The 115,343-nt window shown below is 72.4% G+C and carries 86 protein-coding genes, 15 tRNA genes, 1 other RNA gene, 1 pseudogene, 2 CRISPR repeat arrays and 1 riboswitch (1 of these 106 running past the window's edge); of the genes and pseudogenes, 58 read left to right on the forward strand and 45 right to left on the reverse strand.

Annotated elements, in window-relative coordinates; translation table 11 throughout:
- Positions 1-411, forward strand: a 411-nt coding sequence (locus NX794_RS09905) for an NPCBM/NEW2 domain-containing protein (RefSeq protein WP_258777944.1), incomplete at its 5' end; no start/stop codon positions are given.
- Here NX794_RS09905 and NX794_RS09910 read toward each other — a convergent pair.
- Both NX794_RS09910 and NX794_RS09915 read right to left on the reverse strand, forming a co-directional pair.
- Positions 408-3,713, reverse strand: a complete 3,306-nt coding sequence (locus NX794_RS09910; protein ID WP_258777946.1) for an ATP-binding protein — start codon at positions 3,711-3,713, stop codon at positions 408-410. The two genes, NX794_RS09905 and NX794_RS09910, sit on opposite strands and share 4 nt — an antisense overlap.
- A 114-nt stretch (positions 3,714-3,827) precedes the next feature.
- Entirely contained in the window at positions 3,828-5,927 is a 2,100-nt protein-coding gene (locus NX794_RS09915; protein ID WP_258777947.1) for an asparagine synthase-related protein, read from the reverse strand.
- A gap of 811 nt (positions 5,928-6,738) precedes the next feature.
- Between NX794_RS09915 and NX794_RS09920 the strand changes: the two genes are divergently transcribed.
- The 4 genes from NX794_RS09920 (at position 6,739) to NX794_RS09935 (ending at position 12,053) form a co-directional block, all read left to right on the forward strand.
- Positions 6,739-8,163, forward strand: a complete 1,425-nt coding sequence (locus tag NX794_RS09920) for an NsdA family TPR-like regulatory protein (protein WP_258777948.1) — start codon at positions 6,739-6,741, stop codon at positions 8,161-8,163.
- 83 nt (positions 8,164-8,246) lie between these two features.
- Positions 8,247-9,455 carry an L-2-hydroxyglutarate oxidase gene (gene lhgO, locus NX794_RS09925; RefSeq protein WP_258777949.1) on the forward strand — a complete coding sequence of 403 codons (1,209 nt, stop codon included), beginning with the start codon at positions 8,247-8,249 and terminating at the stop codon, positions 9,453-9,455.
- Positions 9,456-9,814: 359 nt separating this feature from the next.
- Positions 9,815-10,639 (forward strand): tRNA (guanosine(46)-N7)-methyltransferase TrmB, encoded by an 825-nt coding sequence (gene trmB, locus NX794_RS09930; protein WP_258777950.1) that lies wholly within the window; start codon positions 9,815-9,817, stop codon positions 10,637-10,639.
- 58 nt (positions 10,640-10,697) lie between these two features.
- Positions 10,698-12,053 (forward strand): PrsW family intramembrane metalloprotease, encoded by a 1,356-nt coding sequence (locus tag NX794_RS09935; protein ID WP_258777951.1) that lies wholly within the window; start codon positions 10,698-10,700, stop codon positions 12,051-12,053.
- A 49-nt stretch (positions 12,054-12,102) separates the two neighbouring features.
- On the opposite strand, the gene NX794_RS09940 is transcribed toward NX794_RS09935, so the two are convergent.
- The 4 genes from NX794_RS09940 to NX794_RS09955 all read right to left on the reverse strand — a co-directional run bounded on the left by NX794_RS09940 (position 12,103) and on the right by NX794_RS09955 (position 15,814).
- The gene (locus tag NX794_RS09940) at positions 12,103-13,047 is read right to left on the reverse strand and encodes an aldo/keto reductase (RefSeq protein ID WP_258777952.1); all 945 of its coding nucleotides are present in this window, start codon (positions 13,045-13,047) and stop codon (positions 12,103-12,105) included.
- A 79-nt stretch (positions 13,048-13,126) separates the two neighbouring features.
- Positions 13,127-14,188, reverse strand: a complete 1,062-nt coding sequence (locus NX794_RS09945; RefSeq protein WP_258777953.1) for a M23 family metallopeptidase — start codon at positions 14,186-14,188, stop codon at positions 13,127-13,129.
- Positions 14,189-14,197: 9 nt separating this feature from the next.
- A riboswitch (cyclic di-AMP (ydaO/yuaA leader) is annotated at positions 14,198-14,367 on the reverse strand.
- Between the two features lie 183 nt (positions 14,368-14,550).
- Positions 14,551-14,624 (reverse strand) — tRNA-Met (locus NX794_RS09950).
- 53 nt (positions 14,625-14,677) lie between these two features.
- Positions 14,678-15,814 (reverse strand): dihydrofolate reductase family protein, encoded by a 1,137-nt coding sequence (locus NX794_RS09955; RefSeq protein WP_258777954.1) that lies wholly within the window; start codon positions 15,812-15,814, stop codon positions 14,678-14,680.
- A 70-nt stretch (positions 15,815-15,884) separates the two neighbouring features.
- Between NX794_RS09955 and NX794_RS09960 the strand changes: the two genes are divergently transcribed.
- Together NX794_RS09960 and NX794_RS09965 are read left to right on the forward strand one after the other, a co-directional pair.
- On the forward strand, positions 15,885-16,418 hold the full coding sequence (locus NX794_RS09960) for a MarR family winged helix-turn-helix transcriptional regulator (RefSeq protein WP_258777955.1): 534 nt from the start codon (positions 15,885-15,887) through the stop codon (positions 16,416-16,418).
- A gap of 110 nt (positions 16,419-16,528) precedes the next feature.
- Complete coding sequence (locus tag NX794_RS09965) at positions 16,529-17,164, forward strand: GTP cyclohydrolase II (protein ID WP_258777956.1); 636 nt, start codon at positions 16,529-16,531, stop codon at positions 17,162-17,164.
- 7 nt (positions 17,165-17,171) lie between these two features.
- Here the strand turns inward: NX794_RS09965 and NX794_RS09970 are convergent, their stop codons facing one another.
- From NX794_RS09970 to NX794_RS09995, 6 genes are all read right to left on the reverse strand, one after another.
- A complete protein-coding gene (locus NX794_RS09970; RefSeq protein WP_258777957.1) occupies positions 17,172-17,315 on the reverse strand; it encodes a hypothetical protein in 144 nt (47 codons plus the stop codon).
- A 119-nt stretch (positions 17,316-17,434) separates the two neighbouring features.
- Positions 17,435-17,507 (reverse strand) — tRNA-Lys (locus tag NX794_RS09975).
- Between the two features lie 99 nt (positions 17,508-17,606).
- Positions 17,607-19,121, reverse strand: a complete 1,515-nt coding sequence (locus NX794_RS09980; RefSeq protein WP_258777958.1) for an amino acid permease — start codon at positions 19,119-19,121, stop codon at positions 17,607-17,609.
- Between the two features lie 180 nt (positions 19,122-19,301).
- Complete coding sequence (locus NX794_RS09985; protein ID WP_258777959.1) at positions 19,302-21,326, reverse strand: DEAD/DEAH box helicase; 2,025 nt, start codon at positions 21,324-21,326, stop codon at positions 19,302-19,304.
- 242 nt (positions 21,327-21,568) lie between these two features.
- Positions 21,569-22,087, reverse strand: coding sequence for a hypothetical protein (locus NX794_RS09990; protein ID WP_258777960.1), 519 nt, complete (start codon positions 22,085-22,087; stop codon positions 21,569-21,571).
- 118 nt (positions 22,088-22,205) lie between these two features.
- Positions 22,206-22,556, reverse strand: coding sequence for a metallopeptidase family protein (locus NX794_RS09995; protein ID WP_190015890.1), 351 nt, complete (start codon positions 22,554-22,556; stop codon positions 22,206-22,208).
- 49 nt (positions 22,557-22,605) lie between these two features.
- On the opposite strand from NX794_RS09995, the gene NX794_RS10000 reads away from it, so the two are divergent.
- The 9 genes from NX794_RS10000 (at position 22,606) to NX794_RS10040 (ending at position 29,301) form a co-directional block, all read left to right on the forward strand.
- Positions 22,606-24,222 carry a metallophosphoesterase family protein gene (locus tag NX794_RS10000; protein ID WP_258777962.1) on the forward strand — a complete coding sequence of 539 codons (1,617 nt, stop codon included), beginning with the start codon at positions 22,606-22,608 and terminating at the stop codon, positions 24,220-24,222.
- An 80-nt stretch (positions 24,223-24,302) separates the two neighbouring features.
- Positions 24,303-24,375 (forward strand) — tRNA-Glu (locus NX794_RS10005).
- Between the two features lie 39 nt (positions 24,376-24,414).
- Positions 24,415-24,489 (forward strand) — tRNA-Asp (locus NX794_RS10010).
- 23 nt (positions 24,490-24,512) lie between these two features.
- Positions 24,513-24,589: transfer RNA gene (locus tag NX794_RS10015), tRNA-Phe, on the forward strand.
- A 725-nt stretch (positions 24,590-25,314) separates the two neighbouring features.
- A complete protein-coding gene (locus NX794_RS10020; protein ID WP_258777963.1) occupies positions 25,315-26,076 on the forward strand; it encodes a hypothetical protein in 762 nt (253 codons plus the stop codon).
- Positions 26,073-28,178, forward strand: coding sequence for a DNA methyltransferase (locus tag NX794_RS10025; protein WP_258777964.1), 2,106 nt, complete (start codon positions 26,073-26,075; stop codon positions 28,176-28,178). The genes NX794_RS10020 and NX794_RS10025 overlap by 4 nt, the downstream gene beginning before the upstream one ends.
- A gap of 546 nt (positions 28,179-28,724) precedes the next feature.
- Positions 28,725-28,799: transfer RNA gene (locus NX794_RS10030), tRNA-Asp, on the forward strand.
- Positions 28,800-28,823: 24 nt separating this feature from the next.
- Positions 28,824-28,897 (forward strand) — tRNA-Phe (locus NX794_RS10035).
- 65 nt (positions 28,898-28,962) lie between these two features.
- Positions 28,963-29,301, forward strand: coding sequence for a hypothetical protein (locus tag NX794_RS10040; protein WP_258777966.1), 339 nt, complete (start codon positions 28,963-28,965; stop codon positions 29,299-29,301).
- On the opposite strand, the gene NX794_RS10045 is transcribed toward NX794_RS10040, so the two are convergent.
- Positions 29,298-30,392 carry an ABC-2 transporter permease gene (locus NX794_RS10045; protein ID WP_258777968.1) on the reverse strand — a complete coding sequence of 365 codons (1,095 nt, stop codon included), beginning with the start codon at positions 30,390-30,392 and terminating at the stop codon, positions 29,298-29,300. The genes NX794_RS10040 and NX794_RS10045 overlap by 4 nt on opposite strands.
- Before the next feature lie 365 nt (positions 30,393-30,757).
- On the opposite strand from NX794_RS10045, the gene hrpA reads away from it, so the two are divergent.
- The 3 genes from hrpA (at position 30,758) to NX794_RS10060 (ending at position 35,213) form a co-directional block, all read left to right on the forward strand.
- Positions 30,758-34,711, forward strand: coding sequence for an ATP-dependent RNA helicase HrpA (gene hrpA / locus NX794_RS10050; protein WP_258777969.1), 3,954 nt, complete (start codon positions 30,758-30,760; stop codon positions 34,709-34,711).
- Positions 34,712-34,807: 96 nt separating this feature from the next.
- Positions 34,808-34,882, forward strand: a tRNA-Asp gene (locus NX794_RS10055).
- A gap of 139 nt (positions 34,883-35,021) precedes the next feature.
- The gene (locus NX794_RS10060) at positions 35,022-35,213 is read left to right on the forward strand and encodes a DUF6274 family protein (RefSeq protein WP_258777970.1); all 192 of its coding nucleotides are present in this window, start codon (positions 35,022-35,024) and stop codon (positions 35,211-35,213) included.
- A gap of 462 nt (positions 35,214-35,675) precedes the next feature.
- On the opposite strand, the gene bldC is transcribed toward NX794_RS10060, so the two are convergent.
- On the reverse strand, positions 35,676-35,882 hold the full coding sequence (bldC, locus tag NX794_RS10065; protein WP_003949541.1) for a developmental transcriptional regulator BldC: 207 nt from the start codon (positions 35,880-35,882) through the stop codon (positions 35,676-35,678).
- Between the two features lie 541 nt (positions 35,883-36,423).
- Positions 36,424-37,266 (reverse strand): DUF8083 family protein, encoded by an 843-nt coding sequence (locus NX794_RS10070; RefSeq protein WP_258777973.1) that lies wholly within the window; start codon positions 37,264-37,266, stop codon positions 36,424-36,426.
- Between the two features lie 212 nt (positions 37,267-37,478).
- Here NX794_RS10070 and NX794_RS10075 point away from each other — a divergent pair, with 212 nt between their 5' ends.
- Positions 37,479-38,585 carry a Leu/Phe/Val dehydrogenase gene (locus NX794_RS10075; protein ID WP_258777974.1) on the forward strand — a complete coding sequence of 369 codons (1,107 nt, stop codon included), beginning with the start codon at positions 37,479-37,481 and terminating at the stop codon, positions 38,583-38,585.
- Between the two features lie 290 nt (positions 38,586-38,875).
- On the forward strand, positions 38,876-39,124 hold the full coding sequence (locus tag NX794_RS10080) for a DUF3073 domain-containing protein (protein WP_258777975.1): 249 nt from the start codon (positions 38,876-38,878) through the stop codon (positions 39,122-39,124).
- 66 nt (positions 39,125-39,190) lie between these two features.
- On the opposite strand, the gene purM is transcribed toward NX794_RS10080, so the two are convergent.
- The 7 genes from purM to purS form a co-directional block, all read right to left on the reverse strand.
- Positions 39,191-40,258: a phosphoribosylformylglycinamidine cyclo-ligase gene (gene purM, locus NX794_RS10085; RefSeq protein WP_258777976.1), complete on the reverse strand. Its 1,068-nt coding sequence runs from the start codon at positions 40,256-40,258 to the stop codon at positions 39,191-39,193.
- Positions 40,259-40,293: 35 nt separating this feature from the next.
- The gene (gene purF, locus NX794_RS10090; protein ID WP_258777979.1) at positions 40,294-41,823 is read right to left on the reverse strand and encodes an amidophosphoribosyltransferase; all 1,530 of its coding nucleotides are present in this window, start codon (positions 41,821-41,823) and stop codon (positions 40,294-40,296) included.
- Positions 41,824-42,026: 203 nt separating this feature from the next.
- Positions 42,027-42,461 (reverse strand): META domain-containing protein, encoded by a 435-nt coding sequence (locus tag NX794_RS10095; protein ID WP_258777980.1) that lies wholly within the window; start codon positions 42,459-42,461, stop codon positions 42,027-42,029.
- Positions 42,462-42,519: 58 nt separating this feature from the next.
- Positions 42,520-43,317 (reverse strand): maleylpyruvate isomerase family mycothiol-dependent enzyme, encoded by a 798-nt coding sequence (locus tag NX794_RS10100; protein ID WP_258777981.1) that lies wholly within the window; start codon positions 43,315-43,317, stop codon positions 42,520-42,522.
- A 900-nt stretch (positions 43,318-44,217) separates the two neighbouring features.
- Positions 44,218-46,476: a phosphoribosylformylglycinamidine synthase subunit PurL gene (gene purL, locus NX794_RS10105; protein WP_258777983.1), complete on the reverse strand. Its 2,259-nt coding sequence runs from the start codon at positions 46,474-46,476 to the stop codon at positions 44,218-44,220.
- Positions 46,473-47,153 carry a phosphoribosylformylglycinamidine synthase subunit PurQ gene (gene purQ, locus NX794_RS10110; RefSeq protein WP_258777984.1) on the reverse strand — a complete coding sequence of 227 codons (681 nt, stop codon included), beginning with the start codon at positions 47,151-47,153 and terminating at the stop codon, positions 46,473-46,475. Before purQ ends, purL begins: the two co-directional genes overlap by 4 nt.
- Positions 47,150-47,422 (reverse strand): phosphoribosylformylglycinamidine synthase subunit PurS, encoded by a 273-nt coding sequence (gene purS / locus NX794_RS10115; protein ID WP_258777986.1) that lies wholly within the window; start codon positions 47,420-47,422, stop codon positions 47,150-47,152. The genes purQ and purS overlap by 4 nt, the downstream gene beginning before the upstream one ends.
- Before the next feature lie 311 nt (positions 47,423-47,733).
- On the opposite strand from purS, the gene NX794_RS10120 reads away from it, so the two are divergent.
- The 8 genes from NX794_RS10120 (at position 47,734) to NX794_RS10155 (ending at position 52,867) form a co-directional block, all read left to right on the forward strand.
- Positions 47,734-48,051, forward strand: a complete 318-nt coding sequence (locus NX794_RS10120) for a histone-like nucleoid-structuring protein Lsr2 (protein WP_258777988.1) — start codon at positions 47,734-47,736, stop codon at positions 48,049-48,051.
- A 193-nt stretch (positions 48,052-48,244) separates the two neighbouring features.
- A tRNA-Gly gene (locus NX794_RS10125) sits at positions 48,245-48,316 on the forward strand.
- Between the two features lie 82 nt (positions 48,317-48,398).
- Positions 48,399-48,471: transfer RNA gene (locus tag NX794_RS10130), tRNA-Gly, on the forward strand.
- A 126-nt stretch (positions 48,472-48,597) separates the two neighbouring features.
- A complete protein-coding gene (locus NX794_RS10135; protein WP_258777989.1) occupies positions 48,598-49,536 on the forward strand; it encodes an ABC transporter ATP-binding protein in 939 nt (312 codons plus the stop codon).
- Positions 49,537-50,042: 506 nt separating this feature from the next.
- A complete protein-coding gene (locus tag NX794_RS10140; protein WP_428985885.1) occupies positions 50,043-50,867 on the forward strand; it encodes an ABC transporter permease in 825 nt (274 codons plus the stop codon).
- Positions 50,868-50,885: 18 nt separating this feature from the next.
- Complete coding sequence (locus NX794_RS10145; RefSeq protein WP_258777991.1) at positions 50,886-52,160, forward strand: sensor histidine kinase; 1,275 nt, start codon at positions 50,886-50,888, stop codon at positions 52,158-52,160.
- Positions 52,157-52,771 carry a response regulator transcription factor gene (locus NX794_RS10150; protein ID WP_258777992.1) on the forward strand — a complete coding sequence of 205 codons (615 nt, stop codon included), beginning with the start codon at positions 52,157-52,159 and terminating at the stop codon, positions 52,769-52,771. The genes NX794_RS10145 and NX794_RS10150 overlap by 4 nt, the downstream gene beginning before the upstream one ends.
- A gap of 23 nt (positions 52,772-52,794) precedes the next feature.
- Positions 52,795-52,867, forward strand: a tRNA-Gly gene (locus tag NX794_RS10155).
- A gap of 52 nt (positions 52,868-52,919) precedes the next feature.
- Here NX794_RS10155 and NX794_RS10160 read toward each other — a convergent pair.
- The 6 genes from NX794_RS10160 to ffs form a co-directional block, all read right to left on the reverse strand.
- Complete coding sequence (locus NX794_RS10160) at positions 52,920-53,819, reverse strand: phosphoribosylaminoimidazolesuccinocarboxamide synthase (RefSeq protein ID WP_258777993.1); 900 nt, start codon at positions 53,817-53,819, stop codon at positions 52,920-52,922.
- A gap of 103 nt (positions 53,820-53,922) precedes the next feature.
- The gene (locus tag NX794_RS10165; RefSeq protein ID WP_258777995.1) at positions 53,923-55,431 is read right to left on the reverse strand and encodes a N,N-dimethylformamidase beta subunit family domain-containing protein; all 1,509 of its coding nucleotides are present in this window, start codon (positions 55,429-55,431) and stop codon (positions 53,923-53,925) included.
- A gap of 303 nt (positions 55,432-55,734) precedes the next feature.
- Positions 55,735-57,621, reverse strand: a complete 1,887-nt coding sequence (locus tag NX794_RS10170; RefSeq protein ID WP_258778242.1) for a M48 family metalloprotease — start codon at positions 57,619-57,621, stop codon at positions 55,735-55,737.
- Between the two features lie 340 nt (positions 57,622-57,961).
- Entirely contained in the window at positions 57,962-59,254 is a 1,293-nt protein-coding gene (gene purD, locus NX794_RS10175; RefSeq protein ID WP_258777996.1) for a phosphoribosylamine--glycine ligase, read from the reverse strand.
- Positions 59,255-59,378: 124 nt separating this feature from the next.
- Positions 59,379-61,745: a DNA polymerase III subunit gamma and tau gene (locus NX794_RS10180; protein ID WP_258777997.1), complete on the reverse strand. Its 2,367-nt coding sequence runs from the start codon at positions 61,743-61,745 to the stop codon at positions 59,379-59,381.
- Positions 61,746-61,801: 56 nt separating this feature from the next.
- An RNA gene (gene ffs, locus NX794_RS10185) (signal recognition particle sRNA small type) lies at positions 61,802-61,898 on the reverse strand.
- Positions 61,899-61,996: 98 nt separating this feature from the next.
- Between ffs and NX794_RS10190 the strand changes: the two genes are divergently transcribed.
- Positions 61,997-62,084 (forward strand) — tRNA-Ser (locus NX794_RS10190).
- Positions 62,085-63,229: 1,145 nt separating this feature from the next.
- Positions 63,230-66,370: direct repeats of the CRISPR family, unit length 29 nt; unit sequence GTGGTCCCCGCGCATGCGGGGGTGGTCCC.
- Positions 66,371-66,646: 276 nt separating this feature from the next.
- Here NX794_RS10190 and NX794_RS10195 read toward each other — a convergent pair.
- Complete coding sequence (locus NX794_RS10195) at positions 66,647-66,823, reverse strand: hypothetical protein (protein ID WP_258777998.1); 177 nt, start codon at positions 66,821-66,823, stop codon at positions 66,647-66,649.
- 16 nt (positions 66,824-66,839) lie between these two features.
- Entirely contained in the window at positions 66,840-67,307 is a 468-nt protein-coding gene (locus NX794_RS10200) for a hypothetical protein (RefSeq protein WP_258777999.1), read from the reverse strand.
- Between the two features lie 978 nt (positions 67,308-68,285).
- Between NX794_RS10200 and NX794_RS10205 the strand changes: the two genes are divergently transcribed.
- The 8 genes from NX794_RS10205 (at position 68,286) to cas2e (ending at position 80,305) form a co-directional block, all read left to right on the forward strand.
- A complete protein-coding gene (locus tag NX794_RS10205; protein ID WP_258778000.1) occupies positions 68,286-68,741 on the forward strand; it encodes a hypothetical protein in 456 nt (151 codons plus the stop codon).
- A 1,395-nt stretch (positions 68,742-70,136) separates the two neighbouring features.
- Positions 70,137-74,930 (forward strand): type I-E CRISPR-associated protein Cse1/CasA, encoded by a 4,794-nt coding sequence (gene casA, locus NX794_RS10210; protein WP_258778001.1) that lies wholly within the window; start codon positions 70,137-70,139, stop codon positions 74,928-74,930.
- A 63-nt stretch (positions 74,931-74,993) separates the two neighbouring features.
- Positions 74,994-75,935 (forward strand): type I-E CRISPR-associated protein Cse2/CasB, encoded by a 942-nt coding sequence (gene casB, locus NX794_RS10215; protein ID WP_258778002.1) that lies wholly within the window; start codon positions 74,994-74,996, stop codon positions 75,933-75,935.
- A gap of 243 nt (positions 75,936-76,178) precedes the next feature.
- Complete coding sequence (gene cas7e / locus NX794_RS10220) at positions 76,179-77,375, forward strand: type I-E CRISPR-associated protein Cas7/Cse4/CasC (protein WP_258778003.1); 1,197 nt, start codon at positions 76,179-76,181, stop codon at positions 77,373-77,375.
- A complete protein-coding gene (gene cas5e, locus NX794_RS10225; RefSeq protein WP_258778004.1) occupies positions 77,372-78,157 on the forward strand; it encodes a type I-E CRISPR-associated protein Cas5/CasD in 786 nt (261 codons plus the stop codon). Before cas7e ends, cas5e begins: the two co-directional genes overlap by 4 nt.
- A 9-nt stretch (positions 78,158-78,166) precedes the next feature.
- Complete coding sequence (gene cas6e / locus NX794_RS10230; protein WP_258778005.1) at positions 78,167-78,967, forward strand: type I-E CRISPR-associated protein Cas6/Cse3/CasE; 801 nt, start codon at positions 78,167-78,169, stop codon at positions 78,965-78,967.
- A 10-nt stretch (positions 78,968-78,977) separates the two neighbouring features.
- Positions 78,978-79,946 (forward strand): type I-E CRISPR-associated endonuclease Cas1e, encoded by a 969-nt coding sequence (gene cas1e, locus NX794_RS10235; protein ID WP_258778006.1) that lies wholly within the window; start codon positions 78,978-78,980, stop codon positions 79,944-79,946.
- Positions 79,943-80,305, forward strand: coding sequence for a type I-E CRISPR-associated endoribonuclease Cas2e (gene cas2e, locus NX794_RS10240; protein WP_258778008.1), 363 nt, complete (start codon positions 79,943-79,945; stop codon positions 80,303-80,305). The genes cas1e and cas2e overlap by 4 nt, the downstream gene beginning before the upstream one ends.
- Before the next feature lie 103 nt (positions 80,306-80,408).
- Positions 80,409-80,986: direct repeats of the CRISPR family, unit length 29 nt; unit sequence GTGGTCCCCGCGTGTGCGGGGGTGGTCCC.
- 227 nt (positions 80,987-81,213) lie between these two features.
- Here the strand turns inward: cas2e and NX794_RS10245 are convergent.
- The 3 genes and pseudogenes from NX794_RS10245 to NX794_RS10255 all read right to left on the reverse strand — a co-directional run bounded on the left by NX794_RS10245 (position 81,214) and on the right by NX794_RS10255 (position 83,743).
- Positions 81,214-82,875, reverse strand: a complete 1,662-nt coding sequence (locus NX794_RS10245; RefSeq protein WP_258778243.1) for a copper resistance CopC/CopD family protein — start codon at positions 82,873-82,875, stop codon at positions 81,214-81,216.
- A 101-nt stretch (positions 82,876-82,976) separates the two neighbouring features.
- Positions 82,977-83,228: pseudogene (locus NX794_RS10250) on the reverse strand (SDR family oxidoreductase); the annotation flags it as partial.
- Between the two features lie 38 nt (positions 83,229-83,266).
- The gene (locus NX794_RS10255) at positions 83,267-83,743 is read right to left on the reverse strand and encodes a cupin domain-containing protein (protein ID WP_258778244.1); all 477 of its coding nucleotides are present in this window, start codon (positions 83,741-83,743) and stop codon (positions 83,267-83,269) included.
- Between the two features lie 472 nt (positions 83,744-84,215).
- On the opposite strand from NX794_RS10255, the gene NX794_RS10260 reads away from it, so the two are divergent.
- The 3 genes from NX794_RS10260 to NX794_RS10270 all read left to right on the forward strand — a co-directional run bounded on the left by NX794_RS10260 (position 84,216) and on the right by NX794_RS10270 (position 86,039).
- Positions 84,216-84,809, forward strand: coding sequence for an HhH-GPD-type base excision DNA repair protein (locus NX794_RS10260; RefSeq protein ID WP_258778009.1), 594 nt, complete (start codon positions 84,216-84,218; stop codon positions 84,807-84,809).
- Between the two features lie 129 nt (positions 84,810-84,938).
- Positions 84,939-85,637 (forward strand): HdeD family acid-resistance protein, encoded by a 699-nt coding sequence (locus NX794_RS10265; RefSeq protein ID WP_258778011.1) that lies wholly within the window; start codon positions 84,939-84,941, stop codon positions 85,635-85,637.
- 81 nt (positions 85,638-85,718) lie between these two features.
- Positions 85,719-86,039: a hypothetical protein gene (locus tag NX794_RS10270; protein ID WP_258778012.1), complete on the forward strand. Its 321-nt coding sequence runs from the start codon at positions 85,719-85,721 to the stop codon at positions 86,037-86,039.
- Positions 86,040-86,380: 341 nt separating this feature from the next.
- Here NX794_RS10270 and NX794_RS10275 read toward each other — a convergent pair whose 3' ends face one another.
- Positions 86,381-87,937, reverse strand: a complete 1,557-nt coding sequence (locus NX794_RS10275; RefSeq protein ID WP_258778013.1) for a DUF853 domain-containing protein — start codon at positions 87,935-87,937, stop codon at positions 86,381-86,383.
- Between the two features lie 162 nt (positions 87,938-88,099).
- Here NX794_RS10275 and NX794_RS10280 point away from each other — a divergent pair, with 162 nt between their 5' ends.
- A complete protein-coding gene (locus NX794_RS10280) occupies positions 88,100-88,396 on the forward strand; it encodes a type II toxin-antitoxin system VapB family antitoxin (protein ID WP_004943146.1) in 297 nt (98 codons plus the stop codon).
- Between the two features lie 98 nt (positions 88,397-88,494).
- Entirely contained in the window at positions 88,495-89,136 is a 642-nt protein-coding gene (locus NX794_RS10285; protein ID WP_258778014.1) for a LytR C-terminal domain-containing protein, read from the forward strand.
- Positions 89,137-89,474: 338 nt separating this feature from the next.
- Here NX794_RS10285 and upp read toward each other — a convergent pair whose 3' ends face one another.
- Positions 89,475-90,110 carry a uracil phosphoribosyltransferase gene (gene upp, locus NX794_RS10290; protein ID WP_258778015.1) on the reverse strand — a complete coding sequence of 212 codons (636 nt, stop codon included), beginning with the start codon at positions 90,108-90,110 and terminating at the stop codon, positions 89,475-89,477.
- A gap of 152 nt (positions 90,111-90,262) precedes the next feature.
- On the opposite strand from upp, the gene NX794_RS10295 reads away from it, so the two are divergent.
- The 8 genes from NX794_RS10295 to NX794_RS10330 all read left to right on the forward strand — a co-directional run bounded on the left by NX794_RS10295 (position 90,263) and on the right by NX794_RS10330 (position 95,002).
- Positions 90,263-90,442 carry a hypothetical protein gene (locus tag NX794_RS10295; protein ID WP_258778245.1) on the forward strand — a complete coding sequence of 60 codons (180 nt, stop codon included), beginning with the start codon at positions 90,263-90,265 and terminating at the stop codon, positions 90,440-90,442.
- A 343-nt stretch (positions 90,443-90,785) separates the two neighbouring features.
- A complete protein-coding gene (locus NX794_RS10300; RefSeq protein WP_258778247.1) occupies positions 90,786-91,325 on the forward strand; it encodes a tRNA adenosine deaminase-associated protein in 540 nt (179 codons plus the stop codon).
- A 71-nt stretch (positions 91,326-91,396) separates the two neighbouring features.
- Positions 91,397-91,828, forward strand: coding sequence for a tRNA adenosine(34) deaminase TadA (tadA, locus tag NX794_RS10305; protein WP_258778248.1), 432 nt, complete (start codon positions 91,397-91,399; stop codon positions 91,826-91,828).
- Between the two features lie 69 nt (positions 91,829-91,897).
- A tRNA-Ser gene (locus NX794_RS10310) sits at positions 91,898-91,982 on the forward strand.
- Between the two features lie 193 nt (positions 91,983-92,175).
- Positions 92,176-92,355: a hypothetical protein gene (locus tag NX794_RS10315; protein WP_258778016.1), complete on the forward strand. Its 180-nt coding sequence runs from the start codon at positions 92,176-92,178 to the stop codon at positions 92,353-92,355.
- A gap of 53 nt (positions 92,356-92,408) precedes the next feature.
- Positions 92,409-92,702, forward strand: coding sequence for a Dabb family protein (locus NX794_RS10320; RefSeq protein WP_258778017.1), 294 nt, complete (start codon positions 92,409-92,411; stop codon positions 92,700-92,702).
- 180 nt (positions 92,703-92,882) lie between these two features.
- Positions 92,883-93,719 (forward strand): RNA polymerase sigma factor SigF, encoded by an 837-nt coding sequence (locus tag NX794_RS10325; RefSeq protein WP_258778249.1) that lies wholly within the window; start codon positions 92,883-92,885, stop codon positions 93,717-93,719.
- Between the two features lie 368 nt (positions 93,720-94,087).
- Positions 94,088-95,002, forward strand: coding sequence for an RNA polymerase sigma factor SigF (locus NX794_RS10330; protein ID WP_258778019.1), 915 nt, complete (start codon positions 94,088-94,090; stop codon positions 95,000-95,002).
- Positions 95,003-95,731: 729 nt separating this feature from the next.
- On the opposite strand, the gene NX794_RS10335 is transcribed toward NX794_RS10330, so the two are convergent.
- A complete protein-coding gene (locus tag NX794_RS10335) occupies positions 95,732-95,932 on the reverse strand; it encodes a hypothetical protein (RefSeq protein WP_258778020.1) in 201 nt (66 codons plus the stop codon).
- 205 nt (positions 95,933-96,137) lie between these two features.
- Here NX794_RS10335 and NX794_RS10340 point away from each other — a divergent pair, with 205 nt between their 5' ends.
- The 4 genes from NX794_RS10340 (at position 96,138) to NX794_RS10355 (ending at position 100,675) form a co-directional block, all read left to right on the forward strand.
- Positions 96,138-96,641: a MarR family winged helix-turn-helix transcriptional regulator gene (locus NX794_RS10340; protein ID WP_258778021.1), complete on the forward strand. Its 504-nt coding sequence runs from the start codon at positions 96,138-96,140 to the stop codon at positions 96,639-96,641.
- 85 nt (positions 96,642-96,726) lie between these two features.
- A complete protein-coding gene (locus NX794_RS10345) occupies positions 96,727-99,216 on the forward strand; it encodes an MFS transporter (RefSeq protein ID WP_487416673.1) in 2,490 nt (829 codons plus the stop codon).
- A gap of 110 nt (positions 99,217-99,326) precedes the next feature.
- The gene (locus NX794_RS10350) at positions 99,327-100,148 is read left to right on the forward strand and encodes a YceI family protein (protein WP_258778023.1); all 822 of its coding nucleotides are present in this window, start codon (positions 99,327-99,329) and stop codon (positions 100,146-100,148) included.
- A gap of 50 nt (positions 100,149-100,198) precedes the next feature.
- Positions 100,199-100,675, forward strand: coding sequence for a PPOX class F420-dependent oxidoreductase (locus NX794_RS10355; protein ID WP_258778024.1), 477 nt, complete (start codon positions 100,199-100,201; stop codon positions 100,673-100,675).
- Positions 100,676-100,684: 9 nt separating this feature from the next.
- Here NX794_RS10355 and NX794_RS10360 read toward each other — a convergent pair whose 3' ends face one another.
- The 8 genes from NX794_RS10360 to NX794_RS10395 form a co-directional block, all read right to left on the reverse strand.
- Positions 100,685-101,443 (reverse strand): TetR/AcrR family transcriptional regulator, encoded by a 759-nt coding sequence (locus tag NX794_RS10360; RefSeq protein WP_258778025.1) that lies wholly within the window; start codon positions 101,441-101,443, stop codon positions 100,685-100,687.
- Between the two features lie 153 nt (positions 101,444-101,596).
- Positions 101,597-103,810, reverse strand: coding sequence for an ArnT family glycosyltransferase (locus NX794_RS10365; protein ID WP_258778026.1), 2,214 nt, complete (start codon positions 103,808-103,810; stop codon positions 101,597-101,599).
- 37 nt (positions 103,811-103,847) lie between these two features.
- Entirely contained in the window at positions 103,848-105,134 is a 1,287-nt protein-coding gene (locus NX794_RS10370; RefSeq protein ID WP_258778027.1) for a bifunctional glycosyltransferase family 2/GtrA family protein, read from the reverse strand.
- Between the two features lie 14 nt (positions 105,135-105,148).
- Entirely contained in the window at positions 105,149-106,780 is a 1,632-nt protein-coding gene (locus tag NX794_RS10375) for a sensor histidine kinase (RefSeq protein ID WP_258778029.1), read from the reverse strand.
- On the reverse strand, positions 106,780-107,517 hold the full coding sequence (locus NX794_RS10380) for a response regulator transcription factor (protein ID WP_258778030.1): 738 nt from the start codon (positions 107,515-107,517) through the stop codon (positions 106,780-106,782). Before NX794_RS10380 ends, NX794_RS10375 begins: the two co-directional genes overlap by 1 nt.
- A 124-nt stretch (positions 107,518-107,641) precedes the next feature.
- Complete coding sequence (locus tag NX794_RS10385; RefSeq protein ID WP_258778031.1) at positions 107,642-108,505, reverse strand: DUF2797 domain-containing protein; 864 nt, start codon at positions 108,503-108,505, stop codon at positions 107,642-107,644.
- Positions 108,506-108,600: 95 nt separating this feature from the next.
- Positions 108,601-108,673: transfer RNA gene (locus tag NX794_RS10390), tRNA-Arg, on the reverse strand.
- 170 nt (positions 108,674-108,843) lie between these two features.
- Positions 108,844-108,934 (reverse strand) — tRNA-Ser (locus NX794_RS10395).
- Positions 108,935-109,141: 207 nt separating this feature from the next.
- Between NX794_RS10395 and NX794_RS10400 the strand changes: the two genes are divergently transcribed.
- Together NX794_RS10400 and NX794_RS10405 are read left to right on the forward strand one after the other, a co-directional pair.
- Complete coding sequence (locus tag NX794_RS10400) at positions 109,142-109,639, forward strand: SSI family serine proteinase inhibitor (protein ID WP_258778032.1); 498 nt, start codon at positions 109,142-109,144, stop codon at positions 109,637-109,639.
- A 256-nt stretch (positions 109,640-109,895) separates the two neighbouring features.
- Positions 109,896-114,188 (forward strand): hybrid sensor histidine kinase/response regulator, encoded by a 4,293-nt coding sequence (locus NX794_RS10405; RefSeq protein WP_258778033.1) that lies wholly within the window; start codon positions 109,896-109,898, stop codon positions 114,186-114,188.
- A 78-nt stretch (positions 114,189-114,266) separates the two neighbouring features.
- On the opposite strand, the gene NX794_RS10410 is transcribed toward NX794_RS10405, so the two are convergent.
- Positions 114,267-114,848 carry a TetR/AcrR family transcriptional regulator gene (locus NX794_RS10410; protein ID WP_258778035.1) on the reverse strand — a complete coding sequence of 194 codons (582 nt, stop codon included), beginning with the start codon at positions 114,846-114,848 and terminating at the stop codon, positions 114,267-114,269.
- Positions 114,849-114,979: 131 nt separating this feature from the next.
- Here NX794_RS10410 and NX794_RS10415 point away from each other — a divergent pair, with 131 nt between their 5' ends.
- On the forward strand, positions 114,980-115,343 hold the start of the coding sequence (locus NX794_RS10415) for an MFS transporter (protein WP_258778036.1). 851 nt of this gene lie beyond the right edge of the window; 364 of the gene's 1,215 nt are visible here — the first part of the coding sequence; it begins with the start codon at positions 114,980-114,982; its stop codon lies beyond the right edge, outside the window.

Genomic DNA, 115,343 nt, shown 5'->3' on the forward strand with positions numbered 1-115,343 from the left:
GACTACGACCTCGACGGCGACGGCACCCGCCCCGAGATCGCGCTGCTCGGCAGCAGCTGGGTGTGGCAGCGCTACGGCGTGACCATCGGCGGCAAGCAGTACGCGCCCGGGGTGACCGTCCACGGCCGGTCCTCCGTCACCGTCGACCTCAACCGCGAATGCACCGCCTACGACGCGCTGGCCGGCGTGGACGACCTGACGCTCGGCCTCGGCAAGGTCTCCTTCTCCGTCTGGGCCGACGGGACCCGGCTGTGGCGCTCCGGCACCGTGCGGGGCCGCGACCAGGCCGTCCCCGTGCACGTCGACCTCACCGGACGCAAGACCGTCCGCCTCGTCGTGGAACCGCACAGCGGCCTCTTCGACCGGACGGCGCTGGCGGACTGGGCCCGCTCCCGCTTCACCTGCCGTTAGCGGCCTGTGCCGGCGCCCAGTTCGCGCAGCACGTCCGCCGGCTCGAAGGCGGCACCCCGGGCGCACTCGGCCGTGAACCGCTCGGCCGGCAGGGCCGCGCGGGCGCCGGCGTGCACCCGGGCGGCCTGGCCGCGCTCCGGTTCGGGGCGCGGATGGCCGTCGCGCCAGCGGTCGGCGGCGGCGAACAGCCGCAGCGCGCCCGGCAGCTCGCCGAGCCGGGCCAGCAGACCGGCGGCGGTGTCCGCGAGCCCGGCGGTGACCGCTTCGGCGCACCGCCGGGCGACCGCCTCCCGCAGCGCCTCGGCGACCAGCGGGAGCCCCTCCTCCGGGCCCGACTCCTCGGCCACGACGAGCGCCTCGACCGCCCGCAGTTCCGCCACGAACTGCGGGGGCGGGGCGCCGCCCCGCGCCATCCCCCCGGCCTCCTCGTACAGCGCGCGGGCCCGCGCCGGGTCCCCGTCCCGCAGGGCGATGCGGGCGCGCAGCAGGAGCACGAAGGCGCGGGGTTCCGGTACCGCGTAGTGGTCGGCGGCCGTCTCCGCCTCCGCCAGGGCGGTCAGCGCGGTGTCCCGGTCGCCGGAGCGGAAGGCGATCTCGGCGAGCCGGGCCATCAGGAACGGCGCCTCGGCGTGCGCGCCCACCTCGTGGGCGAGCCGCAACGCCTCCTCGTACTCCCCACGTGCCTCCTCGTACCGCCCGCGTGCCATGGCCGCCTCGCCGGCCGCGCTGCACACCTGGGCCCGCATCCAGCGGTCCCCGACGCGCCGGCTGAGGACCCGCAGCTCGGCCAGGTCCTCGTCCACACCCCGCAGATTGCCCTGGGTGTCGACGACGACGTGCGCGCGGTACATCAGGGCGACCCCGGTCTCCCAGTCGCCGCCGAACCGCCGGCAGTTGGCGACGGCCGCGCCCATGTCGAAGCCGACGTCCACCGGACCGCTCAGGTAGTAGGTGGTCAGCGGCCAGCAGATGCCGGGGAACCGGGCGGCTGCCGGGCCGCCGGGCTCGTAGGCGGCCCGGATGCGCGCGACGTACCTCGGGGCGCGGTCGTCCGCCGCGAAGTTGTCGGCGCTCAGCTCCGAGGTGAGGAACAGGTCGAGCATCCGCAGATCCGTCCGCAGCTCGCGCAGGGGATGCCCGGACTCGCCTTCGGGCGCGGCGAGGAAGGTGCCGACCGGGTCGGCCAGCGCCATCCGGGCCGGCACCAGGTCCGGCGGGGTTCCCTCGGGCAGGCCGTCCAGGGCGACGCCGAGGCGGAGCACCTGACGGACCCAGGCGATCCCCTCCTGGCGGTAGTTGCGCAGCCACCAGAACCAGCCGATGGCCAGAACCATCGCGCCCGCCTCGGCCTCGGCACCGGCACGCACCGCGCGGTCCAGGGCCGCCCGGATGTTGTCCGTCTCGCTCTCCAGCCGCGCGACCCACGGCAGTTGGGCCGCCGACCGGAGCAGCGGCTCGGCCTCCTCCAGCAGGGCCCGGACCCACGCGCGGTGGCGCCGCTCCGCGCCGGCGCGCAGTGCGGGGACCTCGGCCGCGCGCTCGGTGGCGTACTCGTGGACGGTCTCCAGCATGCGGTAGCGCATGCCGCTCGGGGTGCCGTCCGGCGGGCCGGCGGGGGCCGCGACGATCAGGGACTTGTCCACGAGCGCGCCGATCAGGTCCGCCGCCGGGCCGGTGCATACGGCCTCGGCCGCCGCGAGGTCCCAGCCGCCGGCGAACACCGACACCTCGCGCAGCACCGTGCGCTCCCGCTCGTCCAGCAGGTCCCAGGACCAGTCGACCACCGCGCGCAGGGTCTGCTGGCGGGGCAGCACGGTGCGGCTTCCGGTGGTGAGCAGGCGGAAGCGGTCGTCGAGCCGGTCGGCGATCTGCCGTGGGGTGAGCAGCCTGAGCCGGGCGGCGGCCAGCTCGATGGCCAGCGGCAGCCCGTCGAGCCGGCGGCAGATCTCGGCCACGGCCCCGGTGTCGGCGAGCACGGCGGCGGCGTCGGGCCGGACGGCCGCCGCGCGCTCGGTGAACAGCCGGTGCGCCTGCTCCGGGACGAGGGGCTCGACCGGGCGCACCGACTCGCCGGGGACGCCCAGGGGTTCGCGGCTGGTCGCGAGGACCGTGAGCCCCGGGCAGTGGGTGAGGAGGGTCTCGGCGAGGGTGGCCGCCGCGCCGATGACGTGTTCACAGTTGTCAAGGATCAGGAGCCGGCTGCGGGTGGCGCAGTGCTCGATCAGCAGGGCCAGGGGGTCGGCCTGGCCGGTGGCCGGCTCGTGGGTCAGCAGGACGGTCTCGCGCAGACCGAGGGCGCTGACCACCGCGCCGGGCACCGCCTCGGGGTGGTCGAGCGGGGCCAGCTCGACCAGCCACGCGTGAGGATGCCCGGCGGCGGCCTCCTCGGCGAGGCGGGTCTTTCCGGAGCCGCCCGGTCCGGTGAGCGTGACCAGGCGGGCCCTGTGCAAGTCGGAACGAATGGCGTCGAGTTCTGGTTCCCGGCCGACGAAGGACGTCAGGCGGGGGCGGAGGTTCCCGGTGCGCTCGGGGGCGTACGCCGGTGACGCGCTCGGTGCCGCGGGTGCCGCCCATGCCTCCCGTGCCGCACCCTTGAGCAACGCCTCGTGCAGGGCTCTGAGTTCCGGGCCCGGGTCGGCGCCGAGGGCGTCGGCGAGGGTGCGGCGGGCCGCCTCGTAGGCCGCGAGGGCGTCGGCGGAGCGTCCGGTGTCGCGCAGGGCGCGGACGAGGAGGGCGTGCAGGGTCTCGTCGTAGGGGTGCGCGGCGGTCAGTTCGCGCAGTTCCGGTACGACGTCCCGGGCGCGGCCGAGGTCGAGCGCGGCGGCGGCACGGGTGCGGGTGGCCTCCAGGCGCAGCGCCTCGGGGCGGGTGCCGGCGGCCGGGTCGGGCAGGTCGGCGAGGGCGGGGCCGTACCAGAGGGCGAGGGCCCCGGTGAGGACGCGGTGGGCGGTGGCCGGGTCGCCGTCGGCGAGGGCCTGGGTGCCCAAGCGGGCGAGCCGTTCGAAGACATGCAGGTCCACCTCGTCCTCGGTGGCTTCGAGGCGGTAGCCGCCCGGCCCGGAGGTGACGGCGTCACGGCCGAGGGTGCGGCGGAGCCGGCCGACGAGGGCCTGGAGGGCGGCGGGGGCGTCCTGGGGCGGGGTGTCGGTCCAGATCGCGTCGATCAGTGTCTCGGGTGCGGTGGTACGGCCGGGACGCAGGGCCAGCGCGGCGAGCAGGGCGCGCAGGCGCCGGCCGCCGAGGGGGACGGGGGTGCCCTGGAGGTCTGCCGCTCGGGTGGTGCCGAGGATTCTGTACCGCACGCTGCCATTGTCGCGGGGGGCCGGAGGGCGGGCACGGGAGTTTCCGGGGCCGGCGGCGGAACGCGGAGAGGCGGCCGAGCCGCGCTGCCCCGGGCCCCCGCCGCACCCCGGCCCTCACACCCCCGGCGCCAGAGCCCCCCGGCGCGGCTGGATGCCGGAAGGGACCGCCCGCGCGCGGGCCGGGGTTCCGGTCCAGCAGGTGCCGCGGCGGGACAGGAGGCGGCCGAGCCAGAGTTCGAGGGAGATGAGGTCGGCGAGGCCGTCCAGCGGGAGGGGCTCGCCGGCCGCCGCCGCGCGTACCGCCTTGCGGACCACCCGCGCCTCCACCAGGCCGGCGTCGGCGAGGAGCGGGGTGGTGAAGAGGTCGAGCAGCGGGTCGGCCGCCACGCGCAGCCCCGCGCGCGTGGCGGCGGCGGAGGAGGCGTGGGAGGGCGCGCCCCAGCCGGGCGGCAGGTCGGTGACGCCGGCGCCGCCGAGGACCGTGCGGAGGATGGCCGCCCGGGCGCCCGGCCGCACGCGCAGGGCCTCCGGCAGGGCGCGGCAGGCGCGGACCACCTGGTTGTCGAGGAACGGCGCGTGCAGCCGCTGGGAGCGGATCTCCGCGGCCTGCTCCAGCACCCGCAGGTCGGCCGCGTACCGGGCGAGCGCCGCCCGCGCGCGATGGTCGCCCGGACGCTGGACGCCCGTCCCCGCGCGGTCCGCCTCACCCCCGAGCAGAACCGATACTTCAGCCAGTGCCTCCCCCGTCAGCCACCGCGCGGCCGGCCCGGGTCTCGCCCAGGTCAGCGCGGCGAGGGAGGCGCCGACCGCCCCCTTGGGCTCGTCGAACCGGCGCCGCATCAGCCGCTCGGCCAGCACGTCGAGTCCCGCGCGGTACGGCGTACGGGCGAGGCGGCGGGCCGCACCGTACACGCGCGCGGACACCATGACCGAGCTGTCGGCCCGCGCGAGGGCGGCCACCGGCCGGACCAGATGCCGGCGCCGGCGGTCCATCAGCAGGTCGGCGAGGCGGGCGGGATGGGCGTCCAGGACCTGGCGGGCGCCGTGCCCGGTGAAGTGGTCGGCGCTGCCGGCGGCGAGCCGCGCGCGCTGCCGGGCGGCGACGACCAGCGAGGGGCCCGGTTCGTCGGTGAGGGGGCCGTCGAGGTCGGCGTAGGGCAGGGTCTCCTCGCCGCCGGTCACCACCACGTGGTGCAGGCGCGGGTTGGCCGCGAGGGCGCCGGCCCGTTCCAGCTCGGCCTCGCGGCCTCCGACGGCGAGGTCGTTGAAGGTCACCGCCAGCAGCCGCTCCCCGGCGCCCGTGCCGTGTCCGAGGAGCGTGCCGGGTCTGCCGGGCAGGCCGGCGGCCAGCAGCGCGAGGGTGCCGGAGGCCGGGCCGCCGGACAGGTCGGCGCCGATCCCGGGCACCGGCATCCCGCGCGCGGCACGGCGTTCGGCGGGACCCATGCCGGGCACCGGGCCGGGATCGAGGTCGGGCACGTGCCGGGGTGCCGACAGCCGGGTGCGCACCGCCTCCACGAGCGCGTCTCGCACGGCGTCCACGGCGCGCTCGGGGTCGGCCGGGGGCGCGGCCACGGCCAGGGAGGCGACCGGCTCGTACCCGACGATCTCGCGCGCCCCGGCGCGCAGCACCAGGGCGTGCCCCGGTGCCACCCGGCGTACGCCCTCGTACGGCGTGGTGTCGCGTAGCGCGGCCGGTACGTCGGGGGCGGCGAGCAGGGCGGCCAGGTGGCCGAAGTCGAGGTTGGCCTCGATGAGGTCGGCGAGTGGCAGGGCGGCGGTGGCATAGGCCGTGCCGCCCGCCCAGGGAGTGTGGAACACCGGGCGCGCGCCCGCGAGATCGCCGCACACGGTGACGCGCCGGCCGATCTGGACGACGGCCGTGTAACTGCCGGACCAGGTGGTGAGGTGGCGCAGCGCACCCCCGCGCGCGGTGACCAGCGCGCGGCGCAGCTCCTCGTCGGAGGCCCCGCAGATACCGAGGACGGCGATCCGGTTCTGTCCGTCGGCCCGCACCACGCGCACCTCGTCCGGGCGCCAGTCGCCGACCGCCCACAGCGGGTCGGGGTCGCCCCACAGGAGGTGGGAGCCGACCGGGTGCAGGGTCTCGCCCTCGTGCCCCAGGGCACCCGCTGACTCGTACCCGAGGGCATCGGCGGAGCCGATCCCGGCGGCGCCCGCGGCGGTGCTGCTCCACCCCACCAACCACCGCATCGACGCCTCCACAGCCTGTGGGACCACCAGTGCACCGCATGAACCCGCGTGAACCCATGGAAGACCGCGTGAACCTGCACGAACCGGCATGAACTCGCGTGGATCAGGGCCCCCATGCGGCGGGGTCCCCATGCTGCCATGAAGAACCGGCCGCGGAGGGGCGGCGGCGCGGCCTTCGATCGAGGGAAATCCCGGGACGGTTCCGCCGGGAGCGGGACGCCTGCCCGCTGCGGCACGGGCGGAGTCGAGGCGGGGCGGCTGCGCGGGGACCCGAGGGGGCGACGCGAATGCGCCCCCGCTACGCTCCCCAAAGCGCCCTTCACGCCCCCAAGTTGCAGGGTCGCGGCGGCCGCCGACCGCTTATCGTAGGGTCGATTTTCAGCCAAATAAAGGCAGAGCGGCCGTCGTTGAGCACGCTCCGTACAGGCCTGCGGAGCGCGCGCGACGCGCGTACACGCACAGTCCGGGAGGCGGGCATCGCCTCCCGGACCGGTCCGCCACCCGCGGGGATGAAGGCGGCGGTGTCCCCCAGCCCGCTGGATCCAGTACAGCGGGCCGACCCACGCGAGAGCCATGGAACCGTCCGCCGGTTGGCCGGAGAAGAGCGCACGGGCGGGCGCACGGCCACACGGGCGGGTGCACGGGGCGACCGCGCCGTGCACGGTGCGTCAGGACCGTACTGCCGTACGGACCACAATCCCGCCAACCGGAACAATGCCCCTTAACGCTTGGGATGCGGCGAACTACGCTGGGTTTACGAATGCCGCGTGGTTATGCCAGCGCGACAGCCGTCTGTGTCGAGGGGTGGCGCATGTCCAGGGAGCAACGCGGGCCGAACGAAAAACTCGGCGCCGTTCTCGCCCTCGCGGGAATCAGCAACGCAGGACTCGCGCGACGCGTCAACGACCTCGGCGCCCAACGCGGGTTGACGCTTCGCTACGACAAGACGTCCGTGGCGCGCTGGGTGTCGAAGGGCATGGTGCCGCAGGGCGCCGCGCCGCACCTCATCGCGGCCGCCATCGGACAGAAGCTCGGCCGCCCGGTGCCGCTCCACGAGATAGGCCTGGCGGACGCGGACCCCGCACCCGAAGTGGGCCTCGCCTTCCCCAGGGACGTCGCGCAGGCGGTGCGCTCGGCGACGGAGCTGTACCGGCTCGATCTCGCCGGCCGCCGGGCCGGATCCGGCGGCATCTGGCAGTCCCTCGCCGGGTCGTTCGCGGTCAGCGCCTACGCCACGCCCGCGTCCCGATGGCTGATAACCCCCGCCGACAGCTCGGTCGCGCGGGAGCCCGGCTCCGCCGAGGACTCCGGCGCACCGATCAAAGTCGGCCACAGTGACGTGCAGAAGCTGCGGGAGGCCGCGGAGGACGCCAGGCGCTGGGACTCCAAGTACGGCGGCGGCGACTGGCGTTCGTCCATGGTCCCGGAGTGCCTGCGCGTCGAGGCGGCACCGCTGCTGCTCGCCTCCTACTCCGACGAGGTCGGCCGCGCCCTCTTCGGGGCCTCCGCCGAACTCACCCGGCTCGCCGGCTGGATGGCCTTCGACACCGGACAGCAGGAGGCCGCGCAGCGGTACTACATCCAGGCGCTGCGCCTCGCGCGCGCGGCGGCCGACGTCCCCCTCGGGGGGTACGTGCTCGCGTCCATGTCGCTCCAGGCCACCTACCGCGGCTTCGGGGACGAGGGCGTCGACCTGGCGCAGGCCGCGCTGGAGCGCAACCGCGGGCTGGCGACCGCCCGCACCATGAGCTTCTTCCGGCTGGTCGAGGCGCGGGCGCACGCGCGCGCGGGTGACGCGCAGGCGGCCGGCGCGGCCCTGAAGGCGTCGGAGGGGTGGCTTGAGCGGTCCCGGGAGGGCGACAGCGACCCGTCCTGGCTGGGCTTCTACGGCTACGACCGGTTCGCCGCCGACGCCGCCGAGTGCTACCGCGACCTGAAGCTGCCCCGGCAGGTCCGGCGCTTCACCGAGCAGGCGCTGTCCAAGCCGACGGAGGAGTTCGTGCGCTCGCACGGGCTGCGCCTCGTGGTGTCGGCGGTGGCGGAGCTGGAGTCGGGCAACCTGGACGCGGCGTGCGAGCAGGGAGTGCGGGCGGTGGAGGTGGCCGGGCGGATCTCCTCGGCCCGGACGACGGAGTACGTGAAGGACCTCCTGCACCGGCTGGAGCCGTACGGGGACGAGCCGCGGGTGGTGGAGCTGCGGGAGCGGGCCCGGCCGCTGCTGATGACGACGGCGTAGCGCGCCCGTCCGACGGCGCCCGAGGTGGTTTGAAGGCGTTGTCAGTGGCGCAGTGCACTATCGGTAGCGGGAGGTGGTGCGGGGTGCCGGTCGGGGCGTACGACTGCGATGTGCTCGTGGTCGGTGGCGGGATCGTCGGGCTGTCGACGGCGTACGCGGTCACGCGTGCGGCGCCGGGCACACGCGTGACCGTGCTGGAGAAGGAGCCGGGCCCCGCGCGGCACCAGACGGGCCGCAACAGCGGGGTCGTGCACAGCGGGATCTACTACCGGCCCGGCTCCCTCAAGGCGCGGTACGCGGTGCGGGGCGCCGCCGAGATGGTGAAGTTCTGCGCCGAGTACGGCATCGCGCACGCCGTCACCGGCAAGCTGATCGTCGCCACCGAGCGCGCGGAGCTGCCCCGCCTGCACGCACTGGTGCAGCGCGGCCGGGAGAACGGCATCCCGGTGCGCGAGCTGGGGCCCGCGCAGATCGCCGAGTACGAGCCTGAGGTGCGCGGACTCGCCGCCATACACGTCGGCACCACCGGCGTGTGCGACTTCGTGGGCGTCACCCGGCAGCTCGCCCACGCCTCCGGGGCCGAGATCCGCTACGGCGCGAAGGTCGTCCGGGTGGACCGGCGCCCGGAGCGGGGCGTGGCCGTCCGCACCGCCGCCGGTGACATCGTCCGCGCGCGCGTGCTGGTGAACTGCGCCGGGCTGTACTGCGACGAGCTGGCCCGGCTCACCGGGGACGAGCCAGGGGTGCGGATCGTGCCGTTCCGCGGGGAGTACTACGAACTGGCGCGGCCCGAGCTGGTGCGGGGCCTGGTGTATCCGGTGCCGGACCCGGCGTTCCCGTTCCTCGGCGTGCACCTGACCCGGGGCATCGACGGCGGCGTCCACATCGGCCCGAACGCGGTGCCGGCACTGGCCCGGGAGGGGTACGGCTGGGGTGTCGTACGCCCCCGCGAGCTGGCCGGCACCATGGCCTGGCCGGGCTCCTGGGCGATAGCCCGCCGCCACTGGCGGTACGGCGCGGGCGAGCTGCACCGCTCGGTCTCCAAGGGCGCGTTCCTGGAAGCGGTCCGGAGACTGCTGCCCGCGGCGGAGCCCACCGACCTGGTCCGGGCTCCCGCCGGCGTCCGCGCCCAGGCGGTGCTGCGCGACGGCACCCTGGTGGACGACTTCCTGATCAAGGAAGCCCCCCGCGCGGTCCACGTCCTCAACGCCCCCTCCCCGGCGGCGACGGCCTCCCTCCCCATCGGCCGGGAGATCGGCCGCCGGGTCCTGGACATGCTCGGGGCGGACTGACGCGGGGCCGCCCCGGGCAACGGCCTGCCCCGGGCAACGGGCCCGGACCGGGATGCGCGGGCCTGCCCGGCCCCGGCCGCCGGACGGCCCGGGTGCCGGCACCGCCGCGGGACCGCCCGGGTGCCGGCACCCGAGGCGGACGAGCCGCTCCGGGTCACACGGACTCTCCGGGTACCGTGGCTGACAGGCGGTCGTGCACCAGCCTCCGATCCCGGTGGCCCGAGCCCCCGTCCGGCTGCGGCGGTCGGCACATGTCCCGACGGAGCCCCCGAAGCAAGACGAGGCCCACGCTTCTCGGAAGACCCCGTCCGCGACGGAGGCACAGGCCCCCGCCACCGCGCCGTAAAATCGGATGCACTGTGTCTGACTTCCTCAACAGCCCCGAAGCCCCTCCGTCGGCCCCGGACCCCGCCGGGGCCTCGATCCGGCACGACCGGGCCAAGGGGGAACCCCGGTTTCCCGACGGGCCGAAGGCCGATCCGGCCGGGTCGCACTTCGAGCGGCGGATCCGGAGTTTCCAGCCCCGGCGCAGCCGGGTGACCACCGGCCAGGCCGACGCGTTGCAGCGGCTGTGGCCCACCTGGGGGCTGGACATCGACGGGCAGCGGGTCATCGATCTGACCGAGCTGTTCGGCAACGCCAACCCGGTGGTGCTGGAGATCGGCTTCGGGATGGGCGAGGCCACCGCGCGGATGGCCGGCGCCGACCCGGACACCAACATCCTCGCGGTCGACGTCCACACCCCGGGCCAGGGCAACCTGCTGAACCTCGCCGACCAGAACGGGCTGTCCAACGTCCGCGTGGGCAACGGCGACGCGATCATCCTGCTCCGCGAGATGCTGCGGCCCGACGCGCTGGCCGGACTGCGGGTGTACTTCCCCGACCCCTGGCCCAAGAAGCGCCACCACAAGCGGCGGCTCATCCAGCCGGAGTTCCTCGACCTCGCGGCGACCCGGCTCGGGCCCGGCGCGCTCGTGCACTGCGCGACCGACTGGGAGCCGTACGCCGAGCAGATGCTGGAGGTGCTCGACGCGCACCCCGCCTTCGAGAACACGCAGGCCGACGGTGGTTTCGCGCCACGTCCCGGGTTCCGGCCGCAGACCCGTTTCGAGGGACAGGGACTGGACAAGGGTCATGTCGTGAACGACCTCCTCTTCCGGCGCGTACCGCACCCGAACCGCTAGAACCCGGCCGCCGAAACCGCGGCCCGGGCGGCGTCCCGTCACCGTTAGGGTCGATGCCGTGGCCACCAGTGCTCCGTATCCCACTGTTCCCGCAGGTCCGGGCGCCGGACCGCTCCGGCACCCGCACTGGTGGCAGCGCCCCTGGGTGCGCTACGGCGCGCTGACCACGCTGCTGGCGCTGTCCGGTCTGGTGATCCTCGCGCTGGTGCGCAAGCAGACCGGCACCGAGGGCTTCCTGGTGGGGCTCGGCCTCGCCGTGCTGCCGGTGCCGTGGCTCACCGCCGCCTTCCGGTGGCTGGACCGGGTGGAGCCGGGCCCCTGGCGCAACCTGGTCTTCGCCTTCGCCTGGGGCGCCTGCGCCGCGGCGCTGATAGCCATCGTGGCCAACACCTTCGCGACGAAGTGGATCGCGACCGCCACCGCGGACCCGGCGAGCGCCGACACCCTCGGGGCGACCGTGATAGCGCCGGTCGTCGAGGAGTCCGCGAAGGCCGCAGCCGTCCTGCTGGTGTTCCTCTTCCGCAGACGGCACTTCACCGGGCTGGTCGACGGCGTGGTGATAGCCGGGATCACCGCCACCGGGTTCGCGTTCACCGAGAACATCCTCTATCTCGGCACGGCCTTCGGGACCGACCAGCTCACCGGCGACCGGGGCATCGCCTCCGTCACCGCCGCGACCTTCTTCGTGCGCATCGTGATGTCGCCGTTCGCGCACCCCCTCTTCACCGTCCTCACCGGCATCGGCTTCGGCGTCGCCGCGCTGTCCGGGGAGCGCCGGCGCGTGCGACGGGTCCTGCTGCCGCTGGGCGGACTGCTGCTCGCGATGAGCACGCACGCCCTGTGGAACAGCTCCTCCACCTTCGGCCGGTACGGGTTCTTCGCCGTCTACGGCGGCTTCATGGTGCCCGCGTTCGGGCTGCTGACCTGGCTCGCGGTCCGGACCCGGCAGCGGGAGCTGCGGACGGTGCGCGAGGAGCTGCCGGTGTACGTGTCGGCCGGCTGGCTGGGGCCGGCCGAACCGTACGCGCTCGGCTCGATGCGGGCCCGGCGGATGGCCCGGGACCACGCCCGGCACCACGTCGGGGGGCGCGCGGCGGCGCGCACGGTGGCGCGCTACGAGACGGCCGCCACCTCGCTGGCGTTCCTACGGCACCGGGGGCGGCAGGGGCGGGCCGGCTCCGACTTCGTCGTACGCGAGCGGGAGCTGCTGACCGAGCTGTGGCAGCACCGGGCCGTCGCCCGCCCGGCCCTGGAGTACGCGGCGCGGGCGGCGGCACCGGCACCGGCGTACTGGGCGCCCCAGCCGTACGGCTACGGATACGAGTACGGATATGGGTACGGGTACCCGGCGGTGCCGCATCCGGCGTACCACCCGTACACCGCGTACACCCCGTACAACCCGCACCGCACCTGACGCCCGCGCCCCGTGCCGATGCCGGTGCCGGTACCGCTCTGCTCCGCCGCTACGCCGACGCCTCCGTCAGCTTCTTCACGTCGTCGTCGGTCAGCGTGAGGTCGGCCACCGCGAGCAGCGCCGGAAGCTGCTCGGTGGTGCGGGCCGAGGCGATCGGCGCGGTGACGGTGGGCTGGGCGGCGAGCCAGGCCAGGGCGACCGTGGCGGCGGAGGCGTCGTGAGACCGCGCGACCTCGTCCAGGGCCGCGAGGACCCGCTGGCCGCGCTCGGACTCCAGGTGCTTGGCGGCCGAGCCGGCGCGGGCGCTGTCGACGGTCGTACCGGGGCGGTACTTGCCGGTCAGGAAGCCCGAGGCGAGGGAGAAGTACGGCACGGCGGACAGGCCCTCGCGGGCGGCGACGTCCTGGAGCGGGCCCTCGTAGGTGTCGCGCGAGACCAGGTTGTAGTGCGGCTGGAGGGCGACGTACCGGGCGAAGCCCTCGCGGTCGGAGAACTCCAGGGAGGCCTGGAGCCGCTCGGCGCTGATGTTGGAGGCGGCGATGTTGCGCACCTTGCCCGCCCGCACCAGCTCGTCGAGCGCGCCGATGATCTCCTCGACCGGCACCTCGGGCTGGTCGAAGTGGGTGTAGTAGAGGTCGATGTGGTCGGTGCCGAGGCGGCGCAGCGAGGCGTCGGCGGCGGCCTTGATGTTGGCGGCGGACAGCCCCTGGAAGTCGGGGTGCTGGCTCACCTTGGTGGCGATGACGACGTCGTCGCGGTTGCCGCGGGCCTTGACCCACTTGCCGATGATCGTCTCGGACTCGCCGCCCTGGTTGCCCTCGATCCAGGCGCTGTAGCTGTCGGCGGTGTCGACGAAGTTGCCGCCGGCGGCCGTGTAGGCGTCCAGGACGGCGAAGGAGGTCTCCTCGTCGGCGGTCCAGCCGAAGACGTTGCCACCGAGGCAGAGCGGGAAGACGTCGAGGTCGGAGGAACCGAGTGTGCGCAGAGAAGTCATGCTCAATGTCAACGCCGACGGCGGATGATCGCATTCCGCCGCCGGCGCCAGGCAACCGCAAAGTGTGCGTACGCCGAGGTCAGGGGTTGAGGCCCTTGCCCCGCAGCCACGCCATCGGGTCGATGCCGGTGGCCGCGCCGCCCGGGTGGACCTCCAGGTGCAGGTGCGGTCCGGTGACGTTGCCGGTGGCGCCCACCCGGCCGATGACCTCGCCGGTGGAGACCTTCTGACCGGCGGAGACGCTGATCGAGGACTGGTGGCAGAACCACAGCTCGGTGCCGTCGTCCAGGGTGAGCACGGTCCGGTAGCCGTAGGCGCCGGCCCAGCCCGCCTGGGTGATCGTGCCGCTGTGGATGGCCTTGATGAGGGTGCCCGTGGGCGCGGCGAAGTCGAGGCCGGTGTGGTGGCCGGAGGACCACATCGAGCCGGCCTGGCCGAAGGTCGAGGTGATCGTGTACGAGGAGGTGGGCAGCGCGTACTGCTTGGCCGACGCGGCCAGCCGCTTGGCCGCCGCGGCCTTCTTCTCCGCCTCGGCGGCCTTCTTCGCGTCGGACTCCGCCTTGTCCCTGGCGGCGGCGGCCTGGGCGGCGGCGTCCTTCTCGGCCTTGGCGGCGGCGGCAGCGGTCTCCTGATGGGCGGCGGCGAGCGCGGTGGCGGTGGCCTTGCCCTCGGCCTTGCTGCGCTGCTGCTCGGCCTGGGCCATGATCCGGTTGCGCAGCGCCTCGCCGGCGCCCTGCTCGCCGTCGGCGGAGGCCGTGCCGGCCTGGGCGAGGGCGGTGGCCGTCTCCGAGGAACCCGAAGAGTCCGAGGAGTCCGAGTCGTCCTGGAAGAGCGAGCCCACGGAGGGGAGGTGGTCCGGCAGGGACAGGGAGACCGGCGGCTTGCCGGTGTTGGCGCTGGCCATGCCGCCCGCGCCGACGGCGGCGATCACGCCGACGCCGAGGACGGTGGAGCTGCGGGCGAAGCCGCCGCGCTGCTTGGCGACACGGTGCCGGCCACGGACCGGGGTGACGGTCTCCTCGGTCGGGTTCCACTCCTCCCAGGGGCCCTCCTCGGCGCGGTAGGAGCCGTAGCCGAAGGTCTCGGACTCGTGCTGAGCCGGTATGAACGGGGCTTCTGGGGCAGGCCGGTTGGACGCCACGCGGGCGTACTCCTTTCCTTCCTCCGCCTACCGGGTTAGCTGACGGGTTCGGAGCAGGAAGGTCTCCTACGCGCGTAAACCGGACGTGACTCTCTGCGAGTGCACGGCGGTGTCCGCGTGATTCACCCCAAGGTGGTGGTTCCCCGGTTCCCTGAAAGGGGATTCGGCGCGTGCGCACGGAGCCGCCTCGGGTGACGGCTGGGACGACCGCGCTGCGTTATCGAACGTTAATAGACCCGGAGGGGAGTTTCCAAGCCGTTCGGCTTGATCATTAACGTTTCCGTCACGGAACTCCCGTGGGCGGCCCCGGAAATGACTCAGGGCCGGAATCCATGAACTGGATTCCGGCCCTGGGCCTTCAGTAGCGGGGACAGGATTTGAACCTGCGACCTCTGGGTTATGAGCCCAGCGAGCTACCGAGCTGCTCCACCCCGCGTCGTTGTGTCTTCAGCATACGCCATCTCGGGGGTCCCGCGCACACTCGTTGCCTCAGCCCTTGATCAGGTGCCTGTTCGGCGCCTCGGCGAGGGCCGCCAGCTCCGGCAGTACGACGACCAGGGCGCCCCCGGCGCGCAGGACGCCGGTGCCGTCGGCCGCCGTGACGAAGGTGTCCGGCTCCCGCCAGGCGGTGACCACCCGGCGCACCCCGGCCCGCAGGATCAGCTCGGCGCAGGGCGCGGGGCGGGAGGCGCGGCGGGCACACGGCTCCAGACTGCTGTAGACCGTGGCGCCGGCCAGCCGCGGGTCGGCCGGGTCGAGCTTCGCCAGCGCCGCCTCCTCGGCGTGCACCACCGGGTCGTCGCCCTCCCGGGAGTGGCCGCGGGCCAGCTCGGTACCGTCGGCGCCGACCACGATCGCGCCGACGCTGAACGCGGTCTCCGAGGGCGGGCACTGGGCGGCCAGCTCACAGGCGGTGCGCAGCCAGTGCCGGTCGGCGGCGACGGGGTCGGCCCCGGTGCCGGGAGCGGTGGGCTGATAACGCGTGAGCACGACGTCCTCGATCCGGCGGGTCTCGACCAGCCGCAGCCGGCCGCCCTGGTAGGCCCCCGGCCCGAACAGGCGCGGGGCCTCCGGGTCGCCGACGAACAGCGGGGCGAGGACCAGCTGGAGTTCGTCGGCGAGGCCCTGCCGCAGGAGCTGGGTGTGCACCAGGCCACCGCCCTCGACCATGAGCCGTTCGACGCCGCGCACCTCGCCCAGGTGCGTCAGCAGGGCCCGCCAGTCGAGTGCGGTGCCGAGCGGTACGACGGCCGCGGTGTCGCCGAGCAGGCGGGCGGCCTGTTCGGCGCCCCGGTCGGTCGTGTAGACGAGCTTGTCGCCGCCGGTGTGCCAGAAGTGGGCGCCGGGGTCGAGGTCGCCGGTCGCGGTGACGGTCACCTTCAGCGGGTACGCGGGCCGGCCCGCCGCCAGCCGGGCCGCGCGCCGCTCGGCGGAGTTGACCAGCAGCCGGGGGTTGTCGGCGCGGATCGTGCCGGCGCCGACGAGGATGGCGTCGACGGAGGCGCGCACCTCGTCCACCCGGTCGAAGTCGGCGGGACTCGACAGCAGCAGCCGCTCGGGGCCGGTGTCGTCCAGGTAGCCGTCGAGGGAGACGGCGGCGGACAGCAGCACGTACGGCAGAGGCATCGGCGTACTCCCTCACGGCGGCCCACCCGGAGCCCTTGGTTCAACTTTGAAACAAACTTACACTGGCCGCATGACGACCCGCTGGCTCACCCCCGAGGAGCAGCGCGCCTGGCGCGCCTACATCGCCGCCTCCCGACTCCTGGAGGACGCGCTCGACCGGCAGCTCCAGCAGGAGGGCGGCATGCCCCACCTGTTCTACTCGGTGCTGGCCAACCTCTCCGAGGCGCCCGGCCGGCGGCTGCGCATGACCGACCTCGCCGAGACCCTGAAGATCACCCGCAGCAGGCTGACGTACGCGGTGACCCGGCTGGAGCGGGACGGCCTGGTGCGCCGGGAGAACTGCCGCTGGGACCGGCGCAGCAGCCTCGCGGCGCTGACGGACCAGGGCATGGCGGTGCTGGAGCGTACGGCACCCGGGCACGTGGAGACCGTGCGCACCGCCCTGTTCGACCGGCTGAGCCCGGTACAGGTGGGCCAGCTGGAGGAGATCTGCACCGGGATCGTACGGGGGTTGCAGGGCGAGGACGAGACGGCCGCGGCGCCGGAGGACGTGCCCTGGCGCCGCCGATCCACACCCTGCGCGGACACCTCCGACACCGACTGAGGCCGCCCTCGACGCATTGCTTCAACTTTAAAGCATGAGGTAGGGTCACGATCACGGCAGGCTGCTTCAAATCTGAAGCACCTGCACCGGTACGGACCCCGGAGACCCGCATGCCCGACCTCCCCGCCGCCACCCCGCGCGCCCGCGTCCGGGTACCGCTGCACTTCTCGGACGGTTACCGCGCCGACGCGGAGATCGTCACCTTCCACGGCCTCACCGACGGCCGCGAGCACCTCGCCGTCGTCCTCGGCGACCCCGGCCCGGTCCCGCTGGTGCGCCTGCACTCCGAATGCCTGACCGGCGACGTCTTCGGCTCCGCCCGCTGCGACTGCGGACCCCAGCTGCGCGAGGCGGTCGAGCGCGTCGCCGAGCGCGGCGGCGTCCTCCTCTACCTGCGCCAGGAGGGCCGCGGCATCGGCCTCTACAACAAGCTCGACGCGTACGCCCTCCAGGACGGGGGCCTCGACACCTACGAGGCGAACGCCGCCCTGGGCCTGCCGGAGGACGCCCGCGACTACACCGCCGCCGCCCAGATGCTCACCGCCCTCGGCATCGCCGAACTGGACCTGCTCTCCAACAACCCCGACAAGGCAGACCAGTTGCACTCACTCGACATCACCGTCCGGAACCGCATCCCGACCGGCGTCTTCACCACCACCCACAACGCCCACTACCTACGCGCGAAGGCCCTGCACACCCGCCACACGCTGCCGCTGGCGGATCTGGAGGGGCTGACGGCGGGCTGACTCCTCGTCAGGATTCCCCGTCGCGGACCGGCGCGGGCTCCGGGAGGGCCGGGACACCGAGGTCGGTCGCCAGGCTCGCGATACCCGCGTGCAGTGATCCGCGCGGGGTCAGCACGTCGTGCTTGACCGCGAGCTTGAGCTGACGGCACACGGGAACATCGTGGACGCGACACAGCGGCGGCAGCTGGAAAACGCGGCAGCGCCCGACCCGACCGAAGCCGAACCAGGCGCTGCACAGCAGGTCAGGGGGTATCCCCTGCCCGCGAACCGTAGGCCCTGTGGGACTCGAACCCACAACCAATGGATTAAAAGTCCACTGCTCTGCCAATTGAGCTAAGGGCCCAGGGCGATGTTGCCTGTCCGAGCATAGCCGGACGCGGGCGGGAGTCCGATCCGGTATCGGTTCGCGGCCGCGTCGGGAGGGGGCGGAGCGGGTGGTTGGTCACTTTTCGACCGGGTCGGGGGTGGGGGCGAGGAACCAGTGGCGGGCCGAGGCCAGCCACCAGGTGGCGGCGAAGCCCAGGACGACCAGGACGGCGACCGGGGCGTAGTTGAAGGTCTTCACCGTGACCGGGGAGACCTGGGGGAGCATGAAGAGGACCGTGATCGCCACCACCCAGACGACCGAGACGACGCCGATCGGCTGGGACCAGCGGCCCAGGTGCCAGGGGCCGCGTGCGAAGGCGGCGCCCTTGCGGACCCGCAGGAACGTGGGGATGACGTAGGCGATGTAGAGGCCGATGACCGCGATGGAGGTCACCGCCGCGTAGGCCGTCGTGTTGATCAGGTAGGGAAGGCCGAGGGCCAGGGCGCCGAGGGCGGCCAGCCAGACCGCCGCCACGGGGGTGCGGGTGCGCGGGCTGACGGTGTGCCAGAGGCGGGAGAAGGGCAGGGCGCCGTCCCGCGAGAAGGCGTAGATCATGCGGCTGTTGGCGGTGACGGAGGCCATGCCGCAGAAGAGCTGGGCGCCGATCACCACCAGGAGCAGCAGCTTGCCGGCCGTGGCGCCGAGGGCGTCCAGGAGGATCTGGGCGGGCGGCGCGCCGGTCGGGGAGGCGAGTTCCCGGCCGTAGTCCTGGATCGCGAAGGTGAAGCCCAGGAGCAGCACGAAACCGGCGATCCAGGATGTCCAGATGGAGCGGACGATGCCCTGGGGGCCCGCCGTGGACGCGTCGTGGGTCTCCTCCGTCATGTGCGCGGAGGCGTCGTAGCCGGTGAAGGTGTATTGGGCCATCAGCAGGCCGAGCAGGACGACGTAGAGGCCGCTGCCCCAGCCCGTCTGGTTGACGAAGTGCGTGAACACGAAGGACGCCGACCGGTGGTGGTCGGGGACGAGGGCGAGCGCGCCGACGATGACGGCCACGCCGAGCACGTGCCACCACACGCTCACGCTGTTCAGGAAGGCGACGATCCGGACGCCGAAGGTGTTCAGCAGGCCGTGCAGCAGCAGGATCGCGGCGAAGAGCAGGACCGTGCGGGCCGGGGTGACCTCGAAGCCGAACTGGAGGTTCAGGTACGCGCCCAGGAAGGAGGCCGCGCCGAAGTCGACGCCGGCGGTCACCGCGACCTGGCCGAGCACGTTGAACCAGCCGGTGAACCAGGCCCAGGCCGCCGCCGAGCGGGGCGGCGCGAGGCGGTGCGCCCAGAAGTACAGGCCGGCCGAGGTCGGGTAGGCGGAGCAGATCTCGGCCATCGACAGGCCGACGAACAGCGTCATCAGACCCACCACCACCCAGCCCCAGGTGATCACGGCGGGGCCGCCGGTGGTCATCCCGAAGAGGTACAGCGTGAGGCAGCCGGACAGCACCGAGATGATCGTGAAGGACACGGCGTAGTTGGAGAACGCCGACATCCGGCGGGCCAGCACCTGGGTGTAGCCGAGTTCGGCCAGCCGTTCCTCGTCCGACAGGCCGCCGGCCCGCTCCGTCGTCCCCTGCACCCTCGCGTCTTCTGTCATGCCCCCAGCAATTCCCAGGGCGGGGGTGCGGCATGCGGCGCCGGGATCTCCGTATGGCCAAAAAGGGCCCGTACGAACGAGTCGTACGGGCCCTTGTGGGGTCACGTCAGGTCACACCGGGTGGGCGTGGCCGTCGGGTCAGCCGTCGCGCTTCCGGCGTCAGCCGTTGCGCCGCCGGCGTCAGCCGTTGCGCTTCCAGCGCGGCTTGTCGTCGCGGCGGCCGAAGGAACCGGAGCCGGAGCCGGAGCCGCGGTGGTCGTCACGGCGGCCGAAGGGGCGCTCGTGGCCACCGGAGCGGAAGCCCGGGCGGTCGTCGCGGCGGTCGCGGTTGAACGGACGGTCGCTGCCCCGGTGCCCGCCGCGCTCGTCCCGGCGGAAGCCGCCCCGGTCGTCACGACGCTCGAAGGAACGGCCACCACGGTCGTCACGGCGCTCGAAGCCGCGGTCGTCACGACGGTCGCGGTCGAAGGGACGGCGGTCGTCACGACGCTCGAAGCCACGGCCACCACGGTCGTCCCGGCGGTCGCGGTCGAACGGGCGGCGGTCGTCACGGCGCTCGAAGCCACGGCCACCACGGTCGCCCCGGTCACCGCGGTCGTCGCGGCGCGGGAAGTCGCGGCGCTCCTTGCGCTCGTACGGCGCCGAGGACGCCGGACGCTCCTCGCGCTCGGTCTCGCGCTGCGCCGGCTGCTCGGCGACGACGGCCTCGGCCACGGCCTCCGCGGCGGACGCCTGGGCCTCGGCCACCGCGGTCTCCGGGTCCTCGCCGCGCTCGCGGGCGACGCGGACGACCAGCCGGTCGGCCTCCTCGCGCAGCTCGGTGGCGCGGCGCTGGGCGCGCTCCAGCTCCTTGGCGAGCTGGGCGACGTCCCGCTCGGCCTGCTGCGCGGCGTTGTTCGCGGACTCGGCCTGCACCTCGGTCATGGAGCGGGCGCCGGTGATCTCGGCGACCTCCGGGTCGAAGGCGGCGCCGCCCTGGATGATGTGGCGGCCCGCGTCGACGCCGGCGTCCTCCATGAGGCGGAAGATCTGGCGCCGCTGGTGCGGCAGGGACAGCGAGACGACGGTGCCGGTACGGCCCGCACGCGCGGTACGGCCGGCGCGGTGCAGGTAGTCCTTGTGGTCGCCGGCCGGGTCCACGTTCAGGACCAGGTCGATGCCGTCGACGTGGATGCCGCGGGCGGCGACGTCGGTGGCGACCAGGACGTTGACGTACCCGTCCTTGAAGTCGGCCAGGGTGCGGGTGCGGGCGCCCTGGGTCATGCCGCCGTGCAGCGCGTCGGCCTTCACGCCGGACTCGCGCAGCTGCTCGGCGACGCGGTCGGCGCCCAGCTGGGTGCGGACGAAGATGATCGTGCGGCCCTTGCGGGAGGCGATCGCGGCGGTGACCGGCGCCTTGTCCTTGGGCTTCACGATGAGGATGTGGTGCGACATGGTCGTCACCGCGCCCTGGGCCGCGTCCACCTCGTGGGAGACGGGGTTGTTCAGGTAGCGGTCGACCAGGGTCTGGATCTCGTTCTCCATCGTGGCGGAGAAGAGCATCCGCTGGCCGCCGGCCGGGACCTGGTCCAGCAGCTCGGTGACCTCGGGCAGGAAGCCCAGGTCGGACATCTGGTCGGCCTCGTCGAGGACGGTGATCTGCACGTCCTCCAGGGAGCAGGCGCCGCGGTTGATGATGTCGCGCAGCCGGCCCGGGGTGGCGACGAGGACGTCGACGCCGCGCTCCAGGGCGTAGATCTGGTTGCCCATCGAGGTGCCGCCGCAGACGACCTTCATCTTCAGGCCGAGGACGTCGCCGTAGGGCTGGAGGGCGTCGGCGACCTGCATCGCCAGCTCGCGGGTCGGGGTCAGGATGACCGCGCGGGGCCGCTTCTTCTCGGTGCGCCCGCCGGACAGCTGGGTCAGCGCGGGCAGACCGAAGGAGAGGGTCTTGCCGGAGCCGGTACGGCCACGGCCGAGGATGTCCTTGCCGGCCAGGGCGTCCGGGATGGTCGCGGCCTGGATCGGGAAGGGGGTCGTCACGCCGTTCTGCGCGAGCTGGCGCACGACGCCCTCGGCGAGACCGAGGTCGGCGAAGGTGATCTGGGGGGACTGGTGGGTGTCAGCGGCCTCGGGGGCCTCGGTGACCTCGGTCGTCGTCTCGGTGAGTTCGGTGTCGAGCTCGTTCTCGGACACGACGATCTGGTCAGTACTGGACACGGACATGCGAATGCGAAACCTTCCGGAGTCTCTTCGGCACGCGCCCGTCAACTCCGTGTTTCGCTCACGACCGCCTCAATGCGGTCCGCCACGGCAAAGGAGAGTACGCGCCACACGGCGCGCTCTGTGGTGGCGCCGGGCAAATGGGATCAAACGATCTACTACCATACGCACCTCCCACCCCTGAAGGCAAACTGCCCCCATCGGTGCAGGTCAGCGCGGTGGTACCCGGCCTCGACCCGGCCTCCTCACGCCGGTACGCCCGCCGCGGGCGCCGGCACCGGCTGCCGCCGGGCGAGCTGCGGCCCCGTCTCCTCGTGCGCCGAGGAGGACGGCTCGGCCGACGGCGGCTCGGAGGCCGGCGGGGGCGGCTCGGAGGCGGGCGGCGGGGGCGGGGTGGTCGCGGGCGGCGGTGTCGGCGGCTCCTCGGTCGGCGCCGGGCCCCCGGGATCGATGGTCCGTCCCGGCTTGGCCGGGTGCGCCGACGCGCTGTCCGAACCCCGGGACGGCGTGGCCGAGCCGGAGGCGGACTCCCCCGGCTTCGCCTTGCCGCCGTGCCCGTGCTTGCCGTCGCTCCCCGATCCCTCGGGCCCGAGGCCGCCCGGGCCCGCCACCGGACCGCCGTCCGGGGCCGCACCGCCGCCCCGGCCCGCCGAGTGCGAGGGGCGGGCGCGTCCCGCGTCGTCCCCCACGTTCACACAGCCGGCCGCGGCGGCGACGGCCAGCACCGTGACGGCCAGTCGGACGGGTACGTTCAAGGGGCGCACGGCGGCCACCTCCGGGGACAAGGGAAGGAGTCAACCTCCCCAACTCCCGCCGCCCGCAAGAGGACACGCGGCGCGTCCGAGTAGACGCCCGCGCCCGGCCCGCTACGACCCGCTCCGGTCACCCGTAGCCGAGGGCGTGCAGGCGGGCGTCGTCGATGCCGAAGTGGTGCGCGATCTCGTGCACCACGGTCACCTCGGCCTCCGCGACGACGTCCTCGCGGGTCTCACACATCCTGAGCGTCGGCCCCCGGTAGACGGTGATCCGGTCGGGCAGCACCCCGGCGTACCACTCCCCGCGCTCGGTGAGCGGAGTCCCCTCGTAGAGCCCGAGCAGCTCGGGGTCGTCGGCGGGCGGTTCGTCCTCCACGAACACCGCCACGTTGTCCATGAGCCGCGTCAGCTCCGGCGGGATCCGGTCGAGCGCCTCGGCCACCAGTTCCTCGAACTCCTCGCGCGTCATCTCCAGCACAGGCCCATTCTCCGGTATATCCGCCGCGGCACATGGGCATACGGGACCAATGGCCAGCGTCCCCGTCGCCGCCCTGCACCGCATGCTCAACCGCGCACCCCGCCGCGACCGGCCCCGCCCGGCCACCCCGCCCGATCTCGAACTCGCCGCCCGCCCGCGCCTTTGGCCGCGCGCCCTGGGACTCACCGGGGTCGTGCTCGTCGGCGCCTGGCTGGGCCTGCTGGTCGTCGGCGACGTCCGGGCGCCGGTCGGCCCGATGAACACGACGATGGCACTGCGCCCGTCCGTCACCGGCGGCACGAAGATCAACATCTCGCCGCTGGGCGCGCTCTCGCTGGACAGCCATGTCGCCCCGGTCCGCCTGGACGTCAACGTCGACCAGCTCGACCCCGCGCGTTCCCAGGCCCTGGTGGACCACCCGGAGCGGCTCTCCGGCCTCCAGGACGAGGTCGCCCACGACGTCGAGCACGGCACCCTGGACCTGGCCGTGCGCTCCTGCGTCGCCGTCGCGACCGGCGCCACCGCCCTCGGCCTCGCCGTCTACCGCCGCCCGCGCCGGGCCCTCGCGGCCGGCGGCCTGGCCCTGACCCTGCTCGCCGCGTCGGGCGCGACCGCGTACGCCACCTGGAATCCGAAGTCGATCCTGGAGCCGAGGTTCTCCGGGCTGCTCAGCTCGGCACCCTCGGTGGTCGGCAACGCGCGCAGCATTGTCACCGAGTTCGACGTCTACCAGAAGGAACTGGCGCGCCTGGTCACGAACGTGACGAAGCTCTACGACGTCACGTCCACGCTCCCGGCCTACCGGCCCGACCCCTCCACGATCCGGGTCCTGCACGTGTCGGACATCCACCTGAACCCGGCGAGCTGGAAGATCATCGGCTCGCTGGCGAAGCAGTACAAGGTGAACGTGATCGTCGACTCCGGCGACACGATGGATCACGGTACGGCGGCGGAGAACGGCTTCCTGGACCCGATCGGCGACCTGGGCGTGCCGTACGTGTGGGTGCGCGGCAACCACGACTCCCGGACCACCCAGCGCTACCTGGAACGCATGAGGAACGTGCACGTCCTGGACGACGGGCGGGCCGAGACGGTCGGCGGTCTCAGGTTCGCCGGCATCGGCGACCCGCAGTTCACCCCGGACCGCTCGAAGGCGATCGGCCGCGACGCCTCCGAGGAACTGGCGGGCGACCGGCTGGCCAGCGCCCTGCGCGACCAGCGGGCGGCCGGGAAGCCGGTGGACGTGGCGATCGCGCACGAGCCGTCGGCGGCCCGGGAGACCGACGGCACGGTGCCGCTGGTGCTGTGCGGGCACCTGCACCACCAGGGCACCGAGATGCTGGAATTCGGCACCCGGCTGCGGATGGAGGGCTCGACCGGGGGCAGCGGGCTGCGCGCGGTGGAGCACCAGTACCCGGCGCCGATCGAGGCCTCGATCCTCTACTTCGACCGGGACAGCCGCCGGCTCCAGGCCTGGGACGCGATCGAGCTGGGCGGGCTGGGACTGACGACGGCCGAGGTCAGCCGCCACCTGGCGGACGAGAACAAGCCCGAGTCCGATCCCGGCGCGAGCCCGTCCGCCACTCCCTCCACGACCTCGTCCGGGACCGCCCCCTGGGGCCCCTCCTCGAACCCCTCCGGGACCGTCTCCCACCGTGCCCCGTAAACCGTTTTGGCGATCCCCCTCGCCATCCCATATGCTTCTCACGTCCCCGACGCGCTGCGAAGCGCCCAGGCGGGCCGATAGCCCTCATCGTCTAGCGGCCTAGGACGCCGCCCTTTCAAGGCGGTAGCACGGGTTCGAATCCCGTTGGGGGCACGCACCACCCTGCGCAGCGTTTGCTTTTGCATAGAGCTTGGTCCTGTGGAGCAGTTTGGAGTGCTCGCCACCCTGTCAAGGTGGAGGCCGCGGGTTCAAATCCCGTCAGGACCGCTGAAGTTCCTCGTGAACTTCGTGGCTGGGTAGCTCAGTTGGTACGAGCGTCCGCCTGAAAAGCGGAAGGTCGCCGGTTCGACCCCGGCCCCAGCCACCACGAAGAAGAGCCCTGGGCGGTCTGCCGCCCGGGGCTCTTTCACATGCTCCAGGGCGCCCTGTCTTCACTTGCGGAAACGTCACCGAGGAACTTCTTCCGTTCTTTCCGTGCTGACGTATCTGCACGGCGGTGCTGACATGACCCCGGGAATGCCTGTGTTTCCGGGGTCGGGATGGCTTCCTTCTCCCTCGATGGATCCCGTGAGTCCCTACCGCCACCGCGAGAAGTGCGAGCCGGCCGTACTGGGCGGGCCGGGGTGGAGCTGCTTGACCTGCTCAGCGGCCCCCGGAGAGTCCGCAGCTGATGCCACCGTGCGAGGCCGCTTTCCCCCCCCCGCCGCCCCAGTGGCAGCGGCACGGAAGCTCCGGTGCCGGCCAAGGTCCGCGGGCTGCATCTGGGTCTCGGGCTGTCCAAGCCGTGCGCACTCGTGTGCACGCCACGCCGCTCCCGTCGGACATCCGGGTCCTCACCGGAACGTGCGTCCAGGACTTCCGGGTCCGCGAGGTGTCCGGTGCAGTCGGGCAGGACCAGCTTGGGGGTTCAACAAACCTTCGACTCGAAGACCGTGCAAGTCACGCCGAAGCAGTTGTGGCCGGCGGCCCCGGCGTGACTGACGCTGCCCGCATCGACTATCAGGCGATGTCGCCACTCACCGATACGATGCCCCCGGAAGACGCGCCCCAGTCCCGGCGGTGCGGCCAGACCGAGCGAGTAGAGGGCAGCAGGTGGGCGCAGTTGAACGGGTATTTCTGGAGTGCGAGCGCGCTCGGGCGGACGGTGACCTGATCCAGCGGGTGTCGGCGAGCGACAAGGAGTATCATTTCCAGAACTGGGTCGGAGAGCGCATTGAAGCGTGCCGCCTCGCCTACGACGAACCGGGCAGGAACACGTATCCGGACTTCCGGCTGGTCAACCACCCGGAGGGCTACGAGGTCAAGGGTTTGGAGTTCCCCGGCCGAGAGGCTGACTACGACTCCAACTCCCAGGTGCCCACGGGGAACCACAACGGCCGCGAGGTCTTCTACGTCTTCGGACGCTACCCCAAGGCCGAGCGCGGCGTTGACGAGTACCCCGTCGTTGATCTCGTGGTCTGCCATGGCAGCTTCTTGAACGCCGACACCGACTATATTCACAAGAATAAATCGTTCCGCGGGTTCGGCTCATACGGCGACATACTGGTCCGCGACCGGAAGATGTACGTCGTGCCTACGCCGTTCGCGCTGGCCGCCGGAACGGCCGGCCTGGCCACACTCATCGCACCCGCCGACTACCAGGTGCTGTCGAGCGAGCTCGTCCAGGTAGGCGAGCTGGACCGGGTCGAGGTTGACGATGTGCTCGTTTCGTACGAGTTCAACATGCAGACCAACGAGATGGTCACGCACAAGGAGCCGAATCCGAACGCCGGTACCGTGCACCAGTTCCGTGCCTACCGATCGCGTGGAGCGGGTGACACGAAGACGGTCACGCTGAAGGGGCCTCGCTCATGACGCCCGTGGTACCTGCACGGACGGGCCTGGAGTCGGCATTCCCTGCCGCGATGCTCAGTGCCGTTGGCACGAAGGAGTCCTGGCGCAAGGAGGTCCACCGCCCTGCGACCAGCACACACAAGTGGTGGGCCAAGCGCCTCGGCACTGTCTTCCGCGGGATTCTTGCCTCGGCTACGACACCCGAGGACGCCGATGGCGCCGCGGCATACGCATCCCCGCTGGACCTGAATAGTGCCGTCGTCCTCGATCCCTTCTCTGGCTCCGGTGTCACTGGTGTCGAAGCACTCAAGCTCGGAGCCCGAGCCGTGTGCTTCGATATCAACCCCGTGGCAACCCTGGTCCAGCGCCAGGCAATGCAGCCCTGGAACATGGAGCGCCTGGCGGCTGCTTACGAGGCCGTCGAGTCTGCCTGCCGCGAGGAGATCGACCGCGTCCACCAGGCCGAAGACGGCCGGACTGTCCTGTACTACTTCTGGGTCGCGACCGTCCAGTGCCCCGATTGCTCCGACAAGGTGCGACTATTCGACTCGCCGGTGTTCTCCAAGAACGCCTATCCTAAGCGGGTTCCGAAAGCGCAGATCGTCTGTCCTGAGTGCCTGGGTGTCAAGCAGAGCCGGTACGACTTCGACTCCGAGACGTGCCCCAGCGGCCACGAGATCAGCCAGCGTGGAGCAGTCCGCGGTCAGATGGCAACCTGTCGCCAGGGCCACACCTTCAAGGTCTTGACTGCTCTCGGCGGCAACAGGGCTGAGTTCGAGATGTACGCCAAGATGGTCGCGAACCCGGATGGCTCGAAGGTCTACGAGAGCATCACCGACTGGGATCGCGACCTCTACGCACAGTGCGTCGAGCGACTCGCCGATCTGCCCGACTCCATGGTCCTGCCGCAGGGTGAGCTTGCGAGAGGCAACAACACCGACCAGGCGCTGAAGTGGAACTTTCGCGAGTGGCGCGACTTCTTCAACGCGCGCCAATTGGTCTCGCTATCGCTGATCGCGACCGCAATCCGGGACTTGCCCGGACCCTCCGCTGAACGTGAAGCGCTCGCGGCGCTCTTCTCGGGCACCCTTGAGTTCAACAACCTCTTCACGTCCTTCAAGGGCGAGGGGACCGGTGCTGTCCGGCACATGTTCAGCCACCACGTCCTCAAGCCGGAGCGAACGCCCCTCGAAGCCCATCCGTGGGGGACGACGCAGTCGTCGGGTTCCTTTTCAACTCTCTACAAGAGCCGGCTGCAGCGTGCGCATGAGTACAAAGTGAAGCCCGCCGATCTCGTCGACAAAGGCGCAGGGGCCGAACGTGTCACCGGGCTCGCCAAGCCGCTGGCTGCAACCGTTGTCGACTCATGGGCATCGTTCGAGGCCGCCCAGGGCCAAGCCGCCTACGTCGCCACCCGGAACTCGGCGGAGACCGATCTCCCCGATGGGTCCGTCGACCTGGTCGTCACGGACCCGCCCTACATGGACAACGTTCACTACGCGGAGCTTGCTGACTTCTTCCACGCCTGGCTTCACGGAATGCGGCCGTACGGCGCGTACCCGGCGACGGCGACAACACGGCGAACCGGAGAAGTTCAGCACGCGGATCCGGTCGAGTTCGGCAAGGCGATCGAAGCTGTCTGGAGCGAGTGCGCACGGGTCCTGAAGCCGGGTGGTCTCCTCGCCTTCACGTTCCACCAGGCCCGCATCAGCGGCTGGGTGCAGGTGGTCGAATCGCTTCACCGCGCCGGCTTCGTGATCACCGCCGTCCAACCGGTCAAGGGGGAGATGTCGACGAGCATCGTCAAGACCGGCTCGCGAGAGCCGTCGAATCTGGACAGCGTGGTCGTCTGCCGTCGGGCAGCCGACGGCGCGACCAACCCGAATGGCTCGCTCGAAGAAGCTCTGGCGACTGCACAGAAGGAGCTGAGTGCCCTGTTGGAGGCCGGTGTGGATGTGGGGGCGGGAGACGTGCGGTCCGTCGTTCGCGGCTCCCTGTTGGCTTACCTCTCGTCAGCGGGCACCGGCTTGAACGATGCGGTCATCGCTCAGGTGGACGCGCTAGCTTCACAGGTAATCGACGCACTGATCGCTCCGAAGCAATCTGCTGCGGTCCTCGTCTGACACGAGAAAGTACGCCTAGCGACGACGGCGACAGCATCAACACGAAGTACCGCAGGACGCCTGCCCGGCGGTACTTCGTGTGTGTCCCCAGCGTGATCCCGAACGACGCCGTCATACACAAAACAAGCGTCCGGCAACAGCTCCCCCACACCGCGCAGAAGCCAGCGGGAAGGTCGGCGCCGCACCCGAACACTCTCCCGCCCGGCCGGGGCAAACCGTGCACGTGTCGTGCTGACCCGGATGCAGCCGCTCAGGGGCCTTCAGCTTTGCTTCAGGAGGCATCATGAAGCAGTGCAGGGCTCGTAGTATCAGGGACCACTCCACCCCTGACCAGCTTAGATTCGCATTCGCAACGATCTGTCGTCCTGTGCTGACGTGTCAGCACAGGACCCGGATCGAGGTGGATCGAGCAGGACTCAGGAGGATGGAAATGGTGGCACTTATCCCGGTCTCCAGCGTTTACGCAGGTCAGCAAGGTAACGATTTCGGGTTCGAATCCCGTTGGGGGCACGCAAGATCGTGTGCGACACTGTTGCATACGTGCTTGGTCCTGTGGAGCAGTTTGGAGTGCTCGCCACCCTGTCAAGGTGGAGGCCGCGGGTTCAAATCCCGTCAGGACCGCTGGTGTTTCACGTGAAACACCGTGGCTGGGTAGCTCAGTTGGTACGAGCGATCGCCTGAAAAGCGATAGGTCGCCGGTTCGACCCCGGCCCCAGCCACAACCAGAAGGCCCCGTTCGACGAACGGGGCCTTCGTCGTGTCACAGCCATGAAGCGGGGAAGTCATGGGCAGCAGCCGGGTCGGGGGCGCGGACGAGACCGCGCTGGAGAAGGACAGGGCGAGGTACGGGCTACTCGCGGTGGTGGTCAGCAATCTCGCCGTCGTCGCCGTCGCGGTCTTCGGGGTCTGGCAACTCGACGGTGACAAGGCCGTGATCGTCGGTGTCCTCACCGCCGCCTTCACCGCGGTCAGCAGCACGACCACCGCCTATCTGGGCATCAAGGCCGTCTCCAACACCGCACGCTCCATCGCCCTCGCCGACGGCCCCTCCCGAGCGCACACCCCGGTGCCCGAGGTACCGCCGGCGGTGACGCCGGTGGCATCGGCCTCGCGGGGCGCCTAGGCCGCGTGGGCCGGGCCGGTGGGGCGGCCGCCCGGGTGGCGGTGGCGCCAGGTCACGAAGACCGCGCAGGAGAGCACCGTCCAGCCCACCAGCACCAGGAACGGGAACACGTGCTGGTGGCCCCGGAAGTACACGGCGGTGTGCTGGGCGTTCACCGAGGCGCCGGGCGGCAGCCAGCGGCCGATCGTGCCGAGCGGGGACGGCAGCAGCGGCCAGGAGACGGCACCGCCCGACGAGGGGTTGCCCAGCAGTACCAGCAGTCCCCAGGTGGGCAGCATGGCCCAGCGTCCGACCAGGGTGTTGAACATCGTGAAGACCATGCTGGTCGTGAACATCGTCAGGGCGAGGATCAGCCAGGACTCCGCGAACGGCAGCCGCAGCGCGCCGAGCCACCAGTCCACCACCGCGCAGATCACGAACCCGCCGAGCAGCGAGTAGCCGACGATGTAGGCGATGCGCTCCAGCGGATTGAGCGCTTTGGCGTGCACGCTGAGCTGGATGGCGCCGACCATGCCGACGACCACCGCGGCGAGGGTGATGTAGAAGATCGCCAGGCCGCGCGGGTCGCCCTTCTGCAACGGCTTGACGTCACGGACCACCACGGGTGTGCCGGTCGCCTTGCCCACCTTCGCCGCCGACTCCGCGAGCACCTGGGCGACCGACGAGCCGGACGCCCCGGACACCTCCAGGAGGATCGGCTTTCCGGAGGCGGGCACCTCGACCACCGCGAACGCCTCCTGCGCGTCCACCGCGCCCAACGCCGCCTGTCTGCTGTCGTACGGGCGCAGCTTGAGCGAGGCGTCCAGGGCCCGTTCCATCCCGCCGATGAAGCGCCGGGCGGCCGGACCGCCGTAGTCGCCGGTCACGGCCGTGGGGATGCTGTGCGGGGTCGGGTTCGCCATGGCGTAGGTGTAGGAGCCGGCGAAGAGGCCGGCACCGGCCGCGACGAGCAGCAGCAGGACGGTGGCGGGGAGGAAGGGGGAGGTCCGGAACGCGGCGTAGCGCTCCGCTCGGGTGGGCGGGCGGCCGTGTGCTCCGTGTGCTCCGGGTTCCGTGTGTTCTCCGGGTTCTGAGTGCTGCGAGTCGGGCATAGGGATCACGCTAGGGCAATAGGGGCACCGGTCTCCTGTCGGGGGGCTCGGGCTGCCGCCGTGGGGGTGGTGCTTCAGGTGCCGGGTGCGGGTGCGTTGTGGTTGATCGCGCAGTTCCCCGCGCCCCTGGCGGGCGGCCGCCGTGGGGTGAGGCGCTTGTACGCCGGGAGCGGGTGAATCGTGGTTGATCGCGCCGTTCCCCGCGCCCCTGGCGGGCGGCCGCCGTGGGGTGAGGCGCTTGTACGCCGGGAGCGGGTGAATCGTGGTTGATCGCGCAGTTCTCCGCGCCCCTGGCGGGGCGCTGTAGGTGCCGCCCGGCAAATCGTTCGCTTGTTTTTGTTCGGGGGTGAGATCCTGGATCGCGTATGTCTACGCATCCCGCCCCCGCCCTCGGCACCCTCGCCCCCCGTCTGACCGAGTTGTCGCTGCGCGACGCGCACCGGCTCGGGCGGCGGCTTGAGGGCGCGCGCAAGATCCGTAAGCCGGAGGCCCGCGCCGCCGTCCTCGCCGAGATCGAGGCCGAGGTCGACAAGGCCGCGGCCCGGATGGACGGGCGGCGCTCCCGCCTGCCCGCCGTCACGTATCCCGAGCAGCTGCCGGTCAGCCAGAAGAAGGACGACATCGCGGCGGCCATCCGCGACCACCAGGTCGTCATCGTCGCCGGCGAGACCGGTTCCGGAAAGACGACGCAGATCCCGAAGATCTGTCTCGAACTGGGCCGCGGCGTGCGCGGCATGATCGGGCACACCCAGCCCCGCCGGATCGCCGCCCGCACCGTCGCCGAGCGGGTCGCGGACGAGCTGCGCACCCCGCTCGGCGAGGCCGTCGGCTGGAAGGTCCGCTTCACCGACCAGGTGAACCCGGACGCCACCTTCGTCAAGCTGATGACGGACGGCATCCTGCTCGCCGAGATCCAGACCGACCGCGAGCTGCGCGCCTACGACACGATCATCATCGACGAGGCGCACGAGCGGTCCCTCAACATCGACTTCCTGCTCGGCTACCTCGCCCAGCTGCTCCCGAAGCGGCCGGACCTGAAGGTCGTCATCACCTCGGCGACCATCGACCCGGAGCGGTTCTCCCGGCACTTCGGGGACGCCCCGATCATCGAGGTGAGCGGACGGACGTACCCGGTGGAGGTGCGCTACCGCCCGCTGCTGGAGGAGGACTCCGACGACACGGCGGACGCCGACCGCGACCAGATCACCGCGATCACCGACGCCGTCGAGGAGCTGATGGCGGAGGGGCAGGGCGACATCCTCGTCTTCCTCTCCGGCGAGCGGGAGATCCGGGACACCGCGGACGCGCTGGAGAAGAAGAAATACCGATTCACCGAGGTGCTGCCGCTGTACGCGCGGCTCTCGCACGCCGAGCAGCACCGGGTCTTCCAGCCGCACACCGGACGCCGGATCGTGCTGGCGACCAACGTCGCCGAGACCTCCCTGACCGTGCCCGGCATCAAGTACGTCATCGACCCCGGCTTCGCCCGGATCAGCCGCTACAGCCACCGCACCAAGGTCCAGCGGCTGCCCATCGAGCCCGTCTCGCAGGCCAGCGCCAACCAGCGCAAGGGCCGCTGCGGCCGTACCTCCGACGGCATCTGCGTCCGGCTCTACAGCGAGGACGACTTCCTCGCCCGGCCGGAGTTCACCGACGCGGAGATCCTGCGCACCAACCTGGCCTCCGTCATCCTCCAGATGACCGCCGCCGGCCTCGGCGACATCGAGAAGTTCCCCTTCATCGACCCGCCGGACCACCGCAACATCCGCGACGGCGTGCAACTCCTCCAGGAGCTGGGCGCACTGGACCCGGCGCAGAAGGACGCGCGCAAGCGGCTCACCGACACCGGCCGCAAGCTGGCCCAGCTGCCGGTCGACCCGCGCCTCGCCCGGATGGTGCTGGAGGCGGACAGGAACGGCTGTGTCCGCGAGGTCATGGTCATCGCCGCCGCGCTGTCCATCCAGGACCCGCGCGAACGCCCGGCCGAGAAGCAGGCCCAGGCCGACCAGCAGCACGCCCGCTTCAAGGACGAGACCAGCGACTTCCTCGCCTACCTCAACCTGTGGCGGTACGTCCGCGAGCAGCAGAAGGAGCGCGGCTCCAGCTCGTTCCGCCGGATGTGCAAGCAGGAGTACCTCAACTTCCTGCGCATCCGCGAATGGCAGGACATCTACGTCCAGCTGCGCACGGTCGCCAAGCAGATGGGCATCCACCTCGCCGAGGAGGACGCCCCCGCCGACCGCGTGCACGTCTCGCTGCTGGCCGGCCTGCTGTCCCACATCGGGATGAAGGACGTCAAGGACGGCAACAAGAACGAGTACCTGGGCGCCCGCAGCGCCAAGTTCGCGATCTTCCCCGGCTCCGCGCTGTTCCGGAAGCAGCCGAAGTTCGTGATGTCCGCCGAGCTGGTGGAGACCAGCCGGCTGTGGGCGCGGGTCAACGCCAGGATCGAGCCGGAGTGGGTCGAGCCGCTCGCCGAGCACCTGCTCAAGCGCACCTACAGCGAACCGCACTGGGAGAAGGACCAGGCGGCCGTGATGGCGTACGAAAAGGTCACACTGTACGGCGTGCCGATCGTCGCCCAGCGCAAGGTGAACTACGGCCGGATCGACCCGGAGGTCTCCCGCGAGCTGTTCATCCGCAACGCGCTGGTCGAGGGCGACTGGCGCACCCACCACAAGTTCTTCGCGGACAACCGCAAGCTGCTCAGCGAGGTCGAGGAGCTGGAGCACCGGGCCCGGCGCCGGGACATCGTCGTGGACGACGACACGCTCTTCGACTTCTACGACCAGCGGGTACCCGAACACGTCGTCTCCGGCGCGCACTTCGACTCCTGGTGGAAGCACAAGCGGCACGAGCAGCCCGATCACCTGGACTTCGAGCGGGAGATGCTCATCCGGGAGTCGGCGGAGGCGGTCACCAAGGCCGACTACCCCGACACCTGGCGCCAGGGGCCGCTCAAGTTCCGGGTGACGTACCAGTTCGAGCCGGGCGCGGACGCGGACGGTGTGACCGTGCACATCCCCCTCCAGGTCCTCAACCAGGTCACCGACGAGGGCTTCGACTGGCAGATCCCGGGTCTGCGCGAGGAGGTGGTGACGGAGCTGATCCGCACCCTCCCCAAGCCGATCCGCCGCAACTACGTGCCCGCGCCCAACTACGCCAAGGCGTTCCTGGAGAAGGCCGTGCCGCTCCAGGAGCCGCTGCCGGTCACCATGGCGCGCGAGCTGAAGCGGATGGTCGGGGTGCCCTTCGAGGCGGAGGACTTCGACTGGTCCAAGGTCCCGGACCATCTGAAGATCACGTTCCGGATCGTCGACGAGCGGCGCCGCAAGCTGGCCGAGGACAAGGACCTGGAGGCGCTGAAACTCCGGCTGAAGCCGAAGGCACGCAAGGCGCTGTCCCAGGCCGCCGCCGCGACCGCGTCCCGCGAGGGCGGGGAGTCCTTGGAGCGCGCCGGGCTGGCCGACTGGACGATCGGCAGCCTCAGCCGGGTCTTCGAGACCCGCCGGGCCGGCCAGCCGGTCAAGGCGTACCCGGCGCTGGTGGACGACGGCGACACCGTCTCCGTCCGCCTCTTCGACACCGAGGCCGAGCAGGCCGAGGCCATGTGGCAGGGCACCCGGCGGCTCATCCTGCGCAACATCCCGGTCAACCCCGCGAAGTTCGCCTCCGAGAAGCTGACGAACCAGCAGAAGCTGGGGCTGTCCGCCAACCCGCACGGATCGATCCAGGCGCTGTTCGACGACTGCGCGATGGCGGCGGCGGACAAACTGATCGGCGACTTCGGCGGCCCGGCGTGGGACGAGGAGTCGTACCGCAAGCTCTACGACAAGGTCCGCGCCGAGATCGTGGACACCACGGTCCGGGCGGTCGGCCAGGTCCAGCAGGTGCTGGCCGCCTGGGGGGCCTGTGAGCGCCGCCTGAAGGCCGTGCGGAGCCCGGCGCTGCTCGCGAACCTGACGGACGTGCGCAAGCAGCTGGACGCCCTCGTGAAGCCCGGCTTCGTCACCGCGGCCGGCATACGGCGGCTGCCCGACCTGATGCGCTACCTGGTCGCCGCCGACCGGCGCCTGCAGCAGATGCCGACGGGGGTCCAGCGGGACACCACGCGCATGGAGAAGGTCCACGAGATGCAGGACGAGTACGCGTGGCTCCTGGAGCAGCTGCCCCAGGGCCGCCCGGTGCCGCAGCAGGTCCTCGACATCCGCTGGATGCTGGAGGAGCTGCGGGTCAGCTACTTCGCCCACGCGCTGGGCACGGCGTACCCGGTCTCCGACAAGCGGATCGTGAAGGCGATCGACGCGGCGGTGCCGTGACCGGACGGTCACAGGGGGCGAGTTCGACCAGGCGGGCCCGCCTCCTGTACAGTCCTACTCGCAGCGCAAGACCGCAGGTCGAACGCCGCGAAACCTGGTCCTGTGGAGCAGTTTGGAGTGCTCGCCACCCTGTCAAGGTGGAGGCCGCGGGTTCAAATCCCGTCAGGACCGCATAGACGACAAGAGGGCCCCTCGCGAGAGGGGCCCTCTTGCGTTGTCCGCGCAGCCCGGCCGCCCTTGACGGCGCCGGCTTCCCTCGGTACCCAGGGAGCAGGGCCCGTTCCTCCTGTGCGGCCCCCGGAGGTGGCGTATGGCGGCATCGGCCAGGCACGAGACGCGGGCGCTGTTGCGGGCCCATCTGTCGGCCGCCTCGTCCTATCGGCACGTCACCCGGCACTGCCCGGTCTGCCACCGCCTGCTGCGGCTGGCGCTGGACGCCCCGGCCAGGCCCCGGGAGCCCGACGCGGACGCCATGGAGGACGAAAGTCCCCGCAGCGCGTGACCAACGCCCCCCGCGCGCCCGGCTCCTGGGTGCGACCCTGGAACAGGTGCTTCCACTAGCGCACCGGAAGCACGGGCAACAAGCGCCCCCATGTGTGACGGGTGTCACCGCATGACTTTTCAAAAGGGTGACACTTACCCCCGTCATACAACAGGTCAATTTAATATGTGCAATTGCACCCCTTACCGGGGTCTCGCAGGGCGGTTCCGACACCGCTCCCCAGACTCCGACAAGGCTGCCCACAGGGCCACTTGCGCACTCCCCGCCGACGCACAAAAAAGATCGCGCTGGACCCGGCGGAGTCCAGCGCGATCCACGACGCACCCTGTGTCGCTGCCTGTGGCGTTCTCTTCGGCTTGGGCGAGGGGCCTGTTGGGGCAGAACCCGCGTCGCTTGGAGCTAGGGTTCCGGGCACGTCCGACAGGTTGGGGGGCCTGGCGGTTTCGCCCGTTATTCGGTTGTTCAGGCCTCGCTGCGCTGCTGCGGGATGCCCGCGAGCAGTGCGCGGACCTCGGCCTCGCGGTAGCGGCGGTGCCCGCCGAGCGTACGGATCGACGTGAGCTTGCCGGCCTTCGCCCACCGCGTGACCGTCTTGGGGTCGACACGGAACATGGTGGCGACCTCAGCCGGGGTCAGCAGCGGCTCGGCATCAGGGGTGCGAGCGGTCATGAGCGGCCTCCTCGGGAGAACCGAACCATCTCGGTTCTTTCCTCTAAATTCTGCACCTTGACCCGCGTTGCCCGAAATGGCGGACGCGAGTCGAGTCGGTTATAGGACGAACGGCTTGTCCTCGGCACTACAACTACACCATCTGTCCAGCCGCGTCGGCCAAACCGATGGAATTGCCCTCCCAGGTGTTCATCAGCGACGGATGCCGATGGACCATGCCATAGCGGACAGTCACGCCACTGTGACGATCAGTCACAGTGGCGTGCAGGAGTCACAAGACCCCCCAAAGCGTGCAATGCTGGGAATCCGCCCACAGTGGAGCATAGTTGGGCGGACGGAGCCCTCCCCGGACTCCTTGTCCTATTTTGGCATGAGGGGCGGCAAGAGGCGCAAGGGCCGCGTAAGTGCCGTCCGTCACCCTTGAGACAAAAGTCCAGATCGGGACCAACGTCCCGGCACAGGGTCAAGTGTCGTAGACCGTACGTCGTTCGAGGCCGTTCGAGCCGTGACCTACGTCACTCGGCTCACGCCCGGTTCGCGTTCAGTTCGCGGAACGCCGGTCCCGTACCGCCCGCCAGCGCTCCACGAGCCGCCCGTAGGCCTCCCCGGCCGCCGCCCCGTCGCCCAGTCGCAGCGCCTCGATCCCGGCCGCCACGTCCGCCGCCGAGTGGTCGCCCACCAGCTCGCCGGCCGGCAGCACGTGCACCAGGCCGCCATAGTCCAGTTCCACCAGCGAGCGCGGGTGGAACTCCTCCAGCCAGCGGCCGACGTCCAGCAGGCCGTCGATCAGCGGTCCCTCCTCGACGGCGTCCTTCAGCGCCCGCAGCCCCCGCGCCACCCGGCGCCGGGCCTGCACCATCGGCGTGCGGTAGCGCAGCACCGGGGGCACCTCGGCGGTCCCCTCGTCGTAGCGCCGCTCGGCGTCGGAGACCAGCACGAACCAGTTCAGCGGCACCTGCCAGACGGCCGTGCGGATCCAGGGCCGGGCGTCCGGGTTCCGGGCCAGCCAGCGCTCGTAGTCCTGGGCGGCCTGGCGGCGCAGCAGGGGCGGCAGCACCGCGTCCAGCACCGGCGGGGGCAGTTCCCCGGTCGGCTCGCCGAGCGCCTGCCAGCCGCGCAGCCGAGTGCGCCAGGGGCAGACGCAGGTGACGCCGTCCACCTCCAGCACGAAGGCGTCCCGGCTCTCGTGCACCGGCACGACGACCGGCGGGGTGGGCAGCAAGTCGGCCAGCGAGCGCCGCAGTTCGTCCTGGTACGACGGCCGGTCGGGGCGGGCGGCGTAGCGCGTCCAGTGCGCGCGCTCCGGCTCCGGGAAGGCGCCCAGCGGCTCGTACACGCGCAGGTACGCCGCGTAAGGGACGACCACGGAGGACACCTTGGGCACGCCTGCTCACTCCCCACCGGACCCGGCTCGAAACACTGCGCATCGTGCCACGGTCATCCATGGGTCACACGTGCGCCGGCGGCCCGGGAGAGTGATCCTGAACACTGCGCGGATGGCGGGTGGCCGCAGGCTCTACGCTCATGCCACCGGGCCCCCGCCACCCGCACGGGGACCGCGCCCCACTCGCCGCTACTTACACAGGAGTCACCACAGTGACCGACGTAACCGGCGCACCTGCTGATGTCCTGCACACCCTGTTCCACTCGGACCAGGGCGGCCACGAGCAGGTCGTGCTCTGCCAGGACCGCGCGTCCGGCCTGAAGGCCGTGATCGCCATCCACTCCACCGCCCTGGGCCCGGCCCTCGGCGGCACCCGGTTCTACCCGTACGCGACCGAGGCCGAGGCCGTCGCCGACGCGCTCAACCTCGCGCGCGGGATGTCGTACAAGAACGCCATGGCCGGGCTCGACCACGGCGGCGGCAAGGCCGTGATCATCGGCGACCCGGAGCGCGACAAGAGCGAGGAACTGCTGCTCGCCTACGGGCGGATGGTCGCCTCCCTCGGCGGCCGGTACGTCACCGCGTGCGACGTCGGCACCTACGTCGCGGACATGGACGTGGTGGCCCGCGCGTGCCGCTGGACGACCGGCCGCTCCCCCGAGAACGGCGGCGCCGGCGACTCCTCCGTGCTCACCGCCTTCGGCGTCTACCAGGGCATGCGCGCCAGCGCCCAGCACCTGTGGGGCGACCCGCTGCTGCGCGGGCGCCGGATCGGCATCGCGGGCGTCGGCAAGGTCGGCCACCACCTGGTGCGGCACCTGCTGGACGAGGGCGCCGAGGTCGTGATCACCGACGTGCGCGAGGACGCGGTCCGGCGGATCCTCGACCAGCACCCCGAGCGGGTCTCCGCGGTCGCCGACACCGAGGCGCTGATCCGGGTGCCGGGCCTGGACATCTACGCCCCCTGCGCCCTCGGCGGCGCCCTGAACGACCTCAGCGTGCCGGCGCTGACCGCCAAGGTGGTGTGCGGCGCGGCCAACAACCAGCTCGCCCACCCCGGCGTCGAGAAGGACCTCGCGGACCGCGGGATCCTCTACGCGCCGGACTACGTGGTCAACGCGGGCGGGGTCATCCAGGTCGCCGACGAGCTGCACGGGTTCGACTTCGACCGGTGCCGGACGAAGGCCGCGAGGATCTTCGACACCACGCTGGCGATATTCGCACGTGCGAAGAAGGATGGGATCCCGCCGGCCGCCGCGGCCGACCGGATCGCCGAGCAGCGGATGGCCGAGGCGCGCGCGGGCGGCACCGCGTACTGACCCGCTCGCACAAACGCGCGGTACCCGCCGGCGGGAACGTGGAGAGAACTCTCACTTCAACCGGCGGGTCGTACCCCGATAAGTGGTTAAAATCGCCATTGACCAGCGAGGACAGGGCACCTCGCGGGTCCTGTGCACACGCGCGTGCTGCGGGCGACGTACCGTATGGGCGCGGGCTCAGGTACCGTGGAAGCCCTACGGACCGGCCTCTCTGCGGAGGGTCCGTTTCGGATCATGAACGCGTGTCAGACTCTGGGGCCGTTGAGCCCCGTCACCGAGGGGGTCGAGCCATGGGGCGCGGCCGGGCCAAGGCCAAGCAGACAAAGGTCGCCCGCCAGCTGAAGTACAACAGCGGTGGGACTGACCTGTCACGTCTGGCCAATGAACTGGGCGCATCGACTTCGAGCCAGCCGCCGAACGGCGAGCCGTTCGAGGACGATGAAGATGACGAGGACGACCTCTACTCGCGTTACGCCGACCTCTATGAGGACGGCGACGACGAGGACGAGGGCCCTTCACAACATCGTCGCGGCGCTTGACCTTGCACTGAGCAACAGTCCGGTCGGTGGCACAGCCACCGACCGGCTTCTGTGCTGTCAGGGTTGTCAGGCCGCGTAGTCCCCGACCAGCTCGGCCCCGGTGGTCTTCGGGCCGCGCTCGGTGATCTCGCCGGCGATCCAGGCGTCGACACCCCGGTCGGCCAGGGTCGTGAGGGCCGCCTCGGTGGACTCCGCCGGGACGACGGCCATCATGCCGACCCCCATGTTCAGGGTCTTCTCCAGCTCCAGGCGCTCGACGTCCCCGGTCTTCCCGACCAGGTCGAAGATCGCGCCCGGGGTCCAGGTGGAGCGGTCGACCACGGCGTGCAGACCGTCCGGGATCACGCGCGCCAGGTTGGCCGCGAGGCCGCCGCCGGTGATGTGGCTGAAGGCGTGCACCTCGGTGGTGCGGGTCAGCGCCAGGCAGTCCAGCGAGTAGATCTTGGTGGGCTCCAGCAGCTCCTCGCCGAGGGTGCGGCCCAGCTCCGCGATCTCGGTCTCCAGGGCCAGGCCGGCGCGCTCCAGCAGGACGTGGCGGACCAGGGAGTACCCGTTCGAGTGAAGACCGGAGGCCGCCATGGCGATCACCGCGTCACCCGTGCGGATGCGGTCGGCGCCGAGCAGCCGGTCGGCCTCCACGACGCCCGTGCCCGCGCCGGCGACGTCGAAGTCGTCCTCGCCCAGCAGGCCCGGGTGCTCGGCGGTCTCGCCGCCCACCAGGGCGCAGCCGGCCAGCACACAGCCCTCGGCGATGCCCTTGACGATGGCGGCGACCCGCTCGGGGTGGACCTTGCCGACGCAGATGTAGTCGGTCATGAACAGCGGTTCGGCGCCGCACACCACGATGTCGTCCATGACCATGGCGACCAGGTCGTGGCCGATCGTGTCGTAGACGCCCATCCGGCGGGCGACGTCGACCTTCGTGCCGACGCCGTCGGTGGCGGAGGCCAGCAGGGGGCGCTCGTAGCGCTTGAGGGCGGAGGCGTCGAAGAGTCCGGCGAAGCCGCCGAGGCCGCCCAGCACCTCCGGGCGCCGGGTCTTCTTCACCCACTCCTTCATCAGCTCGACGGCGCGGTCGCCCGCCTCGATGTCGACGCCCGCCGCTGCGTAGCTGGCACCAGTTGTCTCAGACATGACTGTGAGAGCTTTCGTGTCGTACTGCGGGGGTGTTACGGGCGGCGGATCGCGTCGGCCGCTGCGGTGGCGGCCGGACCGGCCGCCAGCTCGGTCTCCAGCAGCTGCTTGCCGAGCAGCTCCGGGTCGGGCAGCTCCATCGGGTACTCGCCGTCGAAGCAGGCGCGGCACAGGTTCGGCTTGGCGATCGTGGTCGCCTCGATCATGCCGTCGATGGAGATGTAGGCGAGGGAGTCGGCGCCGAGCGAGGTGCCGATCTCCTCGATGGTCATGCCGTTGGCGATCAGCTCCGCGCGGGTGGCGAAGTCGATGCCGAAGAAGCAGGGCCACTTGACGGGCGGGGAGGAGATCCGGATGTGGACCTCGGCGGCGCCGGCCTCGCGCAGCATGCGGACCAGGGCCCGCTGGGTGTTGCCGCGCACGATGGAGTCGTCCACGACGACCAGGCGCTTGCCCCGGATGACTTCCTTCAGCGGGTTCAGCTTCAGGCGGATGCCCAGCTGGCGGATGGTCTGCGAGGGCTGGATGAAGGTGCGCCCGACATAGGCGTTCTTCACCAGGCCGTTGCCGAAGGGGATGCCGGAGGCCTCCGCGTAGCCGATGGCGGCGGGGGTGCCGGATTCCGGGGTCGCTATGACCAGGTCGGCCTCGGCCGGGGCCTCCTTGGCGAGCCGGCGGCCCATCTCCACCCGGGAGAGGTACACGTTCCGGCCGGCGATGTCGGTGTCCGGGCGGGCCAGGTAGACGTACTCGAAGACACAGCCCTTGGGCTTCGCTTCCGCGAATCGTGAGCTGCGCAGGCCGTTCTCGTCGATGGCGACGAACTCGCCCGGCTCGATCTCCCGCACATAGCTCGCGCCGCAGATGTCGAGGGCGGCGGACTCGGAGGCGACCACCCAGCCGCGCTCCAGGCGGCCGAGGACCAGCGGGCGGATGCCCTGCGGGTCGCGGCCGGCGTAGAGGGTGTGCTCGTCCATGAAGACGAGGGAGAACGCGCCCCGGACCTTCGGCAGCACCTGGTGGGCGGCCTCCTCGATGGTGAGGGGCTTGCCGTCCTCGTCGACCTGGGCGGCCAGCAGGGCCGTCAGCAGGTCGGTGTCGTTGGTCGCCGCGACCCGGGTGGAGCGGCTGTTGTTGTCGTTGGGCAGGGCGGCGACCATCTCGGCGAGCTGCGCCGTGTTGACCAGGTTGCCGTTGTGGCCGAGCGCGATCGAACCGTGCGCGGTGGCGCGGAACGTCGGCTGGGCGTTCTCCCACACGGAGGCGCCGGTGGTCGAGTAGCGGGCGTGTCCGACCGCGATATGACCCTGGAGCGAACCGAGCGAGGTTTCGTCGAAGACCTGGGAGACCAGGCCCATGTCCTTGAAGACGAGGATCTGGGAGCCGTTGCTGACCGCGATTCCCGCGGATTCCTGACCCCGGTGCTGGAGGGCGTAGAGCCCGAAGTACGTGAGCTTTGCGACCTCTTCACCCGGAGCCCAGACGCCGAAGACGCCGCAAGCGTCCTGGGGGCCCTTTTCGCCGGGAAGCAGATCGTGATTGAGTCGACCGTCACCACGTGGCACGGTTCCGAGTGTAGGCGAGACCGGCCGCTGGTCCGAATGGGGGATACGCGACCCTGACGGGTCGGGGTTTCGCCGATCACCTTGGCGGAATTCGCGTTCTGGCTGGTCAGCTCGGGTGCTTCAGCGGTTCGTCCGAGTCCGGGGCGGACGGGACGCGGCGGGCCGGGGCCGGGGCGCCGCGTGCGTGAGTGAGGTGTCGCACATCATTCGGGTGCCGGGCGGCTGAGCCGGACACGGTCGCCGTCGCCGTCCGTGAGCGTCAGCCTCGTCTCGGTGGCGTGGGCGGTGAGCGTGCCGGTGGTCAGCGTCCGGGCGAGCGTGCGCTCGAACTCCATACGGGCCGGGGCGCAGGCCATCCTGGTGGTGCGCAACTGTCCGAGGGTGACGTGGTCGCCGTCGACGGTGCCGCGGGCGCTGAACCGGTTGCACCCGAGGTCGCCGGACGCCTTGCCGTCCGCGTCGATGCGCAGCCGGGCCGTGGCGGGCGCGTCGTGGGTGGTGCCGTCGACGGTGACGCTGTCGACCCGCCAGTCGATCCCGGTCACCGGATGCCGTTCGCTCACCGCACCACTGTCCGCCTTTCCGCCGCCACAGGCCACCACGCACGGGAGGAGCGCGGCGGCCACCGCCAGGGTCATGCGCTGCTCGTACCGGTTCATACGGGTTCGACGGACGCGCGGTACGACCGGTTCCGGGCTACGACATCAGCGGCAGCAGGTCCCCGAGGTCCGCGCGCTCCCCGCTCGCGCTGACCTTCGCCGCCGCGAGGGCGTCCCGCCAGGTCAGCCGGCCGGTGGCGAGCCGGATCCAGGTGAGCGGGTCGGTCTCCACGACATTGGGCGGCGTACCCCGGGTGTGCCGGGGCCCCTCGACGCACTGCACCACGGCGTACGGCGGCACCCGCACCTCGGTGGAGCCGCCGGGCGCCTTCAGGGCGAGGGCGTCGGCGAGCACCCGGGTCGCGGCGGCCAGGGCCTGCCGGTCGTACGGCACATCGAGGCCCGCGACGGCGGCCGTCAGGTCGTCGGTGTGGACGACGAGTTCGACGGCCCGGGTGACGAGGTAGTCGTCCAGGGGCAGCGCGCCCGCGTCGGTCGCCAGCAGCCGCCCGCCGGGATGCTCGGTCAGCACGGCCCGCAGGCTCTCCTCGACCCCGGCGAGGTACGCGTCGGGTTCGGGGTGCTCGGCGGCCAGGCGCCGGGTGACGGCGTCGATGTCACCGGAGCGCGCGGAGGTGGCGAACGGCCACTCGGCCACCGTGACGTCCTGCCGTGACGGTGCCGGCTCCGCCACGGCCCTCGGCACGGCCGTGAGCGCCATGCCGAGATGCGCGACCAGTTCCCGTACGGTCCACTCACCGAGCCGGGTGGGCAACGCGAGCCGCTCGGCGTCCAGCCCCCGGACGGCCTCCCTGACATGCCCGAACTGGGCGAGCACGGCGGCCCTCGTACGGGCGGGATCGTAACTGCGGGCACGCTTCCTGGCCGGTGGCATGCGGGTGAGCCTATGCCCTGCCGGGCAGGACGCTTCAGCCCCTCCTGGCTGGGCCGGGTGTGCCGGGGACGAACGGTTCGGGGTGAGTTCGGGGATTGGGGGCTGGGAGTCGGGGCCGGGGCCGGCGAAGGGGGCGCGTGGTCGGGTTGGGGGTGGGGACACGGGGCCGGGTCGAGGATGGAGCACGCGACCGGAGCCCGTGCCGGGCGGTACGGCCGGACCCGTGCCGGGCGGTACGGCCGGACCCGTGCCGGGCGGTACGGCCGGACCCGTGCCGGGCGGTACGGCCGGACCCGTGCCGGGCGGTACGGCCGGACCCGTGCCGGGCGGTACGGCCGGACCCGTGCCGGGCGGTGCAGCCGGACCCGTGCCGGGCGGTGCAGCCGGACCCGTGCCGGGCGGTGCAGCCGGACCCGTGCCGGGCGGTGCAGCCGGGACCGGAGCGGAGTCGCATGGCCAGGGACAAGGCCGCGGCGCCCGGCGCGGCATCCGGACAGTACGGCCGCGCATGGCGGGCCGCGAGTCCACGACCGAGGCGAGGGCACATGGCCAAGGGCCACGGCCTGCACCGCGCACAGCGCCCGGGCAGCACGGCCGACCCAAGCCAGGTCGCGAGGCCAGGACCGGTGCGGGGCCACGTGGCCAAGGACAAGACCGGCACCGGCAACGCCCGGCAGTACGACCGACCCAAGCCGGCCGCCAGGCCCCCACTGAGGCGAGGCCACGTGGCCAGGGGCAAAACCGGCACCCGGTGCGGGGGCCACGCGGCCGGAGCCGGGGGCAGAGGAACTCGCGGCCCCTACGCGGGCGACGGCGTCCAGCCCAAGCCGTGCTCGGTCCGGGGGTGCGAAGGCCCTGCCCGTTCGGGACGGGCAGGGCCTTCGGGGTTACCCGGCGGGGTCAGGCCAGCAGGGCCGGGATGGTGTTCTCGTGGGTCTCACGAAGTTCGTCCAGGGTCAGGGCGAACTCGCCCTGCACCTCCACCGCGGCACCGTCCACGACGCCGACACGGGTGGCCGGCAGGCCCCGCGCGCCGCACATGTCGGTGAAGCGGAGCTCCTCCGAGCGCGGCACGGCGACGACCGCGCGGCCGGCCGACTCGGAGAACAGGAAGGTGAACGCGTCGAGGCCGTCCGGGACGACCAGCCGCGCGCCCTTGCCGCCGAGCAGCGCGGACTCCACGACGGCCTGGACGAGACCGCCGTCGGACAGGTCGTGCGCGGAGTCGATCATGCCGTCGCGGGAGGCGGAGATCAGGATCTCGGCCAGCAGGCGCTCCCGCTCCAGGTCCACCGCCGGGGGCAGCCCGCCGAGGTGGTCGTGGACGACCTGGGACCAGGCCGAGCCGCCGAACTCCTCGCGGGTGTCGCCGAGGAGGTAGAGCAGCTGGCCCTCCTCCTGGAAGGCGACCGGGGTGCGCCGGGCCACGTCGTCGATGACGCCGAGGACCGCGACCACCGGGGTCGGGTGGATGGCCGCCTCGCCGGTCTGGTTGTAGAGGGAGACGTTGCCGCCGGTCACCGGGGTGCCGAGCTGCAGGCAGCCGTCCGCGAGGCCCCGTACCGCCTCCGCGAACTGCCACATCACGGCCGGGTCCTCGGGCGAGCCGAAGTTCAGGCAGTCGGACACCGCGAGCGGCTTGGCGCCGGTCGTGGCGACGTTCCGGTACGCCTCCGCCAGCGCGAGCTGCGCGCCCGTGTACGGGTCGAGCTTGGCGTAGCGGCCGTTGCCGTCGGTGGCGATGGCGACGCCGAGCCCCGACTCCTCGTCGACGCGGATCATGCCCGAGTCCTCGGGCTGGGCCAGCACCGTGTTGCCCTGCACGAAGTGGTCGTACTGGGACGTGATCCACTTCTTGGAGGCCTGGTTGGGCGAGCCCACCAGCTTCAGGACCTGGGCCTTCAGTTCCGCCGCGGAGGCCGGGCGGGGCAGCTTGTTCGCGTCGTCGGCCTGGAGGGCGTCCTGCCAGTCCGGGCGGGCGTACGGGCGCTCGTAGACCGGGCCGTCGTGGGCGACCGTGCGCGGGTCGACGTCGACGATCTTGCCGCCGTGCCAGAAGATCTCCAGCCGGTCGCCGTCGGTCACCTCGCCGATGACGGTGGCGATGACGTCCCACTTCTCGCAGATCTCCAGGAAGCGGTCGACCTTCGCCGGCTCGACCACCGCGCACATGCGTTCCTGCGACTCGCTCATGAGGATCTCCTCGGGCGAGAGGGTCGAGTCGCGCAGCGGCACGTCGTCCAGGGTGACGCGCATGCCGCCGGAGCCGTTCGACGCCAGCTCGCTCGTCGCGCAGGACAGGCCCGCCGCGCCGAGGTCCTGGATGCCGACGACCAGCTTCTCGGCGAACGCCTCCAGGGTGCACTCGATGAGGAGCTTCTCCTGGAAGGGGTCGCCGACCTGGACGGCCGGCCGCTTCGACGGCTTGGCGTCGTCGAAGGTCTCCGAGGCCAGGATCGAGGCGCCGCCGATGCCGTCGCCGCCGGTGCGGGCACCGTAGAGGATGACCTTGTTGCCCGCGCCGGACGCCTTCGCGAGGTGGATGTCCTCGTGCCGCATGACACCGATGGCACCGGCGTTGACCAGCGGGTTGCCCTGGTAGCAGGCGTCGAAGACGACCTCGCCGCCGATGTTGGGCAGGCCCAGGCAGTTGCCGTAGCCGCCGATGCCCGCGACGACGCCCGGCAGGACGCGCTTGGTGTCGGGGTGGTCGGCGGCGCCGAAGCGCAGCGGGTCCACGACGGCGACCGGGCGGGCGCCCATCGCGATGATGTCGCGGACGATGCCGCCCACGCCGGTGGCCGCGCCCTGGTAGGGCTCGACGTACGACGGGTGGTTGTGCGACTCGACCTTGAAGGTGACCGCGTAGCCCTGGCCGACGTCGACCACACCGGCGTTCTCGCCGATGCCGACGAGCAGCGCGTCGCTCTCGGGCGCCTTCTCGCCGAACTGGCGCAGGTGGACCTTGGAGGACTTGTACGAGCAGTGCTCGGACCACATGACCGAGTACATGGCGAGTTCGGCGCCGGTCGGGCGGCGGCCGAGGATCTCCACCACCCGCTCGTACTCGTCCTTCTTCAGGCCGAGTTCGGCCCAGGGCAGCTCGACGTCGGGGGTCGCGGCCGCGTGCTCGACCGTGTCCAGAGGCGTCCGGCTCATGCGTTGACCAGCTTCTTGAGGATCGAGGTGAAGAACGGGAGGCCGTCGGTGCGGCCGGTGCCGATCAGCGGCTCGACGGCGTGCTCGGGGTGCGGCATGAGGCCGACGACGTTCCCGGCCTCGTTGGTGATGCCGGCGATGTCGTTGAGCGAGCCGTTGGGGTTCACGTCCAGGTAGCGGAAGACGACCCGGCCCTCCGCCTCCAGCGCGTCGACGGTGCGGGCGTCGGCGACGTACCGGCCGTCCATGTTCTTCAGCGGGATGCTGATCTCCTGGCCCTGGCGGTAGTCGCCGGTCCAGGCCGTCTCCGCGTTCTCCACCCGCAGCTTCTGGTCGCGGCAGATGAAGTGGAGGTGGTCGTTGCCGAGCATGCCGCCGGGGAGGAGGTGGGCCTCCGTGAGGATCTGGAAGCCGTTGCAGATGCCGAGGACCGGGAGGCCGGCCTTCGCCTGCTCGATGAGGGGCTCCATCACCGGCGAGAAACGGGCGATGGCACCGGCGCGCAGGTAGTCGCCGTAGGAGAAGCCGCCGCACAGGACGACGGCGTCGACCTGCTTGAGGTCCTTGTCCTTGTGCCACAGGGCGACGGGTTCCGCCCCCGCGATACGGATCGCGCGCCGGGTGTCCCGGTCGTCGAGGCTGCCCGGGAAAGTGACGACGCCAATACGAGCGGTCACTTCGCGGCCTCCGCGACTTCCGCCGGCTCTTCCACCTTGACGACGAAGTCCTCGATCACCGTGTTGGCGAGGAAGGATTCCGCCAGATCGTGGATGCGGGCGAGTGCGGCCTCGTCGACCGGCCCGTCGACTTCGAGTTCGAAACGCTTTCCCTGACGTACGTCCGAGATCCCCTCGAAACCCAGGCGCGGCAGCGCACGCTGGACCGCCTGGCCCTGGGGGTCGAGGATCTCCGGCTTGAGCATGACGTCGACTACGACGCGTGCCACTGGCACTCCCGGTGTGTGGTGCTGAGCAGGTTCCTTCAGACTACCCGCACAAAATTTCTACGCGAGTAGAGTTGGAGGAAACTACGTGAGGCGCGTCACGATCGGGTGTCGAAGCCCGGCCCGCGCGAAAAATTCTGGGAAAGTTCGGGAGTCCCGCCCGCGTTACGTATTGTGCTCGGACACGCGGAGGGATTTAGTCGGGCTTCACTTTGCATTGCCGGGCACTGTACAAATGAATTGGCAATAGCCGATACTCGGTACGTCATCGCCGTTGAGCTGTATCGACGTGCCGCACGAAGGGACCGATATTCGTGGCGCAAAAGGTCGTGGTCACTCTGTTTGACGACATCGACGGCTCGGAAGCGGCGGAAACGATCGCCTTCGGACTCGACGGTAAGTCGTACGAGATCGACCTGAACGCGGGAAACGCCAAGAAGCTGCGCAAGGCGCTCGCGCCCTACGTCGAGGCCGGCCGCAAGCGGTCGCGCTCCGGCAAGGCGTACAAGCAGACCGAGGTGGCGCCCGACCCGGCGGCCGTCCGCGCCTGGGCCCAGGCCAACAAGATGGACGTCCCGGCGCGCGGGCGCATCCCCAAGAAGGTCTACGAGGCGTTCACCGCCGCCCAGTGAGGCGGGCGGGACGAGCGCGTCGAGCGAGGCCCGCGAAGGGGCAGTCCCCAGGGCCCGTCAGCGGGCCCTGGGGACCGTTCAGTTGGGCGGAGCGGGCCCGGCGGGGGAACCGACTTGCGCTACCCCCCTGCTGATCAGCTAATGTCTGGAACACGCCGAGGGGCGAGGCCGAAAGGCCGGATCCCGAGGACATGCGGGTGTAGTTCAGTAGTAGAACATCCCCCTTCCAGGGGGAAGGCGCAGTGTGCGATCCCTGTCACCCGCTCTGGCATCGGCCGTCATGACCACGCTTGTGGATCAGGTAGGCTGGTGCTCGCACCGATCGGTGGGAGCCGGTCGGGGGCAGTGCGGACGTAGCTCAGTTGGTAGAGCGCAACCTTGCCAAGGTTGAGGTCGCGAGTTCGAGCCTCGTCGTCCGCTCGGGAGAAAGACCCCGGTCCACTGGACCGGGGTCTTTTCGTTTCCCCGCGCCTTTCTGACATTTGTCATGGCGGGTGATGACACCGCGCACTGCCCGGCCGGCGCCGGCGCCGGGACGCTGGCCTCATGGACAAGCACGGACACGAGCACGTGATCGAGGTCACCGACCTCCGACGCGTCTACGGAGGCGGGTTCGAGGCCGTACGCGGCATCAGCTTCTCCGTGGCACCCGGCGAGATCTTCGCCCTGCTGGGCACCAACGGCGCCGGGAAGACCTCCACGGTGGAGCTGCTGGAAGGGCTCGCCGAGCCCGCCGGGGGCCGGATCCGGGTCCTCGGCCACGATCCCTACCGCGAGCGGGCCGCCGTACGGCCCCGCACCGGCGTCATGCTCCAGGAGGGCGGCTTCCCCGCCGAGCTGACCGTCGCCGAGACCGCCCGGATGTGGGCCGGCTGCACCAGCGGCGCCCGGCCGGAGGCGGAGGCCCTCGGCCTGGTCGGGCTGGCGGACAAGCACGCGGTGCGGGTCAAGCAGCTCTCCGGCGGGGAGCGGCGCCGGCTCGACCTGGCGCTCGCCCTGCTCGGACGGCCCGAGGTGCTCTTCCTGGACGAGCCGACGACCGGACTGGACGCCGAAGGCCGCCGGGCGACCTGGGAGTTGGTGCGGGAACTGCGCGACGCCGGTACGACCGTGCTGCTCACCACGCACTACCTGGAGGAGGCCGAGGACCTCGCCGACCGGCTCGCCATCCTGCACGAGGGCCGCATCGCCGCGTCCGGCACCCCGGCCGAGGTGACCGCCGGCCGGCCCTCCCGCATGTCCTTCGAACTGCCCGAGGGCTACTTCCTCGGCGACCTGCCCCCGCTGGCCCACCTCGGCGTCCGCGCCCACGAGACCGACGGCCGGCTCGTCCACCTGAGCACCACCGAACTCCAGCGCACCGCCACGGCCGTCCTCACCTGGGCCGACCGCTCGGGCGTCCCCCTGCACCGCCTCGACGTCCGCTCGGCGTCCCTGGAGGAGGCCTTCCTCGGCATCGCACGGGAGCACGGGGTGGCGGCGTGAGGGAGGAGAGGGGCGAGGGGAGCGGCGGGGTCGGTACGGCGGGCGGGGGGTTCGGTGGGCCCGGCCCGGGGGCTGAAGGGCTCGGCGCCGGGGGCGTCGGGCGTGGCGAGGGCGGGACTTCGGGAGGCGGGGGCGGTATCGCCGAGGGCGGCGCGGAGGGCAGGGAGCCCGGCACCGGGCCCTCGGGGCGCGGCGAAGGCAGAACTGCCGGATACGGGTGCGGTATCGGCCGGGGTGCGCGCGGGGCGGGGACAGAGGTCGGCGGCACCGGCTCCGGGGCCGGGGCCGGGGCCGGCTCCGGGAGCGGGGCCAGCTCCGGGGGCGGGGCCAGCTCCGGGGCCGTCGTACGCCACGCGAACGGAACCGCCGACCGCGAGAGCGGCACCGGCGGGCACGCGAGTCGAGGCGGCACGCGGGCGGACGGGCCCGGCACCAAGGGTCCAGGGCGTGGCGGTGCGACCGGTGTGCGAGACGGAGTCGGGAGCGGGCGGGTGAGCGGAGGCGTCATGGCAGGAGGGAGCGGAAGCGTGGCCGTAGGGAGCGGTGAGGTTGTGGGGAAGGCCGGCTGGGCCGGGACGCGGCGGCGGCTCGGGGCGCTCGGGCGGGGCGAGTTGGCATTGCTCGGACGTAACCGGGGTGTGGTGTTCACCGCGCTGGTCGTGCCGCTGGTGCTGCCGTTCAGCGTGCGGCCGGCGCTGGACGGCATGCATCTGGAGCGGCACGGGCTGAACGTCGGCACGACCCTGCTGACGGCCGCGGTCGGCTACTCCTTCCTCTTCGCCGTCTACACCTCGCTGGTCAGCGCCTACGTCGCCCGCCGCGAGGAACTCGTCCTCAAGCGGCTGCGCACCGGCGAGCTCTCCGACCCGGAGATCCTCACCGGCACGGCCCTGCCCGCGGTCCTCCTCGGCCTCGCCCAGGCGCTGGTGCTGTGCGTCGCCTGCGCGGTGCTGCTGGACACCGGGGCGCCCCGGGCGCCGTACCTGATCCTGCCCGGGCTGGTCACCGGGCTCGCGACCACCGCCGCCCTCGCCGCGCTCACCGCGTCCTGGACCCGGACCGCGGAGAGCGCCCAGGTGACCGCGCTGCCGCTGGTGTTCGTGTCCATGATCGGCTCCGGGATCGCCTTCCCCGCCGAGATCATGCCCGGCCGGCTCGCCTCGGTCTGCGAACTCCTCCCGCTCTCCCCGGCCGTCCGGCTGTTCCGCGGCGGCTGGACCGGCCAGTTGAGCGGGTACGAGGTGCTGGGCGCCCTGGCGACCGCGCTGGCCTGGACGGTCGTCGCGGTGTTTGCTGTACGGCGGTGGTTCCGCTGGGAACCGCGCCGCTGACGGACGGGGGGACGCGCGATGCTGGGGCACGTACGGCGCTGGCAGCAGCGGCACTGGCGGGAGCGGAGCAAGGCCGAGCGGGTCGAGCTGTACACGGTCGGCACCTGGCAGGTCACCGTCTGGCTCTTCTCGCTGGGCTGGCTGCTGCTGCCGCTCCTCGGCGGGCTCGACGACCGGCCGGCGGCGGTGCTGCTCGGCACCCTGCTCGGGATCGTGGCCACCCTCCAGTGCGCGGTGGCCCATCGGTTCACCCGGCCCGTGCTGGACCACTACCTGGGGCGCGCGGAGCTGCCCCCCGGCGCCCACCGCGTGCCGGCCGTCCTGCTCGGGCTGGCGCTGGCGCTGATCCTGGCCCTCGCCGTGCTGGGCGCGGGCGAGTCGATGACGGTCCGGCTCGCCGTCGGCGCCTGCACGCTGCCCTTCGGGATGCTCTACGGACTCACCGTCCCCGTCCGGGTGTTCCTGCGCCGGTCCGCGCTCCTCACCGTGCTGCTGGTGGCCGCCGTCGGGCTCGCCGACCGCGATCCGGTCGGCCTGCTCGCGACCGCGCTGATGTGCGCCTTCAGTACCGCCTTCCCGCTGCTCGCCGGCCGCTGCGGCGCCTGGACCCTGCACGTGCTCTGGGAGGCGGAGGGGCGCCGGGAGCTGGAGGCCCGGCTCGCCGTCGCCGAGGAGCGGCTGCGGTTCGGGCGGGACCTGCACGACGTGCTGGGGCGGAACCTGTCGGTGATCTCCCTCAAGAGCGAGCTGGCCGTCCAACTGGCCCGGCGCGGGCGGCCGGAGGCCGTGGCGCAGATGGTCGAGGTGCAGCGCATCGCGCGGGAGTCCCAGCGCGAGGTCCGGGACGTCGTACGCGGCTACCGGGAAGCCGACCTCACGGTGGAACTGGCGGGCGCGCAGGGCGTGTTGACGGCCGCCGGGATCGCGTGCGAGGTGCGCGCGGAGCGGGCGGAGCTGCCCGCCGAGGTGCGCTCGGCGCTCGGCTGGGTGGTGCGCGAGGCGACCACCAACGTGCTGCGGCACGGCGACGCGGCCCACTGCTCGGTGGGGCTGCGGAGCCTACCGGGGTGCGTGGTGCTGACGGTGGAGAACGACGGGGTGGCCGGGTCCGCCCCGCCCCCGGGCGGGGGCGGAGGTTCCGGGCTGGCCGGGCTGCGCGAGCGGCTGGCCGCCGTGGACGGCACCCTGGAGGCGGGCCCGGCCGGGGCGGGCCGGTTCCGGGTGCGGGCGCGGGTGCCGCTGGGTCAGAGCCCGGCCCTCGACGGCGAGAGAGTGAGCGAAGTCACGACATGAGCGGTCCCGTATGGCTGTTGCTGGCCGACGACGAGCATCTGATCCGGGGCGCGCTGGCCGCGCTGCTGTCCCTGGAGGACGACCTCCAGGTGGTCGCGGAGGCGGCGAGCGGCCCCGAGGCGCTGGCGATGGCCCGCGCCCACACTCCCGACGTGGCCGTACTCGACCTGGAGATGCCCGGCGCCGACGGTGTGAAGGTGGCCACAGCGCTGCGCGCCGAACTGCCCGGCTGCCAGGTGCTGATCGTCACCGGTCATGCCCGCCCCGGCCATCTGAAGCGGGCCCTGGCGGCGGGCGTGCGGGGGTTCGTCCCGAAGACCCTCAGCGCCCGGCGGCTCGCCGAGATCATCCGGACCGTGCACGCCGGGAACCGCTACGTGGACCCCGAGTTGGCCGCCGACGCGATCTCCGCCGGGGACTCCCCGCTGACCGCGCGGGAGGCCGAGGTGCTGGAGCTGGCGGCGGACGGCGCGCCGGTCGCGGAGATCGCCGAGCGGGCCGCGCTGTCCCCGGGGACCGTGCGGAACTACCTCTCCTCGGCCGCCACGAAGCTCGGCGCCGAGAACCGTCATACGGCGGTGCGTCTCGCCCGCGAGCGAGGTTGGGTATAGTTGCTCTCGCGCCACGGCGCAGTGCGGACGTAGCTCAGTTGGTAGAGCGCAACCTTGCCAAGGTTGAGGTCGCGAGTTCGAGCCTCGTCGTCCGCTCGGGAAGGAAGGCCCCGGTCCACTGGACCGGGGCCTTCCTCGTGTGGCCGTTTCAGGACCAGCGGACGCCCGTCAGGCGCTCGTAGGCCTCGACGTACTTCGCGCGCGTGGCCTCGACGACCCGCTCCGGCAGCGGCGGCGGGGGCTGCTCGCCGCGGCGGTCCCAGCCGGACTCCGCCGAGGTCAGCCAGTCCCGCACGTACTGCTTGTCGTACGACGGCTGCGCCTGGCCCGGCTGCCACCGGTCGGCCGGCCAGAAGCGGGAGGAATCCGGGGTGAGGACCTCGTCGGCGAGGACGAGGGTGTCCCCGTCGAAGCCGAACTCGAACTTGGTGTCGGCCAGGATGATCCCGCGCTCACGGGCGATGTCCCGGGCCCGGGAATACACGGCGAGGGTGACCTGGCGCAGTTCGGCGGCGGTCTCGGCGCCGACCTGGCGGGCCACCTCCTCGTAGGAGACGTTCTCGTCGTGCTCGCCGACCTCGGCCTTGGTGGCCGGGGTGAAGATCGGGCCGGGCAGCTCGGAGCCGTCGACCAGGCCCTCGGGGAGGGCGAGCCCGCACACCGTACGGGACTCCTGGTACTCGGCGAGGCCGGAGCCGGTGAGGTAGCCGCGGGCCACGCACTCGACGGGGACCATCCGAAGCGACTTGCAGACCAGCGTCCGGCCCGCCCACTCCGCGGGGGCTCCGGGGGGCAGTTCGGTGCTGAGCACGTGGTGCGGCGCCAGGTCGCGGAGCTGGTCGAACCACCACAGGGAGAGCTGGGTGAGGACGCGGCCCTTGTCGGGGATCTCGGTGGGCAGCACCCAGTCGTAGGCGGACAGGCGGTCGCTGGCGACCATCACGAGGTCGCCCGCCTCGGTCCGGTACAGGTCGCGCACCTTTCCGGTGTGCAGGTGGACCAGGCCCGGAACCTGGAGCGGCTCGGGCTTTTCTACGAATCCGGACACGGTTCCTCCCCGTGGTTCTGACCAAGTGCCTCGATTCTCCCTTACCGGGGTGGCGGGTTCCGGTCAGGGGTCGGCGGCACCGGTGTCTTCCGGTGCCGCGGGGTCAGTCGCGTTTGCAGATGCGGTCCAGGAGGTTGGCGGTGGCCCGCTGCACCCGGGGGTCCACATGGCCGGGGCGGTCCAGGGCCGGGGACCAGGCGAAGGTGCCCGAGGCGAACACCCAGGCGCCGGACGGGGCCCGGTACAGCGACGTCTCCTGGTGGCGCCGGGCGCCGTCACCGTCGGTGTAGGGGGAGTGCGCGAGCAGGATGCGCTCGTCGTGCTCGGGCAGGGCGGTGCGCGGGAAGTACCGGTCGGCCTCGCCGGCGACCAGGCCCGGGATCTCGTCGCCCTCGTGCGCGCCGGTCGCCTCCCACAGCCAGTGCCCGGCGTTGCGGACGATCAGCGGGTGCGGCTCGGGCACCCGGCCCGCGTACTGGATGCCGATCAGCTGCTGCTCGGGCCGGTCGACCTCCCGCCACAGCACCGGCCTTCCGGGGCCCTTGCGCTTGCGGCAGCTGAGCAGCCGGTCCGGGACGCCGGACGGGGAGGGGCCCAGCTCCACCTGCCAGTACATGGTGTTGGCGGACAGGAAGACCAGCGAGGTGCCCCGGTCGCGGGCGTCCTCGACGGCCCGGCGCATGGGCGCCGACCAGTACTCGTCGTGCCCGGGGAAGACCAGGCCCCGGTAGCGGGCCGGGTCGACGCGGCCGGCGTGCAGGTCGCGGGCGTCGGCGTAGGCGAGGTCGTAGCCGTAGCGCTCGGCCCAGCGGATGAAGTCGTAGGCGTGCCCGACGTGCAGGGGCAGGCCCGCGCCCGCGTAGGGGCGGTCGAAGGAGACCGTGGTCGCCGCGTCGGCCTCGCCGAGCAGCCGGCCCCGCTCGTCCCAGGCGTGGTAGAGGCTGGCGCCGGTGCGGCCGTCCTCCGGGTACAGGTTGTACGCCTGCCAGGTGATGTCCGGCAGCAGCAGGAGCAGGTCGGCGGGGTGGTCGTCGCGGACCGTGAACGGCACGTGGGAGCGGTAGCCGTCGGCGGTGGTCAGGACGGCCACGTAGGCGCCGATGCTCCAGTGCGCGGGTACCTGGAGGCGCCAGGACAGCCACCAGTGGTGGCAGGAGACGGTGCGGTCGGCGGCCAGCGGCGGCGGCTGGACGATGCCGGACAGCCGGGGGCTGGTGGTGATCTTGGCCGCGCCGTCACCGCCGTAGTGGCCGATGCGGTAGATGTCGACGCTGAACTCCTGCGGCGGGTCGACCGTGATGTGGAAGTCGATCGCCTCACCCGGGGAGACCGCGCCGGTGGCGGTGAAGCCCTTGATCTGCCGGTGCACGTCGTCCGCCGAGCGGGGGCCGGGGTCGGCCGGGCGCGGGGCGGGCACGCGGGCGCCGGTCGCCGTCCGGGTGCCGGGCGGCGGCTGCGGGCTCGGGTCGACGTACCAGGGCACGACGTGTCCGGTGTCGTCGAAGTACGTCTCGCTGCCGCGCAGCCAGGGCACGGGCCCCTGGCCGAAGGGGTCGGTGACGGCGTGCGCGAGTGCTCCGGACTCCCAGCGGCGGATGTGGTCCGAGGCCATGGTCGCTCCCCTCCCTTGATCCCCCGTGTACGTGTCCAGGCGGTGCTCGACGTCCGGGTGGTGCTCGACGCGCCGTGCTCGGTCGGCCGGTGCGGCAGACCGGCGAGTTCGGCCGGCTGGTGCGTTCGGTCGTCGGGCGCGGTGTCGTATGTCGCAAGCCTTTGCCAACGGCGTGGCCGCTCCCAGCACATCACATTACGCACCGGCCTCGTCACCAGTCGTTGCGAATTGACCTGAACTGGAAGTCGGCTTTCCGGTACGGCACCGGCCCCGCCCCTTTGCCGCGCTTCCGTCGGAACCCGGTCAGACGAGGCGGACGGGCTTCTCGGCCCGTATCCCGGATCTGGTGAGCCACTCGCGCAGCGGGCCCGGGTCGCCGTCCTCTATCAGGCTGAGAACCCTGGGCGTCAGATCGGTGGCCCGCTCCCCGCCCAGCAGCAGCGCGGGACCGTCCAGCCAGTCCAGGGCGGGGGCCGCGCCGACGGTGTCGACTGCGGCGCAGCACACCATCGCCCTGACGTGGTCGGTGAGCAGCTCCCGGCCCGTGCGGGGGGGCTGGAGGGGCGCCGGGGGCAGCCCACCGCCGTCCCAGAGCGCGCTCTCGGCCTGCCGCCCGTCATCACCGGTCCCTCGCGGCACCAGGGCCTCCTCCCGGGCCAGCTCGGCACTCAGGCACGCGGCGAGGGCGGCGCTGCGGGGGGTGCCGGGGGCGGGGTCGTCGTCGAAGTCGTCGTCGGGAGCGGCGGGGTGGCTGACGGGGTCGTCGGGAGCGGCGGGGTGGCCGGCGAGGTCGTCGGGACCGGCAGGGTGGCCGGCGAGGCCGTCAGGACCGGCAGGGTGACTGTCGAGGTCGTCCGGAGCGCCGGGGTGACTGTCGAGGTCGTCGGGGTGACCGGTGAGTCCGGAGGGGCCGTAGGTGTCGGCGTCGTGGTCGGTCGTCAGGTGGGACAGGACGCGGGCCAGGGTGGGGCCGCCGGGGTCGGGGAACGCCGGGTCTGCGGACGGGCGGACGCCGAGGGAGTCGAGGACCCGGTGCAGCCGGGCGGCGTCCGCACGCCAGGTGCGGTCCACCACCTCCTCCGGGTACGCCTGCCAGTCCACCGGCGCCCAGTCGGGGCCGGGCTCGGCGGGCCCGCCGTGGAAGAGGCGCGCCGCGAGCAGCGAGGTCGCCTCGTCCACCGCGCCCGGCTCCTCCAGCAGGTCGCAGGCGGGCCGCTCCCCCAGCCGAGCGGCGAAACCCTCGGCGAGGCGGTCGCGCCGGGACAGCTCGGTGAGCGCCGCCACCACGCCCGCGTCAAGCCGGGCGGGCCAGCGACCCATGCGCCAGGCGGGCAGCGCCACCCTGGTCAGCAGCCGGTCCCAGCCGGCGTAGGCGAGGCCGACCTGCTCCTGGGCGACGATCCGCAGGCCGTAGTCCACCGACTGCGCCCGCTCGGCCGCGGCCGCCGCCACCCCGCGCTCCATCAGCGCCGCATGCTCCCGGCAGCCGCGCAACAGCAGCCGGGCGACTCCGCCGAGGACCGCGTGGACGGCACGGGTCAGCGGGCTGCGACGGGGTTTCGAGGCGACGGCCACCGCCGCGTCGAGCCCGCGCACGAAGCGCCGGGCGGCGGCTATGTCGGGCTGCGCCGAGGGGCCCGTACCGGCGATGACCGGGGCGAGGACCGCGCGCAGCTCGCCGACCCGCATCCACCACAGGAACGGGGAGCCGATGACGAGGACGGGCGCGAGCGGCGCCCGGCGGGCGGAGCGGCCCGGCCCGGCTATCTCGTCGGCCGCCGGACGCGGGGGCGGGCCGTGGGCCGAACGGGTGCGGTCCTCCAGCCAGCTGTCGCAGTCCGGGGTGAGCGCTATGGCCGACGGCGCCGGCACGTCGAGGCGGTCGGCGAGGTCGCGCACCATCCGGTAGAGGTCAGGGGCGGTCTCCTCGGCGACCGGCACCGTGGGCGTCATGGCGGGCCGGGCGCGGGCCACCACGAGGGCGATCCCGGCGGCGGCCAGCAGCACCAGCAGCGCGCATCCGCCGACGGCCCAGCGGGCCGCGTCCCAGCCGGGGCCGACGAGGTGCCCCGTGGCACCGCCGGCCAGCAGGATCACCGCGGCGGCCGCGGGCAGCAGGGCCGCGGCCAGCGCCCGACTCCGGACCCGCAGCACGCCGAGGGCCCGGGAGCGCGCGGCCTGCGCGCCCATCTCCACACCGATTCCGGTCACGTGCCGACCTCACCCCCTCCCCTGTCTATGCCGTGCTTCCTGGAGCTGCTCACTCCCCCACTGTGGCACCCGCCACTGACATCGCAATGCCGGAGGGCCAAGTGCCGGAACACTTGCGCGGCACCCTAGTTGGGGCCCGGGCCCCAGTCAGCCGTATGGGCGATTGCTCACTCGATGGAATGGCTTTGGTCAGAGGTGGGTGACAGAAAGCAAAGATCGGGCCCCGGATTCACTCCGGGGCCCGTAGGGGTGAGGGGGCGGCGGGGGGCGGGGGCGGCGCGCTCGCCGAGCGGGGGTCTCTACGCGTCCGTCGCGTCCGTCACCCCGCCGTTTCCGCCGTTTCCGCCGTTTCGGCGGCGCCGGCCGCTTCGGCCGCCTTCGCGGCGATGTCGGTGCGGTGCTGGGAGCCGTCCAGCCGGATCCGGTCCACCGCCCGGTACGCCCGCTCGCGTGCCTCGGCGAGGTCCGCGCCGCTGGCGGTGACGGACAGCACCCGGCCGCCGGCGCTGACCACCGCGTCGCCGTCCCGCCTGGTCCCGGCGTGCAGAACGTAGGCGTGCGGGGCGTCCTCGGCGGCCACCTCGTCCAGACCGGTGATCGGGTCGCCGGTGCGCGGGGTGCCGGGGTAGTTGTGCGAGGCGAGGACGACGGTGACGGCCGCGTCCTCGCTCCAGCGCAGCGGCGGCAGGTCGGCGAGCGTGCCGTCGGCGGCGGCCAGCAGCACACCGGCGAGCGGGGTCCTCAGGCGGGCCAGCACGACCTGGGTCTCCGGATCGCCGAAGCGGGCGTTGAACTCGATGACCCGGACGCCGCGCGAGGTGATCGCGAGCCCGGCGTAGAGCAGCCCGGCGAAGGGCGTGCCGCGCCGGCGCAGCTCGTCCACGGTCGGCTGAAGCACCGTCTCCAGCACCTCGTCGACCAGCTTCGGGTCGGCCCAGGGCAGCGGGGAGTAGGCGCCCATACCGCCGGTGTTGGGACCCTCGTCGCCGTCCAGGGCGCGCTTGAAGTCCTGGGCCGGCTGGAGCGGTACGACCGTCACGCCGTCGGTGATGGCGAACAGGGAGACCTCGGGGCCGTCGAGGAACTCCTCGATGACGACCCGCTCGCAGGCCGCCGCGTGCGCCGCGGCGGCGTCGCGGTCGGTGGTGACGACCACCCCCTTGCCGGCGGCGAGCCCGTCGTCCTTGACGACATAGGGCGCGCCGAAGGCGTCGAGGGCGGCGGCGGTCTCCTCGGGGGTGGCGCACACGTAGGAACGGGCGGTCGGCACCCCGGCCGCGGCCATGACGTCCTTGGCGAAGGCCTTGGACCCCTCCAGCTGCGCGGCCTCCCCGGACGGGCCGAACACGGGGATGCCGGCGGCGCGCACGGCGTCGGCGACACCGGCGACCAGCGGAGCCTCCGGGCCGACGACGACCAGCCCGGCGCCGAGCCTGCCGGCCAGCCCGGCCACCGCGGCGCCGTCCAGGGCGTCGACGGGGTGCAGCTCGGCGACCTCGGCGATGCCGGCGTTGCCGGGGGCGCAGTACAGCGCGGTGACGTCGGGGTCGAGGGACAGGGAGCGGCACAGGGCGTGTTCGCGGGCGCCGCTGCCGATGACGAGGACCTTCACGGGGTCAGCCTACTGGCAAGGTCGCCGAAGCCCGGGGGCCGGGTTTCCTGGAGCTTCCTCCAATGGGCGCGGCGCACGGGCCGACTCCGCTTCTTTCTCCTCTTCTCCCCGGCTTCTCCCGGCGTCACTCGTTGGTGAACTCCTCCACGACCGTCGCCCCCAGTTCGCGGACGATCAGGTCGTGGCCGGAGAGGGCCGACTCGTCGAGGTCCGGGTCGTCGTCCTCGGGGGTGTCGTCCTCGGGAGCGACCGGGACCGGCTCGGGGACGGCCGCGGGTCTGGGGGCGGCCGACGGTCCGGGACCGGTAGCGGAGCCGCCCTGGGGGGCCGGGGGCTGCGGGGACGAAGCGGGCGCGGGGGGCCGGGGTGCGGCCGGGGCGCCGTAGCTCGCGCCGCCGTAACCGCTGCCGCCGCCACCGCCGGGGGCACCGCCGTAACCGCCCCCACCTCCGGCGCTGCCTCCGCTTCCGCTTCCGCCTCCACCGAAGCCGGACGAGCCGCCGGACGCCGCTGCGGGGCCGCCGCCGGACGGGTCGACCACCGCGTCGATCTTCCACTGCACGTTGAACTGCTCGGCCAGCGCCTGCCGCAGCACGTCCTCGCTGCCACCGCTCGTGAAGGTGTCCCGGGCCCCGGCATTGACGAAGCCGACCTGCAGGGTGGTGCCGTCGAAGCCGGTGACCTGGGCGTTCTGGCTCAGCAGGATCCAGGTGAAGCGCCGCCGGTTCTTGACGGCCTCCAGGATGTTCGGCCAGAGCGTACGGGGATCGAGGCCGCCGGCGGGAGCGGTGACCGGGGCCGCGGACTGGGGCTGGGCCGGCGCGGACTGCTGTGGCGCGGGGGCGGGGGGCCGACCGGGTGCCGGTTCCTGGCCACCGCCCTGCCCCTGCGGACCGCCCGCCGCGGCGGCTGTGGGCCAGCCACCGGGACGCCGTCCGCCACCGGCGGGGGCGGCGGTGGGCCAGGCGCCCGGGGCAGGGGCGGGGGACGTCGGAGCGGGGGTCGGCTCCACGGGCGCGGGAGCGGGAGCGGCTGCGGCGGGCGTGACAGGGACAGAAGCGGGAGCAGCGGCGGGGGCGGGAGTCCCCACGTCAGCCGCGCCCTCCGGGCTCTGCGCACCCTGCGAACCCTCCGGACCCCCTGGGCCACCCGGCCCGCCGGTAGCGCGTACCGCCGCCCGAGCAGCGGCGGGCCCACCGCGGGGCGGCACGGGAGCGGCACCGCCGGGACCACCACCCTGGGAGACCGCACCCCCCTGCACGGGGCCTTGTACGTGGGCGTCGGGCCCGGGAACGTACCCCATGGCGGGCGCGCCGCTGCCGCTCGCGAAGCTGACGCCCCGCTCCAGGCGGTCGAGCCGGGCCATGAGGGAGCGCTCGTCGCCGTAGGCGGCCGGGAGCAGCACGCGCGCGCAGATCAGTTCGAGCTGGAGGCGGGGTGAGTTGGCGCCGCGCATCTCGGTCAGGCCGTCGTTGACGAGGTCGGCGGCGCGGCTCAGCTCGGCTGCGCCGAAGGTGGAGGCCTGGGCCTGCATGCGCTCCAGGACATCGGCCGGGGCATCGATGAGCCCCTTCTCGACGGCGTCCGGCACGGCGGCGAGGATCACCAGATCCCGCAGCCGCTCCAGCAGGTCGGCGACGAAGCGGCGCGGATCGTTGCCGCCCTCGATGATGCGGTCGACGACCTCGAAGGCGGCGGCGCCGTCACCGGTGGCGAAGGCCTCCACGACGGAGTCGAGGAGGGAGCCGTCGGTGTAGCCGAGGAGGGAGGTGGCCATGGCGTATGTCACACCCTCCTCGCGCGCGCCGGCGAGGAGCTGGTCCATGACGGACATGGAGTCACGCACGGATCCGGCGCCCGAGCGCACGACGAGGGGCAGGACGCCCTCGTCGACGGGGATGTCCTCGCGCCCGCAGACCTCGGCGAGGTAGTCGCGCAGGGTGCCGGGCGGTACGAGCCGGAAGGGGTAGTGGTGGGTCCGGGACCGGATGGTGCCGATGACCTTCTCGGGCTCGGTGGTGGCGAAGATGAACTTGAGGTGCTCGGGGGGCTCCTCGACGACCTTGAGCAGGGCGTTGAAGCCGGCCGACGTGACCATGTGGGCCTCGTCGATGATGTAGATCTTGTAGCGGCTGCTCGCGGGCCCGAAGAAGGCCTTTTCGCGCAGCTCACGGGCGTCGTCCACGCCACCGTGGGAGGCGGCGTCGATCTCGATGACGTCGATCGAACCCGGGCCGTTCCTGGCCAGGTCGAGGCAGGACTGGCACTCGCCGCAGGGGGTCGGGGTGGGACCCTGCTCGCAGTTCAGGCAGCGGGCGAGGATGCGCGCGCTGGTGGTCTTCCCGCAACCGCGCGGCCCGCTGAACAGGTACGCGTGATTGACCCGGTTGTTCCGCAGCGCCTGCTGCAACGGGTCGGTGACATGCTCCTGCCCGATGACCTCGGCAAAGGTCTCGGGACGGTAGCGGCGGTACAGCGCGAGAGACGACACGCATACGAGGTTAATGGGGGCCACCGACAACGGGCTCCGCCCGCACACCCCGGAAACGCAAGGGCCCCCCACGCACCCGCCAGAGCCGACCTACCCTTGCTGCCTTCCGGCCCTGGGGGAGTTCAGTCAGATAGCGCCGCGTGAGGGGCTGTGTCCCACAGTACCCGATCGCGGCCACCACTCAGTACCCCGGCCCCGACCGGCGACAACGGGTTCGCGAGCACTCCCCTCGGTCATGTAATGTTCCCACCGGAGGATTCGCCTAGAGGCCTAGGGCGCACGCTTGGAAAGCGTGTTGGGGGCAACCCCTCACGAGTTCGAATCTCGTATCCTCCGCCAGTGCCTCACCGGGCACGATGTCGAAGGGCCCCGCTGCTTGCAGTGGGGCCCTTCGACGTTGGCGGCTGCCGGGTTGCCATTGCAGCGATCTGACCGCGAAAGGCTCTCCGCGCCGAGAAGACTGGCCTGGTTCTTCTCCCCCCGGGTTGCTCCGGCAAGGTGCCACGCATGGTGCCTCCGAGAAGACACGCAGGGTCGGGCGGGCCGAAGCCGACAGAAGATGCGCGATCTGCCGCAGTGAGCTGATCACCCCGGGAACGGGAACGGACTGTGCCGATCCGCCCGCGCTCACTGAAGGACGCATGTCGTGCCCCGGCCCAAGGGTGGCCCAGAGGACAGGGAACCTCGACGACGACTCCATGCACGGCCACACGATTCTGCTGCTGCGCAGTGATCAACAAGGCCACTTCGCGGTTGAGCGATTCAGGAAGATCAAGGGGCGGGGCGGCACGCCTCTTGGGTCCGTCGCGCTGTGGACGAGAACACCGCCGACGGGCCGAGGCCCGTCCCCGACCGGACTTCCCACTGCCTCGGGTGCCGGCACTGATCACTCGCGGCAACCCGCTGCAAAACGTGCGGGCGTTGCACGAGATCACCGAGCAAGTGGAGGACATGACCGATGAGTTCATCCGACGAGGAGCCCGGCAAGCTGTGGGTGATCCTGTACGAGCGAGCCTTCCGCTAGCTCGTCGGCGGCCAGACACTCCCGTCGGCGCTCACCGAACTTCGCCGAGGTGCGGCGCCGCCGAATCGGCCAAGAGGTCAACACCGTGGGATTGGTCAAGGTGCATGACCTCGATCCGAACCCCCGCCCCTTCGGCACGAGCACCGCTCGGACTGAGCGGAGGCTGATCCCCAAGTGGTCTTACTTCTGGCCTCGTTCGCCCTCGACTGTCAGGGTTCAGGAACTCAAGGCTGCGGCCAGAGCCGAGGGGCACGTACACGAGGACCAAGGGGACGGGGATAAGCAGTCACCCGCTTCGGGCGGGCAGGGCGATCTGAAAGGCGCTGGCCTCGTAGTTGAGAAAATGGGGAGTTGGGATGTGACAGAGGTGGGTGAAATGCCGCCTTTGTGCGATAGGTCGGAGTTTGGCAAAGTGGGTAAAATCAGGCACCAGGCGGTATGACATCGCAGGTCAGCTCCGGTGGTCCCCGCGCATGCAGGGGTGGTCCCGCGGAACTGTGGCTCCAGCCCGGCGAGGCCGAGTGGTCCCCGCGCATGCAGGGGTGGTCCCATCACGATCTGCGCCGCCGCGGTCGCCGTCGCGTGGTCCCCGCGCATGCGGGGGTGGTCCCGCGCGACCCATCGACCTGGCGCAGCTGCTCGCGTGGTCCCCGCGCATGCGGGGGTGGTCCCGGCAGTCCCGCAACCTGGGGGGCTTCATCGAGGTGGTCCCCGCGCATGCGGGGGTGGTCCCTCGCGGGCCTTCTTCCCCAGCCAACGCACGATGTGGTCCCCGCGCATGCGGGGGTGGTCCCGGCGTTGCGGCCATCGGGATCTCCTCCGCACCGTGGTCCCCGCGCATGCGGGGGTGGTCCCGGCGTTGCGGCCATCGGGATCTCCTCCGCACCGTGGTCCCCGCGCATGCGGGGGTGGTCCCTGCTCAAGGTGCTCCAGTCGCTGGCCGTGACCGTGGTCCCCGCGCATGCGGGGGTGGTCCCCCGCGCTTCGCCATCGTCATGGGCAGCTTCTGGTGGTCCCCGCGCATGCGGGGGTGGTCCCTCGGCGAAGGCCGGCCGGTCCAGCAGCGCGATGTGGTCCCCGCGCATGCGGGGGTGGTCCCCGCATGCCCTGGGGGGGGCGAATCCCCCTGTCGTGGTCCCCGCGCATGCGGGGGTGGTCCCGAGGACTTCGTGACGGCCGAGGCCTTGAGCCCGTGGTCCCCGCGCATGCGGGGGTGGTCCCTGGGACAAGTTCGGTCCGATAGTGGGTGATGGGTGGTCCCCGCGCATGCGGGGGTGGTCCCGGCCTGTGCGGGCGCTGCGGGCTCCCCTTGCCGTGGTCCCCGCGCATGCGGGGGTGGTCCCCGCTGCACGCCGACGAGGAGAACTCGTGGTCAGTGGTCCCCGCGCATGCGGGGGTGGTCCCGTGGCCTCGTTGCCGTGGAACGCTGCTGTGCAGTGGTCCCCGCGCATGCGGGGGTGGTCCTTCGGCGGACCGAGGAAGTACGCGGTCTCGCTGGTGGTCCCCGCGCATGCGGGGGTGGTCCGTGGGCGTAGATGCCTGTGGTGGTCGTGGAGTCGTGGTCCCCGCGCATGCGGGGGTGGTCCCGCCTGGTAGGCGTCGACGTCGGCCTGGCCCAGGTGGTCCCCGCGCATGCGGGGGTGGTCCCCCGGCCCTGCCGGATCCGAGGGTGAGCATCGAGTGGTCCCCGCGCATGCGGGGGTGGTCCCTGACGGAGGCCCTGGAGGCGCTGCGCGGGCTAGTGGTCCCCGCGCATGCGGGGGTGGTCCGCGTCGCCGAAGGCCCCCCGGTTCCTCGGGCAGGTGGTCCCCGCGCATGCGGGGGTGGTCCCTGATCATGATCCAGGCACTCATCTGTGCCCCGGTGGTCCCCGCGCATGCGGGGGTGGTCCCCAGTCGGCCATCGTCCCGGCCTCGGAGCCGATGTGGTCCCCGCGCATGCGGGGGTGGTCCCCCTCCCCCGTCTTCGCCCGGTCCGGGCCGGTGGGTGGTCCCCGCGCATGCGGGGGTGGTCCCTGCTGAAGGCGGGGGAGATCTGCTCGGGTGGCGTGGTCCCCGCGCATGCGGGGGTGGTCCCTTACGGCCACCGACCGACCCACACCGAGCAGAGTGGTCCCCGCGCATGCGGGGGTGGTCCCGGGTAGCGGTCGCCGCGGCGATCTCCGGTTCGGTGGTCCCCGCGCATGCGGGGGTGGTCCCCCCAGGAGGGTCGCGGTGCTGAGGTCGTAGTCGTGGTCCCCGCGCATGCGGGGGTGGTCCCCAGCCGACCAGGACCGGGCCGGCGGCCGGGGCGTGGTCCCCGCGCATGCGGGGGTGGTCCCCGCACCGCGACACCACCGCACCCGAAGGAGCAGTGGTCCCCGCGCATGCGGGGGTGGTCCCCGCAGGTCAGCCCGGCACCCCTAAAAATAGTGGTGGTCCCCGCGCATGCGGGGGTGGCCCACCACAGCCGGAAGTAGTGGCCGGGGAAATCAAGTGGTCCCCGCGCATGCGGGGGTGGTCCCCGTACGCGCCAGCCTCCTCAAGGCCCGCCGCGGTGGTCCCCGCGCATGCGGGGGTGGTCCCCGACCGCCCTGGCAGTCCATCTGCGGCGGGCAGTGGTCCCCGCGCATGCGGGGGTGGTCCCAGCCCCGTCGGGATCTGGGCGCACACCGTCCAGTGGTCCCCGCGCATGCGGGGGTGGTCCCCTGCCGGACTCCGACGCCCAGGGCGTCGGCGAGTGGTCCCCGCGCATGCGGGGGTGGTCCCCGGGGGCCCGGCAGCACGCAAGCCAACTCGGAGTGGTCCCCGCGCATGCGGGGGTGGTCCCATCACTCCGGACCCGGATGAGATCGTGCAGGCGTGGTCCCCGCGCATGCGGGGGTGGTCCCCAGCGGAGGGCGCTCTCCGCTGGGGATGGGACGTGGTCCCCGCGCATGCGGGGGTGGTCCCTTCCCCGACTACAGCGACCTCGGCTTCGTCATGTGGTCCCCGCGCATGCGGGGGTGGTCCCCTGAGCCACGCCGCGACGCACGTGCTCGTCTCGTGGTCCCCGCGCATGCGGGGGTGGTCCCAGCGGCTCTACCTGCAACAATCCTGGCGGTTCGTGGTCCCCGCGCATGCGGGGTGGTCCCCACGCCGCCGCCGTCTTCGCCACCGTGTTCATGTGGTCCCCGCGCATGCGGGGGTGGTCCCCACGACCGCGGGTCGTCCATGGCGGAGTTGCCGTGGTCCCCGCGCATGCGGGGGTGGTCCACTTCGCGTGGACCTTGGCGATGACGTACGGGTGGTGGTCCCCGCGCATGCGGGGGTGGTCCCCTTCAGGTCGTCGCCTTGGGTGATGCCCTCGTGTGGTCCCCGCGCATGCGGGGGTGGTCCCTGGCCGGCCTCATCGGCCTCCTTGCGGACGCCGTGGTCCCCGCGCATGCGGGGGTGGTCCCGTCCTTGAGGTAGGGGACCAGACCGACACCATGTGGTCCCCGCGCATGCGGGGGTGGTCCCGACGCCGCCGCGCAGCAGATGGAGGACCGGGCGTGGTCCCCGCGCATGCGGGGGTGGTCCCGCCCGCCGCGTGGCCCGCATGGTCCTGGAGCGGTGGTCCCCGCGCATGCGGGGGTGGTCCCCGCTCAGGCGCTGCACGCCCCCGTGCAGGACGCTGGTCCCCGCGCATGCGGGGGCAGTGAGCCTCCGCCAACCTGGAAATCCCAGTTCAGCAGGGCTGGTGTGACTGTGTTCCGGGGTGCTCGTGCTGGTCGTGGGCGGCGGTCTGCGTCGTAGATGGGCCGTCAGTTGACCTGCGCTGGCGAGGTTTGATGCTTCGCTGCCAGTTTGACCGCATGACGAAAGTGGGCTCTCTCCGCAGAGTGTTCCTGCGGAGAGGGCCCGTCCGTGTTCCTACGTCAGTGGCGCTGCTCGCTGTTCTTCACCGGCCAGCGCAGTACGTCCCTGATATGCCACCACAGCTTGCGGGCCCGGGGAGCGTCAGTGGCGTAGCTGTTGCCGAGCCGGATGGTGTCCGCCGTGCGCCCCAGCGGCGTGCCTTCGGGTGAGTACCGCGTGGGGGGTTGTTCGACCATGCGCCTCTCCTATCTCCTACGGATTCGGAGACCTGGTCCCGCATCCCTTGCGCAGTTCGTTGTCGGAGCGGGTCTTCGGGCCCCAGCCGATCCCGCTGGCGTAGCCCTGCATCACAGGGTAGTAGGTGTAGGTGCCGCCCCCGTCGTTGCAGTCCGTCGACCACCCGTAGTCGATGAAGCTACTGGAGGTCAGCCCCGTGCCGTGCCAGTCGTTGTAGCCGCGCGGCCCGCTCCACGAACTGCGCCACATCTGCGTCTGCAACTTCTGCGAGCCGTACGACCCGCTGCATGCCTGTGAGGTCTCCCACTGGAAATACGCGCTGGCGCCGGCGCCGTGGAAGGAGACGTCGGAAATGTACACCGAACAGCGCGCCGCCGCCGGAGCGGCGGGCGCGGCGGGCCTGGCCTCGCCGGCCTTGTAGGTGAAGGAGTACAGCTTGCCGTCCGTCGCCTTGCCCCACTCTCCGATCGTGGTCCCGGTCACCACACGGTGTCCGTCCACCACCACATGCCCGGCCGAAGGGCTCGAGTCGCCCGAGGTGGCTGGCGTCACCGCCGAGGCAGAGGTACCGAAGCCCAGAACAGTGGCGGCCGCCACACCAATCGCCATGACGGACAGGAGTCTTGCTGTGCGCATAGGTGCTCCCTCGCATTGCGATGCCGGTCGGTCCAACCGGCAATAAGGGAACGCTAGTTCGGTAAGAGTGGAGGGGGCTGCGCCTGCTGTGGGCTTGGCCGGATGACGACGGCCCCACCTGCACCGAACGTCACGCAATGGCGGGAAGGGGCGGCTCTGTCCCGGCACACACCATGTCCACCAGTGGTCAAACGAGGACAATGGATCAACGCTCACCGCCACTGGCCGTCAGCATCCGGTCGACCAGTTCTCGCTCGCTGCGGTCAGGTGGCCTTCTACGATCCGGTGTAGATCCCATGTTGCTGGAACGGATCACCGCGCGGCGTGCGGAACTGGACGAACTCGAAGAACCGCTGGCCAAGCAGCTGGCGGAGGTCCGGGCTGAGTGCGACGAACTCGCTGTCGCTGAGAAGGGTCCTGGAGCGGATGAGCGAGCAGCTCGCCGAGGAGCGGGTCGCGTCCGCACCGACCCCGGCAGGTGGGTGACCGGAGGGTGATGACGATTATGCATCGCGCGCCGAACGTGGAGGAGACCATGCTTCCGCCGGACTACCACCGCATTCTCTCCGTCGTACGGCAGGCCGCCGGTCCGGTCATGGCCCGTCAGGTCGGCGAGGTGCTGGGGATGGACGTCAGCGTGAGGAGCAAGCTGGAGCCGCCGCGCGGAAACCGGTCCGACTGGTCAACCGCGGCTGGCTGCGGAAACAGTCCGACGGCCCGTTCACCACCCGGCTGTGACCACGAAGCCATTGCCCACGGACGACGCTGGGTGGGCGTAACCGGGGTGTCCCCAGGTAGCGGATCCTGCCGCCCGGGAGGATCGCGGTGATCGTCCTGGCCGTGCTGCGCCACGATCAGCGCCTGGCCGACATGGCCGTCGGCAACAACGTCTCCGAGTCCACCGTCCGTCACCGGCGCGACGAGGCGATCGCCCTGCTCGCCGCGCAGGCACCACGCCTGGACCGCGCGCTGAAGAAGATCGCCGGTCAGGGTGGGGAGGTCGTCCTGATTGACGGCACCCTCGTCCATACCCAGCGCCGCACCGGGAAAGCCGACCGCAAGAACTGCTCCGGCAAGCAACGCCTCACGGCCTGCGCTTCCTCGCCCTCACCGACGAGAGGGGCCGCCTGGTGTGGATCTCCGCCGCCCGGCCCCGCCGCACACACGACAACACTGCCGCCCGCCACGATCACATCCTGTTCCATCTGCGCGCCGCCGGCCTCGGCGCCCTCGCGGAACTCGGCTTTCGCGGCCTGGACAACGACGTACTCGACCCCATGATCGTCACCGACGTCCACGCCGGCCACACCCACAAGCTCACCCCCCGGCGAAAAGGAAGCCAACCGTGCCCTCCCCGTCGGACGAGCACCGGTCGAGCACGGCTTCGCTCACCTCAAGAACTGGCGGATCCTCACCAAGCTCCGCACCAACACCGTCCACGCGACCCGCCTCCTGCGCGCCCTGCTCGTCCTGACGAACCTCGAAATCAACCGCTGACGGACGATCTACGGCACAGACTGTCGCCCACGACCAGCACCAGCACCCCGGAACACAGTCACACCATCCCGTCTGAACTGGGATTTTCAGGTCGGTGGAGGCTCCATGGCCCGCATCAGCGTGGTGGTCCCCGCGCATGCGGGGTGGTCCCGTCGAGCGACAGGGAGACGATCGTGGCTGTCGGTGGCCCCCGCGCATGCGAGGGTGGTCCCTCCGCCGGCACCCGGTCAGGACGTCGTTGTTCGCGGTCCCCGCGCATGCGAGGGTGGTCCCCGGTTGGGCACCGCGGTGAGCCTCGCGGACCAGTGATCCCCACGCACGCGGGAGTGGTCCCGCCACCAGGCCGCCGACGGCGAGCGCCCTCGGGTGGTCCCCACGCACACGAGGATGGTCCTCAGGCCCCTGATGGGGGCGAGGGCCACGTAGTGTGGTCCCCGCGCGTGCGGAGGTGGTCCGGGGCGCGAACTGGGATACCTCGTCGGCTCCTGTGGTCCCCGCGCATGCGGGGGTGGTCCCTGAGGGCCCCGAGTGCGCAAGAGCGCAAGAACGCACCGTTGTTCCCCGCGTACGCGGGGGTAGCACGGGAGGGGATGTCTTCTCCCGTGGTGGGGGTCGCTGATCCCCCGTACACGCGGGGGTACCTGCAGGTCCGACCCTGCATGGTTGAAATTCAGCCCCCAGACACCAGCAGAAAGAGACACGCCGACAAGCAGGCTCAAGTGAGGTCCCCGCGTAGCGAGCTGGCAGATTCATCAAGTCGCCCCGATGGATGCCGTGATGGCGCTACAGTAACTCCACCGCGCCTCGATCCGTCGAGGCGCGGCAGCAACTCTCGAACACAGAAAGGGACTTGGGGCGGTACGTCGCGCCACGGCGTACCCCACTGCACCAAGTCCCTCTCCCGTTGCCCCATCCATGCAGACAGCAGCAACAAGAAGGATTGTAAATGCGCGCCTTAACCTCACCCCACTACGGCGACCCCCACTGGCTGGTCATCTGCGCGATGATCTCCGGGTCACCGGATCGTCCCGTCGTCTGGGCTCTCCTGCTCGTTGTCGGGACCGCCCTCTCGCTCTGGCTCAGACACTGATCGGTGCCGGGGCGGCCGCCGGTTGTCGGTGGCTGCCCCGGGGTTCGTGTGTCCAGCCAGCCAAAGGCGCGAACTCGGAGGGCAGCAGCATGGCCGGGCAGTCGGAGCAGGAAGAGTTCACCCCGTCCACGGCGCGCGTCTTGTCCGCCGGTCTGTCCGGAGCGGCGCGGTCCGTGTGGGCGAAGCACGAGCGGCAGACGGGGGATTGGCTGCCGCTGTGGCGGCATCTCGCCGACAGCGGGACCGTCGCGGGGTTGTTGTGGGAGCGGTGGCTTCCGGAGTCGGTGAAGAGGGTGGTGCGGGAGGGGCTGCCGGGGGGCGAGGAGGAGGCGGTACGCCTTGTCCGATTCATTGCCGCTTCACACGATATAGGGAAGTGCACGCCCGCCTTCGCCTGCCAGGTCGAGGAGTTGGCCGGGCGGATGCGGGATCGCGGGCTGGGGATGCCGACCGCGAAGGAGTACGGCCGGGAGCGGCGGCTGGCGCCGCACGGGCTGGCCGGGCAGTTGCTGATCCAGGAGTGGCTGCGGGAGCGCCACGGGCTCACGGCCCGGGTTTCCGGGCAGTTCGCGGTGGTGGCCGGCGGTCATCACGGGGTGCCGCCGGAGAGTGGGCAGATCCACGACGTACGGCTGCGGCCGCATCTGCTGCGGCACACGGGCGCCGCCGAAGAGGTGTGGCGGTGTACGCAGTTCGAGTTGCTGGACTGGTGTGCCGAACTGTGTGATGCCGAAGCGGTGTTGGGACGGCTGAAGAGTGTCCGGCTGTCGCAGCCCGCGCAGGTGCTGCTGACCGCCGTGGTGATCCTCGCGGACTGGATCGCCAGTGCGCCGGAGCTGTTTCCGTACGCGCCGGAGTCGTGGCTGGAGGCGGGCGAATCCCGGCGGCTGCGGGCCGCGTGGGAGGGGCTGGAGCTGACGGAGCCGTGGCGGCCCGAGGAGCCCGTGGGCTCCGCCGAGGAGTTGTTCGCGGCGCGCTTTCCCCGGCTCGCCGGATCAGCGCTCCGCCCGGTGCAGGCCGAAGCGGTGCGTCTGGCGCGGGAGATGGAGCCGGGCGGCCTGCTGATCGTCGAGGCGCCGATGGGCGAGGGGAAGACCGAGGCGGCGCTCGCGGCGGCGGAGGTGCTGGCGGCGCGGTCGGGCGCCGGGGGGCTCTTGCTGGCCCTGCCCACCCGGGCCACCTCGGACGCGATGTTCAAGCGGCTACGGAACTGGCTGGAGGCGCTTCCGGCGGACGGTGGCGGCAACTGGTCCCTGGTGCTCGCCCACGCCAAGGCCGCCCTGCAGAGCGACTGGGCCGGACTGCTGAGGGAGGGCGACCGGGCGATCTCGGCGGTCGACCCGGACGGCGACGCGTACGGGGGCGGGCAGGGCCGGTGGCAGCCGTCCGGGCTGCACGCGCACCAGTGGCTTCGCGGGCGGAAGAAGCAGTTGCTGGCGTCGTTCGCCGTCGGGACCGTGGACCAGGTGCTGTTCGCCGGGCTGAAGAGCCGGCATCTGGCGCTGCGGCATCTCGCGGTCGCGGGCAAGGTCGTGGTGATCGACGAGGTCCACGCGTACGACGCGTACATGAACCGGTACCTCGACCGGACGCTGGAGTGGCTGGCCGCCTACCGGGTGCCGGTGGTCCTGCTCTCGGCGACGCTGCCCGCGGCGCGCCGTAGGGAACTCGCCGCCGCCTACGCGGGAGCGGAGGCGGCGGCCGCGGTGGAGACGGCGGTGGACGCGTATCCGCTGCTGACCGCCGTGTCGCCGGGGCGGGAGGCGGTCACCGCGCGCCCCGAGGCTGCTTCCGGGCGGTACGCGGAGGTCGCGGTGGAGCGGCTGGACGACGACGTCGAGCTGCTGGCGGACCGGCTGGAGGCCGAACTGGCGGACGGCGGCTGCGCGCTCGTCGTGCGGAACACGGTGAACCGCGTGCTGGAGGCGGCGCGGGTGCTGCGCGGGCGGTTCGGGGACGAGCAGGTCACCGTGGCGCATTCGCGGTTCCTGGCCGCCGACCGGGCGGCGAACGACGTCAAGCTGGTGCGGCGGTACGGGCCCGGCGGCGACCGGCCCGCTCGCCACGTGGTCGTCGCCAGCCAGGTGGTGGAGCAGTCGCTCGACGTCGACTTCGACCTGCTGGTGACTGATCTGGCTCCGGTCGACCTGGTGCTGCAGCGGATGGGGCGGCTGCACCGGCATCCCGTGCCCGACCGGCCGGGCCGGCTGGCCGCGCCGAAGTGCCTGATCACCGGCGTGGTGGACTGGACGGCCTCGCCGCCGTCGCCGGTACGGGGATCGCAGGCCGTGTATCCGGGCGACTGGACGCTGCTGCGGTCGCTGGCGGCACTCGCGCCGCACCTGGACGGAGCGCCGGTGCGGCTGCCCGACGACATCGGCCCGCTGGTGCAACGCGGCTACGGCAACGAGCCGATCGGACCTGCGGAGTGGGCGCGGGAGACGGAGCGGGCACGGGAGCGCCATGACGCGCTGCTCGACAGGAAGCAGCGCCGAGCCGATGGCTTCCTGCTCGGGCATGTGGGGCGTCCCGGCCGCCCGGTCTACGGGTGGCTGGAGGCGCACGCCGGCGACGCGGACGACAGTCTGAAGGGGCGGGCGCAGGTACGCGACTCCGACGAGACCATCGAAGTCCTCGTCGTACAGCGGCGGGACGACGGCAGGCTGACCACGGTGCCGTGGCTGGACGGCGGGCGGGGAGGGCTGTCGCTCCCGGTCGACTTCCCGCCGCCCAGGCGTGCGGCGGAGGCGGTCGCCATGAGCGCGCTCACGTTGCCGGGAAGGTTCAGTCACCCGGGGATCATCGACCGCACCATCGCTGAGCTGGAGCGGTTCATGGTCCCCGCCTGGCAGAGGAAGGAGTGCCCTTGGCTGGCGGGTCAGCTGATTCTGGTTTTGGACGAGCGTTGTCAGACCCGTCTGTCAGGCTACGAGTTGAGCTACAGCGAGCAGGACGGGCTCAGCTTTGCCGTGCCCGGCGAGCGGGGGCGCGGTGCTCCGGGCAAGGACGGCAAGGGGGACGAGCGGGATGGTGCCGCGAAGGTGGATCGGGACGGAACTGCCCGTACCGAGGAGGAGGAAGGCGACGACGGGCGGGGGCGGCCGCGAGCCGGTGGCGCCGCCTCGACGGGGCCGGTGGGCGCGGTGAGTTCCGCCCCGGCACAGCCACCGGCGTTCAACCTGGTGCGGGATGCCTGGCTGCCCGTACAGCGGCTCTCCGACGGCGTGGTGGAGGAGGTGTCGCTGCGGGATCTCTTCGCCCGAGCGGCCGAGTTGCGCCGGATCGTGGGCGATGTGCCGACGCAGGAGATCGCCCTGCTGCGGCTTGCCCTCGCCGTTCTGTACGACGCCCATCAGGGGCCGGCGGACTTCGACGCGTGGCTGGAACTCTGGGAGCCGGGCGCGGACGACGCCTTCCGCCAGGTCACCTGCGACTACCTGGACGCGGCGGCGGACCGCTTCGAACTCCTCGATGAGAAAAGGCCGTTCTTCCAATCGCCCGGTCTTCGGACCGCGAAGGACGAGGTGGCGGCCCTGAGCCGGATCGTCGCCGACGCGTCCTCTGGCGCCGCGCTGTTCTCCATGCGGCGGCCGGGAGTCGAGCGCATCCCGTTCGCTGAGGCCGCGCGCTGGCTGGTGCACGCGCACGCGTTCGACGTGTCCGGCATCAAACCCGCCATGCGGCATGACACCCGGGCCAAGGCCGGCAAGGTCTACCCGCTGGGCGTGGGTTCGCTCGGGATGCTCGGCGGTGTCTTCGCGGAGGGGGAGACGCTGCGGGAGACGCTGCTGCTCAACCTCGTACCGTTCGAGGAGGCGTACGGCGGCTCCGGGTTCGAGGACCGCATCCCGGTGGACCGCCCGGTCTGGCACCGCGACGAGCCGTACGGCTCCGGTCCGCGCGGGACGAAGGAGGGCGGCCCCGAGCCCGCCGGACTGCGCGACCTGTACACCTGGCAGACCCGCCGCATCCGGCTGGTGGCCGATGGCGACGCGGTGACCGGGGTCGTACTCGGTTACGGCGATCCGCCGGCGCAGGAGTCGCCCTGGCTGCTGGAGCCGATGACCGGCTGGCGGCGCAGCCAGGTCCAGGAGAAGAAGCGCAAGCGGACTCCGTACTACACCCCGCTGCGGCACCAGCCGCGCCGGGCGGCCTGGCGCGGGCTGGAATCGCTGCTGCACGTGCGGGCCGGTGACGAGGTGACCGGGAAGCCGGGCGAGGCCGTCCAGCGGCTCCGCCCCCGCATCACCAAGTGGCTGCGGCTGCTGGCGACGGAGCTGGCCGACGAGGATCTCCTGCCGCTGTCGAAACTGGTGCGGCTGAGAACGGTCGGCATCGAGTACGGCACGCAGCAGTCGGTGGTCGACGAGATCGTCGATGACGCCGTGGTCCTGCCGGTGATCATCCTCCACGCCGGCAACGAGGTCTACGGAGCGGCGGCGGTCGACGCCGTCGACGACGCCGACCAGGCGGTGCGGGCGCTGGCCCAGCTCGCCGCCAACCTGGTGCGCGCGGCCGGCGGGGAGCACACCGACGCCGCCAGGGACACCGTCCGCGACCTGGCCTTCGGCGCGCTGGACGGCCCGTACCGCGCGTGGCTTCGTGAACTGGGCCGACAGCCCGACCTCATGGAGGCCCGGCGGCAGTGGCGGGACACCGTCCGGCGGCAGGTGCTGCGGCTGGCCCGGCAGGAGATCCGCTCGGCCGGGCGGACCGCTGCCGAGGGACGGATGGTCGACCTTCCCGGGCTCGGCAGCACGCTGCTGGATGCCGGCCGGGCCGACCTCTGGTTCCGCGGCCGGCTGGAGAAGGTCCTCGGCGCGGTGCCCCTTCCGGACTCCCCGGGCGGCGGGGAGTCGCAGCCGTCCACCGGCCAGTACTGACACCACCTCCCCGGACCCCCGCGTCCGGGACTCCGAACCCCTGGAGAGCTGCTGATGGCACCCGTGACCGATGACTCACCGCACGTACCGGGCCGGAACGGACGGCTCCGGCCGCTGCCGGGGCTGGCCGTCGCCCGGTTCCTGCCCGCGCTCCAGGGGGGATACCGGCAGGACGTCTCCTGGGCGGTCGCCGACGTGGCCCGGCTGCGCAGGGAGGCCGGACGGCAGGCCCACGAGTCGCCCGCGGCCTGGGGGCTGGGGCACCTGGAGACACTGGGCCGGCTCCGTCTGGAGCGTGCGGACGCCGTACGGGAGGCCCGGGCGGCGGACGGTGTGGATCCCGCCTTCCTCTCCTCGTCCGGCTACGCCGCCCGGGAGGCCCAGGAGCGGCGGGAGGACACCGCCGTCCACGTCGCGGTGTCGCTCTGGGCGCTGCACCAGCAGTCGGTGCGGGACGAGCCCATGCACCGGGCCGGGTGGGCGTTCGGCCGTTCGGTACGGCGGCTGGCCCTCGGCGATACGGGGGGCCCGCGCCCGGGAGACACGAAGGCTGCAGAGAAGGAGAGCAGTTCGGGGGGAGCCGGCGGGCGCTCCCCTGAGGCCGGGGAGCTCAACGAGACCGTCCGCAAGCGGTACGTACGGGCCGCTGCCTCCACGGACGTCACCGTCCTGGCGACCCGGCTGCGCGAGCTGGTGCTGCTGCTGCGCGGAGCCCGTATCCCGTTGGACTACGTGCGCCTGGCGGACCAGCTGTTCTGGTGGCAGAACCCGACCGCACGCGACTCCGTCACCCGGTCCTGGGGCATCGAACTGCACCGCCGGTACTGGGGTCCGGCCGGCGAAGGGACGGGCGGGGAGACAGGCGGGGAGACGGACGGCCGGCCCACCGCCCCGGGCGACGGCTCCAGGGACGGGGGCGGAGACCGGGACGGGGGCGGAGACCGGGACGGGGCCGGACACGAGTACGAGTACGGGTACGGAGAGGAGTGGGGCATGGACGCCTGACCGGCCATGACAGGGTCGCGCCACCGCCCGGCCGCACGCCGTGCGACTCACGACGCCCGGCTCGCCGCGCCCCCACGCACCACTCACCGCGCCCGGCTCGCCGTGCCCGACCGTCTGCCGCCGCACCGACGCTTCCACCGAACCACTCGCCGCCACTCGCCGCCACTCCCCCGCGAACGCCTCCCCCCCTCCCCCGGACGCCCTTCAGCTCCGGCCCATCACCGATACGAGAGCGGAACTCCTGTGACACGCACCATCGTTGACATCCACATCCTGCAGAACGTGCCGCCCAGCAACATGAACCGGGACGACACCGGAACCCCCAAATCCGCTTACTACGGCGGGGAACGCCGGGCCCGGGTCTCCAGCCAGGCGTGGAAGCGGGCCACCAGGAAGCAGTTCGAGCAGTTGCTTCCGCCCGAGGAACTCGGCGTGCGGACGAAGCGGGTGGTGGAGGCGCTGGCAGAGCGCATCACAGAGCGGGATGCGACCGTCGCCGACAACGCGGTGAAGCTGGCCGAGGAGGTGCTGTCGGTCGCGACCGGCTCCACGCTGGAGGTGCCCAAGCGCAAGGCGAAGGAGGACGACGGGAGTGGCGGCGCGCTCCCCGAGTCGAGGTACCTGATGTTCCTCAGCCGGCAGCAGCTGGACGCACTCGCCGACATCGCGGTCGGTGAGAGCGACGGAGGAGATCCCGCGACACTGAAGGCGGAGCTGAAGGACAAGAAGAAGAAGGCACTGGCCCGTGCCGCCATCGACACCCGGCACTCGGTGGACATCGCCCTCTTCGGGCGGATGGTGGCCGACGCCGCCGATCTCAACGTGGAGGCCGCCGCACAGGTGGCGCACGCGCTCAGTGTGCACCGGTCCGAGGTGGAATCGGACTACTACACGGCCGTGGACGACTTGAGCGGTGACTCCGAGTCCGGCGCCGGGATGATCGGCACCGTCGACTTCAACTCCGCCACCCTCTACCGGTACGCGGCTGTCGATGTGGACGAGCTCCATCGCAATCTCGGAGTCGGTCTCAACCCGGAGCAGCGGCCGAGCACCCCCGCCTCGAAGGCCCTCACGGCGTTCCTGGAGGCGTTCATCACCTCTCTGCCGACCGGAAAGATCAACACCTTTGCCCACCACACCCTGCCCGCCGTGGTCGTCGTCAAGCTGCGGAACCGCTGGCCGCTGAGCTTCGTGGGCGCCTTCGAGACGCCGGTGCCGAAGAGCACGAGCGGCGGCTTCCTCCGCGGAAGCTGCGATCAACTGGCAGCACACATCACGGAGATGGAGCGGGTGTACGGACTCGGCTCCGATCCCACATGGGTGTTCCGGGTGGGCAGGGAAACCGAGAGCCTGGCCGGCCTGGGCAGCGCGCTGACGCTGGAGACTCTGCTGGAGCAGGTCGGCACGGCGGTCGCCGAGCGGCTGGAGTCCGGGGCATGACCACGTTGCTGCTGCGGCTCGCCGGGCCTCTCCAGTCATGGGGGTCCTCTTCCCGGTTCGTGCATCGCGCCACGGAGAACGCGCCGACCAAGAGCGGGGTGCTCGGGTTGCTGGCCGCCGCGGAAGGCCGCCCGCGCACAGCGGATCTCTCCGACCTGACCGCGCTGCGTTTCGGTGTCCGCATCGACCGTCCCGGCTCCCGCATCCGCGACTTCCACAAGGCGGAGAACAGCGACACCGGACGCGTACTGCCGCTGTCGCACCGGTATTACCTTGCCGACGCGGTCTTCGTCGCCGGAGTCGAGGGCGAGGACGCGTTCGTACGGCGGCTGTACGCCGCTGTCGACGCGCCCCGGTTCCTTCCGTACCTGGGGCGCCGCTCGTGCCCGCCGTCGTATCCGCTGCTCCTGGAGAACACGGGCTCCCTCAGCGGCCTTCCGTTGGAGGACGCGCTCCGGGAGACCCCCTGGCAGGGAGGACGGGGCCCACGCGACCGCCGGACGGAGGACGGACAGCCGCCGGAGGCACTGGACATACTGCTGGACTGTCCGCCGCAGGACACCCCCGACTTCCAGCTCCGCGACACCCCCCTCAGCTACGACCCGCACCACCGCCGGTACGCGATGCGCGGCGTACGGACCGGGCACGTACCGGCGTCGGCTCCTCTCCACGACCCGACAGCGGCTCCTCTCCACGACCCGACAGCCCACTTGCGGCCGGCTCCGGCCCTGGCCGCGCGGCACGACTCGTCTGCTCAGCCTCTCGCCACGGACGACTTCTAGGAACCGCCGATGTACCTGACCCGCTTCCGCATCAACACGGCCCGCTCCGGTGCCCGTGCCCTGCTCGCCTCCCCCCAGCGCCTGCACGGCGCCGTCGACATGGCGTTCCCGGAGCCCACGGCCCGGGACGGCAGCGGCCCGCGGGTGCTGTGGCGGCTGGACAAGGCACCGGCCAACCGCATCGACCTGCTCATTTCCAGTCCGGGCCGGCCCGACCTCACCCACCTGGCCGAGCAGGCGGGCTGGCCGAGTCTGGGCGCGCAGGGGTGGACCACGTTCGCCTACGGGGAGTTCCTGGACGGGCTCTCGGCGGGCGGAGAATGGGCCTTCCGGCTCACGGCCAACCCGCTGCACCACATCCGGCGCGAGACAGACCCGGTGGGCGCCCCGACCAAGCGCGCGGCCCACGTCACGGTCGGGCACCAGGTCGGCTGGCTGCTCAAACGCCAGGAGCGGGCCGGGTTCGAAGTCCTGCCCAGGGAACCGGCCGCCGCCGAGAACGACCCGGGGGAAGAGACGGAGACCGGGACCGGGGAGCTTCCGGTGCAGTGGCGCTATCACCTGGTCGTCCACGACCGCACCCCGGTGCGCTTCCAGCGGCGCTCGGAGGACCCGACGAGCCGACGCGATGCAAGGACCGGCACCGGCACCGGCACCGGCACCGGCACCGACGTGCGCTTCACCCGGGCCACCTTCGACGGACGGCTGCGCATCACCGATCTCGCCGCCTTCCGCCGGACACTCACCCATGGGATGGGCAAGTCGAAGGCGTACGGATGCGGCCTGATGACTCTCGCGCCGGTGCGGTGAGGGGCCGTCCATGAGTACCGTCGGCAAACGCAGCCTCTCCTCTCCGCGCGAACTCACCCGGGTAGGCGACCGCACCTCGTTCCTCTACCTGGAGCGCTGCACCGTCCACCGGGACGACAACGCCCTCACCGCCACCGACGCCGACGGGGTCACGCACATCCCCTCGGCAACCATCGGGACGCTCCTGCTGGGCCCCGGCACCCGCGTCACGCACCAGGCGATGGCGCTGCTCGGGGAGAGCGGCGCCGCCGTGATCTGGGTAGGGGAGCAAGGCGTGCGCTTCTACTCCGGCGGCCGGGCGCTCACCCGCTCGTCCAGCCTGCTGGAGGCCCAGGCAACGGCGTGGGCGAACCGGCGTACCCGGGTGGAGGTGGCCCGGGAGATGTACCGCATGCGCTTCCCCGGCGAGGACACCACCGGGTGCAGCCGAGACGACCTGCTGCGGATGGAGGGGCGCCGGGTCAAGGAGTGCTACCGGCGGGAAGCAGAACGCACCGGCGTCCGCTGGGTCCGGCGCGACTACCACCATGGCGACTTCGCCGCCGGGGACGCCCCGAACCAGGGGGTCACAGCCGCCGCCCAGTGCATGTACGGGGTGGCTCACGCCGTGGTCGCCGCCCTCGGCTGCTCCCCCGGACTGGGCTTCGTGCACTCCGGGCACGAACGATCTTTCGTCCTCGACATCGCCGACCTCTACAAGACGGAGATCGGGATCCCGGCCGCCTTCGACGCGGCCGCGGCGGGGGACGAGGACGTGCCGACCCGCACTCGTCGTGCGCTGCGTGACCGGATCAACAAGGCCGGTCTGCTGGAGCGTTGCGCCGACGACATCAAGCGGCTCCTGCGTTACGAGGACTCCGCCCCGGACGGCAAGCCGTCCGACGGCGACGGTTTGGACGCCGACCGGGTCGGCCTTCAGACCGACCGTGGCCAACTCCTCGTCTCCGGCCGCAACTACGGGGACGAGCCCGTCTGGTGACCGTCATCGTCCTCACCAACTGCCCTGCCGGGCTGCGAGGGTTCCTCACCCGCTGGCTCCTGGAAATCTCCGCCGGCGTTTTCATCGGCAGCCCCTCCGCCCGGGTCCGGGACATCCTCTGGGAAGAGGTACGCACCTACTCCGGGCAGGGCCGCGCCCTCCTCGCCCACACCACCGACAACGAACAGGGCTTCACCTTCCGCACCCACGACCACGCCTGGCACCCCACAGACCACGAAGGCCTCACCCTCCTCCACCGCCCCAGCCCGGCGACGACGGAAACCCCCGGGTCACCGGGGCAACCACCGAAGAAGCAGGGCTGGAGCAAGGCGGCGAAACGACGACGATTTGGGGGGTGAGATGCGGCAGGCGGGCATGCCGAGCTTTATGCCCCATAGGCCGGAGTTTGGCAAAGCAAGCAAATTCGACCGGCTGGCTCGACAACACCACAGGTCAGCTCCTGTGGTCCCCGCGTGTGCGGGGGTGGTCCCGGTCACTATGATGATTTTCCTTCTGGTGGCCAGTGGTCCCCGCGTGTGCGGGGGTGGTCCCGAGTTACGCGTGTCCTAGTACAGTCGGTGGTGGTGGTCCCCGCGTGTGCGGGGGTGGTCCCTCTTCTGGAGGTTGCCGGCCAGCTTGGTCAGGGTGGTCCCCGCGTGTGCGGGGGTGGTCCCTCGCGGTCCGGCACCATGTCCCCGTGACAAGGGTGGTCCCCGCGTGTGCGGGGGTGGTCCCCCGGCGCAGATCCAGATCCAGTTCTCCATCACGTGGTCCCCGCGTGTGCGGGGGTGGTCCCGTTCCTGCTCGCTTAGGGCACTTCGGGCACAGGTGGTCCCCGCGTGTGCGGGGGTGGTCCCACGCGCGTGGAGCCCAGATCGGTGGTCTCGGTGTGGTCCCCGCGTGTGCGGGGGTGGTCCCCCGGATCAGGTCCTCCAGGTCGTGGTTCGACCGTGGTCCCCGCGTGTGCGGGGGTGGTCCCGAGCACCCCTTCAGCAACGAGGAGATGCGCCTGTGGTCCCCGCGTATGCCGGGGTGGTCCCGATGATTCCGGCGGTGACGCTGTACAGCGTCGGGGCGGGTATGTCGTCCGAGGGTCTGGGCGCCCAGGCGAGGGCTCTGTCGGCGGTTTCCCGCGCCGCTGCGGTCAGCCAGCGCAGGCCGTCCACCGCGAGTGCCTCGGCCTCCCCGGCCGGCTCCGGTGCCGTCATGGGCCCACCCCCGCATGATCTTGCGGGCCGGCCCAGGGGCGGGGCACATCCGTCTGCCGTCAACCCGTCACCCGTACCCGCCCCGCCACCGTCACCTGGTCCACCTCCGAGACGCGGACCGTGGTCTTCAGGGTCCAGGTGCCCGGGATGGGGAGGTCGAGGGTGTCGGTGGCCCAGTAGCCGCCTCGGTTGGTGAGCTTGGTGTCGAGGGGGCCCAGGCGCTGGGCGGGGAGGGTGAGGGTGACGCGGAGTTCGGGGACCGTGGCGAGGCCGCCGTCGGGGCCGTAGACCACCGCCTGGAGGGAGTTGCGGCCGACCCGGCCGGGGTCCAGGGTGAGCTGGATCTTTCCGTGGCCGCCGGGGGTGCCGACGTCGAAGGGGACGGTGAGGACGGAGGCCGTGGGGATGCCGGCGGCCGGGGTGGCCGTCTCCGTCGCCGCGCGGCCGGGGACCGTGGTGGTGAGGAGGGTCGTGAGGACGAGGACCACGACGCCCACCGCCGCCTCCGCCAGCACCGAGCGGCGGAGCGGGCGGACAGCCGTGGCGTCTCCGAAGTGGTGGGACGGGGTACGGGTCAGGCGGGTCGTCCAGGTGCGGGAGCAGGCCGCCGCCAGCAACAGCGCCGCCACCGCCGCCAGCTTGGCGAGCAGGGTGCGGCCGTACGTCGTGTCGGTGAGGGCGTGCCAGGAGCCGAGGCCGCGCCAGGACTGGTAGACGCCGGTCACGACGAGGACCGTCACCGAGGTGAAGGCCAGGCGGGAGAAGCGGGTCAGGGTGTCCGGGGTGACGTGGGGCAGGGTGCGGAGCAGGGCCGTCAGACCGCCCAGCCAGGCCGCCATCGCCAGCAGGTGGAGCGTGGCCGAGGCGATCGCCAGCGGGACCTGGATGCCCGCCGACGCGTGTTCCGCCCCCGTCCAGGTCAGGGAGAGGAAGAGGGAGAGGGAGAGAGTCAGGGCGTGGAGCGCGGCCGTCGCCGGGAGGGTGCGGCGGCGGAGCAGGGTGGGTGCCGTCAGCGCGGCCAGGAGCAGGAGTGCGAGGCGGGCCAGCAGGAGGGCGCCGGGGCGTGTCGTCGCCGTGTGGGTGAGGGCCGTCAGGGAGAGGGCCGTCGTGGGGGACGTGCCCTCCTCGTAGGGGGCGCGGAGGAGGAGCAGGGCCGTGGTGGAGAGGGCGAGGGTCGCGGTGGCGGTGAGGGCCGGGGTGCGCAGGGGCGTTGTCGCCTCCGGGCGGCAGTACGTCACGTAGGCCGCCGTGCCGAGCAGGACCGCGACGGAGAGGTACGCCAGGTAGCGCGCGATGTTGTAGAGGGCCGTCGTCGCCGGGTGCTCCGCGCGGTCCGGGGCCGGGATCGGCTTCGTGGCCGTGCGCTTGCCGACCGAGAACGTGAGCGCGCCGGACACCGGGTGGCTGTCGGCCGACACCACCCGCCAGGCCACCGTGTACGTGCCCTCGGCCGTCCTGGCGGGCAGCCCGACGCGGGCGGTGTCGGAGCGGCCGGGGGCGTGGCCGGCGGGGCCGGTGCGCAGGAGGTGGTTCTCGGGGTCGTAGATCCGGAAGGAGTCCGTGAGCAGGCCGACCGACTCGGTGAAGGTGAGGGTCAGGTGCCGCGGTGCGGTCCGCAGGACGGTGCCGTCGGCGGGGTCGGTGGCGCGCAGGGCCGCGTGGGCGGAGGCGGTGCCGGTCGCGGCGAGCGACGCCAGCAGCAGCGTGGTGCAGAGCAGCAGGAGTCGTCGTGCCCATCGACGCCAGTCAGCCACGCGCCGTCCTCCCCGTTCCCCGTCGTCCGCCGCCATCCCGGTACATACGGACGGGAGTGGCGTCCTGCTCACGGGGTGGAGCGGGTCGTCACTCCCCCTTCGACCACCAGGTCGTGGCCGCTGATCCGGGACGGGAGGGGGGAGGCGAGGAAGACACAGGCGTCGGCCACGTCCTCGGGGCGGCCCAGGCGGGCGACGGGGGTTGCCGGGCGCCGGCGGTGCCGCCGTCGGCGCCCGGCCTCGGCCGCGCGGTAGTGGTCGTGGCCGGGTGCCGGGTGGCCGGCCTCGATGGAGGCGATGGGGGTGACGGTGCCGCTGCCGGCGCCGAGGGCCTGGGCGGTCTGGCCATCGAGCAGGCTCATGGCCGGCACAGGTCCCCGATGCGGGCGGCCTCCGAGGGGTAGCGCGTCGTCAGGTCGGCCGCGTCGCCGTGCTCGTAGTCCGCCTCGGTGAAGCCGGGCGCCATCGTGCAGCCGAAGAACGTCCACGCGCCGCCCGGGGCGACCCGCGCGCCCATCCAGGTACCGGCCGGCACGGTCAGCTGGAGGTGCTGGCCCTGGTGCAGGCCGGGCCCCAGGACGGGGGTACGGGTGCTGCCGTCGGGCGCGAGGAGCAGCAGGTGCAGCGGGTCGCCGAGGTAGTGGTGCCAGACCTCGTCGGTGGGGAGGCGGTGCAGGGCGCTGTAGTCGTCCGCGGTGAGCAGGACGACGATGGCGGTGCCCTCGGGCCGGCCGTCGTCCGGCCGTGCCGGCCCCGCCCAGGTCTGGCGGAACAGGCCGCCCTCGCGTGGCAGGGGTTGGAGGCCGTAGTGGGCGATCAGGTCGCGCGGTGTCAGAGGGGACGGCGACGGCGACGGTGGCGGTAGTGGTGGTGTCCGGTGGGAGGTCGTCCCTTGTCGGGGCGTTCCTTCGGGTGCGGGTTCGGGGGCCCTGGTCACCTGGGGCAGGCTATCGGTCGGTCGGTCGGTCGGGGGAGGCGAGTTGCGTCGCCTGTTTTTCCGGAGGTACGCGTCGTCGGTTTCGGCGGTGCGTTCCAGCTCGGACCAGTCGGTGACGACGGGGGTGAGGTAATTCAGGAGGGGGCCGCGGAAACGAGACCGGTGTCGGTGTGGATCGCGGCCATGTCGTCGCCACCCCCACCGACGCCGAGGGGAGTGGCGGGGCCGCGCCGGTCGGCCATCACCGCCCGGCAGGGAACTGGGGCTGTCCCGGCAGTGGGTGCACGCGCTGGGGTACTCGCGCGCCGGCTGAGCCCGGCCGACCCCCCACCGCCGCGCGATCCCCTGTGCCGCGCGAGATCATCGGCCCATGGACGTCACTCTGCATCTCGCCCAGGACCCGGCGGCCGACGCGCTGCTCGGTCGCTCCCCGCTCGCCGCGCTGGTGGGGATGCTGCTCGACCAGCAGGTGCCGATGGAATGGGCGTTCAAGGGACCCCGGACCATCGCCGACCGGCTCGGTGCCGACGACCTGGACGCGCACGAGATCGCCACGACGGACCCCGAGGCGTTCGCCGCGCTGCTCTCCGGGAAGCCGGCCGTGCACCGCTACCCGGGCTCGATGGCCAAGCGGATCGTCCAGTTGTGCCAGTACCTGGTCGAGCACTACGACGGGGACGCCGAGGCCGTCTGGCGCGAGGTCGGCAGCGGTGCCGAGCTGCTGAAGCGGCTGGAGGCGCTGCCGGGGTTCGGGCGGCAGAAGGCGCAGATCTTCCTCGCGCTGCTCGGCAAGCAGCTCGGGGTCGCGCCCGAGGGGTGGCGGGAGGCGGCGGGCGCGTACGGGGAGGCCCGCTCGCACCGGTCCGTCGCCGACATCACCGGCCCGGAGTCCCTGGCCAAGGTGCGGGCACACAAGCAGGAGATGAAGGCCGCGGCGAAGGCGGCCAAGGCGGCCGGTCAGTAGCGGTCGATCAGTAGTGGCCGGTCAGTAGCGATCGGTCAGTAGCGGCCGGCACGTAGCACCGTCACTCGTTCGGCCTACCGGACGGCGGCCCGGATGGCGGAGCCGGACGGCGCGCTCTCAGCATGGACCATGACCGAGGCACCGAACAGCGGCCCCGAGTTCGGCCGCGAGTACGACGACCGGCACGCCCACGCGGCCCAGCCCCCGGGCGGCCGGCCGGGCACACCGACCGGCACGTGGCACAAGCACGAGCCCGAGCCGCCCTTCGAGGGTCCGCTGCACGCCCTCTCCCAGGCCGCTTGGCAGATCGTGCTGCTCACCGGGATCGCCTCGCTGATCCTCGGCATCCTGGTGCTGATCTGGCCCGGCGCGTCCCTCCTCGCCGCCGGTGTCCTCTTCGGCATCTACCTGCTGATCAGCGGCGTCTTCCAGCTCGTGTCCGCGTTCGGCACGCACAGGTCGACCGCGCTGCGGGTGCTGGCCTTCATCAGCGGCGCGCTGTCGATCGTGCTGGGTCTGTTCTGCTTCCGGGGGCCCATGCAGTCGATCCTGCTGCTCGCCCTGTGGATCGGCATCGGCTGGCTGATCCGCGGCATCACGCAGACCGTGGCCGCGCTGCACGACCCCCGGATGCCCGCCCGGGGCTGGCAGATCTTCCTCGGGATCGTCACCTTCATCGCCGGAATCGTGCTGATCGACTCGCCCTTCGAGTCGGTCGCGGTGCTGACCCTCGTCGGCGGCATCTGGCTGGTCGTGGTGGGCCTCGTGGAGATCGTCACCTCGTTCGGCATCCGCAGCCGCGCCAAGCAGGTCCCGCAGACGGTCTGACCGTCGCCCCGGCTGCGCCGAGCGGGTGAATCCCGCCCCGGATCCGCCATCCGCCCGGCCCGTCCCGGGCAGACAGCAGCCGTGAGCAGGACGACGCGCGGTGCCCGGAGCCGGACCTGGCCCCGGGTGCTCGTGCTGCTCCTCGCCCTGTGGGTGCCCGGCGCCCACTTCCAGGCCCAGGCGGCCCCGGCGCTGACCACGGTCGCCGAGTGGGCCGAGCACGACGTCCTCGACACGCTCGTACGACCGCCCGCCCGCGCCGTGCACCGGGCCGACGTACCCGAGCGACCCGCTCCCCTGCCGGGCCCGGCACCGTCCCGGCCCCCGGCCCGCCCGTGCCCCGCCGAGCCGGGGGTGCCCGGCACCGCTCCCCTGCTGCGCACGGTGGTCCTGCGCTGCTGACGGACCCGCTTCCCCGCAGGTCAGTCGGTACGACGCAAGGAGCACAGCCATGCCCATCGATCCGTACGCCGTCCTGCGCGCCCTGCTGCGCGCGGAGGCCCGACGCGCCGCGGCACCGCCGCCCGAGCCGGACCGTCAGTCCCTGGACCGTCAGCCCCCGGGCCCCCAACTTCCGGACCCCCAACGTTCGGACCTGCGGTGCCCGGAGCCCCACCGGCCTCCGGAGCCCCACAGGTCACCGGAGCCCCACAGGTCACCGGAGCCACACCGGCCACCGGAGTCCCACCGGCCACCTGAGTCCCGGACCCGCTGAACCCGGCCGGCCCGCTCCCCGTCCGGCGCTACCGTCTACGCCGGGCCGTGCCGAACAGGGAGCGGGTGATCTCACGGCCGAGCTGGGTGCCGACCGAGCGGGCCAGGGACCTGAACATGCCGCTGGTGACGACCTGTTCGACCAGGGACGGGTCCTTACTCGGAGCGGGCTCGGCCTCCGGTGCCCGGGGGGCCGGCTCCGGGCGGGCGCTCAGCCGCTCGTACGCCGACTCTCGGTCCACAGCCTGTGCATAACGGCTATGGAGCGGGGATTCCTGGACCGCGCGGTCCAGTTCGGCCGCGTCCACCGGGCCCATCCGGGACTCCGGGGCGCGCAGTCGGGTGGCCGCGACCGGCGTGGGCGCGCCGCTCTCGCCGAGCACGGTCACCACGGCCTCGCCGGTGCCCAGGCCGGTGAGGAGTTCCTCCAGGTCGTAGGCGGAGTCGGGGAACGTCCGCACGGTGGCCTTCAGGGCCTTCTGGTCGTCCGGGGTGAACGCCCGGAGCGCGTGCTGGACGCGGCTGCCGAGCTGGCCGAGGACGTCGGCGGGCACGTCCTTCGGGGTCTGGGTGACGAAGAAGACGCCGACGCCCTTGGACCGGATCAGCCGCACGGTCTGCGTGATCGACTCCAGGAACGCCCTCGACGCGTCGGCGAACAGCAGATGCGCCTCGTCGAAGAAGAAGACCAGCCGCGGCTTGTCGGCGTCGCCGATCTCGGGCAGGTCGTGGAAGAGGTCGGCCAGCAGCCACATCAGGAACGTGGAGAAGAGCTGCGGGCGGTCCTGGACGGCCGGGAGTTCGAGGACCGAGACGACACCGCGCCCGTCCGGGGCCGTCCGCAGGAAGCCGGCCGTGTCGAACTCCGGCTCGCCGAAGAAGTCCGCCATGCCCTGCGCCTCGAAGGCCGTGAGCGAGCGCAGGATCACGCCGGCCGTGGCGGTGGACAGGCCGCCGATGCCCTTCAGCTCGCTCTTGCCCTCGTCGGAGGTGAGGAACGCGACGACCGCCCTGAGGTTCTTGAGGTCGATCAGCTCCAGGCCCTTGGTGTCGGCGTAGTGGAAGATCAGGCCGAGCGACTGCTCCTGCGTCTGGTTGAGGCGGAGCACCTTGGCGAGCAGGACCGGTCCGAAGCTGGTGACCGTGGCCCGTACCGGGATGCCGTGGCCGAGGCCGCCGAGCGCGAGGAACTCCGCGGGGAAGCCGGCCGGCTCCCAGTCCTGGCCCACCTCACTCGCCCGGCTCCGCACCCGGTCGTTCGACTCGCCCGGGCGCGCGATGCCGGACAGGTCGCCCTTCACGTCCGCGAGGAACACCGGCACGCCCTGGGCCGACAGCTGCTCGGTGATCAGCTGGAGGGTCTTGGTCTTGCCGGTGCCGGTGGCCCCGGCGACCAGTCCGTGCCGGTTGAGCACGGACAGCGGGACGCGGACCGGCGCTTCGGGGAGGCAGTGCCCGTCCCAGAGCAGGGCGCCCAGGTCGAGGGCGGGGCAGGTGAAGGCGTAGCCGCCGGCGATCTTCGCCGCCGGGGCGGGGAGCGCGGGGCCCTCCGGGGCGCCGGCCGACGCGGTCTCGCTGTCACTCATCTACGGCCCCTGTTCCCGTTCCCATTCCCGGCCCTGTTCTCGGTCCCGTTCTCGGTCCTGTTCCCCTTGGTGACCCATTTGGCCGTTTCGCGGTACTTTTTCCAGCGTCGCACTCCCCCGCCATGGCTGCGCCCGGAACGTCTGGGCCGGTAGGCTTTCCGTGTGATCTTCAAGCGCATCGGAAACGGCCGGCCGTACCCCGACCACGGCCGGGAAAGCACCCGGCAGTGGGCGGACGTCGCGCCGCGCCCGGTCCGCCTCGATCAGCTCGTGACCACCAAGCAGCAGCTCGATCTGGAGACGCTGCTCGCGGAGGACTCGACGTTCTACGGCGATCTCTTCGCGCACGTCGTGAAGTGGCAGGGCGACCTGTATCTGGAGGACGGTCTGCACCGCGCGGTCCGCGCGGCCCTCCAGCAGCGTCAGGTGCTGCACGCGCGCGTGCTCGAACTCGACTGACGTGGGCCGACAGGACCGTTGACCCTTTCGGGTTCCACTGAGCGGCTTCAACTGATCATCTGATAGGCATCGCCGCTCAGGCGCACTACGCTGCGTTCATGAGCATGCTGACGCCCCCTGGCATGGGCGGTAAGTACCGGATCACGGGGGACACCTACCCTCGGATGCGCCCGCACCGGCGCCTCGGCAGGCTCGTCGCCGCCGTGGTGGCCTCGGTCGCCGCGCTCGGCCTGGTCGGCTGGGGCACCCTGCAGCTCATCGACGTCTTCACCGGTGGCGGCGGCAAGGCCACGGCGGCCGGCCACAAGAAGGACTGCGCGATCAAGACCGCCGCTGCCGCCGCCAGTGTGCGCGGGAACGTCCCGGCGCCGGGCACGATCACGGTGAACGTCTACAACGCCACCAAACGTGGCGGGCTCGCCAAGACCACCGCCGACGAGCTGAAGAAGCGCGGCTTCCGGATCGGGGACGTCGGCAACGCGTCCAAGGAGTACGACAAGAAGGTCAAGGGCGCCGGGGTACTGCTCGGCGCGGCTTCCGCGCAGAACACCTCGCTGCCGGTGCTCGGCACGCAGCTGGCGGGTGCGGAGCGGCGCACGGACCCGGCCCGCAAGGCCGCGACGGTCGACCTGATCATCGGCGACGCCTTCAAGGGCCTGGCCACCCCGGCGGACGCCGCCCGCGCCCTGACCACCCTGAGCAAGCCGACCCCTTCGGCCGCGCCGGAGAAGGGCTGCTGAGCGCGGGGATCCGGAGCGGACGGGGGCGCGGGCACGCTACGGCCGACCACGCCGGCCCACCCCTCTGACCGGGCGACCTACGGCTGGTCGCGCCCTGAGACGGAGCCGAGCTTCGTACCGAACCAACTCCGCGCCCCTGAGACGGAGCCGAGCCGCGTACCGAACCAACTCCGCGCCCTTGGCGCGGCGCCCGGCGGCAATCCGGCCCGCGTTCAGCGGAAGCCGGCACCGCCCGCGCCCCTGACGCAACCCGCGCCCCCGGCGCAAGGCGCCGCCCCCGGTATCGAAGCAACCCCGCGCCGAAAGAAACCGTCTCGGAGAGTCCCCGAAGGACCCCGCTACTCCGCCGCGCCGTACAGGCGGTCGCCCGCGTCGCCCAGGCCCGGGATGATGTAGCCCTGGTCGTTGAGGTGGTCGTCGACGGCGGCCGTCACGACCGTGACGGGGGTGCCGGCCAGCTCGCGCTCCATGACCGCGACGCCCTCCGGGGCGGCCAGCAGGACCACGGCCGTCACGTCGTCGGCGCCGCGCCGGATCAGCTCCCGGATCGCCGCGACCAGCGTGCCGCCGGTGGCCAGCATCGGGTCGAGGACGTACACCTGGCGACCCGAGAGGTCCTCCGGCATGCGCGTGGCGTACGTGGAGGCCTCCAGGGTCTCCTCGTTGCGGATCATGCCGAGGAAGCCCACCTCGGCTGTCGGCAGCAGCCGCACCATGCCGTCCAGCATGCCGAGACCGGCGCGCAGGATCGGCACGACCAGCGGGCGCGGCCGGGCGAGCTTGACGCCGGTGGTGGTGGCCACCGGGGTCTGGATGTCGACCGCCTCGGTGCGCACGTCCCGGGTCGCCTCGTAGGCGAGCAGGGTGACCAGTTCGTCGGCGAGCCGGCGGAAGGTCGGGGAGTCCGTGCGCTGGTCGCGCAGCGTGGTGAGCTTGTGGGCGACCAGGGGGTGGTCGACGACGTGGAGACGCATGCCCATAACGGTACCCGCGCCCCGCCCCCTGCTCAGGACCGGCCGACCCTGGCGTCAAACCGGCCGACCGGGGGAAAGTGGAAGGGACGCTACTGGGGTGGTGCGACGTGTCTGACCTGTCCGACCTGTCCGACCTTTCGGAGAACGCGTCCATGGAGACCGGGGCCGCCGAGGACGCGGCACCCGAGACGGACGCCGAGCGCCGACGGCGGCGCGCCCGGTTCCTGCGCGAGCTGGCCGAGGCGCGGGCGTTGCGCGCCCGGGTGCAGCCGCGACGCGCCAAGGCCGCGCGACTTCGTCACACGATGCGGATGCGCACGTTCCGCTGGTAGCGGGCGGCCCCTCGGCGGCGGGCCCGGCGGTCCGCGGCGGAGCGGAGGTTCCACGCCCGTACCGGTGTTGCCGTGGTGGGGTGCGGGGGCGCGCGGGAAAGCCGCGTACGATCCGCAGGTGGCGGCAACGAGTGCGCTGCCGGGTCGACGACCGGTCCGCGACCGGTTCACGACCGGTTCGTGGTCGAAACAGCCAGACACAGCGACCGGAAGACGTCCCCTGGACGCCTTGTTTCTGCCACGATTCCGAGTGGGTGGGGCTCGGAGCCAAGCTCTCTCCGCCCACGAACCTCCGCCGGGGGGACCGCCAACCGGCACGCCTATGACCAGTGGGAGAGTCACGGTGTACTTCGCCGCACTGCTCGCGCGCACCGAAGACGGGTGGGAAGCGAGCGACACAGAGCTCGACGATGTGGAGTCCCTGTCGGATCTGGCCGACCTGGCCAGGGAGGCCTCTCCCGACGAGGACACGGTGCTCGTCCTGATCGAACAGGAGGACGCCTGGTTCGGCGTCGTACGCGTGGACGGCGAGGAAGACCCTCGCATCTACGTCTCCGACGCCGCGGCCGCCGCCCGCAGCGCCTACGGCGAGCTGCTGCTCACCGACGAACTGCTCGGCCGGGAGCCCGGTGCCGACGACGGCCCGGACCTGGACGCCCTGGACCTGGACGGCACCGAGGACGGCGAGTCCGAGGACGGCGACGGGTCGGAAGAGGACGGCGCCGGCGGCGACGCGGTGCCGCTGGGCCCGGTCGGCGACAGCGAGATCCTCGACGACCTGGGCATCGGCGAGAAGGAACTGCGCGCCCTGGACGCCGAGGACGCGCTCGGCTCGATCGCCGAGGCGCTCGGTGCCTCGGAGGTGCTGGAGACCGTCCGCTGACCGCCGCGAACACCGACGGCGGGGCCGTCCGCCCGGACCCGGACCCCGTGCGCGATCCCTGGCGGGCCGCGATGCGGCTCGCCCTGGCCGAGGCCGAACGGGCCGAACAGGGCGGTGACGTGCCGGTCGGCGCCGTCGTGCTGTCCCGGGACGGTACGACGGTGCTGGCCACCGGCCACAACGAGCGCGAGGCGACCGGCGATCCCACGGCGCACGCGGAGGTCCTCGCGATCCGGCGGGCGGCGGCGCTGCTCGGCGAGTGGCGGCTGACCGGCTGCACCCTGGTGGTCACCCTGGAGCCGTGCACGATGTGCGCGGGTGCGATCGTGCAGTCCCGGGTCGACCGGGTCGTCTACGGCGCCCGGGATGAGAAGGCGGGCGCGGCCGGTTCCCTGTGGGACGTGGTCCGCGACCGGCGCCTCAACCACCGGCCGGAGGTCGTCGCGGGGGTGCTCGCGGCCGAGTGCGCCCATCTGCTCACCGAGTTCTTCCGGGACCGCTGAGCCTCCGGTCGCCGGGGCCGCTGACCACCGATTTCTGACCATGCCCCGCCGTGCTGTAAGGTCTCCCTCGGTAGCGTGTCCGAGCGGCCGAAGGAGCTCGCCTCGAAAGCGAGTGTGGCGCAAGTCACCGAGGGTTCAAATCCCTCCGCTACCGCTCGAAGAGGGGCCTCATCGCGAGATGGGGCCCTTTTCGCATGCCGGGCACGGGCCGCACGGGCCCGCCAAGGGAACCGGCTCGGTGGGCCGTTGGTCTTCTCATATGACCTCAGGGTTATGCTCGCCGCCGGCAGGGGCTCAGGTGGCAACGCGAGGCAGAAGGCACAACAGAAGGCACAGGGGAGGCCGCGGTGGCGGTGAACGCCAAGAAGATCGCCGTGTACGTGCTCGTGGTCTTCGCGCTGTACGTGATCATCACGGATCCGGCCAAGGCGGCCGACTACGTCCAGATAGGCTTCCAGGGCATATCGGACGCGGCCAAGGCCGTCGGCGACTTCATGACCTGGGTCGCCAACGGAGCCAAGAACTGAGAGACCCGAGAACCGAAAGACCCCGAAGAACCGGAAGAACCGAGGGACGCCCCATGATCCGCCACCTGGTCCTCTTCAAGCTCAACGAGGGCGTCGAACGCGACGATCCGCAGGTCGTGGCCGGGGCCGAGGCCTTCCGCGCACTCGGCGACCGGATCCCGGAACTGCGGTTCTGGGAGTGCGCCTGGAACATCAGCGACCGCCCGATCGCCTACGACTTCGCGATCAACTCGGCCGTCGAGGACACCGCCGCCCTCCAGCGCTACCTGGAGCACCCGGCGCACCAGGCGGGCGTGGCGCTGTGGCGCGAGTTCGCCACGTGGGTGATGGCCGACTACGAGTTCTGAGTCTCCCGGCACGGCAGCCCCCCGTCGGCGCGACGGGGGGCTTTCCTGTGTTCACCTCAACTTGCCGTTTTCCGACGTGTTTGAGAACAACACGGCGTTATGCGGTGCTTGCACACAGTGCACATGTCTTGTGATGCTATGACCGCTTTTGACGGATGATGGACGGACGAAGAGGTGGCGTTGACCGTGCCGGCCAGTACTGCGCCGCCCCAGGACGAGGCACCCGCCCCGCCCCCGCCGGCTCCCGAGAAACGCCGCGGCGCCGACACCCGGGCCCTGACCCAGGTGCTCTTCGGCGAACTGAAGCAGCTCACCCCCGGTACGCCGGAGCACAACCGGGTACGGGGGGCGCTGATCGAGGCGAACCTCCCGCTCGTGCGCTACGCCGCCGCCCGCTTCCGCTCCCGCAACGAGCCGATGGAGGACGTCGTCCAGGTCGGCACCATCGGCCTCATCAACGCCATCGACCGCTTCGACCCCGACCGGGGCGTGCAGTTCCCCACCTTCGCGATGCCGACCGTCGTCGGCGAGATCAAGCGCTACTTCCGGGACAACGTCCGCACGGTGCACGTACCGCGCCGGCTGCACGAGCTGTGGGTGCAGGTCAACAGCGCCACCGAGGACCTCACCACCGCCTTCGGACGCACACCGTCGACCGCCGAGATCGCCGAGCGGCTGCGGATCAGCGAGGACGAGGTGCTGTCCTGCATCGAGGCGGGGCGGTCGTACCACGCGACCTCGCTGGAGGCGGCGCAGGAGGGCGACGGGCTGCCCGGCCTGCTGGACCGCATCGGCTACGAGGACCCCGCCCTGGACGGCGTGGAACACCGCGACCTGGTCCGGCACCTGCTCGTCCAACTCCCCGAGCGCGAGCAGCGGATCCTGCTGCTGCGTTACTACAGCAACCTGACCCAGTCCCAGATCAGCGCGGAACTCGGCGTCTCCCAGATGCACGTCTCCCGGCTTCTCGCCCGCAGCTTCCAGCGACTGCGCTCGGCGAACCGTATCGACGCGTAGTCGCTCACGCGTAGTCGCCTACCAGTTCCCGGTGGGCGCATACCGGGCGCCCCGCAGATGCACAGCAGGCGCACCGAAGCACACACCCGAACAGCCCTGCATCGCAAACCTGATCGAGCGCTCACCGGCGCGAGCGAATCGCTCACCAGGGACGTTGTCGGCAGTTGGGACCCGAGACACCGTCACACCCCGTCTCTCCAGGGCCTATTCGGATCTTCTGTGTCGACATGTCACTACAGCGCGTTGCCGACATGTGACATTCTGCGGGAAGCGCGTTTGCCGGGGCTCCGGCGCCGGTATTCAGGTGAAGGCTGCGTTGCTCGCACGACAGCGCCGCCCCGACCGTCCCGCGACCCAAAGGGGGTGGCATGTCCGCAGAACAGGGCAGCTCGAAGGTGCTGGCGCCCGCGAGGAGCGAGGCAGCGCCCAAGGAGCTCGACGCACTCGACGTCCTCGACGGCATCGAGGGCGTCACGACCCTCGACGCCGTGCCGGCCCCGGCCGCTCCCGCCGTGGGCGAGGCCATCGACACCCGCACCCTGTCCCGCTCGCTCTTCCTGCGGCTCGCCGCACTCGGCGAGAACAGCCCCGAGCGGGCCTACGTCCGGGACACCCTGATCGAGCTGAACCTGCCGCTGGTCCGCTACGCGGCGGCGCGTTTCCGCTCCCGTAACGAGCCGATGGAGGACATCGTCCAGGTCGGCACCATCGGCCTGATCAAGGCGATCGACCGCTTCGACTGCGAGCGGGGGGTGGAGTTCCCCACCTTCGCGATGCCGACGGTCGTGGGCGAGATCAAGCGGTTCTTCCGCGACACCTCCTGGTCGGTGCGCGTCCCGCGCCGGCTCCAGGAGCTGCGGCTGGCCCTCACCAAGGCCAGCGACGAGCTGTCGCAGAAGCTGGACCGCTCCCCGACGGTGACCGAACTGGCCGCGGTGCTCGGCGTCTCCGAGGAGGACGTGGTCGACGGCCTCGCGGTCGGCAACGCGTACACCGCCTCCTCCCTCGACTCGCCGGCCCCGGAGGACGACGGCGGCGAGGGCTCGCTGGCCGACCGGCTCGGCTACGAGGACACCGCGCTGGAGGGCGTGGAGTACCGCGAGTCCCTGAAGCCCCTGCTGGCCAAACTCCCGCCCCGGGAGCGCCGGATCATCATGCTGCGCTTCTTCGCCAACATGACCCAGTCGCAGATCGGCGAGGAGGTCGGCATCTCCCAGATGCACGTCTCCCGCCTCCTCACCCGCACCCTGGCCCAGCTCCGCGACGGCCTGATCGCCGACTGACCCACCCAGCCCGAACCCCCGGCCGCCGAGCACCTCGGCGGCCGGTCGTGCTCTGCGCGGGCGGGGGCGTGGTACGCCGAATCCCAGGGCCGGTGACAGCGCGGGGCATGGTGCCGGCCGCCCGCCGCCAACCAGTGTGCGGTACCGCTGACGCGGCTCGGGGAGGGCGGGCAGTACGAGGCACATCGCGATCGGCCGCGACCGAGCCGTAGGCCGGAACCATCGCCGATCACCACGGTGGCCACGCGCAGACCGAGCACCGCGCCGCCCCCACGACGCCGACGGGTTACGGCGCAGCGCCGCTGACCGGCGGGCCGGGCACGGAGAGCGGCAGCGCCTGGTCGCCGGAGGGCGCCCGTGTGGCGGTCTCGGACGGTTGTGTAGCGGTCTCGGACGGTTGCTGTCGTCGAGTGCGTGACAGCGACAGCGGTGTTGCCGCGGGTCGGGGGGCTGCCCTCGGTCACAGGGGCGAGCCGGCGTGGGCCACGGTGCCGCCACGTCGGCGGGGCGTGCTGGACTGCGCGGCCGGCGTGGAGCGGTGCGTCCACCGGATCGCCGGGCCGGTTCGGCGGCCGTCGGGTGTCCGGGCCGGGTGGCGTCCCCGCCGGTTGGCGTCCCCGCCGGGCGGCGGGACGCGGTGCGGTCCGCCCGCCGCGTGCCGCCCCGCCCCCGCGCACGCCAAAGCCGCGCCGGGCCCAAGTGGCCCGGCGCATGAGCAGGCAGCCCCCGTTACTTCAGGGCCAGCCAGGCGACGCCCGCCACCACGGCCAGGGCCACGATGATGCCGATGATCAGGCCGAGGCGCGGGCCGGAGGAGGTGGCGGCCGGCTGCTGCTGCCTGCCCTGGGGCGCCTCGTCGACGAAGGCGCGGAACATCTGGGTGCTGCCGGCAGGGTCGTAATTGCCCTGAGGGCCCTGGGTGTTAGCCATGGCCCGAGACACTAGCGAATCCCGCCGACCGACCCAAGTGCGGGGCCACCGGGACAGACGGGGGCAGCCCGGCCGCCGTCACCTGCGTGTTTACACTCGCAATACTTGCCTTTGCCAAGTTTTTGCGCCAGCCCGTCCCGGTTTATTTGCCTTCAGCAACCAAACGGACCTATGGTTGCCCCAAGCAACGAATACGGGAGGTGTGATGGCCGAGCAGGCGCAGTTCGAAGAGCTGGCGCGTCAGCTCAGTGCCGTCGGAGCCGTGAAACGGGACATGGAGCGGATCCTGCCGCCCGACTGCCCGGCCGGCTCGGCCGCCGTGCTGGCCCTGCTCGGGCGCCACGGCGACATGCGCATGAGCAAGCTCGCGGAGCTGCTCGCCGTGGACATGTCGGTCACCAGCCGGCATGTCGCGCACGTCGCCGCGCGCGGCTGGATCGGGCGGGCACCGGACCCCGCGGACAAGCGTTCGCGCATCCTGCACCTGACCCCCGAGGGGCTGCGGCAGCTCGACGAGCTGTCCCGGCGGAGCACGCACCTGCTCGCCGAGCGGCTGGCCGACTGGTCCGACGACGAGGTCGGCCAGCTGATCCGGCTGATGACGCGGCTGCGCGCCTCCTTCGGCGACTGCCGCTCGGTCCCGCTCCGGCACATCCCGGCGGCGACTCCCGCGTTCGAAGAGACCACCCGTACACCCGCAAGCACGTAAGAAAAGGAAGCCCATGGCAACGACCACACCAGCCGGTGTGCGGGCTCACGCCAAGCACGGGGGAGGCTCCCACGGCGACGCCCCGATGACGCACCGGCAGATCATGGAGGCCCTGTCCGGGCTGCTGCTCGGCATGTTCGTGGCGATCCTGTCGTCCACGATCGTCTCCAACGCCCTGCCGCACATCATCGGAGACCTCGGCGGCGGCCAGTCCGCCTACACCTGGGTCGTCACCGCCGCCCTGCTGTCGATGACCGCGGCCACTCCCCTGTGGGGCAAGCTCGCCGACCTGTACAGCAAGAAGGCCCTCGTCCAGATAGCCCTGGTCATCTACGTGGTCGCCTCGATGGCGGCCGGCCTCTCGCAGAACCCCGGCATGCTGATCACCTTCCGCGTGTTCCAGGGCATCGGCGTCGGCGGCCTGTCCGCCCTGGCGCAGATCGTCATGGCGGCGATGATCTCCCCGCGCGAGCGCGGCCGTTACTCCGGCTACCTCGGCGCCACCTTCGCCGTCGCCACCGTCGGCGGCCCGCTGCTCGGCGGTGTCATCACCGACACCTCCTGGCTGGGCTGGCGCTGGTGCTTCTACGTCGGCGTCCCCTTCGCGATCATCGCGCTGATCGTCCTCCAGAAGACCCTCCACCTGCCCGTCGTCAAGCGCGAGGTCAAGGTCGACTGGGGCGGCGCGACCCTCATCGCCGCCGCCGTCTCCCTGCTGCTGATATGGGTCACCTTCGCCGGTGACAAGTACGACTGGGTCTCCTGGCAGACCTACGCCATGGTCGGCGGCTCGGTCCTCCTCGGCGCGCTGTTCGTGCTCGTGGAGTCCAAGGCCAGCGAGCCGATCATCCCGCTGCGCCTGTTCAAGAACCGCACCATCACGCTGGCGTCGCTCGCCTCGCTGTTCGTCGGCATCGCGATGTTCACCGGCACCGTGTTCTTCAGCCAGTACTTCCAGCTGGCCCGCGACAAGTCCCCGACCATGTCGGGCGTCATGACCATCCCGATGATCGGCGGTCTGTTCGTCTCCTCGACCGTCTCGGGTCAGTTCATCACCCGCACCGGCCGCTGGAAGGCCTGGCTGGTCAGCGGTGGCGTCCTGGTGACGGCCGGGCTGCTGCTGCTCGGCGGCATCCGGTACGACACCGACTACTGGAAGATGGCCATCTACATGGCCCTGTTGGGCCTCGGCATCGGCATGATGATGCAGAACCTGGTGCTCTGCACGCAGAACCAGGTCTCGCCCGCCGACCTCGGCTCGGCCAGCTCCACGGTCACCTTCTTCCGTTCCCTCGGCGGCGCGGTCGGCGTCTCGGCGCTCGGCGCCGTGATGTCCCACCGGATCACCGACTACGTCAAGGACGGCGTCTCGGCGCTGAGCCCGAAGTACCAGGCCGCGCTGGCCCAGGGCTCCGGCTCCACCGACACCATCCCGGACATGGACAAGCTCCCGGCGCCCATCCGGACGCTGATGGAGAGCGCCTACGGCCACGGCATCGCCGACGTCTTCTTCATCGCCGGCTGCCTCGCCGCCCTCGCCTTCCTGATCACGCTGTTCATCAAGGAGGTCCCGCTGCGCACCAAGGGCGGACTGGCCCAGGCCGCCGAGGGCCAGGCCCCGGTGACCGACCCGGCCGCCGCCCCCGCGGTCGCCGAGGCCCAGGAGCAGGCCCCGCTCGCCCAGCCGGTCCCGGCCGCGGTCGCCGCCGCACCGGCCGACGGGGACACCTTCACCCGCGCCGCCGCCACGGCCACCCTGCCGACGACGGCCGTCGCCACGGCCGCCGAGCCCGGCACCGGTGACGGCGTCGGCGGCGGCACCCCGGTGCACGGCTTCGTCCGCGGCGCCGAGAGCGCCCCGGTCCCGGGCGCCGCGGTCACCCTGATCTCGCTGTCCGGCCGCCAGCTCGGCCGCGCGGTCGCCCAGGCCGACGGTTCCTACGGCATCGGCGCCCCGGGCACCGGCTCGTACGTGCTGATCGCCTCCGCCGACGGCTACCAGCCGCAGGCCTCCACCATCGTGGTGGGCGAGGAGCCGCTGCCGTACGACATCCTGCTCAGCGGCACCAGCGGGCTGACCGGTGTGGTCCGGGCCGCCGGGAGCGCGCTGCCGGTCAAGGACGCGATGGTGATCGTCACCGACGTGCGCGGCGACCTGCTGGCCACGGCCGCCACCGGTGAGCAGGGCGAGTTCGCCCTCACCGAGCTGGTGCCGGGCGTGGTGACCGTCGCCGTCAACGCGAACGGGTTCCGGCCGCGCGCCCTGCCGGTCGAGGTCGGCACCACCGGGGTCACCCGGGTCGAGGTCGACCTGGACGCCGGCGCCCGCCTCCAGGGTGTGGTCAACGCCCCGCACGGTCCGCTGGCCGACGCCCGCGTGACCCTGGTCGACCAGGCCGGCAACGTGGTGGGCAGCGCCACCACCGGCTCGGACGGGGCGTACGCCTTCACCGACCTGAACAGCGGCGAGTACACCGTCATCGCGACGGGCTACCCGCCGGTGGCGACGGCGCTGACCGTCTCCGGCACCGGTGTCGACGACCACGACATCGAACTCGCCCACCCCGGCGAGTAGTCACACCTTCCGGCCCGTGGCGCGCACGCGGCCCCGCCAGGCCGCGGCGCGCGCCACGGGCCGGATTCCTCTACGACCGGTTCGTACGCATGTGCAGGGAGAAAAACGGGATGGGACTGACCGCGAAGATCCGTACGCGGGACGGGTGGGCCGTGTCGCACGCGGTCGTGACGGTGACCGACATGACCGGTACGCAGGTGCTGCGCGCCGAGACGGACGCCGAGGGGGCCGTACGGGACGCCACCGAACTGGCGCCGGGGGCGTACACGGTGATCGTGACGGCCGTCGGGTACGCGCCGGCGGCGTCCAGCGCGATCGTCACCGCGAGCGGCCGGGCCGAGGTCGGCACGGTCACCCTGGCCCGGCAGGGCGGCACCGAGCTGCCGCCGCCCGGCCCCTGGACGATCGACCCGGTGCACTCCTCCGTCGCCGCGGTCGCCCAGCACCTGGGGATCTCCAGCGTGCACGGCCGGTTCACGGAGTTCGGCGGCACCATCGAGATCGCGCCCGACGAGGTCGCCAAGTCCCGCGTGGAGGCGGTGATCAGGGCCGCGTCCGTCGACACCGGCAACGGCATGCGCGACACGCACCTGCGCTCGGGCGACTTCCTCGACGTGGAGAACCACCCGGAGATCACCTACCGCTCCACGGGCCTGACCCAGGCCGGACCCGACCGCTGGACGGTGCTCGGCGAGCTGCGGATGCACGGTGTGGTCCGCCCCGTCGACCTGGACCTCGCCTACCTCGGCACCGGCGCCGACCCGTGGGGCGGCACCCGGGCGGCGTTCCGCGCCACGGCCGAGCTGCACCGCGAGGACTTCGCCATGAACTACAACCAGGTCCTCCAGGCGGGCATCGCCGCGATCGGCACCACCCTGAAGGTGGAGCTGGACATCCAGGCGGTGCAGGGCGACACGCTGCCCCAGGCGTAGGCACGGCAGGGTCAGCCACGGGGGCGTCCCCCGCCCCTAGGCTGACCCCCATGGCACCGAACATCGCTACCACCACCCGTGTGTCGCCGGCCGAGCTGCTGGACTTCGTACGGCCCCGGCACCGGGCCCTGCTGATCACCCGCCGGGCCGACGGCGGCCCCCAGGCCTCGCCGCTGACCTGCGGGGTGGACGACTCGGGACGGATCGTGCTCTCCACGTACCCGGAGCGGGCCAAGACCCGCAACGCCCGGCGCGACCCCCGGGTCAGCCTGCTCGTGCTGAGCGACGACTGGAACGGGCCCTGGGTGCAGATCGACGGCACCGCCGAGGTCCTCGACTCCCCCGACTCGGTGGAGCCGCTGGTCGAGTACTACCGCAACATCGCCGGCGAGCACCCCGACTGGGACGAGTACCGGCAGGCCATGGTCAAGCAGGGCAAGTCCATCATCCGGGTGACACCGGAGCGCTGGGGCCCGGTGGCCACGGGCGGCTTCCCGGCGCGGCTGGTGAGCGGGGAGCAGCAGTAGGGGGCTCGGTCAGTCCCGGGCGACCATGGCCTCGATGCCCGCGATCAGCAGGTCGAGCGCGAAGGTGAAGTCGCGCTCCAGCATCTCGGCCACCGAGTCCCCGGCGCGGGCGTCCACGATGTCCCGGGACTCCTCGATGTAGTCCGCGCCCAGGGCGCCCTGCCGCACCGAGTCCATGGTGCGCCGGTAGTAGTCGTCCGGGGAGAGTCCGGTGTCGGCGATACGGGACATGAAGTGCACCTCGATGGTGCCGAAGCCGTACACGAACTGGAACACCGCCGCGATGGCACCCGTCAGGCGGTGGGCCGGCAGGCCGGTGCGGCGGACGACGCGCTGCACGGTGCGGGAGAAGGCGAGCGAGGTGGGGCCGATGTTCAGATACCGGCCGGCCAGCGCGGACACCCAGGGATGGCGCACCAGCATCGCCCGGTACTCGTCGGCCAGCGCGCGCAGTTGCTCCCGCCAGTCCTGGCTCTCGTCGGCGGGGTCGGGCAGCACCGGCTCGCCGTAGACCGCGTCCAGAGCGAGTTCGAGCAGGTCGTCCTTGGTGTCGACGTACCAGTACAGGGACATCGCGGTGACGTTCAGCTCGGCGGCCAGGCGGCGCATGGAGAACCTCGCGAGTCCCTCGGCGTCGAGCAGCCGTACGGACACCGCCGTGATCCGCTCACGGTCGAGCCCCGAGGGCTGGCCCCCGCGCCCGCCCCGGCGGACCGGCTCCGCCAGCCACACACTGCCCCGCGCCGCCCGCTCCGCTTCCTTCGCCACCGGCGCACCTTTCTCTCATCCGCCCGCTGACCGCATGCCAGGACCGCACCTCTACCCATACCCCCGGCTGCTCAGGCGATCTGAGACGCGCGTACGCCGCACAGCGGTCCGCTGTGCGGCGTACGGCGCGTGACGTTCGGTCAGTCGCTCGTCTCAGCTGCTCGTCTTCCGGGTCAGGTCGTAGAAGGTGGCCGAACCGGCCGTCACGTTCGTGAAGTTGGCCTCGACCCAGGAGCTGATCTGGGAGGACGTGCCGCTGCCGCTGCCGGCACCCTCGCGAGAGCCGCCGCCCATGGCGCCGCCGGAGATGAAGTAGTGGATCTTCCCCTCCGACACGTACTTCTTGAACTGGGCGAGGGTCGGGGACGGGTCGGTGCCGTTGAAGCCGCCGATCGCCATGACCGGATCACCGGTGGCGAGCTGGTAACTGGCCGCGTTCTGGGAGCCGATGGAGGCGGCGACCCAGGTGTAGTCCGAGGCGTTCTTCTCCAGCAGCTTCTTGGCCTCGGCGGAGACGCTCGCGCCGTTCAGGAGGCCGCCGGCACCGCCCGCGCCACCGCGCTCGCCCATACCGCCGCCGAAGCCGCCACCGGGGAAGCCATTGCCGTTCCGCTGGCCCTGGCCTTGTCCCTGTCCCTGACCCTGGCCCTGGCCCTGCTGGCCGGGCATGCCGCCGCCGAAGCCGCCGCCCGGGAACCCGTTGCCGTTGCCCTGTCCCTGCCCCTGCCCCCGTCCCAGGCCCGGCATGCCCTCGCCGAAGCCGCCGCGCAGGCCACCACGGCCGCCGAAGCCGCCCATCATGCTCGCGCCCGCCGGGCCGGCCGTCACGATGGAGCCGCTGTGGCCCTCCCGGAGGGTGGTGACGGTGTAGGCGGTCGAGCCGGCCAGCGCGGTCACCAGACCGAGCGCCGCGCTCGCGAGGGCGAGCCGCCGGGTGAGGCGGCCCACGAAGATCAGGCCGAGTGCCGCCGTGAGTCCGCCGATCAGGATCAGCCACTTCAGCCAGGGCAGGTAGTCGGGGGTGCGGTTGAGCAGCACGTATCCCCAGGCCACCGCCGCGACCACGGACGCGGCGAGGGCGAGCGACACCCACGTCTGCTTCCGCTTCTCCCACAGCAGCCCGGCGCCCATGCCGGTCACGGCCGCGAGGTAGGGCGCGAGGGCCACGGTGTAGTACTGGTGGAAGATGCCCGCCATGAAGCTGAACACGGCCATGGTCGTCAGCAGCGAGCCGCCCCAGACCAGGAGCGAGGCCCGGGTGACGGACGTCCGCCGCAGCCCGCGGGTGGTCACCAGCGCGGCGACCAGCAGGACCAGCGCGGCCGGCAGCAGCCAGGAGACCTGGCCGCCGACCTCGGAGCCGAACATCCGGTCCCAGCCGGTCTGGCCCCACATGCCGCCGCCCGCGCCGCCGCCGGGGCCGCCGCCCCCGCCGACGCTGCCGGTCTCCTCGCCGTTCAGCCGGCCGAACCCGTTGTAGCCGAAGGTCAGTTCCAGGAAGCTGTTGTGCTGCGAGCCGCCGATGTACGGCCGCGAGGACGCCGGCCACAGCTCCACCACCGCGACCCACCAGCCGCCCGAGACGACCAGCGCGAGCGTCGCCAGGGCCAGCTGTCCGAGCCGCTTCTTCCACGCCACCGGAGCGCAGAACGCGTACACGAGCGCGAGCGGAGGCAGGATCAGGAAGGCCTGGAGCGTCTTGGCGAGGAACGCGAACCCGATGACGGCCCCGGCCCACACCAGCCACTTGGTACGGCCGTCCGCCACGGCCCGCACGACCAGGTAGCAGGCCACCGACATCAGCAGCGCCAGCATCGCGTCCGGGTTGTTGAAGCGGAACATCAGCGCCGCCACCGGGGTGAGCGCGAGCACCGCGCCCGCGATCAGGCCGGCCGCCGGGCTGAACCTGCGCCGTACCGCCGCGTACACGACGGCGACCGTGGCCACGCCCATCAGCACCTCGGGGACGAGGATCGCCCACGAGTTCAGGCCGAAGATCCGTACCGACAGCTCCATCGGCCACAGCGAGGCCGGGGGCTTGTCGACGGTGATGGCGTTGCCCGCGTCCAGCGAGCCGAAGAAGAACGCCTTCCAGGACGTGCTGCCGGCCTGTACGGCCGCCGAGTAGAAGGAGTTGGCGTAACCCGAGGCGCTGAGGTTGTAGAGGTAGGCCAGGAGTGTGGCGGCGAGCAGCGCGAGGAGGGCCGGGCGCGCCCAGCGGGGGTCCTCGGGCCGACCGCGCCACAGCCGGTGCGGGAACGGCGGCCGGGGCTCGCTCGCCCCGGGTGCCGCTTCGGGCGCGGCCTCGGGCGCGGTCGGGGCCGGCTCCCGGACCGCCGTGCCGGAGGGGTCGGTGTGGGGGGTCATGGGGGTTCCCTCGGTCGGTGTCATCGGGCGGTCGGTGTCATCGGGTCGGGACCCGCTGGATCCGCGGCTCGGCGGGGGCGTCGTAGGAGCGGTCCGGGAAGACCCAGGCGCGGAAGAGGAGGAACCGCAGGACCGTCGCGGCGAGGTTGGCGGCGATCAGGACCGCCAGCTCGGTGGAGTGCGCCGGGTGCGCGTTGGCCATGCCGAGGGCGGCCAGCGAGCCGCTGGTCAGGGCGAGGCCGATACCGAAGACGACCAGTCCCTGCGCCTGGTGGCGGACGGCGCCGCCCCGGCCGCGCACCCCGAAGGTGAGCCGGCGGTTGGCGGCCGTGTTGGCGACCGCCGACACCAGCAGCGCGAGCGCGTTGGCGGTCTGCGAGCCGGCGAACTCCCGGAAGCCGCTGTAGAGCAGCAGGTAGAACAGCGTCGACAGGCCGCCCACCACGCAGAAGCCGACGAGCTGCCGGGCCAGGCCCCGGGGCACGTCCGTCAGTTCGCGGTCGCGCGGGTCGTCGCCGAAGGGCCGGGCCAGCCGGTCCAGCGGCAGCGAGCCGGTGGCCAGCGCCCGGCCGACCCGCCAGACGCCCTTGAGGTCGTCGGTGGCGGTCTTCACGATGTGCACGGTGGAGTCCGGGTCGTCCACCCAGTCGACCGGCACCTCGTGGATGCGCAGCCCCGCCCGCTCGGCGACGACCAGCATCTCGGTGTCGAAGAACCAGCCGGTGTCCTGCACCAGCGGCAGCAGCACCTGCGCCACGTCCCGCCGGATCGCCTTGAAGCCGCACTGCGCGTCCGAGAAGCGGGCCTGGAGGGAGCCGCGCAGGATCAGGTTGTAGGCGCGGCTGATGAACTCGCGCTTGGGGCCGCGCACCACCCGGGAGCTGCGCGCCAGCCGGGAGCCGATGGCCAGGTCGGAGTGGCCGGAGATGAGCGGGGCGACCAGCGGCAGCAGCGCGTTGAGGTCGGTGGACAGGTCGACGTCCATGTAGGCGAGGACCGGCGCCTCGGACGCGGACCACACGGTCCGCAGGGCGCGGCCCCGGCCCTTCTGCTCCAGCCGGTGGGCGGTGACCTCGGGCATCTCCGCCGCGAGCCCGGCCGCCACCAGCGGGGTGGAGTCGGTGGAGGCGTTGTCGGCGACGGTGATGCGGAACGCGTACGGGAAGGTGCGCGTCAGGTGCGCGTGCAGTCTGCGCACGCACGGTTCGAGGTCCTTCTCCTCGTTGTAGACGGGGATCACTACGTCCAGGACAGGCGTACCGGCGTCCGCGGCCGGGAGGTGCTCCCGCGCCGGCAGGGTGCCGGGAGAAGAGTCGGTTCGCATGACACGAACCTTTGTCACGTGCCCTGTCGCGCCCATGTGGCGAGGCTGTGGTGCGCCTGTGAGTGCTGTTGCCGCTTTGTTTCCGGGGTCTGGTGGGAGGCCGGCGCGGGCAGGTGCAGGGTGAACACCGTGCGCCCGGGGACGCTGTCCACGGTGACCTCGCCGCCGTGCGCGGCGGCGACGGCCTGCACGATGGCCAGCCCGAGCCCGGTGGACCCGGTGGCCCGGGTGCGCGCGGAGTCGCCCCGCGCGAACCGTTCGAAGACGTGCGGCAGCAGCTCGGCCGGGATGCCCGGACCGTCGTCCTGGACGTCGACGCACAGCCGGTCCCCGGCCCGCCGCACGCGCGCGGTGACGGTCGTACCGGCCGGTGTGTGGGCGCGGGCGTTGCCCAGCAGGTTGACCAGCACCTGCTGGAGCCGGGCGGCGTCGGCGCGGACCAGGGCGGGTTCGTCGGGCAGGTCGAGCCGCCAGTTGTGGGTCAGGCCGGCCGCGCGGGCGTCGCTGACCGTGTCCACGACCAGCGGTACGAGGTCGGTCTGCTCGAACTGGAGCGGCCGGCCGGCGTCGAGGCGGGCCAGCAGCAGCAGGTCCTCCACCAGCAGGCTCATCCGGCCGGCCTCCGACTCGATCCGGCCGAGGGCGTGCCGGGTGTCCGCCCCGACCTGCTCCCGGCCGCGCCGGGTCAGCTCCGCGTAGCCGCGGATGGAGGCCAGCGGGGTGCGCAGCTCGTGGCTCGCGTCGGCGACGAACCGCCGTACCCGGGTCTCGCTCTGCTGGCGGGCGTGCAGCGCGCCGTGCACGTGGTCGAGCATCCGGTTGAGCGCGACGCCCACCTGGCCGACCTCGGTCCGCGGGTCGCACTCCGACTCCGGGACCCGCTCGTCCAGGTTCACCTCGCCGCTGTGCAGCGGCAGCTCGGAGACCCGGGTGGCGGTGTGGGCGACCCGGCGCAGGGGGCGGGTCGCGACCCCGACGATGACGGTGCCGGCGAGGGAGGCCGCGAGGAGCCCGGCGGCGGTGACGCAGACCTCCACGAGGATGAGGGTGCCGATCGTGCCGTCGACGTCCTTGGTCGGTATGGCGACGTAGAAGGAGCCGTTGTCGCCGCTGCGGTACTCGACCCGGTAGCCGCCGATGCCGGGGAGGTCGACGGTGTACTGCCCGCCGTCCCGGGGCACCTTGGCGAGGGTGCCGCGCTGGGCGTCGTCGAGCGAGGCGACCTTCATCTCCAGGTCGCTGGTGCGCTTCACGCTGCGCTTGGCGTCGCTGATGGTGCCGTCGACCAGCTGGGCCGCGATGGTGCCCACCGGCTGGGGGCCCTTGAGGACGAAGTCGCTCACGCTGGTCGAAGGCGACCGGCCCTTGCGCGTGCCGGGGATGAGGCCGTCCACCGGCTGCCGAACCGACGTGGGCTGCCGGTCGCCGGGCGGTCCGAAGGCACCGGAGGCGCGCGAGGCGACTTCGTTCAGCTGGCCGTTGAGCTGTTCGTACAGATGCGAGCGCAGGGCCAGCGTGGTGACCGTGCTGATCACGGCGCAGACGACGGCGATCAGCACCACCGAGGCGACGACGAGGCGCGTCCGCAGCGTGCGTGTCTGTCCCGCCAGACGCCGGCGCGGACGCGGCCGCCGCCGCCCGCTCATCAGGCGGCCGGCTTGATCAGGTACCCGGCGCCGCGCCGGGTGTGGATCATCGGCTCGCGTCCCGCGTCGATCTTCCGGCGCAGGTACGAGATGTACAGCTCGACCACGTTGGCCTGGCCGCCGAAGTCGTACGACCACACGCGGTCCAGGATCTGCGCCTTGCTGAGCACCCGGCGCGGGTTGCGCATCAGGAAGCGGAGCAGTTCGAACTCGGTGGCGGTCAGATGGATGGAGTCGCCGCCCCGGAAGACCTCGTGGCTGTCCTCGTCCAGGGTCAGGTCGCCGACCACCAGCACCGAGTCGGAGCGCCGGTCGACGGCACCGGAGCGGCGGATCAGCCCGCGCAGCCGCGCCACGACCTCCTCCAGGCTGAACGGCTTGGTCACGTAGTCGTCGCCGCCCGCGGTGAGCCCGGCGATACGGTCCTCCACCGCGTCCTTGGCGGTGAGGAACAGCACGGGCACGTCGGGCAGTTCGCGGCGCAGCCGCCCGAGGACGGCCAGCCCGTCCATGTCGGGCAGCATCATGTCGAGCACGACGGCGTCGGGCCGGAACTCACGGGCCGTCTGCAGAGCGCCCTGCCCGTCTCCCGCACTCCTGATCTGCCAGCCCTCGTAACGCAGGGCCATGCTCAGCAGTTCGGTGATCGACAGCTCGTCGTCCACCACCAGCACACGGACAGGACTCCCGTCCGCCCGCAGCAGTTCGGTACGCCCCTGGGGCGAGGTCGTGGTCATACCGGACACCCTGTCGACGCCCTCTGAGAGGAGGCTTTCCTGAATCTGTGAATTCGCTGAGAAACCCACAGGGATCTCTCAGCCGGCAGCTGGGGGCCCGTCAGCTCCGTGTGAAGTACGGCCCTCAGAACAGCGCTTCCGGCTCCCTGCGGAACTCCCGCACCGCGGCGGTACGGCCCGTGCCGCCGGCCGTCAGCTCCCAGCCGGTCAGCAGGCGCGTGTCGAGGACGAGGGTGCCCCGGCCGGGGGTGCTCAGGTGGAGGTCGGGTCCGGCGACCGCGACCAGGTCACCGGCCACGGCGGTGCCGGGGGCGAGCGCCGTGATCTCGCCGAGCGCGGGCGGCGCCGTGTCCAGACCGAAGGCGCTCACGTGGTCGACGACCTCGCAGGGTTCGGGGGCGAGGGACTCCGGCCGGCCGGCGAGCCGCGCCACCCGGGCGTGCAGCTCGCGCACCTCGGCCGCGCGCTCCGCCGCCCCGGCCGGCAGCAGCGCCCGTACGGCCCGCTTCTCGGCGTACGGGATCCGGTCCGGCACCCGCAGCGCCGCCCGCAGCAGCTCCTCGGTGCGGCGCGCGGCCATCAGCGGGCCGGTGCCGAGCCAGCTGAAACAGACGGCGCCCTGTTCGAGCAGCCGGGCCGGGCCCCGCTCCCGGGCGGTGATGCCGACCTTGACCATGCCGGGGCCGAACCAGGCGAGGTACACCCGGTACGGACGGGGGTCGTCGGCGATCGTGTCGGCGGCCACCGAGTGCGCCCGGTCCAGCCGCGCGCACTCCTCGCACCGCGCCCCCGTGCTCCGCGCCGGCACCGGGGCCCGCACCGGACAGGCGTGCCCGCGCGCCCCCACGCACACCCGCACCGCCCCCTCCGGCACCGCGAAGGCGACCCGCTTCCCCCGGGGCAGCGCACTGCGCCGCCCGCCGTCCCACTCCAACGCGGGCCCGTCCGGCGCCCACCGCAGCCCCGAGCATCTCCACACCTGTGCCATCACTCGTGAGGGTAGGGGGTGGGTCTGACAGCGGGGCGGGGACGGGTGAACGCCGGAAGCCCCGTGGATCACTCCACGGGGCTTCCGAACTGATGTGCACTCGGCAGGATTCGAACCTGCAACCTTCTGATCCGTAGTCAGATGCTCTATCCGTTAAGCTACGAGTGCGTGTTCTTTTGTTTCTTTGTCCCCGGCTCCCGGCCCTTCCGGCCCGCTCGCGGCGACAGGAAGAACATTACATGACTGCCGCCGCCATGTGAAATCCGTTCGGCACACCCCTTGTGACCTGGGAAAACACCGAAGCCCCGGTCGGAGAGACCGGGGCTTCGGGATCGGTGCGGAGGCGGAGGGATTTGAACCCTCGATGGGCTTTAAGACCCAAACCGCATTAGCAGTGCGGCGCCATAGACCGGACTAGGCGACGCCTCCAGCACAACCGTTCACGCGAGCGCGCGATCGGTGCGTGCAGATGATGACACAGTCGGGTGCGGTGTCACCAATCGCGTCCCACGGTACTAGGCAGCCGGGCCGCAGGGCAAAGGGCTTCTCCCTGGCGAGGCGCCGGACGACGCCAGCACCGGCGCCGGACGGGGGGGCGCCGCGCAACGTCCGGGCCGCCACCGCGTTGGACAGGGCATGGTTTCCTCACTCCAGGCCGCCGGGCGCCGCGTCCTCGTGTCGTCCCTCGCCGCCGTAGCCTCCCTCGTCCCGCTCACCGCCGTCCCCGCCGCCGCGGCCGGCGCCATGCCGCCGCCGGTCCGGCCGGAGGACCAGGCCCCGCGGTCCGGCCCGGCCGCCGCGGCCCCCAGCGGTGATCACCTCACCGTCGTGGTCCGGAACGCCGGGGCCCGGCGCGACGGGACGTACCAGGTGTCCTGTCACCCCGACGCCGGCCGTCACCCGGACGTGGCCGGCGCCTGCCGGACCCTCGACGAGCACACCCGCTGGGGCCGGGACCCCTTCGCCCCGGTCCCCGCGGGCAGCGACTGCACGATGCTCTACGGCGGCGCCGCCACCGCCCATGTCACCGGCACCTGGGCCGGACGGCCGGTCGACGCGACGTACGACCGCCGCGACGGCTGCGAGATCGGCCGTTGGGACCGCATGGTGCCGGTGCTGCCGAAGGTGGGCTAGCTGTTCCGTCGGGGGTGCCCGCACCGTAAAGGTCCGGCGAAGGTCTCGCGCAGGCGTGCGACGGCGGGGCGGCGCGGAGCCGTGCGGTCAGGCGGCGGTCACGCGTTCGGCGTCACTTCCTCGTGGGACCTCCCTCTCATCCGGCGCCCCCGGCGCGACCCGTGCGCTTAGACTCCCTCGCGTGACACGTCGCGGGCCGGTTGGCAAGATGGCCCGAGCGGTCGGCAAGGTGCGGTAACAGGGAGGAAGGCGTCTCGTGAGCAGCAGGCCATCCCGAGGCGCTGCTCGCCTCGCAGCCATACTCGACGCGCTGCCGGACGCGTTGGTCCTGGTCAACGCCAACGGAACCGTCGTCAACGCCAACACCATCGCGCTGGAGGCCTTCGAGGCGCCGGGGACCGCGCTCGTCGGGCGCGGGCTGCTCGATCTGCTGCCGCAGTTCGACTCCCGGCTCATCCCCGGCTCCATGCGGCGCCCCGATCACATGGACCCGCGCGGGCGGACCAAGCCGACCCGGATGGTCGCCCGGCGCACCGACGGGACCGAGTTCCCGGTCGAGGTCACCAGCGCGAACCTGGAGAACGGGCAGCAGGCGTACGACGGTTACGGCTACACCGGCGACGAGCTGCTGATGCTCGTCGTACGGGACCTGTCCGGAGCGGTCGACACCGAGGCGGAGCTGGCACGCTCGCAGCGGCAGACCGAGATGATCCTGCGGGCGGCGTCGGAGGGCGTCGTCGGCACGGACACCGACGGGCGGATCGTGCTCGTCAACCCGGCCGCCGCCCAGATACTGGGATACCGGGCCGGCGAGCTGGGCGGCAAGGAGCTGCACAACCTGGTGCTGCACTCCCGCGCCGACGGCTCCCCCTTCCCGTACGCCGAGTCCCCGCTCGCCGACACCCTGCGCTCGGGGCGCAAGCACCGGGTGCGCGGGCAGGTGCTGTGGTCCAAGGGCGACGAGCGGGTCTCGGTCGACCTGACCACCGCCCCGGTGCGCGACGGCGACCAGCTCGTCGGCGCCGTGATGACCTTCACCGACCGCCGGCCCTACGACAGCCTCGCCGACGAGAAGGACGCGCTGGAGAAGGCGCACGCCGAGGAGCTGGAGCGGCTCTCCGAGGAGCACGCCTCCGACCTGACCGCGCTGCGCCAGCAGCACGTCGCCGAGGTCGAGGAGCTGCGCGAGACGTACGAGTCCGAGCTGACCGGGCTGCGCGAGAAGCACGCGGAGGAGCTGGCGTCCGGCGAGGACCGCTACGCCGCGCTCGCCGAGCGGGAGAAGGACCGGCACGAGGCCCTCGCCGGGCGGCACGAGCAGTTGCTCACGCTGCTCGCGCGGTCGCTGCGCGGCCCGCTGGACGAGCTGCGCCGCGAGCTGTCCGCCCTGGCCGCCGACGACGCCGGGCAGCTGTGGCCCGAGGCCAACCAGGTGCTGCACCACCTGTCCGCCGGGTACGCGCGCATCACCACCCTGATCGACAACGTCCTCGGCTACCAGCGGCTGGACGCGGGCGGCGAGGACATCACCCGGACCAAGGTGATGCTGGACGCGGTCGTCGCCGCCGGGGTGGACGGGGCCGTCGAGCTGATCGGCCCGGGGCGGGTGCAGTTCGCCGTGCACGCCCCGCCCATCGAGGCCGAGGTCGACCCGCAGCGCCTCGCGACCGCGCTGGCGCACCTCGTCGCGGACGTGGCGGGCGTCGACGCCACCGGCAACGCGCCGGTGGCGGCGGGCGGTTACCTGGACAACACCGTGGTCGTGGCCGCCGCGCAGCGCGGCGAGGTCGCGCGCATCGAGGTGCGCGGGCCGTACGCGGGCGGGGACCCGGTGCACGAGCCGATCGTGCGCGGGATCGTGCGCGCCCACGGCGGTGTCCTCCAGACGCACGAGGTGCCGGGCATGAGCGGCAGCGCGTACGTGCTGGAGGTACCGCTCGGCGGCGGCGCGGGCGCGGTCGCGGGTGCGGGCGGGGTCGCGGGCGCGGGCGCGACGGGGCTTCCCGACGTGCCGGGGCTTCCCGGCGTATCGGGGCTTCCCGGCGTGCCCGAGGCGGAGGCGGAGGCGGCCGAGCACGGTGCCGGACGGCGGCGGGTCCGGCGGTCCTCCACGGACGCCTTCCTGGACGGCGACGACGACGGTGACGGCGGCGGCGACCTGCCGGACGTGGGTGGCGAAGCCGGCCCCGGTGGCGTGGCCGGACCGGGTGGCGTGCCGCCCACGGGCCGGCGCCGTCGCCGTGCCGGTGCTCCCGCCGAGGAGACGCCTGCCGCGGCCCCGGCCGAGAGCGTGGACGCCGGGCCGAGCGGCACCGGACGCCGACGGGGACGCCCCGCGGAGGGCGCCGCCGACGCGGACGCGGGCGTGTCCGAGGGCGCGGTGATGACCGCCGCCGAGCACGCGGCGGGTGCCGCCGCCTCGGGTACGGGACTGGGCGGCACCGTGCCGCCGCAGGGCGTACCGGCGCCGACGGGCCGTCGCGCCCGCCGCGACACCGACCCGGCCCGGGCCGCGCTGCCGCCGGCCCTGCCGGTGGCGGGTGGTACCGGTGACGCCATGCCGGCGCAGGGCGCTTCGACGGCGCTCGCACTGCCGGGTGCGGACGATGGCTCCGCGGAGGGTGCCCAGCCGACCGGGCGGCGCCGGCGCGCGCTGGCCGCCGCGGCGGAGCGCGCCGCGGCGCAGGAGGCGCCGGCCGGAGCCCGTACGGTCTTCGCCCTGCCGCCCGCCGCCGCGGACCGCCGGCCGGAGCCGGCACCGGCGGACGCCGGCCCGACGCCGGACGCGCCCGTGTCCGCCGGGACGACGGCTTCGGGCACCCCTGCCGCGGCCCCTGTCGGTCCGGTGCCGGGGGCGCCCGTGAGCCCGGACGCGGCGCCGTCCGTCGTACCGGATGCCGGGGTTCCCGTCGTACCGGCCCCCGCCGCCGAGGCTCAGCCGCAGGTCCCCGGACCGATGCCCGGTACCGAGCCCGCCGTCGGCGGTGTTCCGGGGTCTCCTGGTGTGCCCGCGGACGACGAGGGCCGGCACGACGCCGTACCGCCTGAGCAGTCCGAGGACCACACCCCGCCGCAGCCGCACCCCACCACCGGCCCGACCGGACGCCGCCGCCGTGCCGTGGCCCAGCCGGCCGAGGCCACCGCGCAGGCACCAGCACCGGACGGCCCGGCACCCCAGGTGCCCGAGACCCCCCAGCCCGGCGCCACTCCGCCCGCCGGCACCCCCGCCCCCGCCGGACAGCCGCTGCCCGCCGAGTCGGTGACCGGTACCGCTCCCGGGCTCGCCGTCCCGCAGCAGTGGCCGGGGACCGACGCGACGCCCGGTGCCGGCACACCGTTGCCCCCGGCGGCACAGCGGGCCGCGCAGCCGCTGCCGGCCGAGACCGGTGCCGCCGACCCGAACTCCACCCAGGGACGCGCGTTCAGTGTCCGCACCCTCGGGCAGGGCGTGCCGTTCGCCCGGCAGGCCGCGCAGGCCCAGCAGACCGCGCAGGCCGCGCAGGTCCAACAGGCCACCGCGACCCCGCCCCCGCACGCGCCCGGCGGTTCCGGCCGGCGGCGCAAGCTGGGCACGCCCCCGGACCCGGCCGGCCGCGGGGAGGCGCCGTCGGAGCAGGGCGCCCGGCCGCATCCGCCCGCCGAGACGGCACCCGCCCAGCCCCGGCCCGCACCGGGCACCGAGGGCGTGGGACGCTCGTACGCCATAGGCGCGCCGGAACCGGACGCCGCCGAGGGCCCGGAGCCGTTGGACGGTCCCGGCGGTGCCGTCGAGGTCGCGGACACCCCGCGCCCGCAGCCGCTGGACGACGAGCTGCCCCCGGAGCCGCTGGACAACCCCCGCCGGCTGCTGGTGTGGCCCGCGCCGGACGTGACGACGCAGCAGGCGCTGAGCGACCGCGGCTACCGGCCCGTCATCGTGCACTCGCGCGAGGAGGTCGACGCGCAGATCGCGGCCTTCCCCGCCGCGCTGTTCGTGGACCCGCTGACCGGACCCATCACGCGGACGGCCCTGCAGTCGCTGCGGCAGGCCGCGGTCGCCGCCGAGGTGCCGGTGCTGGTCACGGCCGGGCTCGGGCAGGCGACCCGGGAGGCGGCGTACGGCGCCGACCCGGCCGTCCTGCTGAAGGCGCTGGCGCCCCGGGACAGCGAGCAGCATCCGCCGCGGGTGCTGCTCATCGAGGAGCACGCGGAGATCGCGCTGGCCCTGACCGCGACGCTGGAGCGGCGTGGGATGCAGGTGGCGCGGGCCGCGACCGACAGCGACGCGGTGACGCTGGCGGGCCAGTTCCGGCCGAACCTCGTGGTGATGGACCTGATGCGGGTGCAGCGCCGGGAGGCCGGGGCCGGGCACACCGGGATCATCGACTGGCTGCGCGCGAACGGGCAGCTCAACCGCACCCCGCTGGTCGTCTACACCGCCGCCGTCGACCAGGCCGACCTGCCCCGGCTGGCCTCGGGCGAGACCGTGCTGTTCCTCGCCGAGCGGTCCACCAGCACCGAGGTGCAGGCCCGGATCGTGGACCTGCTGGCCCGGATCGGCACCAACTGAGCGAACCGGCGCCGGCCGGCGTCAACGGGCGACCAGCCTGCGCGCCGCCTCCTGTGAGCGAACCCGCGCCGGCCGGCGTCAGCGAGCGACCAGCCTGCGCGCCGCCTCCTTGATGGAGGCTCGCAGCCGGTCCCGGTCGGGGCCGACCGTGCCGGTGAGGATGCGCCCCATCTGCGGGACGACAGCGGTCCAGTTGGCCAGGGCGACCAGCAGGAGCAGCAGATCGCCGGGCGGGATCGCGTCGGTGATCACGCCCCGCCGCTGGCCGTCGGCGACGGCCTCGACCTTGCGGGCGTAGTGCGCCTGGCGCTCCGGCTCGTCGGGCAGCTCGCCGGTGCCGTACTCGATGCCCTCCCAGAACAGCAGGCGCAGCAGTTCGGGGTGGGTGTCGTGGTAGTCGAGGAGGCGGTCGATCCAGCCCTCGATGTCGTCGGGGTCGACGGGGACGGCGGCGGCGAGATCGACCATGCGGGTGCCGAGGACCTGGGTGAACAGCTCGGACTTGTTGCCGAAGTAGGCGTAGATCAGCTGCTTGTTGGCCTTGGCCGCGGCGGCGATCCGGTCGATGCGGGCGCCCGCGATGCCGTGCCGGGCGAACTCGGCGACCGCCGCGTCGAAGATGCGGGCCCTGGTGGCCTCGGGGTCCCTCACTGCTGCCATGGGAAAAGGGTAGGGCCCCGAGACGGACAACCAACTGTTTGGTTGACGGGGAATGCGCAGGCGCGGGACGGCGTTAACACTTCCAACCAACTGGTTAGTTGCAAGAGTCGGCTCAAGGAGAGACCCCGCTCATGCCGTCAGTCACCACCACCCGCCGCGCGTCCCGGACGGGCGCCGCCACCGCGTCCGGGCGGCCCGTCACCTCCACCCCCTTCCTCCTCCTCATAGCCCTCTGCACCGCCGCGACGGCCGCCAACATCTACCTCGCGGCCCCGCTGCTCCCGCTCATCGCCCACGACTTCGGCACCGTCCCGACGGCCGTGGCCTGGATCGCCTCGGTGGCCCAGTTCGGCTACGCGGCGGGACTGCTCTTCTTCGCGCCGCTCGGCGACCGCGTCAACCGGCGCCCGCTGGTCGCGGGCCTCTCCGTCGGCACCACCGTGGCCCTGCTGGCCGCGGCCGTCGCCCCGGGCACCGCCGCCCTCGCCGTCGCCG

The sequence above is a fragment of the Streptomyces pyxinicus genome (genome assembly GCF_024753135.1).
GTDB lineage: Bacteria > Actinomycetota > Actinomycetes > Streptomycetales > Streptomycetaceae > Streptomyces > Streptomyces pyxinicus.

Coding starts and splice junctions, on each gene's coding strand:
- NX794_RS09915 (WP_258777947.1), bottom strand. CDS start 5,927: ATGCGGTGGTTGGTGGGGTGGAGCAGCACCGCCGCGGGCGCCGCCGGG.
- NX794_RS09920 (WP_258777948.1), top strand. CDS start 6,739: ATGTCCAGGGAGCAACGCGGGCCGAACGAAAAACTCGGCGCCGTTCTC.
- NX794_RS09940 (WP_258777952.1), bottom strand. CDS start 13,047: ATGACTTCTCTGCGCACACTCGGTTCCTCCGACCTCGACGTCTTCCCG.
- NX794_RS09955 (WP_258777954.1), bottom strand. CDS start 15,814: ATGCCTCTGCCGTACGTGCTGCTGTCCGCCGCCGTCTCCCTCGACGGC.
- NX794_RS09960 (WP_258777955.1), top strand. CDS start 15,885: ATGACGACCCGCTGGCTCACCCCCGAGGAGCAGCGCGCCTGGCGCGCC.
- NX794_RS09965 (WP_258777956.1), top strand. CDS start 16,529: ATGCCCGACCTCCCCGCCGCCACCCCGCGCGCCCGCGTCCGGGTACCG.
- NX794_RS09980 (WP_258777958.1), bottom strand. CDS start 19,121: ATGACAGAAGACGCGAGGGTGCAGGGGACGACGGAGCGGGCCGGCGGC.
- NX794_RS09985 (WP_258777959.1), bottom strand. CDS start 21,326: ATGTCCGTGTCCAGTACTGACCAGATCGTCGTGTCCGAGAACGAGCTC.
- NX794_RS10000 (WP_258777962.1), top strand. CDS start 22,606: ATGGCCAGCGTCCCCGTCGCCGCCCTGCACCGCATGCTCAACCGCGCA.
- NX794_RS10025 (WP_258777964.1), top strand. CDS start 26,073: ATGACGCCCGTGGTACCTGCACGGACGGGCCTGGAGTCGGCATTCCCT.
- NX794_RS10040 (WP_258777966.1), top strand. CDS start 28,963: ATGGGCAGCAGCCGGGTCGGGGGCGCGGACGAGACCGCGCTGGAGAAG.
- NX794_RS10045 (WP_258777968.1), bottom strand. CDS start 30,392: ATGCCCGACTCGCAGCACTCAGAACCCGGAGAACACACGGAACCCGGA.
- hrpA (WP_258777969.1), top strand. CDS start 30,758: ATGTCTACGCATCCCGCCCCCGCCCTCGGCACCCTCGCCCCCCGTCTG.
- NX794_RS10060 (WP_258777970.1), top strand. CDS start 35,022: ATGGCGGCATCGGCCAGGCACGAGACGCGGGCGCTGTTGCGGGCCCAT.
- bldC (WP_003949541.1), bottom strand. CDS start 35,882: ATGACCGCTCGCACCCCTGATGCCGAGCCGCTGCTGACCCCGGCTGAG.
- NX794_RS10080 (WP_258777975.1), top strand. CDS start 38,876: ATGGGGCGCGGCCGGGCCAAGGCCAAGCAGACAAAGGTCGCCCGCCAG.
- purM (WP_258777976.1), bottom strand. CDS start 40,258: ATGTCTGAGACAACTGGTGCCAGCTACGCAGCGGCGGGCGTCGACATC.
- NX794_RS10095 (WP_258777980.1), bottom strand. CDS start 42,461: ATGACCCTGGCGGTGGCCGCCGCGCTCCTCCCGTGCGTGGTGGCCTGT.
- NX794_RS10100 (WP_258777981.1), bottom strand. CDS start 43,317: ATGCCACCGGCCAGGAAGCGTGCCCGCAGTTACGATCCCGCCCGTACG.
- purL (WP_258777983.1), bottom strand. CDS start 46,476: ATGAGCCGGACGCCTCTGGACACGGTCGAGCACGCGGCCGCGACCCCC.
- NX794_RS10135 (WP_258777989.1), top strand. CDS start 48,598: ATGGACAAGCACGGACACGAGCACGTGATCGAGGTCACCGACCTCCGA.
- NX794_RS10140 (WP_428985885.1), top strand. CDS start 50,043: ATGGCAGGAGGGAGCGGAAGCGTGGCCGTAGGGAGCGGTGAGGTTGTG.
- NX794_RS10145 (WP_258777991.1), top strand. CDS start 50,886: ATGCTGGGGCACGTACGGCGCTGGCAGCAGCGGCACTGGCGGGAGCGG.
- NX794_RS10150 (WP_258777992.1), top strand. CDS start 52,157: ATGAGCGGTCCCGTATGGCTGTTGCTGGCCGACGACGAGCATCTGATC.
- NX794_RS10165 (WP_258777995.1), bottom strand. CDS start 55,431: ATGGCCTCGGACCACATCCGCCGCTGGGAGTCCGGAGCACTCGCGCAC.
- NX794_RS10170 (WP_258778242.1), bottom strand. CDS start 57,621: ATGGGCGCGCAGGCCGCGCGCTCCCGGGCCCTCGGCGTGCTGCGGGTC.
- NX794_RS10195 (WP_258777998.1), bottom strand. CDS start 66,823: ATGGTCGAACAACCCCCCACGCGGTACTCACCCGAAGGCACGCCGCTG.
- casA (WP_258778001.1), top strand. CDS start 70,137: ATGGCCGGGCAGTCGGAGCAGGAAGAGTTCACCCCGTCCACGGCGCGC.
- cas5e (WP_258778004.1), top strand. CDS start 77,372: ATGACCACGTTGCTGCTGCGGCTCGCCGGGCCTCTCCAGTCATGGGGG.
- cas6e (WP_258778005.1), top strand. CDS start 78,167: ATGTACCTGACCCGCTTCCGCATCAACACGGCCCGCTCCGGTGCCCGT.
- cas1e (WP_258778006.1), top strand. CDS start 78,978: ATGAGTACCGTCGGCAAACGCAGCCTCTCCTCTCCGCGCGAACTCACC.
- NX794_RS10260 (WP_258778009.1), top strand. CDS start 84,216: ATGGACGTCACTCTGCATCTCGCCCAGGACCCGGCGGCCGACGCGCTG.
- NX794_RS10265 (WP_258778011.1), top strand. CDS start 84,939: ATGACCGAGGCACCGAACAGCGGCCCCGAGTTCGGCCGCGAGTACGAC.
- NX794_RS10275 (WP_258778013.1), bottom strand. CDS start 87,937: ATGAGTGACAGCGAGACCGCGTCGGCCGGCGCCCCGGAGGGCCCCGCG.
- NX794_RS10285 (WP_258778014.1), top strand. CDS start 88,495: ATGAGCATGCTGACGCCCCCTGGCATGGGCGGTAAGTACCGGATCACG.
- upp (WP_258778015.1), bottom strand. CDS start 90,110: ATGCGTCTCCACGTCGTCGACCACCCCCTGGTCGCCCACAAGCTCACC.
- NX794_RS10295 (WP_258778245.1), top strand. CDS start 90,263: ATGGAGACCGGGGCCGCCGAGGACGCGGCACCCGAGACGGACGCCGAG.
- tadA (WP_258778248.1), top strand. CDS start 91,397: ATGCGGCTCGCCCTGGCCGAGGCCGAACGGGCCGAACAGGGCGGTGAC.
- NX794_RS10320 (WP_258778017.1), top strand. CDS start 92,409: ATGATCCGCCACCTGGTCCTCTTCAAGCTCAACGAGGGCGTCGAACGC.
- NX794_RS10330 (WP_258778019.1), top strand. CDS start 94,088: ATGTCCGCAGAACAGGGCAGCTCGAAGGTGCTGGCGCCCGCGAGGAGC.
- NX794_RS10335 (WP_258778020.1), bottom strand. CDS start 95,932: ATGGCTAACACCCAGGGCCCTCAGGGCAATTACGACCCTGCCGGCAGC.
- NX794_RS10340 (WP_258778021.1), top strand. CDS start 96,138: ATGGCCGAGCAGGCGCAGTTCGAAGAGCTGGCGCGTCAGCTCAGTGCC.
- NX794_RS10345 (WP_487416673.1), top strand. CDS start 96,727: ATGACGCACCGGCAGATCATGGAGGCCCTGTCCGGGCTGCTGCTCGGC.
- NX794_RS10350 (WP_258778023.1), top strand. CDS start 99,327: ATGGGACTGACCGCGAAGATCCGTACGCGGGACGGGTGGGCCGTGTCG.
- NX794_RS10355 (WP_258778024.1), top strand. CDS start 100,199: ATGGCACCGAACATCGCTACCACCACCCGTGTGTCGCCGGCCGAGCTG.
- NX794_RS10365 (WP_258778026.1), bottom strand. CDS start 103,810: ATGACCCCCCACACCGACCCCTCCGGCACGGCGGTCCGGGAGCCGGCC.
- NX794_RS10370 (WP_258778027.1), bottom strand. CDS start 105,134: ATGCGAACCGACTCTTCTCCCGGCACCCTGCCGGCGCGGGAGCACCTC.
- NX794_RS10375 (WP_258778029.1), bottom strand. CDS start 106,780: ATGAGCGGGCGGCGGCGGCCGCGTCCGCGCCGGCGTCTGGCGGGACAG.
- NX794_RS10380 (WP_258778030.1), bottom strand. CDS start 107,517: ATGACCACGACCTCGCCCCAGGGGCGTACCGAACTGCTGCGGGCGGAC.
- NX794_RS10385 (WP_258778031.1), bottom strand. CDS start 108,505: ATGGCACAGGTGTGGAGATGCTCGGGGCTGCGGTGGGCGCCGGACGGG.
- NX794_RS10400 (WP_258778032.1), top strand. CDS start 109,142: ATGGTTTCCTCACTCCAGGCCGCCGGGCGCCGCGTCCTCGTGTCGTCC.
- NX794_RS10410 (WP_258778035.1), bottom strand. CDS start 114,848: ATGGCAGCAGTGAGGGACCCCGAGGCCACCAGGGCCCGCATCTTCGAC.